This is a genomic window from Nocardia harenae NBRC 108248 (genome assembly GCF_001612885.1).
In the GTDB taxonomy this organism is placed as follows: Bacteria; Actinomycetota; Actinomycetes; order Mycobacteriales; family Mycobacteriaceae; genus Nocardia; species Nocardia harenae.
The window spans coordinates 281,081-393,678 of record NZ_BDBH01000004.1; the positions used below are offsets into that span (position 1 = coordinate 281,081).

Annotated in this window: 111 protein-coding genes (1 of these 111 cut by a window edge); 64 read left to right on the forward strand and 47 right to left on the reverse strand. The window is 71.7% G+C overall.

Annotation, left to right across the window (positions count from 1 at the left end; genetic code table 11):
* Positions 1-43 precede the first annotated feature (43 nt).
* The 3 genes from NH2_RS07425 (at position 44) to NH2_RS07435 (ending at position 2,044) form a co-directional block, all read left to right on the forward strand.
* On the forward strand, positions 44-682 hold the full coding sequence (locus NH2_RS07425; protein ID WP_067650305.1) for a HEAT repeat domain-containing protein: 639 nt from the start codon (positions 44-46) through the stop codon (positions 680-682).
* Positions 676-1,689, forward strand: a complete 1,014-nt coding sequence (locus tag NH2_RS07430; RefSeq protein WP_067650308.1) for a MerR family transcriptional regulator — start codon at positions 676-678, stop codon at positions 1,687-1,689. Before NH2_RS07425 ends, NH2_RS07430 begins: the two co-directional genes overlap by 7 nt.
* Before the next feature lie 64 nt (positions 1,690-1,753).
* Positions 1,754-2,044, forward strand: coding sequence for a hypothetical protein (locus NH2_RS07435; RefSeq protein ID WP_157103649.1), 291 nt, complete (start codon positions 1,754-1,756; stop codon positions 2,042-2,044).
* A 5-nt stretch (positions 2,045-2,049) separates the two neighbouring features.
* Here the strand turns inward: NH2_RS07435 and NH2_RS29470 are convergent, their stop codons facing one another.
* Entirely contained in the window at positions 2,050-2,532 is a 483-nt protein-coding gene (locus tag NH2_RS29470) for a GNAT family N-acetyltransferase (protein WP_245650466.1), read from the reverse strand.
* Between the two features lie 106 nt (positions 2,533-2,638).
* Here NH2_RS29470 and NH2_RS29475 point away from each other — a divergent pair, with 106 nt between their 5' ends.
* Positions 2,639-2,827 carry a hypothetical protein gene (locus NH2_RS29475; RefSeq protein ID WP_067650314.1) on the forward strand — a complete coding sequence of 63 codons (189 nt, stop codon included), beginning with the start codon at positions 2,639-2,641 and terminating at the stop codon, positions 2,825-2,827.
* Positions 2,828-2,882: 55 nt separating this feature from the next.
* Here NH2_RS29475 and NH2_RS07450 read toward each other — a convergent pair whose 3' ends face one another.
* Positions 2,883-5,132 (reverse strand): MMPL family transporter, encoded by a 2,250-nt coding sequence (locus tag NH2_RS07450; RefSeq protein WP_067650317.1) that lies wholly within the window; start codon positions 5,130-5,132, stop codon positions 2,883-2,885.
* 152 nt (positions 5,133-5,284) lie between these two features.
* Between NH2_RS07450 and NH2_RS07455 the strand changes: the two genes are divergently transcribed.
* Positions 5,285-5,848: a TetR/AcrR family transcriptional regulator gene (locus NH2_RS07455; RefSeq protein ID WP_067650321.1), complete on the forward strand. Its 564-nt coding sequence runs from the start codon at positions 5,285-5,287 to the stop codon at positions 5,846-5,848.
* A 1-nt stretch (position 5,849) separates the two neighbouring features.
* Here NH2_RS07455 and NH2_RS07460 read toward each other — a convergent pair whose 3' ends face one another.
* Positions 5,850-6,470, reverse strand: coding sequence for a class I SAM-dependent methyltransferase (locus NH2_RS07460; RefSeq protein WP_067650324.1), 621 nt, complete (start codon positions 6,468-6,470; stop codon positions 5,850-5,852).
* Between NH2_RS07460 and NH2_RS07465 the strand changes: the two genes are divergently transcribed.
* Positions 6,469-7,575 carry an alpha/beta fold hydrolase gene (locus tag NH2_RS07465; RefSeq protein WP_369690033.1) on the forward strand — a complete coding sequence of 369 codons (1,107 nt, stop codon included), beginning with the start codon at positions 6,469-6,471 and terminating at the stop codon, positions 7,573-7,575. The two genes, NH2_RS07460 and NH2_RS07465, sit on opposite strands and share 2 nt — an antisense overlap.
* 54 nt (positions 7,576-7,629) lie before the next feature.
* Here the strand turns inward: NH2_RS07465 and NH2_RS07470 are convergent, their stop codons facing one another.
* Positions 7,630-8,409 carry a hypothetical protein gene (locus NH2_RS07470; protein WP_067650330.1) on the reverse strand — a complete coding sequence of 260 codons (780 nt, stop codon included), beginning with the start codon at positions 8,407-8,409 and terminating at the stop codon, positions 7,630-7,632.
* A 156-nt stretch (positions 8,410-8,565) separates the two neighbouring features.
* Between NH2_RS07470 and NH2_RS07475 the strand changes: the two genes are divergently transcribed.
* Entirely contained in the window at positions 8,566-8,781 is a 216-nt protein-coding gene (locus NH2_RS07475) for a hypothetical protein (RefSeq protein ID WP_067650334.1), read from the forward strand.
* A 150-nt stretch (positions 8,782-8,931) separates the two neighbouring features.
* On the opposite strand, the gene ilvD is transcribed toward NH2_RS07475, so the two are convergent.
* Both ilvD and NH2_RS07485 read right to left on the reverse strand, forming a co-directional pair.
* Complete coding sequence (gene ilvD / locus NH2_RS07480) at positions 8,932-10,626, reverse strand: dihydroxy-acid dehydratase (protein ID WP_067650337.1); 1,695 nt, start codon at positions 10,624-10,626, stop codon at positions 8,932-8,934.
* Positions 10,627-10,789: 163 nt separating this feature from the next.
* Complete coding sequence (locus NH2_RS07485) at positions 10,790-11,272, reverse strand: VOC family protein (protein ID WP_067650340.1); 483 nt, start codon at positions 11,270-11,272, stop codon at positions 10,790-10,792.
* Positions 11,273-11,358: 86 nt separating this feature from the next.
* On the opposite strand from NH2_RS07485, the gene NH2_RS07490 reads away from it, so the two are divergent.
* The 3 genes from NH2_RS07490 to NH2_RS07500 are packed head-to-tail and all read left to right on the forward strand — an operon-like array spanning position 11,359 to position 14,452.
* Positions 11,359-12,120, forward strand: a complete 762-nt coding sequence (locus NH2_RS07490) for an SDR family NAD(P)-dependent oxidoreductase (RefSeq protein ID WP_067650343.1) — start codon at positions 11,359-11,361, stop codon at positions 12,118-12,120.
* Between the two features lie 32 nt (positions 12,121-12,152).
* Positions 12,153-13,445: an acyl-CoA dehydrogenase family protein gene (locus NH2_RS07495; protein ID WP_067650346.1), complete on the forward strand. Its 1,293-nt coding sequence runs from the start codon at positions 12,153-12,155 to the stop codon at positions 13,443-13,445.
* Positions 13,442-14,452 carry a phosphotransferase family protein gene (locus NH2_RS07500; protein WP_067650348.1) on the forward strand — a complete coding sequence of 337 codons (1,011 nt, stop codon included), beginning with the start codon at positions 13,442-13,444 and terminating at the stop codon, positions 14,450-14,452. Before NH2_RS07495 ends, NH2_RS07500 begins: the two co-directional genes overlap by 4 nt.
* 26 nt (positions 14,453-14,478) lie before the next feature.
* On the opposite strand, the gene NH2_RS07505 is transcribed toward NH2_RS07500, so the two are convergent.
* From NH2_RS07505 to NH2_RS07535, 7 genes are all read right to left on the reverse strand, one after another.
* On the reverse strand, positions 14,479-15,153 hold the full coding sequence (locus tag NH2_RS07505; RefSeq protein ID WP_067650350.1) for a TetR/AcrR family transcriptional regulator C-terminal domain-containing protein: 675 nt from the start codon (positions 15,151-15,153) through the stop codon (positions 14,479-14,481).
* A gap of 87 nt (positions 15,154-15,240) precedes the next feature.
* Complete coding sequence (locus NH2_RS07510; RefSeq protein WP_067650352.1) at positions 15,241-16,302, reverse strand: NAD(P)H-dependent amine dehydrogenase family protein; 1,062 nt, start codon at positions 16,300-16,302, stop codon at positions 15,241-15,243.
* A gap of 205 nt (positions 16,303-16,507) precedes the next feature.
* The gene (locus tag NH2_RS07515; protein ID WP_067650354.1) at positions 16,508-17,101 is read right to left on the reverse strand and encodes a hypothetical protein; all 594 of its coding nucleotides are present in this window, start codon (positions 17,099-17,101) and stop codon (positions 16,508-16,510) included.
* Positions 17,102-17,113: 12 nt separating this feature from the next.
* Positions 17,114-18,190 (reverse strand): alcohol dehydrogenase catalytic domain-containing protein, encoded by a 1,077-nt coding sequence (locus tag NH2_RS07520; RefSeq protein ID WP_067650356.1) that lies wholly within the window; start codon positions 18,188-18,190, stop codon positions 17,114-17,116.
* A gap of 21 nt (positions 18,191-18,211) precedes the next feature.
* Positions 18,212-19,645, reverse strand: a complete 1,434-nt coding sequence (locus NH2_RS07525) for an aldehyde dehydrogenase family protein (protein WP_067650358.1) — start codon at positions 19,643-19,645, stop codon at positions 18,212-18,214.
* Positions 19,646-19,664: 19 nt separating this feature from the next.
* Positions 19,665-19,883 carry a hypothetical protein gene (locus NH2_RS07530; protein WP_067650360.1) on the reverse strand — a complete coding sequence of 73 codons (219 nt, stop codon included), beginning with the start codon at positions 19,881-19,883 and terminating at the stop codon, positions 19,665-19,667.
* 13 nt (positions 19,884-19,896) lie between these two features.
* The gene (locus tag NH2_RS07535) at positions 19,897-21,495 is read right to left on the reverse strand and encodes a pyruvate, phosphate dikinase (RefSeq protein WP_067650362.1); all 1,599 of its coding nucleotides are present in this window, start codon (positions 21,493-21,495) and stop codon (positions 19,897-19,899) included.
* A 316-nt stretch (positions 21,496-21,811) separates the two neighbouring features.
* Between NH2_RS07535 and NH2_RS07540 the strand changes: the two genes are divergently transcribed.
* The 6 genes from NH2_RS07540 to NH2_RS07565 all read left to right on the forward strand — a co-directional run bounded on the left by NH2_RS07540 (position 21,812) and on the right by NH2_RS07565 (position 26,485).
* A complete protein-coding gene (locus NH2_RS07540) occupies positions 21,812-23,011 on the forward strand; it encodes a cytochrome P450 (RefSeq protein WP_245650467.1) in 1,200 nt (399 codons plus the stop codon).
* Positions 23,008-23,199: a ferredoxin gene (locus tag NH2_RS07545; protein WP_067650366.1), complete on the forward strand. Its 192-nt coding sequence runs from the start codon at positions 23,008-23,010 to the stop codon at positions 23,197-23,199. Before NH2_RS07540 ends, NH2_RS07545 begins: the two co-directional genes overlap by 4 nt.
* Positions 23,200-23,226: 27 nt before the next feature.
* Positions 23,227-24,042 carry a tyrosine-protein phosphatase gene (locus tag NH2_RS07550; RefSeq protein ID WP_067650368.1) on the forward strand — a complete coding sequence of 272 codons (816 nt, stop codon included), beginning with the start codon at positions 23,227-23,229 and terminating at the stop codon, positions 24,040-24,042.
* 82 nt (positions 24,043-24,124) lie between these two features.
* Entirely contained in the window at positions 24,125-25,078 is a 954-nt protein-coding gene (locus NH2_RS07555) for an alpha/beta hydrolase (protein ID WP_067650370.1), read from the forward strand.
* 82 nt (positions 25,079-25,160) lie between these two features.
* Positions 25,161-25,613: a MaoC family dehydratase gene (locus NH2_RS07560; protein ID WP_067650372.1), complete on the forward strand. Its 453-nt coding sequence runs from the start codon at positions 25,161-25,163 to the stop codon at positions 25,611-25,613.
* Positions 25,610-26,485 (forward strand): HpcH/HpaI aldolase/citrate lyase family protein, encoded by an 876-nt coding sequence (locus tag NH2_RS07565; RefSeq protein WP_067650374.1) that lies wholly within the window; start codon positions 25,610-25,612, stop codon positions 26,483-26,485. Before NH2_RS07560 ends, NH2_RS07565 begins: the two co-directional genes overlap by 4 nt.
* 69 nt (positions 26,486-26,554) lie before the next feature.
* On the opposite strand, the gene NH2_RS07570 is transcribed toward NH2_RS07565, so the two are convergent.
* Genes NH2_RS07570 through NH2_RS07580 form a run of 3 tightly spaced genes read right to left on the reverse strand, consistent with a single transcriptional unit; the run spans position 26,555 to position 30,262 of the window.
* Complete coding sequence (locus NH2_RS07570; RefSeq protein ID WP_067650376.1) at positions 26,555-27,667, reverse strand: NAD(P)-dependent alcohol dehydrogenase; 1,113 nt, start codon at positions 27,665-27,667, stop codon at positions 26,555-26,557.
* Between the two features lie 28 nt (positions 27,668-27,695).
* Positions 27,696-28,934 (reverse strand): NAD(P)/FAD-dependent oxidoreductase, encoded by a 1,239-nt coding sequence (locus NH2_RS07575; protein ID WP_067650378.1) that lies wholly within the window; start codon positions 28,932-28,934, stop codon positions 27,696-27,698.
* The gene (locus NH2_RS07580; RefSeq protein WP_067650380.1) at positions 28,931-30,262 is read right to left on the reverse strand and encodes a cytochrome P450; all 1,332 of its coding nucleotides are present in this window, start codon (positions 30,260-30,262) and stop codon (positions 28,931-28,933) included. Before NH2_RS07580 ends, NH2_RS07575 begins: the two co-directional genes overlap by 4 nt.
* 225 nt (positions 30,263-30,487) lie before the next feature.
* On the opposite strand from NH2_RS07580, the gene NH2_RS07585 reads away from it, so the two are divergent.
* A complete protein-coding gene (locus NH2_RS07585) occupies positions 30,488-30,805 on the forward strand; it encodes a 2Fe-2S iron-sulfur cluster-binding protein (RefSeq protein WP_067650382.1) in 318 nt (105 codons plus the stop codon).
* 9 nt (positions 30,806-30,814) lie between these two features.
* Here NH2_RS07585 and NH2_RS07590 read toward each other — a convergent pair whose 3' ends face one another.
* The 3 genes from NH2_RS07590 to NH2_RS07600 form a co-directional block, all read right to left on the reverse strand.
* On the reverse strand, positions 30,815-31,555 hold the full coding sequence (locus NH2_RS07590) for a response regulator transcription factor (protein WP_067650384.1): 741 nt from the start codon (positions 31,553-31,555) through the stop codon (positions 30,815-30,817).
* Complete coding sequence (locus tag NH2_RS30115; protein ID WP_067650386.1) at positions 31,552-32,412, reverse strand: helix-turn-helix transcriptional regulator; 861 nt, start codon at positions 32,410-32,412, stop codon at positions 31,552-31,554. Before NH2_RS30115 ends, NH2_RS07590 begins: the two co-directional genes overlap by 4 nt.
* Positions 32,413-32,476: 64 nt before the next feature.
* Positions 32,477-33,931, reverse strand: a complete 1,455-nt coding sequence (locus NH2_RS07600; RefSeq protein ID WP_067650388.1) for an aldehyde dehydrogenase — start codon at positions 33,929-33,931, stop codon at positions 32,477-32,479.
* A 253-nt stretch (positions 33,932-34,184) separates the two neighbouring features.
* Between NH2_RS07600 and NH2_RS07605 the strand changes: the two genes are divergently transcribed.
* The 3 genes from NH2_RS07605 to NH2_RS07615 are packed head-to-tail and all read left to right on the forward strand — an operon-like array spanning position 34,185 to position 37,653.
* On the forward strand, positions 34,185-35,879 hold the full coding sequence (locus NH2_RS07605; protein ID WP_067650390.1) for an AMP-binding protein: 1,695 nt from the start codon (positions 34,185-34,187) through the stop codon (positions 35,877-35,879).
* A gap of 5 nt (positions 35,880-35,884) precedes the next feature.
* Entirely contained in the window at positions 35,885-36,679 is a 795-nt protein-coding gene (locus NH2_RS07610) for a PaaI family thioesterase (RefSeq protein WP_067650392.1), read from the forward strand.
* On the forward strand, positions 36,676-37,653 hold the full coding sequence (locus tag NH2_RS07615; RefSeq protein WP_067650394.1) for a quinone oxidoreductase family protein: 978 nt from the start codon (positions 36,676-36,678) through the stop codon (positions 37,651-37,653). The genes NH2_RS07610 and NH2_RS07615 overlap by 4 nt, the downstream gene beginning before the upstream one ends.
* A 41-nt stretch (positions 37,654-37,694) precedes the next feature.
* Here NH2_RS07615 and NH2_RS07620 read toward each other — a convergent pair whose 3' ends face one another.
* Complete coding sequence (locus NH2_RS07620; RefSeq protein ID WP_067650396.1) at positions 37,695-38,105, reverse strand: MaoC/PaaZ C-terminal domain-containing protein; 411 nt, start codon at positions 38,103-38,105, stop codon at positions 37,695-37,697.
* Positions 38,105-38,542 carry an FAS1-like dehydratase domain-containing protein gene (locus NH2_RS07625; RefSeq protein WP_067650398.1) on the reverse strand — a complete coding sequence of 146 codons (438 nt, stop codon included), beginning with the start codon at positions 38,540-38,542 and terminating at the stop codon, positions 38,105-38,107. The genes NH2_RS07620 and NH2_RS07625 overlap by 1 nt, the downstream gene beginning before the upstream one ends.
* A 64-nt stretch (positions 38,543-38,606) precedes the next feature.
* Between NH2_RS07625 and NH2_RS07630 the strand changes: the two genes are divergently transcribed.
* The 9 genes from NH2_RS07630 to NH2_RS07670 all read left to right on the forward strand — a co-directional run bounded on the left by NH2_RS07630 (position 38,607) and on the right by NH2_RS07670 (position 49,264).
* Positions 38,607-39,794, forward strand: a complete 1,188-nt coding sequence (locus tag NH2_RS07630) for an acyl-CoA dehydrogenase family protein (RefSeq protein WP_067650400.1) — start codon at positions 38,607-38,609, stop codon at positions 39,792-39,794.
* An 11-nt stretch (positions 39,795-39,805) separates the two neighbouring features.
* Positions 39,806-41,758, forward strand: a complete 1,953-nt coding sequence (locus NH2_RS07635) for an AMP-binding protein (RefSeq protein WP_067650401.1) — start codon at positions 39,806-39,808, stop codon at positions 41,756-41,758.
* A gap of 10 nt (positions 41,759-41,768) precedes the next feature.
* Entirely contained in the window at positions 41,769-42,830 is a 1,062-nt protein-coding gene (locus tag NH2_RS07640) for an acyl-CoA dehydrogenase family protein (RefSeq protein WP_067650403.1), read from the forward strand.
* Positions 42,831-42,892: 62 nt separating this feature from the next.
* The gene (locus NH2_RS07645) at positions 42,893-44,059 is read left to right on the forward strand and encodes an acyl-CoA dehydrogenase family protein (protein ID WP_067650405.1); all 1,167 of its coding nucleotides are present in this window, start codon (positions 42,893-42,895) and stop codon (positions 44,057-44,059) included.
* Positions 44,059-44,841 (forward strand): SDR family NAD(P)-dependent oxidoreductase, encoded by a 783-nt coding sequence (locus NH2_RS07650; protein WP_067650406.1) that lies wholly within the window; start codon positions 44,059-44,061, stop codon positions 44,839-44,841. Before NH2_RS07645 ends, NH2_RS07650 begins: the two co-directional genes overlap by 1 nt.
* Position 44,842: 1 nt before the next feature.
* Complete coding sequence (locus NH2_RS07655; protein WP_067650408.1) at positions 44,843-46,045, forward strand: thiolase family protein; 1,203 nt, start codon at positions 44,843-44,845, stop codon at positions 46,043-46,045.
* Positions 46,042-47,271 (forward strand): acetyl-CoA hydrolase/transferase family protein, encoded by a 1,230-nt coding sequence (locus tag NH2_RS07660; protein ID WP_067650410.1) that lies wholly within the window; start codon positions 46,042-46,044, stop codon positions 47,269-47,271. The genes NH2_RS07655 and NH2_RS07660 overlap by 4 nt, the downstream gene beginning before the upstream one ends.
* 23 nt (positions 47,272-47,294) lie before the next feature.
* Positions 47,295-48,053 carry an SDR family NAD(P)-dependent oxidoreductase gene (locus NH2_RS07665; RefSeq protein WP_067650412.1) on the forward strand — a complete coding sequence of 253 codons (759 nt, stop codon included), beginning with the start codon at positions 47,295-47,297 and terminating at the stop codon, positions 48,051-48,053.
* A gap of 167 nt (positions 48,054-48,220) precedes the next feature.
* Positions 48,221-49,264: an LLM class flavin-dependent oxidoreductase gene (locus NH2_RS07670; RefSeq protein WP_067650414.1), complete on the forward strand. Its 1,044-nt coding sequence runs from the start codon at positions 48,221-48,223 to the stop codon at positions 49,262-49,264.
* A gap of 9 nt (positions 49,265-49,273) precedes the next feature.
* Here the strand turns inward: NH2_RS07670 and NH2_RS07675 are convergent, their stop codons facing one another.
* Positions 49,274-49,990, reverse strand: a complete 717-nt coding sequence (locus NH2_RS07675) for a FadR/GntR family transcriptional regulator (RefSeq protein WP_245650468.1) — start codon at positions 49,988-49,990, stop codon at positions 49,274-49,276.
* A gap of 234 nt (positions 49,991-50,224) precedes the next feature.
* Between NH2_RS07675 and NH2_RS07680 the strand changes: the two genes are divergently transcribed.
* The 5 genes from NH2_RS07680 to NH2_RS07700 are packed head-to-tail and all read left to right on the forward strand — an operon-like array spanning position 50,225 to position 54,779.
* Positions 50,225-51,007, forward strand: a complete 783-nt coding sequence (locus tag NH2_RS07680; RefSeq protein WP_067650415.1) for an enoyl-CoA hydratase-related protein — start codon at positions 50,225-50,227, stop codon at positions 51,005-51,007.
* Positions 51,008-51,024: 17 nt separating this feature from the next.
* Positions 51,025-51,837 (forward strand): enoyl-CoA hydratase/isomerase family protein, encoded by an 813-nt coding sequence (locus tag NH2_RS07685; RefSeq protein WP_067650417.1) that lies wholly within the window; start codon positions 51,025-51,027, stop codon positions 51,835-51,837.
* Positions 51,838-51,870: 33 nt separating this feature from the next.
* Positions 51,871-52,683, forward strand: coding sequence for an enoyl-CoA hydratase/isomerase family protein (locus NH2_RS07690; protein ID WP_067650419.1), 813 nt, complete (start codon positions 51,871-51,873; stop codon positions 52,681-52,683).
* 5 nt (positions 52,684-52,688) lie between these two features.
* A complete protein-coding gene (locus NH2_RS07695) occupies positions 52,689-53,729 on the forward strand; it encodes a phosphotransferase family protein (RefSeq protein ID WP_067652443.1) in 1,041 nt (346 codons plus the stop codon).
* A 24-nt stretch (positions 53,730-53,753) separates the two neighbouring features.
* The gene (locus NH2_RS07700; protein ID WP_067650421.1) at positions 53,754-54,779 is read left to right on the forward strand and encodes an Rv3169 family protein; all 1,026 of its coding nucleotides are present in this window, start codon (positions 53,754-53,756) and stop codon (positions 54,777-54,779) included.
* Positions 54,780-54,834: 55 nt separating this feature from the next.
* Here the strand turns inward: NH2_RS07700 and NH2_RS07705 are convergent, their stop codons facing one another.
* From NH2_RS07705 to NH2_RS07730, 7 genes are all read right to left on the reverse strand, one after another.
* Positions 54,835-55,731, reverse strand: a complete 897-nt coding sequence (locus NH2_RS07705) for an SDR family oxidoreductase (protein WP_067650422.1) — start codon at positions 55,729-55,731, stop codon at positions 54,835-54,837.
* 8 nt (positions 55,732-55,739) lie between these two features.
* The gene (locus NH2_RS28625; RefSeq protein WP_157103650.1) at positions 55,740-55,883 is read right to left on the reverse strand and encodes a hypothetical protein; all 144 of its coding nucleotides are present in this window, start codon (positions 55,881-55,883) and stop codon (positions 55,740-55,742) included.
* Positions 55,880-56,674 (reverse strand): enoyl-CoA hydratase-related protein, encoded by a 795-nt coding sequence (locus NH2_RS07710; protein ID WP_067650424.1) that lies wholly within the window; start codon positions 56,672-56,674, stop codon positions 55,880-55,882. Before NH2_RS07710 ends, NH2_RS28625 begins: the two co-directional genes overlap by 4 nt.
* A 200-nt stretch (positions 56,675-56,874) precedes the next feature.
* Positions 56,875-57,144 (reverse strand): cytochrome C oxidase subunit IV family protein, encoded by a 270-nt coding sequence (locus NH2_RS07715; RefSeq protein ID WP_067650426.1) that lies wholly within the window; start codon positions 57,142-57,144, stop codon positions 56,875-56,877.
* A gap of 21 nt (positions 57,145-57,165) precedes the next feature.
* Positions 57,166-57,819: a cytochrome c oxidase subunit 3 gene (locus tag NH2_RS07720; protein WP_067650428.1), complete on the reverse strand. Its 654-nt coding sequence runs from the start codon at positions 57,817-57,819 to the stop codon at positions 57,166-57,168.
* Positions 57,816-58,550, reverse strand: a complete 735-nt coding sequence (locus NH2_RS07725) for a hypothetical protein (protein ID WP_157103651.1) — start codon at positions 58,548-58,550, stop codon at positions 57,816-57,818. Before NH2_RS07725 ends, NH2_RS07720 begins: the two co-directional genes overlap by 4 nt.
* Before the next feature lie 12 nt (positions 58,551-58,562).
* A complete protein-coding gene (locus NH2_RS07730) occupies positions 58,563-59,531 on the reverse strand; it encodes a DUF7064 domain-containing protein (RefSeq protein WP_067650432.1) in 969 nt (322 codons plus the stop codon).
* Between the two features lie 212 nt (positions 59,532-59,743).
* On the opposite strand from NH2_RS07730, the gene NH2_RS07735 reads away from it, so the two are divergent.
* Positions 59,744-61,468, forward strand: a complete 1,725-nt coding sequence (locus NH2_RS07735) for a PEP-utilizing enzyme (protein WP_067650434.1) — start codon at positions 59,744-59,746, stop codon at positions 61,466-61,468.
* 57 nt (positions 61,469-61,525) lie between these two features.
* Here the strand turns inward: NH2_RS07735 and NH2_RS07740 are convergent, their stop codons facing one another.
* On the reverse strand, positions 61,526-62,641 hold the full coding sequence (locus NH2_RS07740; RefSeq protein ID WP_067650436.1) for a helix-turn-helix transcriptional regulator: 1,116 nt from the start codon (positions 62,639-62,641) through the stop codon (positions 61,526-61,528).
* A 112-nt stretch (positions 62,642-62,753) separates the two neighbouring features.
* Positions 62,754-63,515 carry a FadR/GntR family transcriptional regulator gene (locus tag NH2_RS07745; protein WP_067650438.1) on the reverse strand — a complete coding sequence of 254 codons (762 nt, stop codon included), beginning with the start codon at positions 63,513-63,515 and terminating at the stop codon, positions 62,754-62,756.
* A gap of 192 nt (positions 63,516-63,707) precedes the next feature.
* On the opposite strand from NH2_RS07745, the gene NH2_RS07750 reads away from it, so the two are divergent.
* Positions 63,708-65,072, forward strand: a complete 1,365-nt coding sequence (locus NH2_RS07750) for an aminotransferase-like domain-containing protein (protein ID WP_084505302.1) — start codon at positions 63,708-63,710, stop codon at positions 65,070-65,072.
* A gap of 7 nt (positions 65,073-65,079) precedes the next feature.
* On the opposite strand, the gene NH2_RS07755 is transcribed toward NH2_RS07750, so the two are convergent.
* The 5 genes from NH2_RS07755 to NH2_RS07775 form a co-directional block, all read right to left on the reverse strand.
* Positions 65,080-65,613, reverse strand: a complete 534-nt coding sequence (locus NH2_RS07755) for a hypothetical protein (protein WP_067650440.1) — start codon at positions 65,611-65,613, stop codon at positions 65,080-65,082.
* A gap of 2 nt (positions 65,614-65,615) precedes the next feature.
* Positions 65,616-66,815 (reverse strand): phosphotransferase family protein, encoded by a 1,200-nt coding sequence (locus tag NH2_RS07760; protein ID WP_067650441.1) that lies wholly within the window; start codon positions 66,813-66,815, stop codon positions 65,616-65,618.
* Between the two features lie 21 nt (positions 66,816-66,836).
* A complete protein-coding gene (locus NH2_RS07765; RefSeq protein ID WP_067650443.1) occupies positions 66,837-67,841 on the reverse strand; it encodes a DUF7064 domain-containing protein in 1,005 nt (334 codons plus the stop codon).
* 37 nt (positions 67,842-67,878) lie between these two features.
* Positions 67,879-68,985: an NAD(P)-dependent alcohol dehydrogenase gene (locus NH2_RS07770; RefSeq protein ID WP_067650445.1), complete on the reverse strand. Its 1,107-nt coding sequence runs from the start codon at positions 68,983-68,985 to the stop codon at positions 67,879-67,881.
* 236 nt (positions 68,986-69,221) lie between these two features.
* On the reverse strand, positions 69,222-69,833 hold the full coding sequence (locus NH2_RS07775; protein WP_067650447.1) for a TetR/AcrR family transcriptional regulator: 612 nt from the start codon (positions 69,831-69,833) through the stop codon (positions 69,222-69,224).
* A 117-nt stretch (positions 69,834-69,950) separates the two neighbouring features.
* Between NH2_RS07775 and NH2_RS07780 the strand changes: the two genes are divergently transcribed.
* Positions 69,951-70,829 (forward strand): SDR family NAD(P)-dependent oxidoreductase, encoded by an 879-nt coding sequence (locus NH2_RS07780; protein ID WP_067650449.1) that lies wholly within the window; start codon positions 69,951-69,953, stop codon positions 70,827-70,829.
* A gap of 18 nt (positions 70,830-70,847) precedes the next feature.
* Here the strand turns inward: NH2_RS07780 and NH2_RS07785 are convergent, their stop codons facing one another.
* The gene (locus NH2_RS07785) at positions 70,848-71,480 is read right to left on the reverse strand and encodes a TetR/AcrR family transcriptional regulator (RefSeq protein ID WP_218021672.1); all 633 of its coding nucleotides are present in this window, start codon (positions 71,478-71,480) and stop codon (positions 70,848-70,850) included.
* Positions 71,481-71,575: 95 nt separating this feature from the next.
* Between NH2_RS07785 and NH2_RS07790 the strand changes: the two genes are divergently transcribed.
* The 3 genes from NH2_RS07790 to NH2_RS07800 all read left to right on the forward strand — a co-directional run bounded on the left by NH2_RS07790 (position 71,576) and on the right by NH2_RS07800 (position 75,167).
* On the forward strand, positions 71,576-72,424 hold the full coding sequence (locus NH2_RS07790; RefSeq protein WP_067650453.1) for an SDR family oxidoreductase: 849 nt from the start codon (positions 71,576-71,578) through the stop codon (positions 72,422-72,424).
* 337 nt (positions 72,425-72,761) lie between these two features.
* On the forward strand, positions 72,762-73,880 hold the full coding sequence (locus NH2_RS07795) for a lactonase family protein (RefSeq protein WP_067650455.1): 1,119 nt from the start codon (positions 72,762-72,764) through the stop codon (positions 73,878-73,880).
* Positions 73,881-74,045: 165 nt separating this feature from the next.
* On the forward strand, positions 74,046-75,167 hold the full coding sequence (locus NH2_RS07800; RefSeq protein WP_067650457.1) for a lactonase family protein: 1,122 nt from the start codon (positions 74,046-74,048) through the stop codon (positions 75,165-75,167).
* 109 nt (positions 75,168-75,276) lie between these two features.
* On the opposite strand, the gene NH2_RS07805 is transcribed toward NH2_RS07800, so the two are convergent.
* Both NH2_RS07805 and NH2_RS07810 read right to left on the reverse strand, forming a co-directional pair.
* Positions 75,277-76,389, reverse strand: a complete 1,113-nt coding sequence (locus NH2_RS07805; RefSeq protein ID WP_157103653.1) for a lactonase family protein — start codon at positions 76,387-76,389, stop codon at positions 75,277-75,279.
* A 175-nt stretch (positions 76,390-76,564) separates the two neighbouring features.
* A complete protein-coding gene (locus NH2_RS07810; RefSeq protein ID WP_067650461.1) occupies positions 76,565-77,485 on the reverse strand; it encodes an SDR family NAD(P)-dependent oxidoreductase in 921 nt (306 codons plus the stop codon).
* 314 nt (positions 77,486-77,799) lie between these two features.
* Between NH2_RS07810 and NH2_RS07815 the strand changes: the two genes are divergently transcribed.
* A complete protein-coding gene (locus NH2_RS07815; RefSeq protein ID WP_084505305.1) occupies positions 77,800-78,918 on the forward strand; it encodes a lactonase family protein in 1,119 nt (372 codons plus the stop codon).
* A 175-nt stretch (positions 78,919-79,093) separates the two neighbouring features.
* On the opposite strand, the gene NH2_RS07820 is transcribed toward NH2_RS07815, so the two are convergent.
* From NH2_RS07820 to NH2_RS07835, 4 genes are all read right to left on the reverse strand, one after another.
* Entirely contained in the window at positions 79,094-79,540 is a 447-nt protein-coding gene (locus tag NH2_RS07820; protein ID WP_084505306.1) for a VOC family protein, read from the reverse strand.
* Positions 79,541-79,628: 88 nt separating this feature from the next.
* On the reverse strand, positions 79,629-80,129 hold the full coding sequence (locus NH2_RS07825; RefSeq protein ID WP_067650467.1) for a nuclear transport factor 2 family protein: 501 nt from the start codon (positions 80,127-80,129) through the stop codon (positions 79,629-79,631).
* Between the two features lie 36 nt (positions 80,130-80,165).
* A complete protein-coding gene (locus NH2_RS07830; protein WP_067650469.1) occupies positions 80,166-80,924 on the reverse strand; it encodes an SDR family NAD(P)-dependent oxidoreductase in 759 nt (252 codons plus the stop codon).
* 202 nt (positions 80,925-81,126) lie between these two features.
* A complete protein-coding gene (locus NH2_RS07835; protein WP_067650471.1) occupies positions 81,127-82,011 on the reverse strand; it encodes a TIGR03619 family F420-dependent LLM class oxidoreductase in 885 nt (294 codons plus the stop codon).
* A 198-nt stretch (positions 82,012-82,209) separates the two neighbouring features.
* Here NH2_RS07835 and NH2_RS07840 point away from each other — a divergent pair, with 198 nt between their 5' ends.
* Positions 82,210-83,082, forward strand: a complete 873-nt coding sequence (locus NH2_RS07840) for an LLM class flavin-dependent oxidoreductase (RefSeq protein ID WP_245650469.1) — start codon at positions 82,210-82,212, stop codon at positions 83,080-83,082.
* Between the two features lie 116 nt (positions 83,083-83,198).
* Here NH2_RS07840 and NH2_RS07845 read toward each other — a convergent pair whose 3' ends face one another.
* Together NH2_RS07845 and NH2_RS07850 are read right to left on the reverse strand one after the other, a co-directional pair.
* The gene (locus NH2_RS07845; protein WP_067650475.1) at positions 83,199-84,188 is read right to left on the reverse strand and encodes an alpha/beta hydrolase; all 990 of its coding nucleotides are present in this window, start codon (positions 84,186-84,188) and stop codon (positions 83,199-83,201) included.
* 79 nt (positions 84,189-84,267) lie between these two features.
* Positions 84,268-85,332 (reverse strand): hypothetical protein, encoded by a 1,065-nt coding sequence (locus NH2_RS07850; RefSeq protein ID WP_067650477.1) that lies wholly within the window; start codon positions 85,330-85,332, stop codon positions 84,268-84,270.
* A 383-nt stretch (positions 85,333-85,715) separates the two neighbouring features.
* Here NH2_RS07850 and NH2_RS07855 point away from each other — a divergent pair, with 383 nt between their 5' ends.
* Positions 85,716-86,477, forward strand: a complete 762-nt coding sequence (locus NH2_RS07855) for an SDR family NAD(P)-dependent oxidoreductase (RefSeq protein WP_067650479.1) — start codon at positions 85,716-85,718, stop codon at positions 86,475-86,477.
* Here the strand turns inward: NH2_RS07855 and NH2_RS07860 are convergent.
* On the reverse strand, positions 86,435-87,133 hold the full coding sequence (locus NH2_RS07860) for a TetR/AcrR family transcriptional regulator (protein WP_067650482.1): 699 nt from the start codon (positions 87,131-87,133) through the stop codon (positions 86,435-86,437). The genes NH2_RS07855 and NH2_RS07860 overlap by 43 nt on opposite strands.
* Positions 87,134-87,313: 180 nt before the next feature.
* Between NH2_RS07860 and NH2_RS07865 the strand changes: the two genes are divergently transcribed.
* The 20 genes from NH2_RS07865 to NH2_RS07960 all read left to right on the forward strand — a co-directional run bounded on the left by NH2_RS07865 (position 87,314) and on the right by NH2_RS07960 (position 111,293).
* Positions 87,314-88,240: a CoA transferase subunit A gene (locus tag NH2_RS07865; protein ID WP_067650485.1), complete on the forward strand. Its 927-nt coding sequence runs from the start codon at positions 87,314-87,316 to the stop codon at positions 88,238-88,240.
* Positions 88,237-89,106, forward strand: coding sequence for a CoA-transferase (locus tag NH2_RS07870; RefSeq protein ID WP_067650488.1), 870 nt, complete (start codon positions 88,237-88,239; stop codon positions 89,104-89,106). Before NH2_RS07865 ends, NH2_RS07870 begins: the two co-directional genes overlap by 4 nt.
* Before the next feature lie 105 nt (positions 89,107-89,211).
* Complete coding sequence (locus tag NH2_RS07875) at positions 89,212-90,384, forward strand: CaiB/BaiF CoA transferase family protein (RefSeq protein ID WP_067650491.1); 1,173 nt, start codon at positions 89,212-89,214, stop codon at positions 90,382-90,384.
* Between the two features lie 231 nt (positions 90,385-90,615).
* The gene (locus tag NH2_RS07880) at positions 90,616-92,760 is read left to right on the forward strand and encodes a hydantoinase/oxoprolinase family protein (protein ID WP_067650494.1); all 2,145 of its coding nucleotides are present in this window, start codon (positions 90,616-90,618) and stop codon (positions 92,758-92,760) included.
* Between the two features lie 10 nt (positions 92,761-92,770).
* Positions 92,771-95,083, forward strand: coding sequence for a hydantoinase B/oxoprolinase family protein (locus tag NH2_RS07885; protein WP_067650496.1), 2,313 nt, complete (start codon positions 92,771-92,773; stop codon positions 95,081-95,083).
* 106 nt (positions 95,084-95,189) lie between these two features.
* Entirely contained in the window at positions 95,190-95,966 is a 777-nt protein-coding gene (locus tag NH2_RS07890) for an SDR family NAD(P)-dependent oxidoreductase (protein WP_067650499.1), read from the forward strand.
* Positions 95,967-96,387: 421 nt separating this feature from the next.
* A complete protein-coding gene (locus tag NH2_RS07895; protein WP_245650470.1) occupies positions 96,388-97,482 on the forward strand; it encodes an alpha/beta hydrolase fold domain-containing protein in 1,095 nt (364 codons plus the stop codon).
* A gap of 120 nt (positions 97,483-97,602) precedes the next feature.
* A complete protein-coding gene (locus NH2_RS07900) occupies positions 97,603-99,561 on the forward strand; it encodes a flavin-containing monooxygenase (RefSeq protein WP_245650471.1) in 1,959 nt (652 codons plus the stop codon).
* A 109-nt stretch (positions 99,562-99,670) separates the two neighbouring features.
* The gene (locus tag NH2_RS07905; protein ID WP_084505309.1) at positions 99,671-100,735 is read left to right on the forward strand and encodes a phosphotransferase family protein; all 1,065 of its coding nucleotides are present in this window, start codon (positions 99,671-99,673) and stop codon (positions 100,733-100,735) included.
* Positions 100,732-101,562 (forward strand): mycofactocin-coupled SDR family oxidoreductase, encoded by an 831-nt coding sequence (locus NH2_RS07910; RefSeq protein WP_067650502.1) that lies wholly within the window; start codon positions 100,732-100,734, stop codon positions 101,560-101,562. Before NH2_RS07905 ends, NH2_RS07910 begins: the two co-directional genes overlap by 4 nt.
* Before the next feature lie 26 nt (positions 101,563-101,588).
* Complete coding sequence (locus NH2_RS07915) at positions 101,589-101,777, forward strand: ferredoxin (protein ID WP_067650505.1); 189 nt, start codon at positions 101,589-101,591, stop codon at positions 101,775-101,777.
* A complete protein-coding gene (locus NH2_RS07920; protein WP_067650507.1) occupies positions 101,774-103,015 on the forward strand; it encodes a cytochrome P450 in 1,242 nt (413 codons plus the stop codon). Before NH2_RS07915 ends, NH2_RS07920 begins: the two co-directional genes overlap by 4 nt.
* On the forward strand, positions 103,015-104,580 hold the full coding sequence (locus NH2_RS07925) for a class I adenylate-forming enzyme family protein (RefSeq protein ID WP_067650510.1): 1,566 nt from the start codon (positions 103,015-103,017) through the stop codon (positions 104,578-104,580). The genes NH2_RS07920 and NH2_RS07925 overlap by 1 nt, the downstream gene beginning before the upstream one ends.
* The gene (locus NH2_RS07930; RefSeq protein ID WP_245650472.1) at positions 104,567-105,814 is read left to right on the forward strand and encodes an acyl-CoA dehydrogenase family protein; all 1,248 of its coding nucleotides are present in this window, start codon (positions 104,567-104,569) and stop codon (positions 105,812-105,814) included. The genes NH2_RS07925 and NH2_RS07930 overlap by 14 nt, the downstream gene beginning before the upstream one ends.
* Positions 105,811-106,608: an SDR family NAD(P)-dependent oxidoreductase gene (locus tag NH2_RS07935; protein WP_067650513.1), complete on the forward strand. Its 798-nt coding sequence runs from the start codon at positions 105,811-105,813 to the stop codon at positions 106,606-106,608. The genes NH2_RS07930 and NH2_RS07935 overlap by 4 nt, the downstream gene beginning before the upstream one ends.
* Positions 106,605-107,027 carry a Zn-ribbon domain-containing OB-fold protein gene (locus NH2_RS07940; protein WP_067650516.1) on the forward strand — a complete coding sequence of 141 codons (423 nt, stop codon included), beginning with the start codon at positions 106,605-106,607 and terminating at the stop codon, positions 107,025-107,027. The genes NH2_RS07935 and NH2_RS07940 overlap by 4 nt, the downstream gene beginning before the upstream one ends.
* Positions 107,020-108,165 carry a thiolase family protein gene (locus NH2_RS07945; protein WP_067650519.1) on the forward strand — a complete coding sequence of 382 codons (1,146 nt, stop codon included), beginning with the start codon at positions 107,020-107,022 and terminating at the stop codon, positions 108,163-108,165. Before NH2_RS07940 ends, NH2_RS07945 begins: the two co-directional genes overlap by 8 nt.
* A 10-nt stretch (positions 108,166-108,175) precedes the next feature.
* Positions 108,176-109,483, forward strand: coding sequence for an acyl-CoA dehydrogenase family protein (locus NH2_RS07950; protein WP_067650522.1), 1,308 nt, complete (start codon positions 108,176-108,178; stop codon positions 109,481-109,483).
* Positions 109,480-110,607, forward strand: coding sequence for an acyl-CoA dehydrogenase family protein (locus tag NH2_RS07955; protein ID WP_067650525.1), 1,128 nt, complete (start codon positions 109,480-109,482; stop codon positions 110,605-110,607). The genes NH2_RS07950 and NH2_RS07955 overlap by 4 nt, the downstream gene beginning before the upstream one ends.
* A gap of 53 nt (positions 110,608-110,660) precedes the next feature.
* Entirely contained in the window at positions 110,661-111,293 is a 633-nt protein-coding gene (locus NH2_RS07960) for a TetR/AcrR family transcriptional regulator (protein WP_169811462.1), read from the forward strand.
* 127 nt (positions 111,294-111,420) lie between these two features.
* Here NH2_RS07960 and NH2_RS07965 read toward each other — a convergent pair whose 3' ends face one another.
* Complete coding sequence (locus NH2_RS07965) at positions 111,421-112,248, reverse strand: SDR family NAD(P)-dependent oxidoreductase (protein ID WP_067650531.1); 828 nt, start codon at positions 112,246-112,248, stop codon at positions 111,421-111,423.
* A gap of 131 nt (positions 112,249-112,379) precedes the next feature.
* On the opposite strand from NH2_RS07965, the gene NH2_RS07970 reads away from it, so the two are divergent.
* Positions 112,380-112,598, forward strand: partial view of a TetR/AcrR family transcriptional regulator gene (locus NH2_RS07970; RefSeq protein ID WP_067650534.1) — the start only. The gene runs 384 nt beyond the window's last position; the window shows 219 of its 603 coding nt (coding positions 1-219); its start codon is at positions 112,380-112,382; its stop codon lies beyond the right edge, outside the window.

Below are 112,598 nucleotides of genomic sequence, written 5' to 3' on the forward strand. Positions count from 1 at the left end.
ACACAGTGACAACGTCTTCACTGAACGGGAGGAGGTGGTTCCCATGAACCCGACACCGAGACTGCGCACCGCCCTCAACGCGGAGAGCGCCTCGACCCGGCTGCAGGCCGCGCTCGCCGCGGGCACGCACCCGGACCCGGCGCTGCTCCCCGAACTGCTCGCCCGCTGCGCCGTCGAGCCGGACTTCTATGTCCGCGACATGCTCACCTGGGCGCTCACCCGGCTCCCGCGGGAAGACACCGTGCCCGCGCTGCTCGCCGAGCTGGCGTCCGGCACCACGCAGGCCCGCAGCCAGGCGCTGCACACGCTCTCCAAGATCGGTGACCCGGCCACCTGGTCTGCGATCACCCCGGCGCTGCTGCGCGATCCCGACGACGAGGTGGCGCGCAGCGCGTGGCGGGCCGCCGCGGTCCTGGTCCCGGAGGACGAGCGTCCGGCCCTCGCCGCCGAACTCGCCGGGCAGCTCGCTCGCGGCGACCGCGATGTGCGGCGCAGCTTGAGCCGGGCACTGGCCGCGCTCGGCGAGATCGTCGAGCCGGTGCTCACGAGAGCGAAGGCGAGCCCCGACCCGGACGTGCGGGCGCACGCCCTGGTCACCGAGCAGCTGCTGCGCGACCCGGACGCCGCCTTCGATATCGACGCGGCCAAGCGGATCGCCGCGCTGGACGGCGCCCCGTGCTGATCGGCGAGGTGGCGCGACGTTCGGGGGTCAGTACCCGGATGCTGCGCCACTACGACGCGCTCGGGCTGGTCCGGCCGACCGGGCGCACCGTCGGCGGGTACCGGGAGTACGCCGACGCCGATATCCGGCGGATCTTCCACGTGGAGAGCCTGCGCACGCTCGGCCTCTCGCTGCGCGAGGTGGCCCGCGCGCTGGAAGACCCGGATTTCGCGCCGCAATCCCTGGTCGGCGATCTCATCCGACGCACCGAGGAGCGGCTGTCCGGGGAGCGGGAGCTGCTGGAGCGGTTGCGCGCGGTCGAGGGGGCGGAGCCCGGGGACTGGCGCGATGTGCTGCGCATCGTGGAGCTGGTCCGCAACCTCGGCTCGGCCGACCCGCCGCGGCGGTTGCAGACCGTGCTCAACCCCGCCGCGAACGAGCCGGTCCCGACCGAGCTGCTCACCGCGGCGGTGCTCGCCGAGAGCGAGCCGAATATGGCGGGGGCGCTGCGCTGGGCGCTCGCCAGGGCCGGGACCGACGGGCTGGCGGGGCTCGCGCCCGGACTGCGATCCGCCGATGCGGAGGTCCGGCGGCGGGCGGTGCTCGCGGTCGCGGAGATTCCCGGCGATGCCGCCACTGCGCTGCTCACCGCCGCGCTGGACGATCCTTCACCGGCGGTGCGCGGTCCGGCGGCGCTGGCCGCCGGTGGCCGCGGGGTGACCGCCGCGGAGCCGGTGCTGGTCAGCATGGTGGTGGCGGGCACGAACGATGTCGACGCGGGCGAGGCGCTGGGTGCGCTGTCCCAGGAGGCGGCGGCCGCGGAGCGCATCCTGACCGCGCTGACCGATGCGCTGGCCGCGCACGCAGCCGACTCCGACGTTCGTATCCGGCTCATTCAGGCGGTGGTCGAGTTGCCCGGTACTCGCGCACTGGAGATCCTCCAATTGCTGCGCGCGAATGCCGATCCTCCCGTCTCCCTGGTGGCCGCCGCGTTCTTCGATCTGGTGGCTTCCCGCCCATCGATGTGACGGACCTGGACTTGACCTGCCCTGGTCGATGCTCTTCCGGGACGACCCTCCGCGCGGTGAACGCGTGCCGTCCACCGGTTGGCATCCGATCGATGTCGTGCACCGGCGCCTCCTGGCCGATTCCTCGGTGTACGACGACAGTCCCGGACGAGTCGTTTTCGATAGGAATTTCTTCCTGCCACAGCACCGAGTGGCGGCCGTGCCCGATTACGTTCAGGCCGCACTCGAAGCTCGCGATGGCGAGCGTGAATACTTCGTTCGGCGCTTCGCCCACCTGATCCCGGCTCGCCACCTCGTCGTGACCGATCTGAGCAGACTCGGCTCGATCGACTCCGCCGAGCAGCGGTGCTGGTGAAGCGGCTAGCGAAACTCGAGCACCTTCTCGAAGGTGAGATACGGCAATGTCGCCGGGTCGGTGGTCATGTCGTACTTCGGCTCGTACCCGGTACTGAGGTACAGGCCGACCGCCTCGGGCTGCCGCGGCCCGGTGGTGAGCCGGATCATCCGGTACCCGGCATCCGCCGCTGCCCGTTCCAGCTCGACCAGCACCGTCCTAGCGTGCCCGCGCCGCCGATGCGCGGAGTGCGTCCACACCCGCTTAACTTCCGCGGTGCTCTCGTCGATGCGCCGGAACCCACCGCCCGCGACCGCCCCCTCATCCTCGAGCAGCAGCACGAGCCCACCGTCCGGCGGCTCGAAGTCAGCGGGGTCGGTATTGCCCATCTCATCGTTCGGCCCGTAGCGGGTCTCGTACTCGCGGGCCAGCTCGTCGAGCAGCGGCCGCACCAGTGGGTCGGCGGCGCCGACCCAGCGCAGCTCGCGGGTTCTGTCGCAGCGTGTCACGAATCGGCACAACAGCGGAGCCGCGCCCGGACATTCCCGCGGCGGAACGCTGTAATGCCGATCGGCGCCCTGGCGATCGACCTCGTAGCGAGGGACGGAGCAGGGGATGAACAGATGGCCTTCCCGCTGGGAGTCGCTGCGGGTCGGGCTCGGCGTGCTGTCCGGCCTGGCGATGGTGATCTTCGGTGCCGATATGCTTCTGAGCGAGCTGTCGTACCCGCCGCCGGAGCCGGGCTGGAGCGTCGAGATGCCGGTCGTCATCGAGCCGTGGCCCCCGCCCGGGACGCCGCGCTGAGAACGCCGAACGGCCGCCCCCGGATCCCGGGAGCGGGCCGTTCGTACCGGAAACCTCAGCGCAGCGCCGGAATCTGCTCCGCCGCCGCCGCGGGGGCATCGAGCCGCCTGGTCAACCCCTCACCCTCGATATCGAAGGCAGGCACCAGCGGCGCCAGCCACTTCGGCATCCACCAGATCCGCTCGCCCACGATCAGCATGAACGCGGGCACGATGAGCATGCGGACCAGGAAGGCGTCGGCCAGCACGCCGACGGCGAGCGCGAAGCCGATGGTCTTGAGGATGACGTCGTCGGTGAGCGCGAAGCCCGCGAAGACGCCGACCATGATGATCGCGGCGGCGACCACCACCCGCGCGCTGTGCGCGAAGCCGTCGATCACGGCCCGCCGGGCCGGGGTGCCGTGCGCGTACGCCTCGCGCATCCGGCTGACCAGGAACACCTCGTAGTCCATGGCGAGCCCGAAGAGGATGCCGGTCAGCAGGATCGGCAGGATGAACAGCACCGGTGATGTGGTGTCCAGGCCGATGAGCTGGTTGAGCCAGCCCCACTGGAAGACCGCGACGGTGGCGCCGAGCGCGACGCCGACCGAGAGCAGGAAGCCCACCGCGGCCTTGAGCGGCACCCACAGCGAGCGGAACACCGCGATCAGCAGGAAGACCGCCAGCCCGACGACGACCGCCAGGTAGATCGGGAACACCGCGGTGAGCTCGTTGGCGATATCGACCCCGACCGCGGTCTGGCCGGTCACCAGGGCACGGGCGCCGGTCTGCGCGGGCAGGTCGGCGACGGTGGCGCGGATCTCCGCGACCAGGTCCTTGGTGGCCTGATCGGAGGGCCCGGAGCCCGGAATCACGGTGATGGTCGCGAATCTCACCGCCGCGAGCTGCTGCGCGAAGGCCTGCTGCGCCTGCGGGGTGTCGCTGGTGAGCGCCGGGATCACGGTGGCGACGTCGGTGCCCGCGTGGCCGGCCATGGTCTGCAGGTCGTCGGTCACCCTGGCCACCGCACCCGCGGGGTCGGCGGCGTTCGCGGTGTCGACCACCACGACCAGCGGGCCGTTGGCGCCGGGGCCGAAGTTCTCCGCGATCAGGTCGTAGGCGGTGCGGGCCTCGCTGCCCGCCGGCTTGCTCGCGTCGTCCGGCAGCGCGAGCTGCATGGAGGCCACCGGGATCGAGGCGAGCACCGCGACCGCGATACCGCCGGCGAGCGCGGCCCACTTCCTGCGGGCGATGCCCTCGACCCAGCGGCGGCCGTGCGTGCGCGGCTCCGCGCCCGCGGCGGCCTTCGCCAGGTAGCGCGGCTTGCCCTTCATGACCCGCGCACCGGCGAAGCCGAGGATGGCGGGGAGCAGGGTGAGCGAGATGAGCACCGCCACGGCCACGGTGAAGGCGCCGCCCAGCCCCATCTGGGTCAGGAAGCCGATATCGCAGACCGCGAGCCCGACCAGCGCGATGATGACGGTGAGCCCGGCGAACACCACCGCCGAGCCCGCGGTGCCGACCGCGCGCCCGGCCGCCTCCTCGAGCGAGCGCCCGGCGCGCACCTCGCTCTGGTAGCGGCTCATGATGAAGAGCGCGTAGTCGATGCCGACCGCCAGCCCGAGCATGGTGCCGAGCGCGGGGGTGGTGGAGGAGAGCTCGACGAAGCCGGTGAGCGTGGTGATCGCCAGCATGCCGATACCGACCCCGACCAGCGCGGTGAGCAGCGGCATCCCGGCCGCGACCAGCGAGCCGAAGGTCACCGCGAGCACCAGCAGCGCCACCGCGATGCCGACGACCTCGGCCAGCGGCATCGCGACCTCGTTCATGGCGTCGCCGCCGATGGCGACGTTCAGCCCGGCCGCCTCGGCGTTGTCGGCGGCGTTCTCCAGCGCCGAGCGGTCGGCGTCGGTGAGCTCGTTCGCGGTCTTGTTGTAGCTCACGGCGGCGTAGCCGACCCGGCCGTCGCCGGTGAGCGTGCCGCCGGCGAAGGGATCGGTCACCGCGGCCACGTTCTCGGTGCCCAGCTCGCGCAGCGCGGTGCCGACCGCGGCGCTGTAGCCGGGCTCGGTCAGCGCGCGGCCCTCGGGCGCCTCGAACACCACGCGCGCGGTGGCGCCGTCCGGGGCGGCCTGCGGGGCCCGCTCCTCGATGAGGTCGAAGGCCTGGGTCGACTCGATCCCGGCCAGCTCGAACCGGTCACTGGTCGTGCCGGAGAGCGTTGCCGCGCCGACGGCGAGCACGGCCAGCAGCACCACCCAGATCGCCGCGACCGCCCTGCGGTGCGCGAACGACCACCGGCCCAGCCGGAACAACTGCCACGCCATGCGCGTCCTCCAAGACTTTGTGGACCACACGGTCCGGATAGGGTCTAGAGTAGGAGGATGCGGACTGAAGGGTCCACTTCAGCGCCCCGATCGTGCGGCAACTCACGTGAGCGGCGGAGACCCTGAACACAGCTCGGCGAAGGAGTGGAGCGATGACGGCACCCCGGCGGCAACGGCGGCGCCGGGTGGATGCGCAGCACAACTCCGAACGGGTGCTGGAAGCCGCGATCGAGGTCTTCACCGAGCACGGGCTGGAGGCCACCATCCCGGAGGTGGCGGCGCGCGCGGGCGTCGGCAAGGCCACCGTCTACCGCAGCTACCCGACCAAGGCCGACCTGGTGCGCGAGCTGGCGCTGCTGCACCTGGCCTGGTTCACCGAGCTCGGCGCCGCCGCGCTGGCCGCCGCCCGCACCGACGCCTACCGCGCGCTGGAGGAGCTGCTGGAGCGGATCGTCGCCCGGCTCGCCGAGGACCGGCTCATGGTGGAGGTGCTCAGCGGCGTCGACGGCATGCAGGACGAGCGGCTGGACCACCAGCTGGAGCAGATCCTGGCGCTGGCCCGCGCGCAGGGGAGGCTGCGGCCGGACGCCACCGCCATGGATGTGCAGGTGCTGGTGTCCGGGGTGGCGCGGGCGCTGATCGGGCTGGAGATCCGCGATCCGGCGGTCTGGCGGCGGTACGCGCGGCTCGCGCTGGCTGCGCTGCGGCCGGAGTGAGCTATCGGCGCTCGGCGGTGCCGATCACCAGCGGCGCGATGGTCGGCAGCGCGGTCGGCATGCGGGTGTGGAACACCTCGGTCACGGTCAGCGGCGAGGCCGCGAGCAGGGCTTCGAAGTCCCGATTGGCGTGGCAGCCGTCGGCCAGCCTGCGCTGCACCGGGGTGAGGAGGTCCTGCAGCGCGCCGAGCGCGCCGGTGCCGCGCACGTGTTCGTGGAAGAGGAACCGCCCGCCGGGGCGCAGCACCCGGTGCACCTCGGCCAGCGCGAGCGCCGGGTCGCGGACCGAGCAGAAGACCAGCGACGCGGTGACGGTGTCGAAGCTCGCGTCCGGGAAGGCGAGGGCGTGCGCGTCGCCGTCGAGCACGGTGAGCGGCAGGTCGTCGCGGGTCGAGAGCTGTTCGCGCAGGGCGGCATTGGGTTCGAGCAGCACCAGCTCGGTCAGCTCGGCCGGGTAGTGCGGGACGGAGAGGCCGTTGCCCGCGCCGATCTCCAGGGTGCGGCCGCGGGCCGCGGCGAGCTGGGCGCGGCGCAGCCCGGCCTGCCCGGCCCGGTCGACGCGGTCCATGAAGCGGGGGTACCAGGCGGCGAAGCAGCGCTGCCCGAGGGTCGAAGCGGTCATGGGATCAGTGTGGTCCGGGCGGGGGCTGCCGCGCATGGCCGGAACGGGCCATTATCGGAGGGTGCTGCGCGCCGAGGATCAGACCGTTCGCCACCTGCCGATCGAGGGCGGCGGCGCGCTCGCGTACGCGGTCACGGGGTCGGGGCCCGCGCTGCTGATGGGCGGCTGGTGGTGCAGTCACCTCGCCCTGAACTGGGACGATCCGCTCTTCCGCGGCTATATCTCGCGCCTGGCCGAGCGATTCACGGTCATCCGCTACGACCGGCCGGGCCGCGGGCTCTCCGCATCGGCCACCACCGATCTGGACGGCGAGATCGCGGTGGTCACCGAGCTGCTCGACACGCTCGGGGTGGAGCGGGTCGCCCTGCTCGGCGGCTCGTCGGGCGCCGCGGTCGCCGCCGGGCTGGCCGCCCGGCTGCCGCGGCGGGTGCGGCGGCTGGTGCTCTACGGCGCCTTCGCCCGCGGCGCCGATATCGCCCCCGAGCCCGCCCGGCGCGCCATGGTGGCGGCCGTCGCCGCGCACTGGGGCCTCGGATCCCGCCTGCTGGCCGATGTCTTCGTGCCGGGCGCGAGCAGCGCGGAGCGCGAGCGCTTCGCGCGCTTCCAGCGGCTCTCCGCCACCGCGGGCCAGGCCGCAGCCGCCCTCGCCGAGAGTTACGACCTGGATGCCACCGGCTACCTGGCCGCCGTCTCGGTCCCCACCACGGTGCTGCACCGCCGCGACGACCGCGCGGTCCCCTTCACCCTCGGCCGCGACGTGGCCCGCCGCGTCCGCGGCTCGACCTTCGTCGAGCTCACCGGCGACGACCACTTCCCCTGGCGCGGCGATGCCGCGGCGGTCGCCGCCGCCACCCTGCGGGGTCTCGGCCACCCGGTGCGCACGCGCCCCGCGCCACCCGGCCCGGCCGCCGTCACCGAGCGCGAACGCGAGATTCTGCACCTGGTCACCGCCGGACTCACCGACGCGCAGATCGGCGAGCGCCTCACGCTGAGCCCGCACACCGTGCACCGCCACATCGCCAATGCCCGCGCCAAGCTCGGCGTCCGCTCCCGCGCCGCGGCGGCCGCCGCCCTGCGCTACGAACCGGGGCGGCCCGGGATCTGATTCCGATAGCCCGCCCGCGCACCGTATTCGCTCCACCGGAATTCCTGGAACCGCTCAGGAACCGGGCGCCCGGTCGGTGTCCGGTTCGTCGCGGGCGGCGAGGTGCGCGTCGGCGATCACCGCCCAGAACCGGCTGCGCAGTTCGCGGGCGTGCTCGACCTCCGCGGGGTCGGGCGGCGCGGCGGGGCCGAACATCCAGGAGGGGCGGGCGTCGGCGGTGGCGTCGCCGGCGCCGAAGCGGCGCACGGCGGCGATCACCTGGTCCAGGGTCGCCGCGCTCTGCACCGTGGCCCAGAAGGCGGCGGGGAGGTCGGTGAGCGCGGCGAACGAGGCGGAGCTCAGCCCCAGGTCGATGGTGGTGCCGACCTCGCCGTCGTCGTCGAAGATGGTCTCGATGAAGGTGATCTCCCAGGACGGCGCGGTCCCGTCGCGGCGCAGGGTGAGCGAGGGGTGCTCGATATCGGCGGTGGTGGCCCAGGGCGAGGCGTGCGCGAGGCGGTACTGCAGCCGGCCGACGGCCGGATCCCAGCCGCGGGTGTGCACCCGCACCTCGGCGGCGCGGCCGATGGTGCGCTGCTCGACCCCGGCGCCCGCCGAGCCGAGCCAGACCCGGAGCACCGATTCGTCGGGATAGGTGCCGAGCATGGCGGCGAGGTGCGCGAGCGCCTGCTCCCTGCTGCCCTCGAAGCCGTGCACCTCCTGCTCGGCGGCGAGGCCGTAGAGCACCCCGGCCGCGCCTGGCGCGAGCCCGGCCAGGTACTCGGTGGCCAGCGCCGTGCCGCGGGCGAGGGCGCGGGGCCAGTCGTGCTCGGGTAGCGGGTCGCGTTCGTCCATCGGTATACCCCCTGTCCCCGGCCATTCTCCCGCCGATCGGCGCTCCTGTCCCGGTACCGGGGTGGCGCGGCGATTCGCGTGTAAACGAATCGCGCGGCCGCGCTGATTACCCGGTGCCGCCCGCGGTGGGCGGCCCCCCGGACGCAGGAGCACCTCGTGAACAACCCCGTCAACCGGTTCATCCTGGCAGGCATCTTCGCCGCCATCGGCTACGTCGCCGTGAAGCTGCTGCTCGACGGCGCGCCCGCCGCGGTGGACACCTGGATCGGCACCTTCTCCTCCGGCATCGTGATCGGCGGCGCCGTCGTACTGGCGCTGAGCTGGTCGCGGCGGCGCAAGCAGGCGAAGGAGGGCGATCAGCCGCAGGGGTAGATCCGGGCGCACAGCACGGCCGGCCGGGCGTCGGTGCCGGCGCGGCGCCTGCCCGACCTCCATGAACCGGCAGCCGGCGGCGGGGTCGCGCGGCCGACTTCGGCGACGAGCCGCGCACGCCGCGGCTCGCCGCCGAGATCGACACCGTGGTCAGCGCGGGTTGGTGATCGCCCCGGTCTCGGCGCCCTGCACCAGCCGGGCGTACTTGCCGAGCACGCCGCGGGTGTAGCGCGGCTCGTTCGGCACCCAGCCCTGCCTGCGCGCGGCCAGCTCGGCCTCGTCGACCAGCAGGTCCAGCGCCTTCTCGTGCACGTCCACCCGGATCCGGTCACCGTCCCGGACGAAGGCGATCGGGCCGCCGTCCCGCGCCTCCGGCGCCACGTGGCCGATGCAGAAGCCCCAGGTGCCGCCGCTGAACCGGCCGTCGGTCACCAGCGCGCAGTCGGCGCCGCGCCCGGCGCCCTTGAGCGCGCCGGTGATGGCGAGCATCTCGCGCATGCCCGGCCCGCCCTTGGGGCCCTCGTAGCGGATGACCAGCACCGTGCCCGGCTCGATCTCCCCGGCCAGGATGGCGGCCATCGCGCCGTCCTCGCCGTCGAAGACCCGGGCCGGGCCCTCGAAGCGCATCTGGTCGGCGGTGAGCCCGGCGACCTTGACCACGCTGCCCTTCGGGGCGAGCGAGCCGCTCAGGATATTGATGCCGCCGTCGCGGTGGATCGGGCGGTCGATGGGGTAGACCACGACGCCGTCCGGGGCGGGCGGGTCGATCGCGGCCAGGTTCTCCGCCATGGTCTTTCCGGTGACGGTGAGGCAGTCGCCGTGCAGCAGCCCGGCGTCGAGCAGCTGCTTGAGCACCACCGGGACGCCGCCGACCCGGTCCAGCTCCAGCATGTGGAACCGCCCGCCCGGCTTCATGTCCGCGACGTGCGGGACCCGGGCGGCGATCCGGTTGAAGTCGTCCAGGTGCAGCTCGACCCCGGCCTCGTTGGCGATGGCGAGCAGGTGCAGCACCGCATTGGTGCTGCCACCGAGCGCGGAGGTGACCGCGATGGCGTTCTCGAAGGCCTGCTTGGTCAGGATCTGGCTGGGCCGGATGCCAAGGCGCAGCATGCCGACGATGGCCGCACCGGCCGCGGTGGCGTCGTCCTCGCGGCGCCGGTCCACGGCGGGCGGGGAGGCCGATCCGGGCAGGCTGAGGCCGAGCGCCTCGGCGATGGAGGACATGGTGTTGGCGGTGAACATGCCGCCGCAGGCGCCCTCGCCGGGGCAGGCCTTGCGCTCGATCTGGCCCAGCTCGTGCTCATCGATCCTGCCCGCCGCGCAGGCGCCGACCGCCTCGAAGACGCTGGTGATGTCGAGCGAGGTGCCGTTGTGGTTGCCGGGCAGGATGGAGCCGTTGTAGACGAAGACGCTGGGCAGGTCCAGCCGGGCGGCGGCCATGAGCATGCCGGGGATGGACTTGTCGCAGCCGGCCAGCCCGATGAAGCCGTCCAGCCGCTCGGCGTGCACCACCGTCTCCACGCTGTCGGTGATCACCTCGCGGCTCACCAGCGAGGCCCGCATCCCCTCGTGGCCCATGGAGATTCCGTCGCTCACGGTGATGGTGCCGAACTCCAGCGCCACCCCGCCCGCCGCGCGCACCCCGGCCTTGGCCCGCTGCGCCAGCGTGCGCAGGGTGAGGTTGCACGGGGTCACCTCGTTCCAGGCCGAGGCGATGCCGATCTGCGGTTTGTCCCAGTCGTCGTCGGTCAGCCCGACGGCGCGCAGCATGGCCCGGGAGGGGGCCCGCTGCATCCCGTCGGTGACATCGCGGCTGCGCGGCTTCATATCGACCGGATCTGTCATTTCCGGGAGGCTACCCCATCGCCTCGAGGCCGCCGTGACCAGCGTTGTTACCGCGAACGCAACTCTCCGGCCGGGTCATTACCGCATTCGGCAACATTGCCTGCGCTCGATGCCGCACGGTGCCGCCGAGCCCGCGCGGCGGATGCCGCCTTCCCGCCCGACGTCACAGCGACCGCACCGGGTCGGCGCCGTTCCACCGCTCGGCGGCGCCGCGGACCAGCCCCGCCAGCCCGGCGGTGCGCTCGGTGTATTCGCTGAGCTCCAGGTACGGCGCGGGGCCGCCCGCCCCGTCGAAGAAGGCGTACCGGGTGCCTGCGTCCCCCGACCACAGCACCGGCCGCCCCGCCGCGCGCACCGCGGCCTCGTAATCCTCGGCCCACCAGGCGAGCTGGTGGAAGCCGGTGTGGCCGGCGTAGATGCTCGGCGCGTCGTTCTCCTGCTGGATCAGCTCCACCTGCAGCTCCCCGGACTGCGCGAAGGCGATGCTCAGCGTGACCGCGCACGGCGCACCCCGGTACACCCCGCGCTGTTCGACCCCGCGCAGCACGAACCACGGGCCGACTCCGAGCTCGACCCAGCTCCGCATCCGCTCATCGATATCGGCGACCACGTACCCGATCTGCCGGATCGGCCCTGGCATCGGCATGACGACCTCCTTGTGCGCGCTGCCCGAGTATGTCACTCTCGAAATCAAGAATAGCATTCTGGAAGATGAGAGCGAGAGTCTGACGCATGGGCTACGCCGACCAACTGTTCGATCTGACCGGCCGCGTGGTGCTGGTGACCGGCGGCAGCCGGGGCCTGGGCCGGGAGATGGCCTTCGGCGCGGCGCGCTGCGGCGCGGACCTGGTGATCGCGAGCCGCGACTTCGAGAGCTGCGCGGCGACCTGCGCGGAGATCGAGCGCGAGACCGGAAGGGCCGCGCTGCCGCACGCGGTGCACGTGGGCCGCTGGGACCAGCTGGACGGCCTGGTCGATGCCGCCTACGACCGCTTCGGCAAGGTCGACGTGCTGATCAACAACGCGGGCATGCAGCCGGTCTACGACACCCTCGGGTCGGTGAGCGAGAAGCTCTTCGACGCCGTGCTGAACCTGAACCTCAAGGGCCCGTTCCGGCTCTCGGTGCTCGTCGGCGAGCGCATGGTGGCGGCCGGGCGCGGCTCGATCATCAACGTCAGCTCGTCCGGCTCGATCCGCCCGCGGCCCTCGATCGTGCCGTACGCCGCCGCCAAGGCCGGGCTCAATGCCATGACCGAGGGCCTCGCGCTCGCCTTCGGCCCGGCGGTGCGGGTCAACACGCTGATGGCAGGCCCGCACCTGACCGGCGCCACCGCGGGCTGGGACATCGCTGCCGTGCCCAACCCCTTCGGCGCGCACGCCCTGCAGCGCGCGGGCCGCCCGCCGGAGATCGTCGGCGCCGCGCTCTTCCTCGCCTCCGATGCCGCCAGCTTCACCACCGGGGCCACCCTGCGCTCCGACGGCGGCATGCCCTGAACCTCCCGACCCCGACCGAACAGGAGTACGACATGGCGTGGGATTTCGCGACCGATCCCGAGTATCAGGCCAAGCTGGACTGGGCCGACGACTTCGTCCGCACCGAGGTGGAGCCGCTGGACCTGGTCTGGCCGCACGAGCAGTTCGTACCGCTCAGCGGCAAGCGCCGCGATGCCATCGACCCGCTCAAGAAGAAGGTGCGCGAGCAGGGGCTGTGGGCCACCCACCTCGGCCCCGAGCTCGGCGGCCAGGGCCACGGGCAGGTCAAGCTCGCGCTGCTGAACGAGATCCTCGGCCGCTGCTCGTGGGCCCCGATCGTCTTCGGCTGCCAGGCCCCCGACACCGGCAATGCCGAGATCCTCGCGCACTACGGCAGCCCGGAGCAGAAGGAGCGGTACCTGCGCCCGCTGCTCGACGGCGAGCTCTTCTCCTGCTACTCCATGACCGAGCCGCAGGCGGGCGCCGACCCGCGCCAGTTCACCACCACCGCGGTGCGGGACGGCGGCGACTGGGTGATCGAGGGCCGCAAGTACTTCTCCTCCAATGCCAGGACCGCCGCCTTCTACATCGTCATGGCGATCACCGACCCCGAGGCAGGCGCTTACCGGGGCATGTCGATGTTCCTGGTTCCCGCCGACACCCCGGGTATCGAGATCGAGCGCGATGTCCGGCTCTACGGCGAGCCCGAGGCCGCGGGGCAGCACGCGCTCATCCACTACAACCGGGTGCGGGTGCCGGATTCGGCGCTGCTCGGCGGGGCGGGGCAGGCCTTCGTGATCGCGCAGACGCGGCTCGGCGGCGGCCGCATCCACCACGCCATGCGCACCATCGGGCTGGCGCAGCGGGCGCTGGACATGCTCTGCGAGCGAGCGCTCAGCCGGGAGACCGCGGGCAGCCCGCTCGCCGAGAAGCAGTTCGTGCAGGGCTACATCGCCGACTCCTGGGCGCAGCTGGCCCAGTTCCGGCTGCTGGTGCTGCACACCGCCTGGAAGATCGACAGGTACAACGACTACCGGAAGGTGCGCAAGGATATCGCCGCGGTCAAGGTCGTCATGCCGACGGTGCTGCACGATATCGCCTGGCGCTCCATGCAGGTGCACGGCGCGCTCGGCGTCACCGACGAGGTGCCGCTCATGAAGATGATCTCCGGCGCCGCCGTCATGGGGCTGGCCGACGGCCCCACCGAGGTGCACAAGACCACGGTCGCCCGCCAGGTGCTGCGCGACCACACCGGCACCGACGACCTCTGGCCCACCGAGTGGCTGCCCCGCAAACGCGAGGCCGCGCTCGCGCAGTACGCCGACTTCCTCGGCGGCGAGCAGTGACCGGGCTCGACACCGCGCGCCTCACCGCCTGGCTGGACGAGCAGGGCCTCGGCGCGGGCGCACCGCTGGCGATCACCCAGCTCTACGGCGGCGCGCAGAACGAGATCTACGAACTCCGCCGCGGCGAGCACCACAGCGTGCTGCGCATCCCGCCCGCGACGGCCCCCGCCGAGCGCGACAGGGGGATTCTGCGGGAGTGGCGGATCACCGCGGCACTGGACGGCACCGACGTCCCGCACGCCCGCGGCATCGCCGTCTGCCCCGGCCCCGGGGTGCTCGGCCGCGCCTTCTACCTCATGGGCCACATCGACGGCTGGGCGCCGATGGACCACCGCGACGGGTGGCCGGAGCCCTTCGAGGCCGACCCCGCCGACCTCGCCTACCGGCTGGTCGAGGGCGTCGCGCAGCTGACCACCGTGGACTGGCGGGCCCGCGGCCTGGCCGACCTGGGCAAGCCGGACGGCTTCCACGACCGCCAGGTGCAGCGCTGGACCGGCATGTTCGCGCGGATCAAGGGCCGCGAGCTGGACGGGATGGACACCGCCACCGCCTGGCTGAACGCGCACCGCCCGCTCGACTTCGTTCCCGGGCTCATGCACGGCGACTACCAGTGGGCCAATGTCATGTTCGGGCACGGCGGCCCGGCCCGGCTCGCCGCCATCGTGGACTGGGAGATGGGCACCATCGGCGACCCCAAGCTGGATCTGGCCTGGGCCCTGAAGGATTGGCCCGAGTCCACCGACGACCCAGGGGCCACCGCGGGCCACGTCGGCGTGCACGGCATGCCGGGCCGGGATCGGCTGGTGGCCCGGTTCGCCGAGGTGTCGGGGCGGCAGGTCGACGACTTCGACTACTACCTGATACTGGCGCGCTGGAAACTCGCCATCGTGCTGGAGCAGGGCTATCAGCGGGCCGGGGACAACCCCAAGCTGCGGGCATTCGGCGAACTCGTGCCGAAGCTCATGCGGGACGCCGCCGAGCTGGCCGAGAGCACCGGCTATCGCTGAGCGGGGCTGCCGAAACCCGATCCGCGCTAGGACTCCCGGCGCAGCCGGGTGGCGAGCCCGGCGAGCAGGACATCGAGGTCGAACTCGAACTGGACGCCCCGATCCCGGATCGCATCGCGCTCGGCGGCGATCCGGCGCAGCGCCGGGAACTGGCCGCTCGGCTCCCCGGCCAGCACGTGCACGACATTGCGCGCCTGCGGCTCCGGCGGCCCGCCCCTGGTCGCCAGCGCCTCCCCGGCCGCGGCGCGGGCGATCTCGGCCAGCAGGGTCAGCGAGCGCCCCGCCTCCTGCGCGGTGAAACCGGCCGCGAGCAGCAGCGTCAGGATGCGCTCGACGGTGTCCAGCGCCTCCGACCCGCGCACCCCGCCGAAGTCGATCGCCGAGACCAGCCCGCCGACCCGGATGAGCGCCGTGCGGATCGCCGCCGCGGTGAGCCGCAGCAGCTCCGGCCAGCCGATGTCCGGGCCGAAGCGCAGCCCGGCGAGTTCGGTCTCGAAGGCGTCGAGCGCGAGCAGCTGCAGCAGCCCGGCGCGGTCACTGACGTAGTAGTTCAGCGCCTTGCGGTCGACGCCGAGCACATCGGCGACCGCCTGCATGGTCAGCGATTCCAGCGGGAGTTCCCTGGCGGCGGCGACGATCCGCTCCCGGCTCAGCTTGGCCGGTCGTCCCGGCCGCCGCGGTGCCCCCGCCCCCTCGCTCATCCGCCCAGCCTACGGGGGCATACCGCGCAGTCGGGGTTGCGGTCACCGCAGGTCGGCGGTGGCCGCCCGGTACCGCGCGGCGGCCGGTCACGGCGCGCTCAGGATGCCGCGCGGCAGGGTGAGCGGCAGGTCGGTGTAGGTGACGATGCCGGGTCCCGCCTGCACCACCGCGGGAATGGCGTGGATCGGGGGCATGGCGGTCATGATGTGGCCGAGCACCATGAAGTCGGCGATGGTCTCGCCGGCGAAGTCCGGGGGCGGCAGGAAGCCGACGTTCATGGTGACGGTGGGGCGGCCGGCCACGGTGATCTTCCAGCCGTCGCCGTCCAGCTTCCAATCCGGGTCCAGGCTCCGGCCCTTGCGCCACCGCACATTCAGGTCCACCACGGTCCTACCGCCGACGATGCCCTGCCAGCTCACGAAGACGCCGGCGACGCAGCCCCTCTCGATGGTCCAGGAGCCGAGATCGAGGTCCTCGGTGGTCCGCGCGTACTCGGCGACGCACCGGATCTCGTCCAGCTCGGCGCCGAGCGCGGCGGCGAGCAGCCGCACCGCCTCGGCGAAGACCGCGGTGCCCTGCTCCGCCATGCCGTCGAGCGCCGGATCGTCGATGGCGGTGCCGAAGCCCACCGGGCGCTCGGTGGCGGGGGAGTCGTAGAAGGTGGTGTCGGCCTGCTCTGCGATGGTCACCGTGTCCACCCGGTCGCAGGCGTTCGCTGCCACGATGGCGAGCAGCTGGGCGAAGCCGGGGCTCACCCCGGAGCCGAAGATGGTGGAGCCGCCGCGGCGACAGGCCGCTTCCAGCCGGGCCCGGTCGGCGTCGAGGTTGTGGCCGGTGATGAAGGACGCGGTCGTCACCACATTGGCGCCGGAGGCCAGGATCTCCTCCAGCTCGGCGACATCGAGCCACATCGGGTTGTAGACGACGCAGTCCGGCTTCAGCGCCAGCAGCGCCGCGCTGTCCGCGGTGGCCTCGATGCCGATCGGGTCCAGCCCGGCCAGCTCGCCGACATCCTTCCCCGCCTTCTCCGGTGACCACGCGTAGCACCCGACCAGCTCCAGCGCGGGGTGCGCGATCAGCGCCCTGGCCGAGCTCTTCCCCACATTCCCGGTGGTCCACTGCACGACCCGATAGCTCTGCGCCGACATCGGTACCTCACGTTCTCGAAATTGCTGAACGGGATTCTCGCGTCCTGCTTACTCCTTCCCGCCCGCGTTTTTCCCGGCCGGAAAATAACTGGCGGTTACGGTCAATAGGTGCGACTGGCAAGCGAGCGTGAGCCGGCGGTCGGGTTCCCCCGGATGCGGTGCGACGGCCGCCGACGGCGCGGTGGTCGGCAGTGGACCTGCGGGCTCACTCGTCGGAGCCGGATCGCTCACGACCCAGGGTGAGTAGCAGATCCTCGTGCAGCTCCATCCACACGTCGTGGTAGGAGCCGGACATCGGCCGGGCCAGCGCGGCGGCCTCACCGGACGCGAAGGATTCCAGCGCGGCGTCGAAACGCTGTTCGTAGGTCGTCATCCGGGGCACCGCCTGCGCGGCCGTGGTCAGCACCGCGAGCACGCTGCGGTGCACTTCGCGGAGGTCGGGCAGGACGACCTCGATGTGCCCATTCGCCTCGGTCTGCCAGCGGGTGGTAAGGGTCTTGAACGCGCGGTTGGGCTCCAGGAACGCCCGATAGGCGGTGTCGAGCCGCTCGCTGTCGGCGGGGCCGCGGGTCGCGGCGAGCTCGCCGTACCTGGCCCGGCCCGCCGTGGTCAGCAGGTAGCCCTGCAGCCGCCCGCCGGTGCGGAGCCGGGCGTGCTCGCGCGCCACCGCGTCGTCGAGCACCTCCTGCGCGAGCGCGGCCTCGATACCCATCGCCGCGGCGATCTCGGCCGGGGCGGTCATTCCCTTGATCCGCAGACCGTGCAGGACCGCGTATTCGTCATCGGGGGTGTAGCTCATGGTCGACCTCTTTCAGGAGCGGGGGGAGAGCAGGATGCGCAGCGCGGCGCCGCTCTGCTGCGCGGTGACCACCTCGTTGATCCGGCTCAGATCGGCCGTCGAGTCGATGAGGTGCTCGATGGGCAAGCGGCCGGTGCGCCACAGCCCGACCAGGATCGGCAGGTCCCGGTGCATGCTGATGCCGCCGTGGAAGCTGCCGGTGAGGCGCTTGTCGTCGTGGAACAGCTCGTAGGCGTTGAGCTCCACCACCTGGTCCGGCCTGCCCGCGCCGACCACGGTGACGGTGCCGCCGCGGCGGACGGCCTTCCAGGCACCTGCCACCGTCGCGGGCGCGCCGACGGCATCGATCACGATGTCGAGTTCGCGCAGGTGGGCGAGGTGCTCGGGCGGCGCCGACTCGGTCGCGCCGACGGTCTCGGCCAGTGCGCGCCGCTCGGGCAGCGGGTCGACGGCGGCGACCCGTGCCGCCCCGGCCACCACCGCGCCCATCACGGCGTTCAATCCGACGGCGCCGCAACCGATCACCGCCACGTCGTCACCGGGGCGGACCCGCGCGCTGCGCAGTGCGGCGCCGACGCCGGTGGGGACGGCGCAGCCCATCATGGCCGCGACCGGGAACGGGACGTCGTCGTCGATGCGGACCACGGCGTTGGCGGGGACGACGGTGCGCTCGGCGAAGGTCGAGGTCGCCATGCCCTGGTGGATGGCGGTGCCGCCGACGCTCAGCGGCGAGGGGCGGGCCGCCTTGCCCGCGCGGGCATCCGCCGAGGAGCGGCGATTGGCGCACAGGTAATCGTCGCCGCGGCGGCACGGCGCGCAGCGGCCACAGGGTGGAACCCAGACCAGCACGACGTGCTCGCCCACCCCGATCGAGGTCACGCCCGCGCCGACCGCGGCGACGACGCCTGCCCCCTCGTGCCCGAGCACCACCGGTGTCGGCTGCCCGAACGCGGTGGTGAGCGAGAGATCCGAGGCGCAGACACCGCAGCTGTGCAGGTCCACCGCCACCTCGCCGGGGCCGGGGTCGGCGATCTCGATCTCCCGGACCTCGAAGGGCTTTCCCGCCCCCCACATCACGGCTGCTCTCATCAGAATCGTCTTCTCCGGTCGTCAGGACTGATAGTGGATGGAGGTGAACTGCAGGTAGGCGTGCAGCCCCTCGGCGGCGAACTCGGCGCCGAGACCGCTGTCCCGGTGGCCGCCGAAAGGTGCCGCCGCGTTGGAGCCGTAGTGGTTGATGCCGACATTGCCGGTGGCCAGCCGTTCGGCCACCGCGGTGGCGCGCTGCTCGTCGGCGCCGAAGACCGTCGCCGCCAGGCCGTAGGGCGAGTCGTTGGCGATGGCCACCGCCTCGTCGAGCCCCCGGTAGGGGAGCACCGCGAGCACCGGCCCGAAGATCTCCTCCCTGGCGATCCGCATCTCCGGGGTGACGTGTGCGAAGACGGTGGGCTCCACGTAGTAGCCCCGCCGGAACCGGGTGGCGACGCCGCCGCCGGTCAGCGCCTTCGCGCCGGCGGCGTGGCCGGCCGCCAGGTAGCCGGCCACCCGGTCCCGCTGCCGGGCCGAGACCAGCGGTCCGAAGAAGGTGGCGGGGTCGAGGGGATCGCCGAGCGGCGCCGCGGCCACCACCGCGGCCGCGAGGTCGGCCAGCTCGTCGTGGCGCTCCGCGGGCACCAGCAGCCGGGTGCAGGCCTTGCAGGTCTGGCCGGTGTTGCGCATGGTCACCTCGAGCAGATTCGCGGCCAGCACGGCGGGGTCGGCGTCGTCGAGCACGATCGCGGGCGACTTGCCGCCGAGCTCCAGGGTCACCGGGCGGAGGCGTTCGCCGCAGCTGCGCGCGATGGCCCGCCCGACCTCGGTGGAGCCGGTGAAGGAGACCTTGTCCACGCCGGGGTGCTCGACCAGCGCCCGCCCGGCGACGGTGCCGCCGGTGACCAGATTGACGACCCCCGCGGGGATTCCGGCCGCCGCCACCGCCGCCATCAGCAGCCGGGCGGCCATCGGCGTCTCCGGCGCCGGTTTGATCACCACGGTGCACCCGGCCAGCAGCGCCGGGCCGAGTTTGACGACGATCAGCCCGAGCGGGAAATTCCAGGGGGTGATCAGCGCCGCCACCCCGGCCGGGACGCGGCGCACGACGGTGTGCCCCGGGGCCATCGGGTTCGGCCGGTCGTCGGGATCGGTGAGCACCGGCGCGAGCTCGGCGGTCAGCCGCAGGTGGCCCGCGCTGTGCCGGGGCGCGGCGCCGCTCTCGGCCACCGGGGTGCCGTTCTCCGCGGTGATGATCGCGGTGAAATCCGCTGCCCGGGAGTCGATCTCGTCGGCGAGCCGGTGCAGCAGCGCGGCCCGGCGCCCGGCGCTCGTCCGAGCCCAGCCGGGCAGGGCGGAGCGCGCCGCGCGGACCGCGTCGTCGATGTCGCGCTCGTCGGAGCAGGGAACCCGGGCCCAGGGCTCCTCGGTCGCCGGGTTCACCACCTCGGTGCGGCGGGTGCTGTGCGCGGTGACCCAGCGGCCGCCGATGAATACGTCGTCGTGATCGTGCACGGTGCGCCTCCGGAGGCGGTCAGGCCCGCGCGGGCGCCGTGGCGGCGGTGCGCTGGGCGGCGAATTTTACGGCGGCGGAACAGGTTCCGAGGCGCGCGATGCGCGCCCGGTACTTCATGATGTCGCCGCGGCGGTTGACGGTGAGCGCCCCCGCGAGCCGCTCGCCGTCGCGGTAGAGCGCGACGAGATCGTCGCTGTTCCAGCCGCCCGCGACCACGGTCGGCTCCCCGACCGGCACATCGGCGAGCCGGTCATGCCGGTGACACCGCGCGCAGGCCCGCCCACTGCTCGATGCGCAGCAGGTGCGGCAGCCGTTCTGCCGCGGTGCTCGCGCCGCCGGTCGCGCCGGGCGCCACCGCGCCGACCCAGACCCGGCCGCTGCCGCCGTCGATCGTGATCGTGTCGCCGGCCCGGACGGCGCGGCCGCCCTCGGCGCGCACCTGCTCGCCCTCGACGGTCAGCCGCTCGGCGCCGACCACCGCTGGCACGCCCCAGCCGCGCGCGACGACCGCGGCATGACTGACCAGCCCGCCGCGGGTGGTGAGGATGCCGACCGCGGCCGCCATGCCCGCGACATCCTCGGGGCTGGTGCTGGTGCGCACCAGCACGACGTCGTCGTCGGCCGCGAGGGCGTCCTCCGCGGTGAGCACCACCCGCCCGCTGACCCGGCCCGGTGCGGCGCCGAGCCCGGTGGCCAGCAGCGCGGCATCGTCGTCGGCGGCCCCGGCCGCGGCCTCGATCTCGGCGCGGGCGCGGGCCAAGGTCGCCGCGGGCACCCGGTCCAGCACCTCGGCGGGGGAGAGCGCGATCTCCGGGTCGTCGGCCAGCTCGACCGCGATCCGCACGGCGGCCACGGCGCCGCGCTTGCCGATCCGGGTCTGCAGCAGCCAGAGCCTGCCGTCCTCGACGGTGAACTCGACATCGCAGAGATCGCGGTAGTGCAGCTCGAGCCGGCGCAGCGTCGCCGTCAGCTCGGCGTAGGCGCCGGGCAGGTGCTCGGCCAGGTGCGCGATGGGCAGGGTCCGGCTGGTGCCTGCCACCACGTCCTCGCCCTGGGCGCACGGCAGGTAGTCGCCGTAGGGCGCGGCCTCGCCGGTGGCCGGGTCGCGGGTGAAGACGACCCCGGTGCCGGAGTTCGGGCCCCGGTTGCCGAAGACCATCGCCTGGACGCTGCACCCGGTGCCGAGGGTTTCGTCGATCCCCTCGCGGGAGCGGTAGGCGCGGGCGCGCCGCGATCCCCACGACCGGAAGACCGCCTCGATCGCCGCGCGGAGCTGGTCGAAGGGGTCGGCCGGGACCGGGCGCCCGGCCCGCTCCGCGATCGTCGCCCGCAGAGCGGCGACGTGGGCCCGCAACCCGGCCACCGACGCGTCGGCGGGCAGCGCGTCGATGGCGTGCCCCTCGACGTCGAGCACCGTGGTCGCGAACATGACCAGGAACCGGCGGTAGCTGTCCCAGGCGAATCGCTCGTCGCCGGAGCTGCGGGCGAGGCCGAGCACGGTGTCGTCGTTGAGCCCGAGGTTGAGCACGGTGTCGAGCATTCCCGGCATGGAGACCGGGGCGCCGCTGCGCACCGCGATCAGCAGCGGATCGTCCGGATCGCCGAGCCGGCGGCCCAGCGCCCGCTCCAGGCGGCCCACGTGCTCGCGGAGTTCGTCGTCGAGCGACGCGGGCCAGCCGGCGCGGAGGTAGTCACGGCAGACCGGAACGGCGATGGTGAACCCGGGCGGCACGGCGAGGCCGAGCGCGCCCGTCATCTCGGCCAGCCCCGCCCCCTTCCCGCCGAGGAGATATCCCAGCTCCCGGGCGGGCACGCCGTGATCGTGGTCGAAGGAATAGACGCCAGTCACTTGTCTTCCCGTCCTTTGGTCAGACCCTTTACTAGATTGCCGGAATGTACCGGGACGTCCGGGCCGCCGGGAAGCGGCACAACCGGCGCGGGGCGCACTTTCCCCCTTTCGGGGTACCGGCGGTGACCGGCTCCGACCGGCGGATTCGGCGGGCACTATCCCGAACGGGGGAAGTTCCGCGGGAGTCCCCCCGGCTGTCTTGACGCCGCCGCGGGCGCGCTCACATGCTTCCGCCCATGGTCCGATCGTTCGCGCGAACGAGATCCCCGTGGCCACCGCAGGGCACGATGTCCGAGAAGCTGAGGATGGAATGATCATGGATCAGCGGTCCGTCGACCTGATGGACCTCACCCCGTTCATCGACGGTGTGGAGAATGCCGTGCTGGCACAGCTGCGCGAGCACGAGCCGCTGCACTGGAACGACGAAGCGACCGGCCCCGGGTTCTGGTCGGTCACCCGGTACGCGGACGTGCTCCGGGTGGTGAACGACCCGGTGACCTTCGTCAACGGCGAGGGCACCCAGATCCTGAGCCGCAAGGTCGAGGGCGGGACCAGCACGGTGCACAACACCGATCCGCCCCGGCACGGCAAGCTCCGCAGGCTCGCGGCCCCGCACCTGCGCGCGGTGCGGATCAGGGAGTGGCAGGAGGTCATCGATCGGTCGGTGACGGCAATCCTCGACGACATCGAGGCCAGGGGCGAGGTCGAGTTCGTGCACTCGGCGTCGGCGCTGCTGCCCATCCAGGCGCTGGGACAGGTGCTCGGCGTGCCGCTGGCGGACTGCGGGCTGTTGCTCGACTGGACCAACCGCGTCGTCTCCGACGACCCGGAGTACATGCGCGGGCCGGACGAGAAGGAACGCGCCCGCACCGAGATGTTCGCCTACTTCCGGGAACTCAGCGAGCAGCGCCGCCGGGAGCCGCGCAACGACATCGTCTCCAAGCTGGTGCACGCGGAGCTCGACGGCGAGCCGCTGCCATGGGACGACCTGGCCGCCTACTACTTCGTGCTGGTCGGCGCGGGCAACGAGACCACAAGGAACCTGCTCACCGGCACGGTGCTCGCCTTCGACGAGTTCCCCGAGCAGTGGCGCAGGCTGACCGAGGACCGCATGCTGCTGAAACCGGCCATCGAGGAGATGCTGCGCTACATCACGCCGATCCGGGCCATGCGACGCACGGCCACCGCCGACGTCGACTGGTACGGCCGCACGATCAAGGCCGGCGACAAGGTGGTCTGCTGGTTCCAGGCGGCCAACCGCGATCCGGCGGTCTTCGCCGAGCCGGACGCGGTGCGCATCGACCGCGAGGACAACGAGCACGTCGGCTTCGGCTGGGGCATCCACGCCTGCATGGGCTCGCACCTCGCGCGCGCGGAGGCAACGGCCTTCCTCACCCAGCTGCTCGACCGCGGCTTGCGCATCCGCCCGCTCGGCGAGCCGGATCGATTGCACACCAACCAGTTCCACGCCTTCAAACGTTTGCGGGTGCGGGTGGAGAAGGAGGCGGAACGATGAAGATCCAGGTGGACTGGGATCTCTGCGAGGGGCACGGGCAGTGCGAGTACGCCGCGCCTGAGCTCTTCACCATCGACGACGACGGTCGGCTCGAGGTGCTCGACGAGACCCCGGGGGAGCACCAGCGCACAGCGGTCGAGCTCGCCGTCCGGCGCTGCCCGGTCCGCGCGCTGGCCGTCGAGAACTGACCAGCCGGGCTCGAGCCGAAGGGACCCATGAACCACGACGCGCAGTCCACGATCCGCCGCATCCCGATCCCGGGGACCTCGAATCTCCGTGACGCAGGCGGGTATCCGGCGCACGACGGCCGGACGGTGGCGACCGGACGGCTGTACCGCGCCGAGGCGCTGGTGGTACGCGGCGATGAGGCGCTGCACTCGATCTACGACGAATCCGCCGGTGCGCGGTACCGCGACCTCGGCGTGCGCACCGTCATCGACCTGCGGGCCGACCTGGAGACCGAGCGGGCGCCGTCGGCCTGGGCGCGGGCCTGCGGCGCGGAGCTGGTGCGGCTCCCCGTCGCCGAGGGTGGCGAGGGCGCGGACACCAACTACCTCCGCATGCTGCTCGACGGTGAGCTGGCCGGCTTCGGCATCGCGGACATGACGACGTTCTACACCGACATGCTGCTCCGGCGGGCCGGGCAGCTCGGGGCCGCCTACCGGATACTGGCCGAACCGCAGCGCCTCCCGGTCCTGGTGCACTGCGCCGCGGGCAAGGACCGCACGGGCGTCTTCGTGGCGCTGGTGCTCTCCTCGCTCGGTGTACCCGGCGAGCACGTGGTGCGCGACTACGCCCTGACCGAGGTGCTGCGGCCGAACCGGATCGACGCCTACGCCGAGCGGTTCGCCGCCGCGAGCCGCGACGTCGAGGCCGCGCGGGCGCTGTTCGGGTCGCCCGCCGCGGCGATGGAGGCGACCCTGCGCTACCTGGACGAGCGCTTCGGCGGCGCCGCGGGCTACCTCGCCGAGGTCGCCGGAGTGTCCGGCCGGGTCGTCGACGCTGTGCGCGCGAACCTGCTGGTCCGGTGAGTGCGAGCCGCCCCGGAGGCCGGTGCCGCACTCTTCTTCGCTCGATCCGCCGAACGTGGATCGCATTCCTGAAAGGATCGTCATGACCATCGATTACGACCCCGAGATCGCCGAAGTGCTCGCCGCCGCCGCGGCGCAGAGCGCCGCCCAGCCGATCCCGCCGACCCCGCGCGGGGATGCCGCTGCGCTGCGCGCGGTCACCGATGTCACCATGACGAGCCTCTACGGGGCCATCCCGCACGACGATTCCGTCCTGGGCCGTGATGTCGAGCTCGTCGCCGACGACGGCGCCGCGGTCGCGGCGCGCTGGTACACCCCGGCCGAATCGGGCTCCGGGGCCGCGGTGGTGTACGCCCACGGCGGCGGGATGATCTGCGGATCGGCCGAGATCTACGATCCGATGGTTCGCTACTACGTGGAGAGCACCGGGGTCCCGTTCCTCTCCGTCGACTATCGCCTGGCCCCCGAACACACCGGCGAGCGGCTCGCCCTGGACGTCTTCGCGGGGCTGGTGTGGCTGCACGAACACGCCGGTGAGCTCGGTGTCGATCCGCACCGGATCGCCCTGATGGGCGACAGCGGCGGCGGTGGGGTGGCCGCGGGCGCCGCGATTCTGGCCAGGGACCACGCGGTGGCGGTGAGCCGTCAGATCCTGATCTACCCGATGCTCGACGACCGCAACGTCGAGCCCGATCCACAGCTCGCCGCCACCGCGACGTGGACCTACGACAACAACTTCACCGGATGGCACGCGCTCCTGGGTGACGGCAGGGGCGGGGAGGCGGTGTCGCCGGTAGCCGCTCCGGCGCGGCTGGCCGATCCGGCGGGGCTGGCTCCGGCCTACCTCGAGGTGGGTGATCTCGATATCTTCCGGGACGAGACGATCGCCTACGCGTCCGCGCTGCTCGGTGCGGGCGTCTCCTGCGAGCTGCACGTCGTCCCCGGCGCGCCGCACGCCTTCGAATGGCTGGCCCCGGAGGCGACGGTCGGCAAGCGGGCCCTGCGCGCCCGGCTCGACGCGATCGCGGCCGGGTAGCCGGCCGCTTCCGGCCGCGTTGTTGCTGCTAGGACTCAATGGTCGTACCATTCAATTAGTCGACTAATTGGGAGGTCTTGACGTGGCTGGAGTGTGGTTCGACGATCTGACGGTCGGGCAGCGATTCGAGCACCCGATCCGGCGGACGGTCACCGAGACCGACAACGTGCTGTTCACCGCCATGACGCACAACCCCGCGCTGCTGCACCTCGACGAGGAGTACATGAAGGACACCGAGTTCGGGCAGCGGGTGGTCAACAGCGCCTTCACCCTCGGGCTCATGGTCGGCATCTCGGTGGGCGACACCACCCTCGGCACGGCGGTGGCGAATCTGGGCTGGGACGAGGTGCGGTTCCCCAAGCCGCTCTTCCACGGCGACACCGTCCATGTCGAATCCGAGGTGCTGGAGCTGCGCGAGTCGAAGTCGCGCCCCGAGCAGGGGGTGGTGGTGTTCGCGCACCGCGCCTACAACCAGCACGGCGACCTGGTCGCCTCCTGCAAGCGCGCCGGGCTGCAGCGGAAGCGGCCGCGGTGACCGCGGTGCTGCGCTCGCTGCTGTTCGTGCCGGGGGACAGCGAGAAGAAGCTGGGCAAAATCGCCGCCTCCGCCGCGGACGCCGTCATCCTCGACCTCGAGGACGCCGTGGGGGAGGCCCGCAAGCCGGTGGCGCGCGAGCTGGTGGCGGAGTTCGTCGCCGCGCACCGCGGTGCGGACGGGCCGCGGTTGTGGGTGCGGATCAATCCGCTGGGTACCGAGCACGCCCTGCCGGATCTGGCCGCCGTGGTGGCCGCCGGACCGGCCGGGATCGTGCTCCCGAAGATCGACGGCCCCGTCGATGTGCTGCGCGTGCACCACTACCTGGAGGTGCTGGAGGCCGCGCACGGGCTGGAGCCGGGCGGCGTGCGGCTGCTTCCGGTGGCCACCGAGACCCCGCTCGCCCCCTTCCGGCTCGGTGACTTCGCGGCCGCGAGCATCGCCCGCCTCTACGGGCTGACCTGGGGCGCCGAGGATCTCAGCGCCGCGCTGGGCGCCTCGGGCAATACCGGCCCCGACGGCGGCTGGGCGCCCACGTACCAGCTGGCCCGCTCGCTGACGCTGCTCGGCGCGCGCGCCGCGGGGGTCGAGGCGGTGGAGACGCTGTATGTCGACATCCGCGACGACGCGGGGCTGGCCGAGTCGTCGCGGCGTGCCCGTGCCGAGGGCTTCAGCGGCCGGATCGCGATCCATCCGGGGCAGGTGGAGACGATCAACGCCGCGTTCACCCCCTCGGCAGGCGAGATCGAGTTCGCCGAACGGGTCGTCGCGGCGTTCGCCCACGACGTCGGCACCGTCGCGCTCGACGGCCGGATGCTCGACCTGCCGCACCTGCGGCAGGCGCAGCGGGTGCTCGCGCTCGCCGGTCGCTGAGCCGAGGACGCGACCCGGCCCCGTCCGCCCGGTGGGCGCGGACGGGGCCGAATCGTGTTGCGGGAGTGTTCAGTCCGCCGAGTCGAACACCAGCACCGGCTTGACCACCGCGCCGGCGTGCTGCGCGGCGACCGCGTCGTTGATGCGCTCGAAGGGGAACGTCGTCACCAGCTTGTCCAGCGGCAGGCGGCCGTCGCGGTAGAGCCCGACGAGTTCCGGGATGAACTCGTCGGGCACGCTGTCGCCCTCGATGATGCCGGTGACGGTCAGCCCGAGGGTGAGCGTGGCGATGATGTTCAGCTGCACCGCGGCGGCCGGGTCACCGGGGACGCCGATCAGCCCGACGGTGGCGCGCACCCGGGCCGCGCCGATCAGGGCGTCGATCACGGCCGGGATGCCGGTGGTGTCGAGAATGTAGTCCACACCCTCGGGCACGATCGCGCGCACCTGTCCGGTGACGTCGCCGGCCGCGGGGTCGACGACGTGGGTGGCGCCCAGTTCGAGGGCGAGATCGCGGCGTGCGGGGGTGGGCTCCACCACGACGATGGTGGCGCAGCCCGCGATCACCGCGCCGATCGCCGCCGACAGCCCCACCGAGCCGCCGCCCGCGATGACGATGGCCGAGCCCTTCTCGGCGCGCAGCGAGCGGGTCACCGCGCCGACGCCGGTCTGCACCCCGCAACCCAGCGGCGCGAGCAGTGCGAAGGGGATGTCGGCGTCGATCTTGACCACATTGCGCTCGCCGGCCAGCGCGACCCGCGCGAAGGAGGACTGCCCGAAGAACATGCCGCCGATCGGGCTGCCGTCCCGGCGCAGCGGCTTGCTGCCGTCGCGGCGGGTGCCGCCGTAGTTGAACTCGGTGAAGTTCTCGCAGTAGGACTGGCGCCCGGTGGTGCAGGTGGCGCACTCGCCGCAGCTGTTGAAGGTGATGCCGACCTTGTCGCCCGCCGCCACCTTCGTCACGCCGGTGCCGACGGCGAGCACGGTGCCCGCGCCTTCGTGCCCGGCCACGCCGGGGAATTCCAGCGGCAGCACGCCGTCGCGGGCCGCGAGATCGGTGTGGCAGATGCCGACCGCCTCGATCCGGACGAGCACCTCGCCGGGGTGCGGATCGTCGACCTCGATCTCGGCGAGGGTGAAGTCGCTGCCCGCTTCGGTGAGCAGCGCGGCCTGTGCTTGCATGGTTTCTCCTGGGGGTCTTCGGGTGGATCTAGACGCCTGCGCCGGTGGCGGCGATATCGCGCAGCGACACCGCCGGGTCGGCGAGCCGGACCGGGTCCACCGGGGTGCGGTCGCCGACGAGCTTCTTGCCCGCGACGAAATCGCCGGGGGCATTGGCGGTTTCGACCGCGGCGACGGTGTTGCCCGGGGTGAGGTGGAACAGCGCGAAGGCGCCGGGCTTGCGGCCCTCGCGGGCGACGACCCGGTGGCCGGGGCCGACCAGCCCGGCGATCTTGAGCTTCAGATCGAACTGGTCGGACCAGAACCAGGGCACCTCGGGGGCCGGGTGCGCGGCGCCGAGCAGCGCCGCGGTGACCTGTCTGGCCTGCTCGGTGACGTTCGGGATCGATTCCAGCCGCACCGGGCCGTCGGTGCCGGGCAGCGGGCGCCGGGCCACATCGCCGATCGCGAACACCGCGGGGTCGCTGGTTCGGCCCTGCTCGTCCACCAGAACCCCGCCGTCACAGGCCAATCCGGAGCGGTGCGCCAGCCCGTCGTCGGGCGCGGCGCCGATGCCGACGAGCACGGTGTCGGCGGCGACGAGCGTGCCGTCGGCGAGTTCGATGCCGCGGGCCCGGCCGTCGGCGGTGCGGATCGCGCGCACCTGCGCGCCGGTGCGGATCTCGGTGCCCCGCAACCGGTGCGCGTCGGTGAGCCGCCGGGACAGTTCGGCGCCTGCCACCCGGGCCAGCACCCGTTCCTCGCGTTCGACGACGGTGACCGCGATACCGGAGGACCGGGCGACCGCCGCCACCTCCATGCCGACGTAGCCGCCGCCGACGATGGCGAGCCGGTCGCCGCGCTCGAGCGCGGCGCCCAGCGCGCGGGCGTCGTCGAGGGTGCGCAGGGTGAGCACCCCGGCGGCGTCGGCGCCAGGCACCGGCAGCGGGCGCGGGGTGGAGCCGGTGGCCAGGACCAGTGCGCGGTAGCCGAGTTCGGTGCCGTCGGCGAGCCGCACCCGCATCGCGGACCGGTCGATCGCGGTCACCGCCGTTCCGAGCCGGAGCCGGATGTCGTTGCCGGAGTAGAACTCCGCCGGGCGCAGCAGCTGGTGTGCCTCGGGCCCGGCGAACTTCTTCGACAGCGGCGGGCGGTGGTAGGGGTGGTGCACTTCGCTGCCGACCAGGACGACGCCGCCGGTGTACCCGGACTGGCGCAGCAGCGCCGCCAGCGTCGCCCCGCCGTGCCCGGCGCCGACGATGACGACCGGATCGCCGGTGCCGGTCATCGTGGGTCGAACTCGAGTTCGACCGGCATGTTCTTCAGCCCGCCGACGAAGTTGGTCTGGATGAACTTGGTGTCCCCGGCCAGGTGCACGGCCCGCAGCCGCGGCAGCAGGGTCTCGAACATGATCTTCAGCTCCAGCTTGGCCAGGTGCTGGCCGATGCACATGTGCGGGCCGTAGCCGAAGGCGATGTGCCGGTTCGGGCGCCGGTCGATGTCGAAGACGTCCGGACGGTCGAAGACCTCGGCGTCGCGGTTGCCGGACTGATAGAGCAGCATGAACCGGTCGCCGGGCACGATCTCGCGCCCGCGCAGCTCGTAGGGGCGCAGCGCCGTCCGCATGAAGTGCTTGACCGGGGAGGCCCAGCGCAGCGCCTCGTTGACCAGGTTCGGCACCAGCGACAGGTCACCCTGCAGCCGCTCCAGCAGCCCCGGGTTCCCGGCCAGGGCGTGCACGGCGCCCGCCATGGTCGAGGAGGTGGTGTCGTGCCCCGCGGTGGCGATGGCGATGAAGTAGCCGTAGGCCACCTCCTTGGCGAAGTACTCGCCGTTCTCGTCCTTGGCGGTCGAGATGATGGAGGCCAGGTCGCCGGTCGGGTTCGCGCGGCGGTCCATGAGCAGGCCGTCGAAGTAGGCGTAGAAGTCCTGGATGGTCGCCACCCACTGCTTGGCGGCGGCATCGGGGGTCAGCGGCTCGACATCGGCGCGCGCGGCGTCCGGGTCGGCGGTGCCGAAGAACTCCTGGGTGAGCGCCATCATCCGGGGTTCGTCGGATTCCGGCACGCCGAACAGGCTCATGATGACGTGCAGCGGGTACTGCAGCGCGAAATCCTTGACGAAGTCGATCGTGCCGTCGGTGGCGAGCAGCCGGTCCACCGATTCGCGCGCCAGGGTGCGGATCGTGTCCTCCCAGCGCTTGAGGTTGTTCGGCCGGAACCAGTCGGCGGCGATGTCCTTGATCACCGTGTGCTCGGGCGGATCGAGGTAGGTCAGCGTCTCCAGGATGCGCAGGCTGCCGTTGTTGATCGACTTGGTGAAGGCGTCGCCTGCCTGGTTGGCCAGGATCGGGTTGAAGCGGCCCTTGTCCTCGCCGCCCGCGCTGGTGAAGATGTCGGGCTGGCGCTCGATCTCCATGATGTCGGCGTGCTTGCTCACCAGGTAGATCGGGTCGTACCCGTCCACCTCCGCCACGCCGAGCGGGTTGTGCTCACGCAGCCACCGGTATGCCTCGAACAGACGCGCATCGTCGCGATGTCCTTCGGGCAGGACGATCTGCTTGGCCACATCGTCGGGGATTCGCAGATCGCTGGGGGAATGCGTCGTCGAGGTCATGGAGTGTCCTATCGCTCGGGGCTGGAACTCTTTCAGTCTGTGCCGTGGGTCACGTGACTCTCATCACCCCGAGGAGGTAATCGCGGAGTCCGGAGAGGGAATTGTGATCCAGCTCCCTCCTGAGGCTCGCGGAATAGGTCCCCGTGGTGATGATCCGGACGTCGTCGCGGATTGACGATGAATACCGAGGCGACATCGCCTCGACGAATCGGACGAGGAGAAGCAATGGCGCGAGTCGTTTACCACCTGCCCGACGGATCCGTGCAGACCGTCGACGTACCCGCGGGCCAGAGCGTGATGGACGGTTCGGTCCGGAACAATCTCCCCGGCATCGTCGCCGAGTGCGGCGGCAGCTGCTCCTGCGCGACCTGCCACGTCTACCTGCCCGGCGCCTCGGCGGCGCTGTTCGATCCGCCGAGCGACGAGGAATCCGAGCTCGTGGAGTTCCTCGCCGGAGCTCAGCCGAATTCGCGGCTCTCGTGCCAGCTGATCATCGGGGGGCAGGCCGAGGTACACGTCGAGGTGGTCGATTCCTCGGTGTAGCGGATCGGGTCAGCCGGACCGGGCGATGAGTTCCGCCCGGTTGGCGGCGCCCATTTTGCGGAGAATGTGTTTGACGTGTGTTTTCACCGTCTCGATCGAGAGGGTGTGAATATCGGCGATCGCCGCGTTCGACGCGCCCTGCAGAATGTTCTCCAGAATGTCGCGTTCGCGCTCGGTGAGCCCCGCGGCCGCGGCGGCGAATTCGGCGGCGCGCTCGGATTCCGGGAAGGCCGGGTCCGCCGCGGCGGAATCCAGCGTGCGGATCTGGTTGCTCAGCGCGCGCAGCCTCGCCTGCTGCAGCCGCAGCCGTTCCTCGCTGTCGAGGCGCTCGGCCGCGGCCACGGCGAGGTCGACGAGCAGGAGCACGGCTTCGGTATCCCGCTCCGCGACGCGGCGGTCGAGCAGTAGCACGATGCCGGGACCGCCGATCTCCAGGGCGGTGACGGTGCGGCCGGCGGCCGCGGTGTCGACGGTGCGGCCGTCGGCCGCGGTGTCGACGGTACGGCCGCCGGCCGCGGTGTCCCGCTCCGCCTGCGGTGCGTGGGTGGCGCGCAGCCAGGCCGACATCTCGTCCCGGTCGTAGCGGGCGAATTCCCGCACCGCCGCGCCGTCGACAGTCGCGAGCAGCGCCGAGCAGGCTCCGGTGATCCCGGCGGCGGCCGCGCACAGGGCGGTGGCCAGCGTGGCGCGGTCGGGCGCCGCGGTGACGGCCTCCAGCGCCTCGTCCAGGTCGGTGTTCGCGGCGCTCACGGCAGGGCGGCCGCGCCCGTGCCGCGCTGCCGGAAACGGGCGGCCGCCTGGGCGCGTGATTCCACGCCGAGTTTGCGAAAGATCTGGCGCACATGCGCTTTGACGGTGCCGTCGGAGATGAACAGCTGCCCGGCGATCTGCCGGTTGCTCGCGCCGGCGGCCAGCAGCCGCAGCACCTCGTCCTCGCGGTCGGTCAGCATCGATGGTCCGGCCGGGACGGCCGGTGGCGGCGGCGCCTGCCTGGCCGGGCCGAGCACCGGCCCGGCCCGGCCCGCGTCGGCGCCGACGACGCGGGCGACCATGTCCTGCAGCGCGGTGCGCTGCCGCGTGAGCTGATCGCTGTTCTCCCTGGTGGCCACGACCAGGCCGGTGATGCGGGCGGCCATCAGCAGCAGCCGCATGTCCTGCTCGGTGACGGCGTCGCGGTTGCGGTCCACGTGCAGGATGCCGACCGTGCGGCCGTTGGCGACGATCGGGGCAGCCGCGTAGGCGACCGGGTCGGACAGATCGATGAGCGGCCGGTAGGCCTCCCGATGGTAGGCGCGCCTGCCCAGCAGATACGGGCGCCGCAGCCGGACCAGGTCGGCTTCGCGCGGCGCCCGCAGCAGCGGCACCGCGGTGCCGTCGACAGCGCGCCGGAGCTCCCCGAAGTTGTCCTCGAGTTCCGAGGACACGTGGACGTGCTCGGGTACCCACGACGCGCCGCCGACGCGGGAGAACATCGCCTTGGAGAAGCCCAGTGATTCGCAGGCCTCCCGCGCGACGGCCGCGCCGATCGCATCGTCGCCGGCGGATTGCAGCCGGTCGAGGAATCGGCGCAGCCCGCGCGCCGGGAAATCTCGTTCGATCACCGCCATGGATCAGACTCTCCGCTTACGTGATGTATGACACAAAGCTACCAGCTGGTCCGGTGTCGGTGTCTCAGCTCGCGGGCGGCAGGTAGACGGTGCGGAGGTGCTGGAAGGTGTGCAGCCCCTCCGGGCCGAGCTCGCGTCCCATCCCGCTGTTCTTGATCCCGCCGAAGGGCGCGACCGGGTCGTTGCTGTAGTGGTTGACCCCGATGGTGCCGGACTGCACGCGGGTCGCCAGGCCGGCGGCGCGCTCGACATCGGCCGACCACACCGAGCCGCCGAGGCCGTACTCGCTGTCGTTGGCGATGGCCAGCGCTTCGTCCTCGTCGGCGAACGGGATCACGCTGAGCACCGGGCCGAAGATCTCCTCGCGGGCGATGGTGGCGGAGTTGTCCAGGTCGGCGAAGACCGTGGGCTCGACGAAGAAGCCGGTGTCCAGCCCATCGGGGCGGCGGCCGCCGGTGGTCAGCCGCGCGCCCTCCGCGCGGCCGGTGGCGATGTAACCCTCGACCCGCTCGCGCTGCCGCGCCGAGACCAGCGGCCCGATCCTGGTCGCGGGGTCGAGCGGGTCGCCGATGGTCAGCGAGCGCGCCAGCTCGGTGAGCGCGTCCACCACCTCGCCGTAGCGCGAGCGCGGCGCCAGCACCCGGGTGTTGAGCCAGCAGATCTGGCCGTTGTTGAGGAAGGTGACCCCGAACAGCGACTCCAGCGAGGCATCCAGATCGACGTCGTCGAGCAGGATGGCCGCGGACTTGCCGCCCAGCTCCAGCGTCACCGGGCGCAGCAGCCGCCCGCACGCCTCGGCGATCTTGCGTCCGGCCGCGGTCGAGCCGGTGAACGACACCTTGTCGATGCCGGGATGCTCCACCAGGTAGGCGCCGATGTCGCGGCCGCCGGGCACCACGTTCAGGACGCCGGGCGGGAGCTCGGCGGCCGCGGCGGCCTCGGCCATGAGGAAGGCGTCGAGCACGGTCTCCTCGGCCGGTTTCAGCACCACGGTGCACCCGGCCGCCAGCGCGGGGGCCAGCTTCAGGAACGAGATGGCCTGCGGCACGTTCCAGGGCACCACCGCGCCCACGACGCCCACCGGGTGCCGCGTGACGCGGGCGGTGCCGCCCAGCATCCCCGCACGCTCGTCGACCTCGGGGGCATCCACCATGAGCTGGGCGAAGTAGCGCAGCACCACGGCGGGGAACCCGCCCTCGAACTGTTCGGCCAGCCAGATCGGCATGCCGTTCTGCTGGGAGACCCGGCGCGCGGTCTCGCCCGCGCGTGACTCGAGCTCGAGCGCGAAGCGCTCCAGCGCTGCCTCGCGCTGCTTGGGGTGCCAGGTGGACCAGCCCTGTGGGTCGTCGAAGGCGCGCCGGGCGGCGGCGACGGCGCGGTCGATATCCGCGGTCGCGGCGGCGGGCACGCTGCCGATGGCCTGTTCGGTGGTCGGCGAGTGCACGGTGATGGTGCTGCCGGTGGCCGGGCTCTGCCAGCCCCCATCGATGTAGAACTCGCGGTAGTCGATGGACGTCATCTCGCTCCTCGCTGTGTGAACGGCGTCACTCTCAGTGTGTCAAATGTCGGAAAATTATCAATGGTTTGTTTGGTATGACCAATAATCTCACTCCGATGGACCTCCCGCTACCCCGAACGGGTGATTGTGCGGCGAATGCCCTCGTCGAGCCGGGGTGACCAGCGTTGACTGGGGTCGGAGGGTGTTGCGCTATTCGGTCCAACCATTCTAATCTTCAGACAGAGTGTGCGACGGAGCAACGGAGGACGGCACCATGACCAGCGAGCGAAACCTCGGCCGCTACACCCGGGCCCAGATCGACGAGTTCTACGCGAGCGGGCAGTGGACCGACGAGAACCTCACCGATCTGCTGCGCTCGCGCGCCGCGGCGAACCCGGACAAGGTCTTCGTCACCGACGGCAGCTACGCGCTGACCTTCGCCGAGCTCTACGAGTCCGCGCAGCGCCTCGCGCTCGGGCTGCACCGGCGCGGGTTGCGCCAGGGGGATCGAGTTGCCGTCCAGTTGCCGAACTGGGCGGCCTTCGTGCTGGTCGCGGCCGCAGTCGCGCGCCTCGGCGCGGTCACCGTGCCGATCATGCCGATCTACCGCAGGGACGAGGTGGCGCACGTGGTGGCCGACGCGGCGGTGCGGATGGCCATCGCGCCGGTCGAGTTCAAGGGGTTCGACTACGCGGGCATGTTCGAGGAGATCCGCCGTGAGGCCCCCGGCCTGGACACGATCGTGGCGGTGCGCGCGCCCGCGGCGGCGCGAGAATCGCTGGCGCGGCGCGGGATCGACGTGCTGGAGGAGCTGATCGTCGCCGACGTCACCCCGGAGCAGGTCGATGCCGAACTCGGCTTCCGGGTGCATCCGGACGACCCGTTCGTCATCGTCTACACCTCGGGCACCACCTCGCGGCCCAAGGGCTGCGTGCACACCTTCAACACCTACGCCTCCGGCGCGCGCGCCCTGACGGTGGCATTCGGCCACTCCGAGAGCGACGTGCAGTTCGGCCCCTCACCGATCACCCACACCACCGGCCTGGTCACCAGCGTGCTCATCCCGCTGCTGGCCGGGGCGGCCAGCCACATCATGGCGGAGTGGGACCCGGTGCGGGCGCTGGGCGAGATCCAGCGCTACGGCTGCACCGCCGCGGTGACCGCGACGACATTCCTGCAGACGCTGCTGGCCGCCGCCGAGGAGCACCCGGACGCGGACCTCTCCTCGCTGCGGGTCTGGACCTGCGCGGGCTCGCCGATTCCGGCGTCGGTGGTCGAGCACGCCAAGGCCGCGCTGCCCACCACCAGCGTGCTCTCGCTGTACGGGCGCAGCGAGAACCTCTCCACCACCACCTGCACCCTGGCCGACGATCCGCGCCGCGCCATCACCTCCGACGGCGCGGCGCTGCCCGGCGCCGAGGTGCGGGTGGTCGGTGCGGACGGCGCCGAGCTGCCGCGCGGGGCGGAGGGCGACATCGCCTACCGCGGCCCCTCGCACATGATCGAGTACCTGAACCGCCCCGCCGACACCGGCGAGCTGTTCACCCCCGAGGGGTTCTCCCGCTCCGGGGACCTCGGGGTGATGGACGCCGACGGGTTCGTGCGGGTCACCGGCCGCACCAAGGACATCGTGATCCGCGGCGGCATGAACATCAGCGTGCGCGAGGTCGAGGACAAACTCGCCGACCACCCGGACCTGGTGGCGCTGGCCGTGGTCGGCATGCCCGACGAGCGGCTCGGCGAGAAGGTCTGCTGCTTCGTCGTCGCCAAGCCCGGCCACACCGCGCCCACGGTCGAGGAGTTGCGCGGCTACCTCGTCGATCGCGGAGTCGCGATCCAGAAGACCCCCGAACGGGTGGTCGCCGTGCCCGAGCTGCCGATGACCGCGACCGGCAAGATCCAGAAGCACATCCTGCGCAAGCGCATCGCCGAGGAGCTGAACGCCCCCGCCGCGGCGGGCGCGCGCTGAGCGGCATGGCTGCCTCGGCCCCGCAACTCGTCCTCGGCGGCGCGGAGGCGCTGGTGCGGGTCGGCCCCGTCACTGTGACGCCGACGGGCGGGCAGCTCACCGTCGAATCCGGTCCGTGGCTGCGCGACCCGGTCACCGGTTGCAGCCGCGGCGCGCTCGGGGTACCGCTCGACGACGTCACCGGCTTCCTGGTGGCCGCCGCGGCGCCGCCGGGCCGGTGGCCGGTGAGCCTCGGCATCCGCCTCGATCTGCTCGCCGACCCGCCGCTGGACGGCTCACCGCTGACGGCGCGCGGGGAGCTGGCCGGGCTCGACGAGCGCGGCGGCACCACCCGCGGCACCGTCACCGACGCGCGCGGCGGCCTGCTCGCGCTGGTGGTGCAGCGCTCGCACCTGGTGGCGGTGGACGAGGCACCGTCCGGCGCCACCCCGGCGCCACCGCCGCCCGGCGCGGGGGTCTCCCTGCGGGCGGCGCTCGGCGTGCGCGCCGCCGATCCCGGCGTGCTGGAGCTGCCGCCCTCGGTGTACACCGCCAACGGCATGGGCAACCTGCACGGTGGAATCCTGATCTGTAGCGCGGAGTTCGCCGCCGCGGGGGCGCTCGGCGCCACGGGTGAGTTCCGCACCACCAGCGTCGACATCACCTATGTGCGGCCCGCGGACGCGCGCGGCGCCACCACGTTCCGCCCCCGGGTGCTGCACCGGGGGCGGTCGCTCGCGGTGGTCCGGGTCACGGCGCTGAACTCCGCGAACAAGCCGTGCGCCATCGCGACGGTGGTGCTGCAGGAGCGGGTGCGATGAGGGCGATCACGCTGGCGGGCTTCGGGGCCGCCGAGCAGCTGGTGCCGCGCACCGTCGCCGATCCGGCGCCGCGCCCCGGCTGGGTCACCGTCGAGCTGCGCGCGAGCGCGCTCAACTGGCACGACGTGCTGGTGCGGCGGGGGCGGTACGGATCGCCGCTGCCGCACGTCCCGGGCGCGGACGGAGCCGGGGTCCGCACCGACACCGGCGCCGAGGTGGTGATCCTGCCGTCGCTGTTCTGGGGTGATCGGATCGAGGCGCCTGGCCCCGGCTTCGAGATCCTCGGCGATCGGATCCCCGGCACCTACGCGCAGTACGTGTCGGTTCCCGAGGAGTGCCTGGCACCCAAACCGGCGCGGTACTCCTGGGAGCAGGCCGCGGCGCTGTCGCTCGTCGGCGTCACCACCTATCGCGCGCTGGTGACCAGGGCCGGGCTGCGCGCGGGGGAGTCGCTGCTGGTCGTCGGGGCGGGCGGCGGTGTCGCGACCACCGCGGTCGCGCTCGGGAACGCCGTGGGCGCGACCGTTTTCGTCACCGGCTCGAACCCGGAGAAGCTGGAGCGGGCCCGCGCGGCCGGTGCGGCGGGCGGGGTGGTGCACACCGGCGACGACTGGCCCGACCGGATCGCCCGGCGCGCCCCCGGCGGTGCCGGCTTCGATGTGGTGCTCGACCCGGTGGGGGTGTGGGACCGGTCGGTGCGGGCGGTGCGCCCCGGCGGCAGGCTGGTGGTGCTCGGCGCCAATGTCGCCGAGCGGGCGCACCTGGATGTGCGCGCCTTCTTCTTCGGCCAGTACAGCCTGCTCGGCACCACCATGGGCGGCCCGGCGGATTTCCGCGGATTGCTCGAGCTGGTCGCGTCCGGTGCTGTCGCGCCGCCCTCGATCGCCGAGGTCTTCCCGCTCGACGAGGCCGCCGCGGCGCATCGGCTGCTGGAGGCCGGTACCGCTTTCGGAAAGATCGTGCTGCGGCCGTGAGCGCGCCGCGGTGCCGACCCGCTCGGACCGGCACCGCGCCGTCACCGCGCGGCGGCGACCCGCACCCTGGCGGTGGCGGTGATGACGACCCGCTCCCCGACCCGGGCGGTGAGCGCTGTCTCGGCGATATCGCCGTGCACCGCCTCGACCTGTCCGGACAGCTCCAGCGTTTCGCCGAGCGCGAGCGGCGAGGCGAACCGCACCGTGTAGCCGAGCAGATGCTCGACGTGCACCAGGTCGGTGAGCCAGGCGGCGAGCAGCCCCGCCTGCAGCTGACCCATCGCGATCACATCGGGCAGCCCGGCCCGCCTCGCGTAGCCGGTGTCGTGGTGCAGCGGGTTGAAATCGCCGCCTGCGCCGGCGAAGCGGACGATGTCGGTCTGCGTGATCGGTCCGATCGCCCTGCTGCCGAGCTGTTGTCCCGCGGTGAGCGCGAGCGGCGGGCGCGCCATCACCGGCCCCGCTCGATCAGCACCTCGCGCTGCACCACCGCGGTCTCGCCGGTGGCGTCGGCCCAGCTCGTCTCCAGGGTCACCAGCCGCATGCTGCCGCCGCGCCTGCCCTCCTTGACGGTGTCGGAGACGACGCGGCGGGTGCCGGTGAGCGAGTCCCCGGCGAGCAGGGGGCGGTGGTACTCCCACTCCACCGAGCCCACTACCACCCGCTCGATGGCCAGCCCGAGGTCGCGGACGAAGCGCTGCTGGTCGCGGTGGTGCCCGGCGACGACCACGTGGGTCGCGGTGGCCGGAACGGCGGGCAGCCCGGCCGCGGTGGCCGCCGCCGGATCGGTGTGCACCGGATCGGCGGTGTGGGTGGCGCGGGCGAACTCCCGGATCTTGCCCGCCTCCACCTCGAAGGACACCACATCCAGGACCGTCGAGGTATCCATACATCCTCCTAGTCATTTGGTCTGACCTATTGTAACGTTGGTCCGTAACAAGTGGGAGGTGCCGATGGAGCTGAGCGATTCACCGCAGGAGGCGGAGTTCCGGGCGCGGGTGCGCGCCTGGCTGGCGGAGACCCTGCCGACGCTGCCCGGGCCGGAGCCGGCCCGGCTCGAGGACCGGCGCGCCTGGTGGTCGCAGTGGCAGCGCAGGCTCTTCGAGGCCGGCTTCGCCGGGCTCTCCTGGCCCACCGAGTACGGCGGCGCCGGTGCCGACGCCAAGATCAAGGCGGTCTTCACCGAGGAGCTCGATCGCGCCGGTGCGCCGGAGCGGCTGAACATCATCGGCGAGGACTTCGCCGGCCCGACCATCGTGGCCTTCGGCAGCGACGAGCAGAAGCAGCGCTACCTGCAGCCCATCCTGGACGGCAGCGAGATCTGGTGCCAGCTGTTCTCCGAACCGGAGTCCGGCTCCGACCTCGCTTCCCTGCGCACCAGGGCGACCAGGGCCGAGGGCGGGTGGCGGATCCAGGGCCAGAAGATCTGGACCTCGCGCGCCCAGATCGCCGACAACGCCATCCTGCTGGCCCGCACCGGCGGTGGCGAGCGGCACCGCGGCATCACCTACTTCCTGCTGCCGATGTCGGCGCCGGGCGTCTCGGTGCGGCCGCTGCCCCACATGCTCGGCGAGGCGGAGTTCAACGAGGTCTTCCTCGACGACGTCTTCGTGCCGGACTCGGCGGTGGTCGGGGAGGTGGACGGCGGCTGGAAGGTCGCGATGGGCACGCTCGCCTTCGAGCGGGTCGGCATCGCCACCGGCCGGGTCAACACCACCGGGGCCGTGCGCGACCTCGTCGCGCAGATCGAGCGCGGCGCCGACGACGAGGGGCGCCCGCTGGCGGCGAAACCCGAGGTGCGGCAGCAGCTCGCCGACCTGTACGGCCGTGCGCTCACCCACTACCTGATCGGGCAGCGGGTGATCACCGGCGCCGCCTCGGGCGAGCCGCCGGGCCCGGTCACCTCCATCGGCAAGCTGTACTTCTGCCCGCTGGTCGAGGACATCGCCGACTTCGGGCTGGCGCTGAGCGATTTCGGCGGTCAGTTCGGCCTCGCGGCCGAGGACGAGCCCGCCGACGCCGACCAGCAGCGCTGGCTGCGCCTCGCCTACCAGGCCCGCGGCACCGCCATCGCGGGCGGCTCGACCTTCATCCAACGCAATATCGCAGCCGAGCGGGTGCTCGGCATGCCACGGAGCTGAGAGGCGACGCGATGAGCAGCTATGTGTGGACCCCGACCCCCGAGCGGATCGCGGCGGCCAATGTTACGCGGCTGGCCAGGGCGCACGGCATCGAGACGATCGCGGAGCTGCGACGCCGCTCGACCGCCGACGTCGCCTGGTACTGGAACGCCGCCGTCGAGGATCTCGGCATCCCGTTCGCCACCCCGTACGAGCAGGTGCTCGACGTGTCCGCGGGCATCCAGTTCCCGGAGTGGTTCACCGGGAGCGCCTTCAACGCCGTCGACGCCTGCCTGACCCGCTGGCTGGCCACCGACGCCGACCGCCCCGCGATCGTGCACGAGGCGGAGGACGGCTCGGTCCGCACGCTGAGCTACGGCGAGCTGGCCGCGCAGGTGGGCCGGGTCGCGGCCGGACTGACCGAGCTCGGGATCGGCGCGGGCGATGCCGTGGCGATCTACCTGCCGATGATCCCCGAGGCGGTGGTGGCCTGCTACGCCGCGGCAGGCATCGGTGCCATCCTGGTGCCGCTCTTCTCCGGCTTCGCCGCCCCCGCCATCGCCGCCCGGCTCGCCGACGCGGAGGTGAAGGCGGTGGTGGTCGCCGACGGCACGATCCGGCGCGGCCGCGCGGTGCCGATGGCCGCCGAGCTGGCCGCGGCGCTGCCGCACTGCCCCTCGGTGCGCACCGTGATCACCGTCGCCAACATCGGCGGCGACCCGGATCTCGGCGCTCCCGATGCCACCGTGACCACCTGGGACGCGCTCGCCGCCCCCGGCCGGAAGCCGTACGCCTTCCGGCCCTTCCCGGCCATGCAGACGCTCATGCTCGGCTACACCTCGGGCACCACCGGCAAGCCGAAGGGCGCGGTGCACACGCACGCGGGATTCACCGTCAAGGTCGCCACCGAGGTGGCGTACTCGTTCGACATCTCCCGCGGCGACGTCTTCTGCTGGATCACCGACATGGGCTGGGTGATGGGGCCGCTCTCGGCCTTCGGCGCGCACGCCAACGGCGCCACCCTGCTGCTCTACGAGGGCTCGCCGGACACCCCCGACGGCGCCCGGCTGTGGGATCTGGTGCAGCGGCACCGGATCACCATGCTCGGCGTCTCGCCGACGCTGATCCGCGCGCTCGCCGCCACCCCGCTCGCCGAGATCACCGCCCGCGACCTCTCCTCGGTCCGGGTGCTCGGCTCCACCGGCGAGCCGTGGGATCCGCACCACTACGACTGGCTGGCCCGCGACGTCTTCGGCGCCGGGGTGCCGGTGATCAACTTCTCCGGCGGCACCGAGGTCGGCGGCTCCTTCCTGGCGCCCTACCCGGTGGAGCCGATCCCGAGCTGCTCGCTCGGCGGCCCCTCGCTCGGCATGGACGTCGACGTCGTCGACGACACCGGGGCGCCGCTGCGCGGCGCGATCGGCGAGCTGGTCTGCCGCCAGCCCTGGCCCGCGATGACCCGCGGGGTGTGGCGCGACCGCGAGCGCTACCTGGAGTCCTACTGGTCCACCTTCGAGGGCATGTGGTGCCACGGCGATTTCGCGCTCGTCGACGAGGACGGGCAGTGGTACATCCTCGGCCGCTCCGACGACGTGATGAACATCGCGGGCAAGCGGCTCGCCCCCGCCGAGGTGGAGTCGGTGCTCACCACCCACCCGGCGGTCGCCGAGGCGGCGGCGGTGGGGGTGCCCGACCCGAAGAAGGGCGAGTCGGTGTGGGTCTTCTGGGTGCCGCGCCCCGGCGCCGACACCGAGGGTGTCTCCGACGAACTGCGCCTGCTGGTGGCCACCGGGGTGGGCAAGCCGTTCGCGCCCGCCGCGGTGTGGCCGGTGCGCGCGCTGCCCAAGACCCGGTCGGCCAAGATCCTGCGGCGCGCGGTGCGGGCCGCGGCGCTCGGTGCCGACCCGGGTGACCTGTCGAGTGCGGAGAACCCCGACGCCGTCGAGGCCATTCGCGATGTCGTGCACGGCACGGCGGTGAGCTGAGGAGCCGGAGATGCACTGGGAGCTGTCCGAGGAACAGGAGCTGTTCGCCGTTTCGCTGCGGGAGTGGATCGCGGCGAAATTCCCGGTCGAGGCCGTCCGGGAGCTGCACGCCGCGGGGGAGGACCGCGCCTTCACCGCCGCGCTCGTGAGCGAGGGCTGGTGGGGCGTCGGCTATCCGGAGGAGGCGGGCGGCCAGGGTGGCGGCGTGCTCGAACTGGCGCTGGCCGCGCGGGAATTCGGCCGGGCCGCGGTGCCCGACTCCGGCTGGCTGGCCGCCGCGCTCGCCGCGCCGCTGCTGACCCCGGCCGAGCTCGCCGCGCAGCTGTCCGGCCAGCGGCGCTTCGCCGTCGCGGTGCGCTCCGACCGGATCCCCGGCGCCGCGCCGCTGCCTGCCGGCGGCGCCGAGCTGAGCGGCACCGTCGCCCACGTGCTCGGCGCGGCCGGAGCCGACGTGCTGCTCGTCCCGGTCACCGGCCCCGACGGTCCCGGCGTGGCCAGGGTGCCCGCGGCGGCCGCGGTGCGCACCCCGGAGCAGGTGCTCGACCGCTCGCGGGCGGTGGCCACCGTCGAGTTCGCCGCGGCGCCGATCGCCGAGCTCGGGGCCGCCGACGCGCTGCCGAGGGTGGCCGACCTGGCCGCGGTCCTGGTCGCCGCCGACGCGCTCGGCGCCGCCGAGCGCATGCTCGAGCTGGCCGTCGGCTACAGCAGGCAGCGCAAGCAGTTCGGCCGGCCCATCGGCGCCTTCCAGGCGGTCAAACACGCGGCGGCGCAGATGCTGGTGACCGTGGAGGCCGCGTACTCCACCGCGCTCTACGCGGCCGCGGCGCTCGACGCCGGGCAGGACGACGCGGCCACCGTCGCGGCGGTGGCCAAGGCGCAGGTGACCGGGCCGGTGGCCGGGCTCGCCGATTCGGCGCTCACCGTGCACGGCGCCATCGGCTACACGTGGGAGCACGAGCTGCAGCTGTTCTACAAGCGCGCCAAGCTCGACCGGGTGCTCTTCGGCGCACCGGCCGGGTGGAACGAGCGCATCGCGGCCGCGCTGCTCACCATCCCGGCCGCGGCGGGCTGACCCCTTCCCTATTTGGTCAGTCCATTGATATAGTTACCGCATCGAAGGGATGGAGACCCACAGTGGATTTCGAACTGACAGAGGATCAGATCACGATCCGGGACGCGGTCGCCGAGCTGGCGGCGAAGTTCGACGATCGGTACTGGGCGCAGAAGGACGCCGCCCACGAGTTCCCGACCGAGTTCTACGACGCCTTCGCCGCAGGCGGCTGGCTCGGCATCACGACCCCCGAGGAGTACGGCGGCCACGGCTACGGCATCACCGAGGCCTCGATCCTGCTCGAGCAGGTGGCCGCCTCCGGCGCCGGGATGAACGGCGCCAGCTCTATGCACCTGTCGATCTTCGGCATGCACCCGGTGATCGTGCACGGCAGCGAGGAACTCAAGCAGCGCACGCTGCCCCGCATCGTCAACGGTGACCTGCACGTCTGCTTCGGGGTGACCGAGCCGGGCGCCGGGCTGGACACCACCCGCATCACCACCTTCGCCCGCCGCGAGGGCGACCGCTACATCGTCAACGGGCGCAAGGTGTGGATCTCCAAGGCGGTGGAGTCGGAGAAGATCCTGCTGCTGACCCGGACCCAGAAGTTCGACGAGTCGCCGCGCAAGACCGACGGCATGACGCTGTTCCTCACCGACCTGGACCGCAGCCGGGTGGAGATCCGTCCCATCGACAAGATGGGCCGCAACGCGGTGACCTCCAACGAGCTGTTCATCGACAACCTCGAGATCCCGGTCGAGGACCGGGTCGGCGAGGAGGGCAAGGGCTTCACCTACATCCTGGACGGGCTCAACCCCGAGCGGATGCTGGTGGCCGCGGAGGCGCTCGGCATCGGCCGCGCGGCCTTGCGCGCCGGGGTGAAGTACGGCAACGACCGCGAGGTGTTCGGCCGTCCGATCGGCAAGAACCAGGGCATCCAGTTCCCGCTCGCGGACTCCCTGGCCCGCCTGGACGCCGCCGAACTCGTGCTGCGCAAGGCCACCTGGCTCTACGACAACGGCCTGCCCTGCGGGCGCGAGGCCAACACCGCCAAGTACCTGTGCGCCGACGCCGGCTTCGACGCCGCCGACCGCGCCCTGCAGACCCACGGCGGCATGGGCTACTCCGAGGAGTACAACGTCGCCCGCTACTTCCGCGAGGCCCGGCTCACCCGGATCGCGCCGATCAGCCAGGAGATGGTGCTGAACTTCCTCGGCTCCCACGTCCTCGGCCTGCCCAGGAGCTACTGATGACCGACCACACCCCGGCACCGGGAATCCGGGCCTTCACCCTCGACGGCCGCACCGCGCTGGTGACCGGGGCGGGCGGCGGAGTCGGCGCCGCGGTCGCCGAGGCGTTCGCCGCCGCGGGCGCCGCGGTGCTGGTGACCGACATCGACAAGGACGCCGCCGCCGAGGTGGCCGCGCGCATCACCGCGGCGGGCGGCACCGCCGAGCCCTTCGCGCTCGACGTCTGCGACGCGGGCAACGCGCGCGACGCCGCGGCCGCCGCCGCCCGGCTCGGCGGCGGCACGCTGCACATCCTGGTGAACAACGCCGGGGTGATCGCGCCCGCGATGTTCCCGCAGCTGGACGAGGTGCAGTTCCGCCGGGTGCTCGACACCCACCTGATGGGCAGCTACCACTGCAGCCAGGCCGCGCTGGAGTACCTGCCCGACGACGGCACCGGCCGCATCATCAACGTCACCTCGGCGGCCGGGCTGACCGGCACCATCGGGCAGGCCAACTACGGCGCCGCCAAGGCCGCCATCGTCGGGCTGACCAAGTCGCTGGCCAGGGAGCTGGCCCGCCGCGCGATCACGGTCAACGCCATCGCCCCGCTCGCCGCGACCGCGATGACCGCGAACATCCGCGGCAACGAGAAGCTGGCCGCCAAGACCCTGGCCCGGATTCCCCTCGCACGCTGGGCGAGCCCGGCGGAGATCGCGCCCTCGTTCGTCTTCCTCGCCTCCGGTGCCGCGGCCTACATCACCGGTCAGGTGCTCCCCGTCGATGGCGGGACGGTGATCTGAGATGAGCCCGAAGGTCTCCGGCCCGTTCGTCTCCGCCGGCCGCGAAGTCGTGATCGCCGAGGCGGTCCGTACCCCGATCGGCAAGTCCCACCCCGAGAAGGGGTGGTTCCGCGACACCCACCCGAATGCCCTGCTGGCCGCGTGCTACGAGGATCTGATCGCGCGCACCGGGCTGGACCCGGCCGCGGTCGAGGACCTGGTCATCGGCTGCACCGCGCCCTTCGGCGAGCAGTCCCGCAATATCGGCCGCAATGCCTGGCTGCAGGCCGGGTACCCGGCCGAGGTGCCCGCCACCACGCTGGACCGGCGCTGTGGTTCGGCGCAGACCGCGGTGAACTTCGCGGCCGCGCTGATCGCCGCCGGCGTGCACGACATCGTGATCGCGGGCGGCGTCGAGCACATGGGGCACGTTCCGATGAACTCGCCCGCGAAGATCAGCGAGCTCTACGGCGAGCCGTGGCCGGCCGAGCTGCGCGCCCGCTACGACTTCGTCACCCAGGGCGAGAGCGCCGAGCTCATCGCCGACCGCTGGGACATCTCCCGCACCGAGATGGACGAGTTCGCGGTGCGCTCGCATCGGCTGGCCGCCGCGGCGGTCGCCGCGGGCCGCTTCGACGCCGAGATGGTGCGCATGGAGCTCGACGGCGAGGTCCGGCTCGGCGATCAGACCGTCCGGCCCGGCACCACCCTGGAGACCCTCGGCAACCTGAAGCCGGTCTTCCGCCCGGAGAACGGGCGGATCACCGCGGGCACCTCGAGCCCGATCTGCGACAGCGCCGCCGCGGTCGTGCTCTGCACCAGGGCGGCCGCCGAGCGGCACGGGCTGCGGGTGCGCGCCCGCATCGCCGACCAGACCACGGTCGGCGTCGACCCGATCATCATGCTCACCGGCCCGATCCCGGCCACGAGGAAACTGCTCGAACGCAACCGCCTCACCGTCGACGACATCGACCTGTTCGAGGTCAACGAGGCGTTCTCCTCGGTGGTGCTGGCCTGGCAGCGCGAGCTGAAGGCCGACGAGGAGCGGGTCAACGTCAACGGCGGCGCCATCGCGCTCGGCCACGCCGTCGGCGCCACCGGCGCCCGGCTGATCGCCACCGCCCTGAACGAGATGGAGCGCCGCGACAGCGCGCTCGGCCTGGTCACCATGTGCTGCGGCGGCGGGCTCGGCACCGGCACCCTGCTGGAACGGGTCGACCGGTGATCGATTTCGGTGCGCTGCTGCGGCCGGGCTCGGGGGTCTGGTGGAGCCAGGCCGCCGCCGAGCCCCGGCCGCTGGTGGACGCGTTGCTCGCCCAGGCGGGCGCGCTCGGTCCGCTGCGGCTGTTCACCGGGTTGAGCTGGAACGACCAACTGGCACAGTCGATCTCGCCCGCCGACATCATGGTCTCCTACGGCGGGCTCGGCGCGCTGCGCGAGCTGGGCGCCACCGACCAGCTCGACGTGGTGCCCTGCCACTACTCGGCGCTGCCCCGGATGTTCGCCGAGCACCGGCTGCCGTGCGATGCCGGGCTGCTGCAGGTCGCGCCGCCGGACCGGGACGGCATGTGCTCGCTCGGCATCGGCGTCGACTACATGGCCGATGCGCTCGAGCACACCGGGGTGCTGGTCGCGGAGATCAACGCGCAGATGCCCACGGTCCCCGGCTCGCCGCGGATTCCGCTGCGCCGCTTCACCGCCACCGTGCGCACCGACCGGCCGCTGCAGGAGGAGGAGCGCAGGCCCGCCTCCGACGCCGACCGGCGGATCGCCGCCCACATCGCCGGGCTGATCGACGACGGCGACACCATCCAGGTCGGGATCGGCTCGCTGGGCGCCGCGGTCTTCGACGCGCTCGCCGGGCACCGCGACCTGGGGGTGCACACCGGCATGATCACCGACGGCGTGCGCACGCTGATCGACAAGGGCGTCGTCACCGGCGCCCGCAAGCAGATCGACACCGGGCTCGCGGTGGCGGGCACCGCGCTGGGCTCCGCGGAGCTCTACGCCCGGGTCGCGGAGCTGCCGCTGCTGTTCCGGCCCACCAGCTACACCCATGCCCCGCAGACACTCTCCCGGCTCTCCTCGCTGGTCGCGGTGAACTTCGCGATCGAGGTCGACCTCACCGGCCAGGTCGGCGCGGAGATGAGCCAGGGCACCTACCTGGGCGCGGTCGGCGGCCAGGTCGACTTCGCCCGCGCCGCGGCGCTCACCGGACGGCGCTCGATCGTCGCGCTGCGCTCGACGGTGCGCGGCCGCTCCTCGATCAAGTTCGCCCTCGACGAGGGCGTGGTCACCACCGCCCGCGCCGACGTGGACTGCGTGGTCACCGAACACGGCGTCGCGCACCTGCGCGGCGAGCCGCTGGCCGAGCGCAGGCGCAGGCTGATCGCGATCGCCGCCCCGGAATTCCGCGACGACCTGGCCCGCGCGATCCACACCGCATCCTGACCCCACCGAAAGGGAACGACACCATGAGCAACCGAATCGCACTCGTCACCGGCGGCGCCCAGGGCATCGGCGAGGGCATCTCGCGCAGGCTGGCGGCGGCCGGCTTCCGGGTCGCCGTCGCCGACCTGAACCTCGAGGCTGCCCAGCAGACCGCCAAGGAGATCGTGGCCGCCGGGGGCGAGGCCGTCGCCGTCCCGATCGACGTCACCGACACCGCCGCGGTGCGCACCGCGGTCGAGCGCACCACCGCCGAGCTCGGCCCGATCGAGGTCGTGGTGAACAACGCGGGCTGGGACGACTTCATGACCTTCCTGGAGACCGACGAGGCGTTCTGGGACAAGATTCTGGATATCAATTTCAAGGGCGCGCTGCGGGTGAACCACGCGGTGGTGCCCGGCATGATCGAGCGCGGCTTCGGCCGGGTGATCAATATCGGCTCCGACGCGGGCCGGGTCGGCTCCTCGCTGGAGGCGGTCTACTCCGGGGCCAAGGGCGGCATCATCGCCTTCACCAAGACGCTCGCCCGCGAGGTCGCCACCAAGGGCGTCACCGTCAACACCGTGTGCCCGGGTCCCACCGACACCCCGGCGCTGCGCAAGTTCGCGAACAACTCCGGCCAGGACGCCGACAAGGTGCTCGGCGGCATGACCCGCGCGGTTCCGATGAAGCGGCTCGCCTCGCCCGCGGATGTCGCCGCCGCGGTCGCCTTCTTCGCCTCCGACGAGGCCGGCTACGTCACCGGGCAGACGCTGTCGGTCAGCGGCGGCCTGACGATGGCGTGAGCGCCCCCGCGGTGGAGTGGACGACGGTACGCCGCTACGACGACGTCGACTACGCCCGCACCGAGGTCGGTATCGCCCGGATCATGTGCAGATCGTCTGCGACCTGACCATCGCCGCCGACAGCGACCGTTTCCCGCGCCTGGCCTGAGCACGACAGGGAGAGTTCGATGACGACATTCGGGATCAACGCCTTCGGCACCGGCCGCGGCCGGGCGCGGTTCGAGTCCATGGCCGCTCTGGCCCGCGAGGCCGAGGCGATCGGCTGCGCGGCGGTGTGGACCAGCGAGCTCTACAACCGCTCGGCCACCGTTCCGCTGGCCGCGCTCGCGGCGGGCACCAGCACCGTCGCGATCGGCAGCAATATCGCCTACGGGGTGGGGCGCAGCCCGCTTATCTGGGCGGCCGAGGCCCGCGATCTGGACGAATTGTCCGGCGGCAGGCTGATTCTCGGGCTCGGTAACGGCACCCCGACCATGATGGAGGCCTGGCACGGGGTCAGCGGCGAGGCTCCGGCTGCTCGCATGGCCGAGCTGGTGACGGTGCTGAACGCGCTGTGGCGGCTGCACGAGGGGCCGGTGCGGCACGAGGGGCGCTTCTATCGGGTGCACCTCACCCCGACCTCCGAGGTGCCCGAACCGGTGCGGCCGCGGATCCCGATCTGGATCGCCGGGGTGAACCCGCTGATGCTGCGCACCGCAGGCGAGCACGCCGACGGGCTGGTCGGGCACCCCCTGTTCACCGCCGAGTACGTGCGCGGCCCTGTGGTCGCGGCGCTCGCGGAGGGCGCGGCGCGCGCCGGCCGCGATCCGGGTGCGGTGACCGTGATGGGCATCCGCATGTGCGCGATCGACGACGACATCGAGATCGCCCGCGCGCAGGCGGCTTTCGCGATCGGGCAGTACGCGGCCTCGCGGGTCTACGACCGGCTGTTCGCCCTGCACGGCTGGAGCGGTGCGCAGCAGCGCATCCGGCAGGCGGCCCGCGCGCGCGACCGCGCGGCGCTGATCCGCGCGGTGAGCGACGAGATGATCGATGCCATCACCATCGCGTGCACGCCCGGCGAGTTCGCCGCGGCGCTGGACCGGCTGCCCGCCTGCTTCGATCACCTCGACCTGATCGCCCCGCCGTGGGGGCTCTCCGCGGAACAGACCGCGGCGACGAACGCCGCGATCCTGGCCGGGCTGCGCACCCACCTGGCCGCGGCGGTGTGAGGCCGCGGCTCAGGAGTCGCCGAGCTCGATCTCGGTGCGCTGCTCGATCTGGACCACGGCCTCGGCGTAGCCGTGCACGTGCTTGCCCATGCGCCGGGTGGCGGCGGCGGCATCCCCGGCCCGGATGGCGTCGGTGATCGTCTTGTGCGCCCGGTAGGTGGTCCTGCGGACCTCGTCGTCGACGAAGGCCTGGTTCTCGGTCGAGCTGTAGATCGCCTTGGACAGCGCGGACATGAAGCCGGTGAGCAGCTCGTTGTGGCTGGCGGTGGCCACTGCCAGGTGCCAGTCCACATTGGCCTGCAGAAAAGACTCGAGCGGCAGCTCCGGATCGCCGACGGCGACATTGGCGGCGTCGAGGGCGGCCAGATCCTGCTCGGTGCGGTACTTCGCGGCCAGCCCGGCGCACGCGGGCTCGATCGCCTCGCGGGTCTCCAGCAGCGCCGTCAGCCGCAGCTGCTGGCCGCGGATGAGCAGGCTCACCGAGGTCGCCACCGCCTCGCCGCCCGGCTGCTGGACGAAGGCGCCGCCGGAGCGGCCGGTCTTGATGACGACGAAGCCCTGCACCTCGAGGATGCGCAGCGCCTCGCGCACGGTGGTGCGGCTCATCTGGGTCTGGGCGACCAGCTCGCGCTCCGGCGGCAGCGCGGTGCCGGGGGGGAAATCGCCGCGCAGGATGCGCTCGCGCAGATCGTTGGCGAGCACATCGGAGGCCTTCGGGACCTGCATCGGCTGCAACCGGACCGGTCGGCGCGCAACCGTGCCCGTGGCGGGCGATTCGGTCATTGCCACCTGCTTTCTGTGCATTTGGTCGTACCTAAATCTACCAGGGAGGGTACCGAACGGCGACTTCGACGAGTACATTTGTATTTGGTACGACCAAAATAATGGTTGACTTGAAGTTGGTTCGAGTCTAGTTTCCGAAGGAGAGCTGTGCCGGTGCCGAGGCGAAACGAGGGTGCGATGACGGACCGTGCTGCCGACGTGGTCACGTGGGAATCCGTGCTGCCGGGAATCACCGTGGTCCGGATGGCGCGCCCACCGGCCAACGCTCTCGGCGTACCGCTGCTCGAGGGGCTGCACGCGGCCATGGACGCCGCCGAGAAGACCGGTGATGTCAAGGTCATGGTGATCGCCTCGGCGCTGCGGAAGTTCTTCGCCGCAGGCGCCGACATCAAGCACCTGTCGGCGATCGATGCCCCGTCTTTCACCGCCTACGGCGATCTCATGCGCGCGGTCAACGACCGGCTGGCGGCCGCACCGTGGATCTCGATCGCCGCGGTCGACGGGATCGCGCTCGGCGGCGGGCTCGAGCTCGCCTTGGCCTGCACCCTGCGGGTCACCGGGCCGGACGGCCGGTTCGGGCTGCCCGAGGTCAAGCTCGGCCTCATCCCCGGCGCGGGCGGCACGCAGCGGCTGCCCCGGCTGGTCGGGCGGGGCCGGGCGCTCGACATCATGCTCACCGCGCGCCAGGCCGACGCCGAGGAGGCGTACCGGATCGGGCTGGCGGACCGGCGCACCGACGGCGACGCGCTCGACGCCGCCCTGCGGTTCGCCGCCGAGCTGCTCGGCCCCTCGCTGCCCGCGCAGCTCGCCGTGGTGCGCACCGTGGACGCCGCGCACGATCTGCCGCTGGCCGACGGCGCCCGCGTCGAGGTCGAGCAGATCCAGTCGCTGTTCGAGGCGGGGGAGGCGGCCGAGGGCATCGCCGCCTTCGTCGGCAAGCGCGCCCCGAATTTCCGCTGACCCCGAGGAGTCCCGCGATGAAGACCCTGGACGAACGATTCGAGACCCTGCGCGCCGAGGAGGTGGCGCCGGGCATCGTGGTCGCCACCCTGAACCGGCCCGACCGCTACAACGCCATGACCAACACCATGTTCGTCGAGCTGGAGCGGCTGGCCTGGGGGCTGGAGACCGAGGAGAGCGCCCGCGTGCTCGTGCTCACCGGCGCGGGCCGGGCATTCTGCTCCGGCTACGACCTGGCCGACGCCGACGACCTGCCCGGACTCGGCGCGCTCGGCATGCTCGACCAGCAGGAGCGCGCCGCCCGCGCGCTCACCGCGATCCGCTCGCTGCGGGTGCCGGTGATCGCCGCGGTGAACGGCCCGGCCGCGGGCGGCGGGCTGGCGCTGGCGCTGGCCGCCGACATCCGGCTGGCGAGCCCGGCCGCCAAGTTCAACGCCGCGTTCGTCCGGATCGGGCTCTCGGCGGGCGATCTGGGCACCTCCTGGCTGCTCACCCGGCTCATCGGCCCAGCCAAGACCAGCGAGATCTGCTTCACCGGCCGGATCGTCGACGCCACCGAGGCCGCCGAGCTCGGCATCGTCAACTCCGTCTGCGCGGACGGCGAGGTGGTCGCCGCGGCGATCGCGCTGGCCGAGCAGATCGTCACCAACTCCCCGGGCGGGGTGCAGCTGTCCAAGCGCGCGCTGCAGGCCAACCTCGAGGTCGGCTCCTACGCCGCCGCGCTGGAGCTGGAGAACCGGGGTCAGGCGCTGCTCACCCGCAGCCCGGACATGGCCGAGGCGCTGAGCGCCTTCAAGGAGAAGCGCGCGCCGCACTTCCAGGGCACCTAGACCGATCCCGCACACCAGCAGACAGGCCGCGACATGACCATCGACTTTCCCGCGCTCGAGACGCTGACCTTCGAGGAGCCGGAGCCCGGCATCGGCATCCTGCGGATGAACCGCCCGGACCGGATGAACTCCCAGACGGTGCGGATGTTCCACGACTACCTGGCCGCGGGCCGGGCGCTGCGCGACAGCGGGCTGCGCGCGCTGATCGTCACCGGAACCGGCGAGCGCGCGTTCTGCCCCGGCTTCGACCTCGACGAGATCGGCGTGCTCACCGAGATGGGGGTGCGGGAGTTCCTGCGCTTCCAGGAGACCGCCACCGGCGGCATCCAATCCCTGCGCCACCTGCCGTTCCCGGTGCTCGCAGCGATCCACGGCCCGGCCACCGGCGGCGGGCTGGCGCTCGCGCTGGCCTGCGACATCCGGCTGGCGGCGCCCACCCTGAAGATGAGCGCCGCCTTCGTCAAGGTCGGGCTCTCCATCGGCGAGCTGGGCACCTCGTTCACCCTCACCCGGCTGGTCGGGCCGGCCCGCGCGGCCGAGATCGCCTACACCGCACGGATCGTCGAGGCCGATGAGGCGCTGCGCATCGGCCTGGTGAACCAGGTCGTCCCCACCGCGGAGCTGCTCGGCGCGGCGCTGGCGATGGCGCGGCAGATCGCGCAGAACTCGCCGGGCGGGGTGCGGATGTCCAAGCGGGCAATCCAGCGCAATGCCGAGATCGGCTCCTACGAGGCCGCGCTCGAGCTGGAGAACCGCGGCCAGGCGCTGCTCACCCGCACCGACGACATGCCGGAGGCGCTGGCGGCCTTCAAGGCCAAGCGCACCCCCGAGTTCACCGGCCGGTGACCGCGATGGCCTGGGACTGGACCCCCGAGACCACGGAAGCGCTGCGGCGGTTCCTCACCGGGCACGGCATCGTGTCCGGACCGATCACCACCCGCCCGGTGGGCGACGGGCACTCGAACCTGACCTTCCTGGTCAGCGACGGCGCCCGCCGGGTGATCGTGCGCCGCCCGCCGCCGCCCCCGATCCCGCCGGGCGCCAACGACATGCTCCGGGAGGCCAGGCTGCTGACCGCGCTGCACCCGACCGCGGTCCCGGTGCCGCGGGTGCTCGCCGTCGCCGAGCGGGACGAGGTCCTCGACGTCCCGTTCTACGTGATGAGCTATGCCCCCGGACCGGTCGTCACCGCGCGCACCCCCGCCCCGCTGGACACCCCGCGGCAGCGCCGCGAGATCGGCGAAAGCCTGGTCGACACCCTCGCCGAGCTGCACGAGGTCGATTGGCGCGCAGCCGGTCTGGAGCGCATCGGCAGGCCGGAGGGATTCAACCGGCGGCACCTGCGGCGGATGCGCCGGTTGATCGCCGACGACAGCGGCGCGGCACCGGCGGAGTTCGCCGAAATCGACGCCTGGCTCGACCAGCACACTCCCCCGGAATCCGGAGCCGCGCTGATCCACTGCGATTTCCGCATCGGCAACCTGGTGCTCGCCCCGGAGGCGCCGGGCCGGGTGGCCGCGGTGCTGGACTGGGAACTGGCCACCCTGGGCGACCCGCTGCTCGACATCGGCTACCTGCTCGCGACCGTCCCGGAGCCGGGCCGCGCGCCCAACCCCACCGCCGAGCTCGGCGCAGCCATGCTCGAGGACGGCTACCCGAGCAGAACCGAACTCGCCGAACGCTATGCGGCGCGCACCGGTCGCGATGTCGGCGCGCTGTCCTGGTACACCACGCTGGCGCTGTGGAAGCTGGCGGTGCTCTACGAATACAGCCGCCGCCGCGTGCTCGACGGCATCGGCGACCCCTACTACGCCGACCCGGCGCTGGTCGGGCGGTTTCTCGACGACGCCCGCCGCAGCGCCGGGCTCACCCCGGCCACGGCCCGCCCCTGAGCCCCGACCCGACAGAGGAGCACGATGACCAGCACCGAGCACGCCGAGTTCCACGACCCGCTGGTGCAGCCCGGCGTGCCCGAGCTGCCCGACGGGTTCTTCGACCGGCTCATGTTCAACCTGCACCCCGCCGACGCCGCCTCCCCCTCGGTGATCGTGGGGTACGGGATCTACCCGGCCCGCGACACCGCCGACGGCTTCGTGCTGCTGACCACCGGAGCCGAACAGCGCAACCTGCGGTTCTCCACCCTGCTCGGCGCCACCGAGCGGGACGGCGCCGGGCCGCTGCGCGTGCGGGTGGTCGAGCCGAACGCGCAGTGGCGGCTGACCCTGGCGCCCAACGAGATCGGCGCCGAGTTCGACCTCACCTGGCGGGCCCGCACCCCCGCCTGGTGGGGCACGATCGAGGTCGGCAACAGCTCCGCCGCGCGCACCTGCTTCGACCACCTCTTCCAGTCCGGCCGCTACGCGGGCACGCTCACCGTGGACGGCGAGACCGTCCCGGTGGACGGCTGGTACGGCCAGCGCGATCGCTCGCGCGGGCTGCGCACCATGTCCGGCGGGCAGGGGCTGCACATCTGGTACCAGGCCCAGTTCCCGGAGTTCGCCATCGGCTTCCTGCTGGTCGAGACCCGCACGGGGGAGCGGCTGCTGCTCGAGGGCGCGGTCATGGGCGAGGACGGCTCGCTGGACCCGATCATCGACGTGCGGCACGCCCTGGAGTTCACCGACGGTCTCGACCTGATCGGCGGGGTGGTGCGGGTGCACACCGCGTCCGGGCGGAGCTACCGCGCGCACGCCGACGCCGGCGCGGGCGGCGGCTACATGGCAGGCGCGGGATACGGCGGCCACCACGGGGTTTCGCACGGCGCGGAGCACATCGAGTCCGACCGCTACCCGCTCGACGGCTCGGTCTCCCCGCGCACCCTCGACTCCGCCCTGACCGACCGGCTGTGCCGCTTCGACCTGGACGGGGTCGCCGGCTCCGGCATCTTCGAATTCGCGCTCACCCGCAGCAGCTCCTACCGGTACCGGCCCACGCTGGACTGAGCGCACGCGGAGAGGGGCGGCATCCGATCCGGATGCCGCCCCCTTCGGGTCGTTCTCAGACGTTGCGCTGCGCCTTGCTCGACGCCGAGGCCGCCATGCTGGTCTCCTTGATCTGCTGCCAGTCGGCATCGGTGAGCCCGGTGAGCCCGGCGAAGGTCCCGGGGCCCGCCAGCATCTGGCCGCCGTCCATGGCGATGGTCTGCCCGGTCAGGTAGTCGCAGGCGTCGGAGAGCAGGAACATGGTCAGGTTGGCCAGCTCCTCGACGGTGCCGGTACGCCCGGCCGGGATCTGGTCGGCCTGGGTGGCGCCGACCGCGCTCTTGTCGGTGGGGTTCAGCATCTCCCAGGCGTAGTCGGTGGGGATCGGGCCGGGCGCCACCGCGTTGAGCCGGATGCCGTACTTGGCCCACTCCACCGCCAGCGACATGGTCATCGAGTGCACCGCGGCCTTGGCCATGGCCGAGGGCACCACGTACGCCGAGCCGGTCCACACCCAGGTGGTGAGGGTGGAGAGCACGCTGCCGCGCAGCCCCTCGGCGATCCAGCGGGTACCCGCGGCGTGCGTGGTGTGGAACGAGCCGTTCATCACCGTGCTGGTGATCGCGGCGTAGGCGCGCGGGCTCAGATCCTGGGTGCGGGCGATGAAATTCGCCGCGGCGTTGTTCAGCACGCCGGTGAGCGGGCCGTGCTCGGCCCAGATGCGGCCCATCGTCCGGTCGACATTGTCGTAGTCGCGCACGTCGACGGTGTGGAAGTGCACCGCGCCCGGCCGGGCCGCCGATGCCTCCGCGGCGGCCTCGGCCAGCACCGCCTCGCGGCGGCCCCACAGGTGCACCTCGGCGCCGTGGTCGACCAGGTGCCTGGCCACGCCGCGGCCGAGCCCGGTGCCGCCACCGGTGATCAGAATCCGCTTGCCTGCGAGCAGCTGCGGGGAGAAGGTCGAGTCGGTCATCGTATACCTCACAGGCCGATGTGCTTGGCGATGATCTCGCGCTGGATTTCGTTGGTACCGCCGTCGCGCTTGGCCACGGTCGCCGGTGCGCGGCGGCGGTGGTCACCCGCCGCCGCGAACTCCTGCTGCTCGGCGGAGAACCGCACCGTCACTTGCCCCGGTAGGGGGAGAAGTCCGGCTTGCGCTTCTCGTTGAAGGCGGTGATGCCCTCGCGGGCCTCGGGGGTCTCGCCGAAGATCTCCAGCGTCGAGTAGGCCATGGTGCCGATGCTGACGAAGTGCTCGGTGTCGGTGTTCATCGACTGCTTGAGCACCTTGAGCGCGGTGGGGGAGAAGTCCAGCATCTGGTCGGCCCAGGCGCGGACCTCCGCCTTCAACTCGGCGGCCGGGACGACCTTGTTCACCAGACCCCAGTCGAGGGCCTCCTCGGCCGAGAGCCTGCGCAGCATGAACCAGATCTCGCGGGCGCGCTTCTCGCCGACCACGCGCGCCAGGTAGCCCGAGCCGAGCCCGGCGTCGAAGGAGCCGACGCGCGGCCCGTTCTGCCCGAACTGCGCGGTGTCGGCCGCGATGGTGAGATCGCAGAGCACGTGCAGCACGTGACCGCCGCCGATGGCGAGGCCGTTCACGGCCGCGATCACCGGCTTGGGGGTGTCGCGGATGACCCGGTGCAGCGCCTCGACCTCGAACAGCCCGGAGGCCGAGGGCCCGTAGTCGCCGGTCTCCATGCGCTGCTTCTGGTCGCCGCCCGCGCAGAAGGCCTTGTCGCCCGCGCCGGTCAGCGCGACCACGCCGACCTCGCTGCTGGCCCACGCGCGCTTGAAGGCGAACACGAGTTCGTCGACGGTCTGGGCGCGGAAGGCGTTGTAGCGCTCGGGCCGGTTGATGGTGATCCAGGCCAGCCCGTTGTCGACCTCGTAGGTGATGTCGGTGAATTCGGCCATCAGACTTCGGTGTCCTCTCCTGTGCTGAACCGCACGTCCGTCGTTGTGGTCATTCGGACTGACCATTTGCATAACAGTAGCGTTTCTGGACTTCCCGCACAACGGGCGCGGTGCCGCCGCTCGGGTCGACGGCCCGGTGGCGAGGCGCGACCGGGTTCCGCGCTTCGCGGACGCCGCCGTGGTCAGCGCGTGTTCCGCGCTCAGGCCCAGGCGAGCGCGACGAGTACGGCGGCGAACACCGCGCACCACCCGAAGAACAGGTAGCGCAGCCGCGGCGGCGCGGTCCGCAGCTCCATGAACCAGTAGCCGATGGCGCCGACCTTCCCGAAGGCGGCGAGCAGCACCACCGCGATCCAGAGTTCGCGGCCGAGCAGCGCGGTGGCCGAGTGCGAGTCGATCACCACCACACCGAAGACCGTCAGCGCGGTCAGGACGAGGAGCACCAGCGCGCTGGTGCGAAACGCGGACACGACGGGGGACTCCTGTGATCGTCACACGGCCGGAACCAGGTAGAGCAGCGGAAAGAGCACCATCCAGAGCGCGTCGACCATGTGCCAGTACACGCCGGCGCCCTCCGGGAAGCGGGATGCGGCGAACCCCGGCCGCCCGCAGCCGCGCAGGCACGCCAGGATCAGCGCGAGCCCGATCAGCACGTGCGTCAGATGGATTCCGGTGAGCACGAAGTAGTAGGTGAAGTACAGGTCGGTGACCGGCGCGAAGCCGAGCCCGGCCAGGTGCCGGTACTCCGCCAGCTTGACGACGGCGAAGGCGAGACCGAGCACGGCGGTGAGCCCGAAGAAGCGGCGCGCGGTGCCGGTGCGCCCCGCCCGCCCCGCGGCCAGCGCGCCTGCCACGCAGAACGAGCTCGCCAGCAGGATCGTCGTGTTCAGCAGCCCGGACCACCGGTCGAGCGCGGCCGCGCCCGCCGCGAAGAGCGCGGGCTGCCGGTCCAGCGCGGCGACGTAGGCGACGAAGAACACCCCGAACAGAGTCATGTCGCCGAGCACGAAGACCCAGAGCCCCGGCTCTCCGGGGATCCGGCCGGCCGCGGCCCGCGGCGGCGCGGACGGTCGCGGAACCCGCGCCGGGGTGGGCTCGCCGCGCAGGAACAGCGGGCGTTCCGCCCTCTCCGGCGCGTGGTTCACCCCGCGCCCCCGGCGGCCGCGTGCTCCTCGAGCAGGGCATTGCGCAGGGCGAAGCCCATGATGAACGCCCACGCGGCGTACGAGCTCAACGCGAGCCAGAACGAGAACAGCCCCTGCCAGGCGAAGGGGCCGCTCTTGAAGAAGTAGGACAGCACGCCGGGCAGGAAGAGGAACGCCACCCACAGATTGGCGTACGCCACCCACCGGGGCAGGACCGGCCGCTCGGCGCGGTCCCGCAGCACGACCAGGGCGATGGCCACGTTCTGGACGACGAAGGGCGCCACCGGGGGCACGAACAGCAGCCACGCCAGGTCGTTCAGCAGCACGGTCAGCTCGGGTGAGCGCTCCGGCCGGAAGGCCGCGACGTTCATGATCACCAGCGGGACCACGAGCAGGACCCAGGTGACCGTGCCCGCGATGAGCTGGGTGAAGCACAGGACCGGCGAACGCCCCTCGGCGTCGAGCAGCCGGACGGTGATCGCCCCGGCGAGCACCCCCATCCCGGAGATGCCGAAGATGGAGATGGTCACGCCTGCCTGGAACGCGGCCGGGTCGGAGGCGTAGAAGCGCACCAGCTCGGCGGTGGACAGATCCGCTGCGGGCGGCTTGGGCAGAATGCCGGCGATCAGCCATCCGGCCAGCGCGACGACGATCGCGACCGGCCCGGCCAGCGCGCACCACAGCTGCGGGCGCAGCGCGCGCATCCGGTCCGCCACGGGGGGTGTGGTCACTGCGTGCTCCGCTCAGTTGTACAGCTTGGTGAAGTGGTGCAGGTCGAGGAAGTCGGTGCTGGTCCCGAAGGCGGTCCGGTCGCCCATCCGCCACTTCGGCAGCACCATGAAGGCCATCGAGCCGGGCCAGTACTGACACGGGAACTGGGTCTGCGCCTCCCCGGTGAGTTCCCACACCCGGCCCTGCGCATCCGTCAGATGCAGATCGATCGTCTTCGCGTACATCCCGCGGCGGCGGATGGTCGCCGTTCCCTCCGCGAGGCCGATTCCCTTGCCGTGGTCCATGACGTAGCCGTGCGTGATGTCGGCGACGACCTCCCGATCCGGGCCGATCGCCGGGTCGAACGCGAACATCGAGTGGATCGCCAGATCATGGCCGAAATGCGCCTGCAGCCAGGTCATCGTGCCGAGCTGGCGTTCCTCCCGCACCCCCCAGCTGTGGTCCATCGTCGACATCGAGTCGACCCGGTGCCGCACCCCGTTCAGCACGACCTCGCCGGTGACCTTGCCGGTCATGTCGAAGTGGCCGGCGTAGGCGGCGCTGGCGGAGAGATCGCCCTTGGTGTTCTGCGCGCGCGGATCCATCGCCGGATCGTGGATGTCGAAGCCCTCCATCAGCGCCTCGTAGCGGACATCGATCCGCAGCGACTCCCCGTTGTCGAAGCGGAGGTCCCACACCCGATTGGGGTCGACGCAGGTGATCGCGAGGCCGTTGGCGAGCCGGTAGTCGAGCAGGCTGCCCGACTCGGGCATCGGGAGATACGCGCGGCTGTCCCAGAAATCGATCTCCCACGCCGAGGTCACCCGGCGGGAGTTGACGAAGATCGCGGAATTGACCACGCCGATGTTCGGGCGGAACAGCGCGTACAGCCCCACGTGCAGCGGCACCTCGGGAATCTCGAACCCGAAGTAGTTGGTCTCCGTCCACATTCGAGCGTCGGTGGTCGGCGGGTGGAATTCGGCGTCCTCGGGCTTGATCATGCGCCATTGTCGGCAAAGTGCCGGGCCGCGGGACAACGGAAACGCGGTGCTATCCCTCGTTGGAGGGAGCGCGCCGCCCGCCCGGCCTCCCTCGAAGGGGATAAGAGCGAACTGTGGGCTTCACCACACCGGGCGCGGCGGCCTAGACCTGTGGAGGTGGCGCCCGAGTCGGGCCGGCCACTTCACCAGCTCTGATCCCGAGGAGAACTGCCATGAGCGTGGCGTGGCCCTGCGACGACGCACCCAGCGATCGCTTCCCGATCTTCACGCGGGCGAACACCGGCGAGGTGTTCACCGACGCGGCGACGCCGCTGACCTGGAGCGCCTTCGGCCGCGGCGTCTACGACGCGGCCTACCGCGACGCGCTCTACCAGATCGGCGTCTTCACCCCCGCCGACTTCCGGCCGGAGGGGGAGTGCGAGGTCGTCGGGTGCTTCGGCGGCTACGTCTACATCAATGTCTCGATCTCCCGGGTGCTCGCCGTGCGGACGCCGGGGATGACCGCCGAGGCGATCGACCGCTCGCTCTTCGGCGAGCACCCCGACGTGCGCCCGTACGCCCCGCACCCCGACGACGAGAACGCCGAATGCACCGAGCGGATGGTGGCGTGGATGGGGTCGCTGTTCAGCGCCACCGACGTGCCCGAAGTCGAGGCACACCGGCGCCGGATCGACGAGGTCGTGGCCGCGCGGCCGCGGCTGAGCGAACTCACCGACGCCGAGCTGGCCGCCCGCTACCGCTCGATGGTTCCGGAGATGCGCCCGGTCTTCGCCACCCACATCGTGCACCTCTACGCGACCAACATCCTCACCGGGCTGATCGCCCAGGTGGGCGCGGCGGTCGGCGACGGTGACCTGGTCGCGAAGGTGACCGCGGGGCTCGGTGAGGTCGACTCCGCGCAGCAGTCCTTCGATCTGTGGCGGCTGTCGCGGCTTGTCCGCAACTCGGCGGCGCTGACCGGCGCCTTCGCGGAGGGCATCGGGGGAGTCCTGGAGCGGATCGGCGCACTGGACTCCGCCGAGGTGAGCGAATTCCTGGCGGGCTGGGACGCCTTCCTCGACGCGTGGGGATTCCTCGGCCCGAGTGTGTGGGAGGGCCGCTCGCCCACCTACCGCTCCGCGCCGGAGATTCCGCTGCGCATGCTCGATCACGCGCGCCGGGTGCCGGACGAGCAGTCGCCGCAGCAGCGCACCGCCCACCTGGCGGCGCAGCGAGCCGAGGCGGTGGCGACCATCGCGGGCAAGCTCGACGAGGAGACCCGCGCACAGTTCCTGGCGGCGGCCAACGGGGCGACCCTCTTCCTGCCCGCGCGCGAGGCGACCAAGGTGCAGTGCACCCGGCTGTGCGAGGAGGCGCGGATGACGATGCGCGAGCTGGGCGGCCGCCTGGTCGCGCGCGGGGTGCTGGAGCGCTGGGCGGACGTCCTGCTGCTCATGGACGACGAGCTCGACGCCTTCCTGGCCGAACCGGAGGCGTACGCCGCCGTCGTCGCGGAGCGGAAGCAGACGCTGGAGCTGCTGGAGCGCAAGTGGCCGCCGTTCATCCTCGAGGGCGCCCCGCCCGCCATCGAGTCGTTCGCCGACCGCGACACCTCGATCGTCGATCCGGTGGCCGCCGGCGACGTGCTGGCCGGGCTCGGCGTGGCGCCTGGGGTGCACACCGGCCCGGCGCGGGTGGTCCGCTCGCTGATCGACGACGTCGACCTGGAGCCCGGTGACGTCCTGGTCGCGATGACCACGGACTCCTCGTGGGGGCCGCTGTTCCTGTCGGCGGGCGCCGTGGTGTGCCAGACCGGTGCGGCGATCTCGCACGCCGCCATCGTCGCCAGGGAACTCGGCATTCCGGCGGCGGTGTCGGTGCAGGACTGCACGACCCGGATCGTCGACGGCACGATCCTCACCGTCGACGGCAGCAGCGGCAAGGTGACCGTCGGCTGATCGGCGGGTGCACGGCTCCGCCCCGGTCCGGAATTGCGGACCGGGGGCGGAGGTGTTTCAGACCGCGGTCAGCCTGCGGTCGTGGATCCAGACGGCGACGGCCTCGGCCCTGTTGGCCGCCCCCGTCTTCCGCAGGATGCGTTTGACATGCGATTTCACCGTGCCCTCGGTGATCGTCAGGCGCCGCCCGATCTGGGCGTTCGTCAGCCCCTCGGCCATGAGCCGCACGACGTCGATCTCGCGCAGGGACAGCTGCCCCTCCGCCTCCCCCGCCTCGACGGCGGGGCGGGGGAGCCGCTCCGCCCGGTTCGGCGGCGCGGCATCGAACTCGGGGTGCCCCGCGGAGTGCGCGGCCGCACCGGTCGCGCGGCGGTCGAGGGCGAGCGGGAGCTGCCTGCAGAAGTACTCGAGGGCGTCGACCTCCGTCCTGGTCGCCGGCCGCTCGCGGAACCGGCAGTCGGCGTGGATCATGCCGACCAACCGGAAATCGTGGACGATCGGCACCATCCAGAAGGTCTTCGACTTGGAGCGGCGCCAGAGCTCGAATCCCGTGTCGCGCTCGCTCCGGCCGAGCATGGTGGTCTCGTCGACGTGGGCGGTCCGCTTGCCCACCGCCGCGGCGGGCAGCGCCAGCGCGATCTCCCGGTGGCCGTGCAGGTAACCGTCGGCCCAGCCGGAGTCCTGGCGGGAATGGATCGCGCGCGGCCGCCAGGTGCCGCCGGTGACCAGGGAGAAGAGCGCGCGGTCGTAGCCGAGCCGCACGACCTCGCGGGGGATCGCCGAGATCAGCTCGTCGGCGCCCGCGCACCGGCTCAACCGCATCAGTGCCTCGCCGACGCGCTCGTGCAGCGCGATCACGGCGTTCCTGCGGTGCGCGGAGACCAGGGCCTCGAGCCGGCGCAGCAGCAGCAGCGCGTCCAGCAGATCGCGGGTGTCGCCGGTCTCGTGGCACAGGCTCGCCGAGATCGCCTCCCAGGCCCGGCCGATGGCGAGCGCGATGCCGTCCTCGTCGCGCAGGTTGTGCAGCTCGGCCATCGCGACCCGTCTGCGCACCGCGCGAAAGGTATCGAGCGCCTGCACGACCAGGTCGGGCGGCAGGGGCTCCGGGCCGTACCGGTCCGTCCCGGGGACAGCCACCGGCGGCTGCCCGAGAGCGTGGAGCGAGCGAACCATGGCAATCCGTTCTGCCAGGTGCCGGAGGAACGGCACAGCGTTGCGCGTGAGCTGAATCACACTAAATATCGACCATAATATGGTGTGACCATTTACGCAAGAAGCGGGTCGCTCAGGCGTGTCTGCGCTCCGGCCGCGGCGAGAACTCCGCCTCGCCCTCCGCGAGCTCGATCATCGGCGGCGTCCGGGTGTGCTGCGTCATCAGGCGGAACGCCTCGGCGGCATCGCGGGCGACGATGGCGTCGGTGACGGCGCGGTGGGCCGCCAGCGACCGCGACATCGCGGCGGGATCCCGGTGCGCGTCGTTGCCGGTCTGGCGCAGGATCGCCCGGGAGACCGCTTCCATGAAAGTGGAGAGCAGGTCGTTGTGGCTCGCGGTCGCCACCGCGATGTGCCACCGGACCTTGCACTCGATGAAGGTCTCCAGCTCCGCCGTCGCGGCGGCGGCACGCTGCTCGATCGCGCGCAGTGTGCGCAGATCGGCCTCGGTGCGCCGCTCCGCGGCGAAGTACGCGCACCACGGCTCGATGACCTGCCGGGACTCGAAGAGCATCTGGGTTCCGGGTGCCCAGCCCTGTAGCTGCAGATCGACCGAGCTCATGAACATCGACGCGTCCGGCCGCGACACGACGGAGCCGCCGCCGCGCCCCGGCTTGGTGGTGACCAGGCCCTGTTGCTGCAGCCGCTGCAGCGCCTCGCGCACCGCCGCGCGGGTGAGCCCGCTCTCCTCCACCAGGATCCGCTCGGGCGGCAGCTGGGTGCCGATCGCCAGCTCACCGCTGAGAATCTTCTCGCGGATCAGGTCGGCGTAGACCTCGGCGGGCCGCGGCACGTGCACGGCGCCGATGTCGAGCCGGGCTCGCCTCGGGCACACGGCGACCTCCTTCGCGGGTACGTCTGTCGCGCTGGCATCACCCTAGAAGCCCGGCACCGCGTTCCCGGCGTCCCCGACTACCGATTGCCCCTTTCGGGGGAGCGCTCCGGGCCGCGCTCAGCCGTGCCGCTCCACCCGCGCGCCGGGCTCGCCACCCGAGCGAGCCGGCGGCACTGTGCGAGGATCGGGACCGTGCCGGAGCCGAATGCGTCACTCGCCGTGCGCGATCTGGTGTCGATGCTGGGAGCGTGGCGCTCCGGCGAAGCCACGCTGGGAATCGGGCTCGCGTCGGCGATCGCGCACCTGGTGGAGGCGGAGAAGCTGGCCGACGGGGTGCGGCTGCCCGCGCAGCGAGCGCTCGCCGCCGAGCTCGGGATCTCGCGGGGGACCGTCACCACCGCCTACGAGATCCTCGCCGGCGGCGGGTACGTCACCGCGGAGGTCGGGCGCGGCTCGACTGTGAGCCCGCCCAATCGGCATCGGCTGCGGCTGCCGGGCAGCGCCGCTCCCGGCGTGCGGCCGATCGCGGTCGACCTGTCGACGCAGTCGCTCCCGGCCGGTGACGCCTTCGCGGCCGTGCTCAGCCGGGTCGGCCCGACCGCGCTGCGGCCCTATCTGCAGACCGACGGCCACCACGCGCTCGGGCTGCCCGCGCTGCGCGCCGCGCTCGCCCGCCACCTCACCCGCGCCGGCATTCCCACGGCGCCCGAGCAGATCCTGGTCACCGCTGGGGCGCAGCAGGCGCTCTGGCTGGCGGTGCACGCGCTCACCGAGCGCGGCGACACGGTGCTGGTCGAGGATCCCACCTATCGCGGGGTGCTCGCCGTGCTGGCCGGGATGGAGCTGCGGGTGGAGGCGCGACCGGCGGACGACTACACCCTGGCGGAGCTGCGCCGCCCGCCCGCGGTGGCCTACCTGCAGTCGTCGGTGCACAGCCCCACCGGGCAGGTGCGCTCCGGCGAGCTGCTCCGCGCGCTCGCGGCGACGGTGAACCGGACCGGGCTGCTGATGATCGAGGACCGCAGCGCCGCCGAGCTCGTGCACGACGCCGAGCTGCAGAACACCGGCCTGGCCGGGCAGGTCGCCCCCGAGCGGCTGGTCACCATCGGCACGCTGTCCAAGCTGTTCTGGGGCGGGCTGCGGGTCGGCTGGATCCGGAGCGAACCGTCGCTGGTGGCCCGGATCGCCGACCTGAAACAGACGATCGACATCACGACCTCGGTGGTCGACCAGTTCCTGGCCGCGGAGGCGCTGCTCGACGCGGACTCCGCGATCGCCGAGCGGCGCCTGCTGCTGCTCGAGCACACCGCGGCCACCCTGCGCACCGTCACCGAGCTCCGGCCGGAGTGGCGCCCGCTGCCCCCCGAGGGCGGCAGCGGGCTCTGGGTCGACACCGGCGCCGATGCCATCGCCTACGCGATGGCCGCGCAGTCGCACGGCATCCGGATCGCGGCGGGCCCGGCGTTCTCGGTGCGCCACGGCTTCGGCACCCACATCCGGCTGCCGATCTGGCATCCCCCCGGTGAGCTGGCGAACGCGCTCGCCTGGGTGCGCTAGCGGGCGGTCAGCGCCGACCGGTGCCGAGCAGCTCGGACAGCTCCCGCACGCTGCCCGGCTCCGGGTCGAAGCCGAGCGGCAGCAGCCAGGCGCGGTCCAGCTCGAGCCCGCGGAGCGCGTGCCGCAGGACCGTGCGTTCGACGGCGGCCCGCGGGCCGGGGTCGAGGTCGTCGGCCGCGCGCAGCACGGCGGTGACCGCCTGCCCCATCCGGGCGCCGAGCCCGGCCCACCGTCCGGCGTCGGCCGCGGGGTCGGCGAGCGATCGCAGCGCGGCGGCGCGCAGCTCGGTGAGCCGGGGTGCGAGCGGGGAACCGGGTGCGTCCAGCGTGAGCAGCTCGCCGAGCAGCTCGAGGAGCCCGAGCGCCTCGGCCCGGCGGCGCTCGCCGATGAGCTCGGCGCGGTCGCGCGCGAACTCGATCGCGTCGCGCACCAGGTGCGCCTGTTCGAGCGCCTGCCGGTCGCCTGCCGCGAGCAGGGCGGGCAGCACCGCGTCGGTCATGGCCTTGGCGGCGGCGCCGAGCGTGATGGTGATGAACTCCATGGTCAGACGACCTCCTCGAGCCGCCGGCCGAGCTGGCCGAGCAGGATGGGCACGGTTCCCTCCAACCGGGCCAGCAGCACGTCCTGGTGCGAGCGGCCCAGCTGTGCGATGCGCAGACAGGTGGCCAGGGTCTTCACGGTGGCGGAGAAGCCACAGAAGATCGTGTACCAGCGCAGCCGCTCGGGATCGACCGGCAGCCCGGAGGCCTCCTCGTAGCGGGCGAAGAACTCCGAGCGCGGCACCAGCCCGGAGACCAGGAAGGTCTTCCCGCTCTCGTCGTAGTGGCCGAACAGGTCCTGGGCGCAGTAGGCGAGGTCGTAGTGCCGGTCGCCCAGGTGCGCCGACTCCCAGTCCAGCCAGGCCGTGATGGTGGCGGTGCCCTCGTCGAAGAGGAAGTTGCCGCTGCGGAAGTCGCCGTGCACCACGCTCGCCCGGTCCAGCACCGGCAGGTTCCGGGCGAGCCAGTGGGCGGCGAGTTCCATGATCGCCGATTCGCCGAGCCGGTCCAGCGTCCACAGCTGGCGTTCGAACCCCAGCTGCCAGGCGGCGCACTCGGTACTGCCCGCGGCGGGCAGGCTCAGCGCCGCCGATTCGAGGGAGCTCGGATCGAGGGTGTGCAGGGCGGCGAGATGGCCGATCAGCTGCGCGCCGAGCGGTGCGCGCAGCGCGCGGCCGAAGTCGGTGCCGAGGCCGCTGACCTGGCCGGAGGTGGTGCGCGTCGGCTTGGTGACGCCGTCGACGAACCCGCAGATCAGGCCGGGCTCGGGCAAATGCCGCGCCGCGTCGTCGACCCACAGCACCTCCGGGGTCGGCAGCGCGCCCGCGACCCCGCGCAGCACCTCGAACTCGCTCGTCTTGAGGGTGGCGTTCAGCGACTCGGGCGGGTCCATGCGCAGCAGCAGCCGCCGCGGGGCGTCCGCGCCGGTCACCAGGTCGAAGGCCATCTGGATCTTCGAGGCGCCGCCGGTGAGCCAGCGCGGGTCGCGCACCTCGAAGGCGGCGCCGCCGAGCTGCTCGGCGAGCAGGCCGCGCACGGCGTGCGCCAGCTCGCCGAGGCCGATCGGGGTCCAGCCCGGCCCCGCGCGCCGGGCGTACTTGCGGTCGACGGCGCGCTGGCGGGCCGGGTCGGTGGGGTAGCGGTCGCGGACCGCGGCGGTCGTGTCGGTGCCCGGCGTCGCTGCCGGAGCCACGGTGTGGGTCATGTCCTGTCCTGACTCTCGGGCTCAGATCCCGGGCCCGAACGCCGCGGCGGTGCGGGCGCCGTGCCGGGAGGTGCGGTCGGCGAGGAATTCGATGCCGTAGGTGTCGGCCTGCAGGCCGTAGCCGTGCCTGCCGTCCAGTTCGTAGTGCATGAGCGATTGGAACGTCACGTAGGAGGGGCTGAAGGTGTACCAGGGGGCGGCGGCGATCGCGGTGCCGCGCACCGTGAGCGTGCGCCCGGTGGTGTCGGTCACCGCGATCTCGTTGTGCATCGGTGTCAGCCCCTGCTGGCTTCCGGTGACCGTCGCGTCGACGATGCCGAGTACCTTGTCGCCCTCGTGCACATAGCCGAATCGCAGCGGCCCGTACACCGCCGCACCGCCCACCAGTTCGACCCCGGTCACCAGGTGGATGCCGAGATCCTCGTCGAACGGGATGTGGATGTAGGCGATCGCGGCCCGGCCCAGTTCGGTGCGGGTGCCCCAGCTGCGATCCATCCCGCCCATGGCGTCGATCCGGTAGGAGCGTCCCCGCAGGGTCAGCTCGCCGCGCACCCGGCCGAGGAAGTCGAGGTGCCCGCCTGCCCAGGCGTCGCCGAGGCCGTGATCGGCGTCGGCGGCCAGCAGCGGGTTCTCGGCCGGGTCGTTGACGTCCCAGGCAGGCATGGCGCCGTCCAGGGTCATGTCGAACGAGCAGGAGCCCGCGATGTTGTCGTAGCGGAACCGATAGTGGTTCGGCGGCCGCGGCACCTCCACCCGCAGCCCGCTCTGCAGCTGGAAATCGAGCATGGAGTCCGGGCACGGGCAGTGCATCTGCGGGTCGGTGAGATCGACGGTGAACGGGTACCTGTTCATCCCCTGCACCACGTTGATCGAGGAGATGGCGGCCCCGACATTGGGGCGGGCCAGGACGTAGACGTTGCCGTAGATGCGTTCTTCCGGAATCGCGAACCAGAAGCCGATGGTTTCGGTCCACGTGGTGAGCGCGGGGTCGACCGGGTGCAGGTCGGCGTCCTCGGGGCGGATCATCGTCGATGGGCCTTTCGGGTGGTTGATCGATAGGGGGTCAGGCGTCCGGGATCAGGACGAGCTTGGTCACCTCGCCGCGCTCCTGGGCGGCGAGCGCGTCGTTGATCTTCGAGAACGGGTAGGTGGTGATCAGCGAGTCGAAGGGGAACCGGCCCGCGGCGTGGTGGCGCAGCAGCTCGGGGATGAACTCGTGCGGCCTGCTGTCGCCCTCGACGATGCCGCGCACCGTGAGCCCCTTCTGCATGGCCGCGACGATGTTGAGCGGCAGGTTCGTCGCGAAGTCGGCGGGGACGCCGACCAGGCCGACCGTGGCGTTCTGCCCGGCGGCCGCGATCGCGGCCTCGATCACCGGCACCCGCCCCGTGGTGTCGAAGACGTAATCGCCGCCCTCCGGCAGGATGTCGAGAATTCGCGCGGTGACGTCGGCGCCGACTGGGTCCAGGACATGCGTGGCGCCGAGCCGCAGCGCCAGCTCGCGGCGCGCGGCGACCGGCTCGACGACCACGATCGCCGAGCAGCCCCGCAGCACGGCGCCCATGACCGCGGCCAGCCCGACCGGGCCGCCGCCGAGCACCACGAGCGCGCTGCCCGGGGTGCAGGACATGGAGTTCAGCACCGCGCCTGCGCCGGTCTGGATGCCGCAGCCGAGCGGGCCGACCAGCGCCACGTCGAGGTCGGTCTCGACCTTCACGGTGTTGCGCTCGGTGGTCAGCACGTGCGAGGCGAACGAGGACTGACCGAAGAAGTGCCCGTGCACGGTGGCGCCCGCCGCGCTCAGCGTCGCCGATCCGTCGGGTCTGCTGCCGATGTAGTTCTCTTGGGCGAAGTCCACGCAGTAGGCCTCGCGCCCCTGTGTGCACGGACGGCAGCGCCCGCAGCTGCTGAACGAGAGCGCGACCGGGTCGCCCGGGGCGACCGTGGTCACCGCGGCGCCGACGGCGGTGACCACGCCGCTGCCCTCGTGCCCGAGGACCAGCGGGTAGGGGAGGCCGTAGCCGCCGTCCCTGGCGGCGATATCGGTGTGGCACACCCCCACCCCGCGGATCTCCACCACGATCTCGCCGGCGCGTGGTTCCGCCAGGTCGAGCGTGCGGAGGTCGAAGTCCCGGTGGGGACCGTCGCTGACGGCCGCGGTGATCTGCACGGGTGGCACCCTTCGATTGGCTGGGCCAATTTGCGGCCCGATGTGTCTGTGTTTGAAATGGTTAGGCCAAATATACGACGGGGTGATCCACGGCACAAGGGCCGAGCGGCGCGGCCGGGCCGTCGGGCCGGGCGACGCCGACGACGTGGGAGGTGCCGGGGCTACACGGCCACAGCGCCGCAGCGGCCATTTCCTCGGCGGTTACGCGGTTCGTGCAACACTCCGGCGGGCGATGGTCACCGTCCGGAGTCCGCAGTCTTATGGCTCGAATCTCGTTCCGAGACAACACGAAGGTAGTGCAGTAGGTCGTCCACGAGACCGTCGGCGTCGGTGTCGCCCTTGCCGCCGATCGCGAGGTGCCCGCCCAGAGTCAGGTCGACGGCGCCGTGGATTACGGCCTGGAGCAGCGCGGTTACCCGCTCGGTGCCGCCCGCGGGGAGCTGCCCGGCCCGCTGCGCGGCCTCGACCATGGCCAGTAGCGCGCCGCGGCCGGACTCCGCGGCCGCGGCCAGGTCCTCGAAATGCGCCGACCAGACTCCGTACACCAATTGATAGCGGGCCGGATAGCCCAGCGCCCAGGCGACGTACTTCCGCAGGGCCGAGCGCAGCGCTTCCCCCTCCGGCGGAGCGGCCTCCCGCAGGGTGGTCAACGCTTCGCCCAGCTTCGTCAGTTCCGCCGCGGCGACGCTCGCGAGCAGGGCCTCCTTGTTGGCGAAGTGCTTGTACGGGGCATTGTGCGACACCCCGGCTCGGTGGCCGACCTCCCGGAGGGTGACCGACTCCGGCCCGCCCGTGTCGAGCAGCTCCACCGCTGCGGCGATCAGCAGTTCGCGAGTGTGAGGAGGCACCGATCGACCTTACCGCGCGGTACCGATAGCACCCCACCACCTGCGGTTGACGACGTCAACCAGGCGCGGTAGGTTGACGTCGTCAACCGCACGTGTGACCGCAAGGGAGAGAGCGTTATGTCCAGGACCAGCGCCGTTGTCACCGGGGCCACCTCCGGTATCGGAGCGGCCATCGCCCGCAACCTCGCCGCAGGGGGCATGCGCGTCACCCTGGTCGGCCGCGACGGCGATCGGCTCGATCAGGCGCGGCGGCGCATCCTCGCCGGCATCCCGGATGCCGAGCTGACCTCGGAACGCGCCGACCTGTCACTGCTCGGCGAGGTCCGAAGCCTCGCCGAGCGGCTGGCCGACCCGCCCCCGGACGTCGTGGTGAGCAATGCCGCGATCATCGCCGATGTCGCGGATCACACCGTGGAGGGGCACCAACGCACCCTGGCGACGAACCACCTCGCGCCCTACCTCCTGTTGCGCTCGCTGATCGAGCCCATCGGTACCCGCCCGGCACGGTTCGTGATCGTCGGCGCGTCACCGCGGGGGCTGGCACGGATGCCGATCGACGTCGATGACCTGGCACGCAACACCAGTCACGACCTCGGCAGCGTGCCGAGCCTGCGCCCGCTGGTCGCCTATGGCCGCACCAAGAACATGAACGCCATGCTCGTCTACGCCCTCGCCCGCCGACTCCGGGAAACTCGGATCACCGTGAACGGCGCGCACCCCGGCATCATCCGGGGGACCCGTCTCGGCCACGGCAATCGTCGTGGGCTGCTGCGGGCCTTCGCGGCCGCCTCGACACTGTTCTCCTCCGGCAGTCCCGACACCGGCGCCGATACGCCGACGTGGCTGGCGACGGCACCGGAGGTCGAGACCGTCACGGGACAGTTCTTCGTCGAGCGCAACGCTGTCACAACCGCACCCCACACCACCGATCCCACGCGCTGCGACCAACTCTGGGACGAGAGCGCGCGTCTCGTCGGCTTGGGGCACGGGGCGTGATCTGTCACGAACCATGAGTCATGGTCCAGGGAGTCCGGCCGTGGGGCAGGTGCCCTGGGCGGCCACCGCGTCCATCGCGGCGTCCAGCGTCGCGCCGAACGCGCCCCCGTTGTTCCGAGTGTTCGCGTGCGCGACGGAGAGGGCCGCGAAGGCCGCCGCCACCACGGCCGCGGCCCGCACGCCACCGAGGGCGCCGCCGCTCCGCTTCTCGATCTGTTCGACCACGAGGCTCTGTCCGCGCTGCAGCCGTTCGAGCCGCCCGGCGCGCAGTGCCTCGGACCCGTCGATCACCCGATCCATCTCGGCCGCGCGTTTCGCGAGCGCCGGGTCGGCGACGGAGGCGACGACCACGTCGAACATCCGGCGCAGCGACACCCAGACGGGCTCGTCGCCGGGGCGGGCGGCGATCGCCGCCGCGAGCTGCTCGCCCAGCCGCTCGTACTTGCCGAGGACGAGGGCGTCCTTGCTGCTGAAGTAGCGGAAGAAGCTGCGCTTGGACATGCCGGCGGCCGCGGCGATCTGGTCGATGGTCACCGCGTCGTAGCCGTCCGCGGCGAACAGATCCTGCGCGCGGTCGAGGAGCTCGGACGTCACCGCGCGCCGGGTGCGCTGACGGAGTGACTCCATCTGCCGCGGAGGGTCGGTGCTCATGATGTCAACTATAACTTAGTAGCCAACTTGACACTAAGTGACAGATCGGGCGTACAGTGTCACTCGTATCCGTCGATCTCTCGAGGAGTTCTCCCATGAGCAAGACCTGGTTCATCACCGGTGCCGGACGCGGCTTCGGCAAGGAATTCGCCGCGAGCGCCCTCGGGCGGGGCGATCGCGTCGCCGCGACCGCGCGCAATGCGGACGACCTGCGGGAACTGACCGCGAAGTACGGCGAGGCGGTACTTCCGCTGACCCTCGACGTCACCGACCGCGCGGCCGTCTTCGAGGCGGTCACCGCGGCCGCGACGGTCTTCGGCACCATCGACGTGGTGGTCAACAACGCCGGCTACGGCCTCTTCGGCGCCGTCGAGGAGATCACCGAGCAGCAGCTGCGCGATCAGCTCGAGGTCAACCTGTTCGGCGTCCTGCACGTGACCCAGGCGGTGCTGCCGATCCTGCGCGAGCAGGGCTCCGGGCACATCGTGCAGATCTCGACGATCGGCGGGGTGGCCGCCTTCCCGACGCTGGGCGGCTACCACGCGTCGAAGTGGGCGCTCGAAGGCCTCTCGGAATCGCTGGCCCAGGAGGTGAAGCCGTTCGGCATCAAGGTCACCCTCGTCGAGCCGGGCCCGTACAGCACCGACTGGGCGGGCAGCAGCGCGGTGCACGCCGAGCCGCAGCCCCAGTACGAGCCGGTGCGCGAGATGCTGCGCTCCGCCTCCGCCTCGTCGACGCCGGGCGATCCCACCGCCGCGGGCCCCGCGATCCTGAAGATCGTCGATGCCGAGCGGCCTCCGCTCCGGGTGTTCTTCGGCGAGCAGCCGACCCTGATCGCTCCGCACGTCTACCAGCAGCGCCTGGCGGAGTGGCAGCAATGGAATGAGCTCTCGCTCGAGGCGCACGGCGCACGGAGTTCGACCGAAGCGCCCGCGGCACGCTGACCGAACCTCGCTCCCCGGCCCAGCGTCCCCTGGCTCGACGCCGCGCCGCGCGAGAGTCCGCGGTAGCGGCGGCGACCGGGCGAACCTTTATGAATTGTTACTGTAGTCACAGTCGCTCCAAGTAGGATACTTATTTCTGCATGAGAACGACGACAACGCTGTCTACGCTACGCCCTCGGATCTTCCTGGTAGGTGTCGGATCCGACCCGATTTCGATGAGAGCTACCGCGGACCGCGCAGGGGCCGGTGCGGTATTGGGAGCACTCTATGCCCTGCCGTTGGACACGGAGCACGCGCGGCGAGGGCCGCGCCCGAGCGCCGGGAGGCGGGCGGCGTGATGAAGCGCAGGTCGATGGTCGCGGTGGTGGCGATGCTGGCGCTCTCGGTCGCCGCGGGCGCGCCCGGGCAGGCAGCTCCGGGCGCGGGGACCGGCGGCCCCGAGCACGTCTACGCCGTCGGCGCTTTGTCGGATGTGGTGGTCGGCCTCAACGTGAGCTCCACCGGCGCTCCGCAGCTGCTCGCCAACCCGGTGCGGACCGGCTACGGCACGCTGGGGCTGGCCTCCTCGCCGGACGGGAAGTACCTCTATGTCGGACTGACCCTCGGCTTGGGCATCGCCGCCTTCGAGATCAACACCGACGGCACGCTCCGCGAGCTGCCCGGCTCACCGGTCAAGGCATCCGGGCCGGTCGCGACGCTGTCGGTGGCGCCGGACGGCAGGCACCTGTACGGCACGGTCACCGACGACCTGCACGGTTCGGTCGTGACATATCCGATCGGCCCGAACGGGTTGCCCGGGCCTGCCGTCGGCTCGGCCGAACTCGACATGACGAGTCATTTCGGCATGCTGACGATCGCCCCGAACGGGCGCAACCTGTACATGGCCGACGGCCCCGCCAATCAGATCGTGCAGATGCCGATCGGTGCCGACGGCATCGCACGGCCGGGCGGGCAGCGTATTCCGGCCGGCGGCATCCCGGTCAGCCCCGGAGTCACCCCCGACGGCAAATTCCTGTTCTCGCCCAACGAGACCGGATCGGTCTCGGTGTACAGCATCGGCGCCAGCGGTGCGCTGACCGAGGTGCCCGGCTCGCCCTACGCGTCGGGGACCATCGCGCACGGCGTCACCTTCAGCCCCGACTCCACCCGCGCCTACATCCCGCACGCGGTCTCCAACACCATCGCTGGTTTCAGCATCGCGCCCGACGGCAGGCTCACCCCGCTGCCCGGTTCGCCCTACGACGGGGAGTTCCTCAGCGCGCCGGGACGTGCGCTGACCAGCCGTGATGGCAAGCGCGTCTACGTCGTCGAGGTCGCCTCGGTCTCCGGTGGCGGCTCCTCCCGCCTGCGTACCTACGACGTCTTGCCCGACGGGGCGCTGCGCGAGTCCGAGCGCGCCGTCGACCTGGACATCGCGTTCGCCGACGGACCCTGCGCTGTCATCACCGGCGGCTGACCGGACGCCGTCCGCGCGGCGACCCGAACTCTGCTCTCATCCTAAGGAATACACATGCTCTCGTATCGACGCCGAGCCGGGAAAGACCGCTCGCAGCGCCATACCGCGATCCCGGCCTCGACTCCGCAGGAAACCGATCCCGTCGTCCGTAACCCGAGGCGAAGGGTGAAGCGCGCGCTGCTGATGCCCGCGGTGGCGGCGCTGATGGTCGCGGCCGTGAGCGGTCCGAGCGCCACCCAGGTGGCGGCCCAGCCGGAGCGACCCCAGCACATCTACATCACCAGTGTGCTGACCGACGAGGTGGTCGGCGTCCAGGTGAGCCCGACGGACGCACCCCGCGTGGTCAGCCGGACACCGGTCCCCGATGGCGGCACGCTCAAGGGGATCGTGTCCTCACCCGACGGGCGATTCCTGTACATCGGCCCCTTCTTCGACCAGGGGATCGCGGCGTACTCGATCAACGCCGACGGCACGCTCGACCCGCTGGCGGGCTCGCCGGTGGCCTCGTCGGGACCGGTCGGGACGCTCGCGGTGGCACCGGACGGCAGGTATCTCTACGCGTCCTCGACGGAGAACGCGCGGGGCGTGCTGACGACCTTCGCCATCGGCGCGTCGGGGCTGCCGGTGAAGATCGCCACGACGCAGCTGGATCTGTCGAGTCACTTCGGCACCCTGGCTGTCGCCCCCGACGGCCGCAACCTGTATGTCGCCGACGGTTTCGGCAATCAGATGATGCAGTTGCCGATCGGTGCGGACGGGGTCGCGGGCGCCCCCGTGCAGCGCATCGACGCGGGCGGTCCGCCGCTGACCCCGATCGTGACGCCGGACGGGAAACACCTGTACGTCGCGCACGAGCTGAACGCCACCATCGGGGGCTTCAACATCAACCCGGACGGTTCTCTGGTCAAGACGCCGGATACGCCGGTGGAGTCGGGGCTGGCGCCGCACGGGGTGACGCTGAGCCCGGACGGGTCGCGGGTCTACGTGCCCAACGGGTTGTCCAACCACATCACCGGCTACCAGATCAACGCCGACGGCACGCTCACCCCGCTGCCCGGATCCCCGTACAGCACCGGCGCCGACCCGATCAGCGCGCCCGGCCAGCTGTTCTCCAGCCGGGACGGGAAGCGTATGTACGCGATCGGCGTGCTGACGCTGTCCACGTCGTTCGGCGCGCGGGTGCTGACCTTCGACGTGTCGGCGGACGGAGCGCTGCATCCGTCGGAGCCCGCCGTCGAAACGGGCCAGATCTTCCCGGACGGTCCCGCCTCGGCCATCACTCCGTAGCCGGACGATCGGCGTCGCGGGCGGACTCCCGCGACGCCGACCAGCCCGAAGGAACCGGAGCCCCCCGCGCATACGCGCGGGGGGCTCCTTTTTCACGAGGTCGGCCGGGTCAGGGGGTGATGGCGGCGCACGGACCGTCCACGAAGAGCTGACCGGTGTCGACCGGGGCGGCGCCGGGGCGCAGCGATCCGTCGGGGAGCACATCCATGGTCAGCAGGCGCCCGGTGACCTGGAGGTCGATGGTGGCGATCCCGACGGCGAACACGCGGTTGCCGTCCCGGCTGGTGAAGATCAGGCCGGGCATGCTCATCGTGTCCCCGAGGCTGTACGGCGAGCCGGGCAGCGGCGTGAGGGCGCCGTTCGCCTCGATGCGGTAGCCGGAGATATTGTTGCCACCCACGTTCGGCGCGTAGAGGCGGGTCGCGTCGGGGCTGAAGGTGACCCCGTGGGCTCCGGTCTCCGCGCGGAAGGGTGAGCCGGGGATCGAGGCCAGCGCACCGTCCGCCCCGATGCGGAACCCGGTGACCGTCCCGGTGGTCTCGTTGGTCAGGTAGAGGAACTTGCCGTCCGGGCTGACGCCCGGCAGCACGGGGCTCAGGCCGGCGTCGAGGCGCGCGCGGGGCTCGCCGGCGATCCCGTCCGCGCCGATCGGCAGGTGGATGACGCGGCCGGCGAAGAAGTCGGCCACGTACAGGTTGCGGCCGTCCGGGGTGACGGCCATCATCCCGGCGTGCGTGGTGAAGTCGAGCTGCACCGAGCCGGCTCGCACCGGGAGGCCGTCGGGGTTGATCGAGTAGGTGGTCACCAGGCCCCTGCCGTCCACGCTCGAGGTGGCGTACAGGTGTTTGCCGTCGCGCGCGACCGCCAGGCTGCCGAAGGCGTTCGAGGGGGCGGGCGACCCGGGGAGCTCGGTCAGGGTGCCGTCGGCGCCGACGGAGAAGGCGGCGATACCGTTGTCCCCGATCGGCCCGACGTAGACGTACCGCCCGTCCGGGGACGCGGCCACGCCCTTGCCGAGCAACCCCGGCGGAATCGGAGTCGGCGACCCGACCAGCCGGGGAGCCGTGCCCGCGCTGACGTCGATCCGTGCCACCGAGTCGGTTGCCAGACCCGTCACGTAGACGTACTGGGACCCCTGGGGCTCGGCCTGGACGTGGGCCACGCTGGGGCCGAGCGCGACGGCGAGCGCCGCCACGACCGGAAACAGAACTGCGCGTTTCATCTCGATATCTCTCTTGGTAGGGGACTCATGAGCGAGAAGCCGGTGACGAGTCACCGCTATGTCGCCGGTCCACCCGGAGGCGCTCACCGCACCTCCGCTGCTGGGGACAGCGGGCGTCACAACTAAATGAGTAGCCTATTACGAGAGAGTTGCACCATAGTGAAAGATGACAGCTCTATCGCCGGACGCTGTCGAGGGAGAAGGTCACCCCGGTCAGCTCCTCGGAGACCTCCCACAGCCGCCGCGCCGTCTCCGTGTCGTGCGACCGCTTGCTCGAGGAGCAGGGGATCGGGTAGCCCCGAATTCCCCCGATGCCGTCCGGGCCGTAGTACTGCCCGCCCAGTGCCGTCGGGTCGGTCGCGGCGCGAAGAATGGGCAGGACGCCCATGTCCACGGGCTGGGCGACCAGGTGCATCGCCGGTGTGCGCAGCACGGAAGGCATGTAGCGGCCCAGGTCGGTGGTCGTGTTGCCCGGATGGGCGGCCAGCGAGGCCGTCTGCTCGCCGGAAGCGGCGAGCCGACGCTGGAGTTCGTAGGCGAAGATCAGGTTCGCGAGCTTGGACTGCCCGTACCCGGCGACCCTGCTGTAATTGCGGTCGAGATTCAGATCGTCGAAGTGGATCTTCGCGCGGATCTGATGGGCGAGGCTGCTGATCGTCACCACCCGCGACCCCCGCACCGGCAACAGGTGCTCGAGCAGCAGGCCGGTGAGCGCGAAATGGCCGAGATAGTTGGTGCCTAACTGGAGTTCGAAGCCATCCCGGGTCGACTGTTTGGGCGGGAACATCACGCCGGCGTTGTTGACGAGCAGATCGACATGGGGATAATCGGCCGCCAGTTCCCGCGCGGCTTCCCGTACCTGGGCCAGTTCGGCCAGGTCGAGACGCTGCAGTTCGATACGGGCGCCGGGAGCGACGGCGATGATGCGGTCACGAGCGGCGCCGCCCTCGTCGAGGTCGCGCACGGCAAGGACGACACGGGCGCCCTTGGCGGCGAGCGCCTTCGCCGTCTCGAAACCGAGGCCGGAGTTGGCGCCGGTGACGATCGCGGTGCGCCCGGTCTGGTCCGGGATGTCGGTGGTGGTCCACTTCGGCACGGGATTCTCCTCACTCTCCGGTGTGGCGGTGCGTCTGCTCCGCTCGTCGAGGGGCTACCCGAGCCGGACGGGACCAATCGAGAACTATGACCGAGTAAGACTTGTCACGGTCGGCAGCGCCGCTTCGAGGGCGTGATTCCTGTGAGTTTTTACTATCGCTATCGATCCGGTTAATAGGCTACTCATATACCGGAACCATCGAAGACCGGATCGCCTGCGGACGCGAATCCTGCTGGCACCAAACAATTTCAGCGGACCGGCTCCGGTCCAGTTCCTTGTTCCGCGCGCGAGTTGGTTCGAGAGAGAGAATTCTGATGAGACGGATCTTGCTTGTTTCAGTGACGGCCCTCGCCGTCGCGTTCGCCGGAGGCACGAGCGTGCCCCAGGCCGTCGGCCAGCCGCCCGACGCAGTGCAGCACCTCTACGTGACGGGTGTGGCCGCCGACGGATTGGCCGGGGTGAACCTGAGCCCCGGGACCGCGCCCCGCCTTGCGGGTAAGCCGACGCCCATTCCGGACGGCATCTCGATCAAGGGTGTCGCGGCGTCGCCGGACGGGAAATTCGTTTATGTCGGGCCGCTCGGCGACGAGGGGATCGCGGCCTTCGCGGTCCACCCCGATGGAACGCTGACCGAGGTGGCGGGGTCTCCCGCTCCGTCGCATGCCTTCGGCAGTCTCGCGGTGGCCGCGGACGGCAAGCACCTGTACGCGACCACGACCGAGAACGCGCGGGGCGTGGTGACCAGCTTCGCCATCAACGCCGACGGGCTGCCGGTGCGCTCGGGTTCGGTGGAGCTCGATCTGACCACCCACGCGGGCATGATGGCCGTGGCCCCGGATGGACGCAATCTGTACGTGGCCGACTACTTCGGCAACCACATCATCCAGTTGCCGCTCGGGGCCGACGGGATCCCGGGGCAGCCCCGGCAGCGCATCGATGCCGGCGGCACGCCGGTCATGCCCGGCGTGAGCCCCGACGGGAGGTTCCTCTACGTGTCCAACGAATTGTTCGGGCAGGTAACCGCTTTCCGCCTCGGTGCGGATGGATCGCTGGCCGAGGTTCCGGGTTCACCGTTCCCGGCGGGAATCGCTCCGCACGGGGTCACCTTCAGCCCGGATGCCTCGCGGGTGTATGTGCCGAACGCGGGCGGTAACAGCATCTCCGGGTACCGCGTCGGGGCCGACGGGGCGCTCACCGCGCTGCCCGCGTCGCCGTACAGCGTCGGGGAGACCATCGGTCTGCCCGGCCAGATCTTCGGCAGCCGCAATGGCGACCGCGTCTACGCCGTCGGGGTCGCCACGATCGATGTGGCGGTCACCGCGCGCGTGCTGACGATGGATGTGCTTGCCGACGGGTCGCTGCGCCCCGGTGCGGAGCCGCTCGATACCGGCCAGCTCTTCGTCGACGGGCCGCTCGCCGATATCACTCCCTGATCGCCGGACTGTCGCACCGGGCCTGGCGGGTATCCGCCAGGCCCGGTGCGGTTCAGTACCCGGCCGCACCTGCCACGGAATCCGGAGTCGAGGGCCCGGCTCGCGCGGCCCGGAACGTACCCGGCGCCGCGACCCCGGCCGGCCGCCGAGAGTGGCTCGCCGCGAACGATGTTCCCTACGAGGACACCCCGGAGATCCAGCTCTCGATCGCCGCCCGGTTCGCCTCGTCCACCAGTTCGACGCGGACGCCGTGCAGGCTCGCCGGTGTGGTCAGGAGCTGCCTGCCGCCGCTGATCACGGCCTCGGTGTGCAGCGCCTCGAACTGCGCGGTGTTGGACGGCGTCGTGCCCGGCGGCACCCACAGGCCGAGGTGGTGGACGCCCTCCCCGTTCTCCAGGGAGAGATAGCCGGAATCCTGCCCCTGCATCAGTTCGAGGTACGGCGGCCCCTGCTGGGAGTAGGTCGCGATGACCTCGCGCTGGGGCGGGCCGTCGTCTCCCTCGACGTCGATGACGAGCCGGCTCGGTTCGTTGAACGTCACCTGAAAAGCCTTGCTGAACGATTCGATCGCCGCGTGAATATCCTTCACCACTATGCCCACGTGCCAGAACAATGCACTCATCGACGTTCCTTTCCGAGTGTGAGTAAAAAGCTGAGCGGGATGCCGGCGTGCCGCCTTCCCCGCGGGTGTTGTCACCGAACGGCCACGATCAGAAGAGCGGGCCGGTCGCCATATCGCCTTCGAACCGCCAATGCATGTCCTGGATGCCGTCGGGGTTCTCGATGCCGTGCATGGAGCTGATGCGCCAGCCGTCGGCGGTGCGCTGGTAGCGGTTGTCGTAGCCCGCCGACACGATTCGCACCCGCTCCACACCCTCGGGCGAGCGGAAATGGTGAATCGACAAGCCGTAGACCGTGCCGCGGGCGGTGTCACCGGTGACCGCGAAGTCCGCGATGACCGGCGGAGACGAGTAGCGGTGCAGCAACGACGCGAGAAAGGAACCCGGGCCCATCCGGGAGGCCGCCCAGCCGCGGATCTCCTCCCTGCCGCGCACGGAACCCAGTGTCGCATCGGTCGTGAAGACGCCGGCCAGCCGATCGGGATCCTGTCTCGTCTCGGCCAGCCAGTACTCCTGCTGGAGCTTGACGCACTCCCATTCATCCAGCATCGCCCGCAGTCGCGCGTTATCCGGCTCGTCGGTCTCGGCCATATCGTTCCTTTCCTCGGGTGCTGAGCCGGGGCGGATTCATTCGCCGCGAAGGGCGTTCCCCGCGAGCATGCCGCCGTCGGCCTGATAGTCCGCACCGGAGCAGTAACCGGATTCGTCCGAGGCCAGGAACACCATCAGCGCGGCGACCTCCTCGGGCCTGCCGATCCGCGGCGTCGGCGAGTCGGCGAGGACATCGGAGGGATCGAGGCCGTGCAGCGAACCACGCCCCATCGGCGTGTCGATGAGGCCGGGGAGCACGGCGTTCACCCGGATGCCGCGGTGGCCCAGCTCCAGCGCGGCGGAACGGGTCAGGCCGCGTACCGCCCATTTGGAACTGACATAGGCACTGAGCCGGGGATAGCCCTTCATCCCGGCATCCGAGGAGACGTTCACGATGGATCCGCCGCCCGCCGCGGTCATCGACGGCACCACCGCCTGAATCCCGAGCCAGGCGCCGATCACGTTGACGTCGAGCGTGCGGCGCATGCTGTCGACGCTCGCGTCGAGGAAGGAGCCGAATTCGACGATCCCCGCGTTGTTCACCAGGACCGTCGGCGGGCCGAACATCGCCCTGGTCTCCTCGACGGTGGTCCGCCACTGGGCCGGATCGGTGATGTCGAGGCGGATGAAATGGGCGTTCTTCCCGAGGTCGTGCGCGACCGCCGCGCCCTCGGCCTCCGCGATGTCGGCGAGGACGACCTGCGCGCCCTCCGCGACGAATTGCCGGGCGAACTCCGCACCGAGCCCCGCCGCGGCGCCGGTGACGATGGCGACCTTGCCCGCGAGCCTGCTCACCGCCGCACCTCCGAATCGCCCAGCGGCGGCACCCACCGGTGCGCCGTGTCGATGCGTCCTGCCTTCGTCATGGTCGATCATCCCCTTCGATGTGGGCGTCAGAGCAGCGGTCGCCGAACCGGCGACCTATATGACACAGATCACTTAGATAGATAAGTGTGATGGTAGCGGTGCCGCGCACTCGGGACAAGGCACCGGCGGGTCAGAGGACCGCTTCGGCCAAGCGATCCAGCGCCTCCGTCGCCTCCTGCTCCGAGTGCACCGTCGGCATCGAGAGCAGCACCCGATCGGCGCCCGCCGCGCGCAGTTCGTCCAGGCGAGCGCGCAGTTCCGGCGCGCCCGCCCGCGAGAGCCCACGGGTGATTGCGGTGATCTGCAGCGCGGCCGGATCGCGGCCGGCTTCGGCGGCGAGCTGGTCGAGGCGCCGCCTGCCCGCCGTGATCACCGCCGGTGCGTCGGCGGCGGCCTGCCTGGTGACGAAGGCGGGGAGCCAGCCGTCCGCGAAGCCGACGACGCGCGCGAAGGTGCGTTCGGAGGCTCCGGCTCCGATGAGGATCGGCGGATGGGGCTGCGACGCGGGTTTGGGGAACAGCTGCACCGGCGGCACCCGGTAGAACTCGCCGTCGTAGGTCACGGTGTCCTCGGTCCACAGCTGCCGCATGATCCGCACGGATTCCTCCAGCTGCGCCCACCGGCGGTCCCAGTGGCCGCCGAGCAGTTCGCACTCGACCCGGCTCCAGCCCGCGCCGCAGCCGACGATCAGGCGCCCGTGCGAGTAATGGTCGAGGCTGGCGAGCTCCTTGGCGAACTGCACCGGATTGTGCTCCGGGACGAGGAATACGCCGCCGCCGAAGCGCAGGGTCGTCGTGACCGCCGAAGCGCGGGCAAGCGCGACGAGGGTGTCCTGGAAGAACGGGACGCCGTCGTGGTGGACGGCGTATCCGGCCTGCTGCACCGGGCGAATGGGGTGCTCGCCGTAGAACACCGACTCGAACCCGAGCCGCTCGGCGTGGGCCGCGACGATCGCGGCGTCGATATCGGGCACCGGGTAGGGCGGGGACTGTGGGCGGTTGATCCCGATGTGCACGGAGTTGCTCCCTTCGATAGGACACCCGTTCCATCCAGATAAGAGGTTACTTAATTGGGCACCAGCTCTCCGGTGTCACGCTATCCTGGCCGGGCGTGGAGCGGAGCCGTTCCGCGACTTCCGCGGCGAAGGGATGAACCGTTGATCGAGTACCTCGCAACCGAAATCCGCTGGCAGGATCGTCTGTTCGAGGTTCCGATGGAGCGCATCAGGCTGTCCGAGCAGTGGGGCTACGACGCGGTGTTCAGCGCCGAGGGGCTGGGCTCCGACGCGCTGACACCGCTCGGCTTCGTCGCGGGGCAGACGACGCGACTGAAATTGGGTACGCGGATTCTGCAGATCTACGGCCGCGCACCGGAGGTTGCGGCACGCGCGCTCACCACGCTCGATCACCTGTCCGGGGGCGGCCGGGTGCTCGCGGGGCTGGGCGGGACGCGCTCCGATCGCCCGATCCGCGAGATGCGCGAGTACGTCACCGCGCTTCGTGCGGAATTCGATCGGATCGGCCTCGATCGGATCAGTGATATTCCGCTGCAGATCGCCGCATCCGGACCGCAGATGGTCGAGCTCGCCGCCGAGATCGGGGACGGCTGGATGCCGTCCTTCTTCACGCCCGGCGCCCTGGCGCCGATGAACGGACTGCTGCACGCGGGCTTCGAGCGCGCGGGCAAGCCGGCGGACGGCGCCGGCTTCGAGATCTGGGCGCACGTCGATGTGCTCGTCGACCCGGATGTGCGCGCCGCGATGCACCCGTTCAAGGTGTACACGGCGACCTACGCCGCACTGCAGCGGCCGTTCATGGTCGCCAGGGGCTATGCGGAGCTGGCCGACCGGCTCGCCGAGCTCACCGCCGCCGACCGGTTCGCGGAGGCGGTCGATGCCGTTCCGGACGAGTACATCGACGAAGGGTGGCTGGTCGGGCCGGTCGAGCGGATCCGGACGCGAGCGAAGCCGTGGGTGGAGTCCGAGCTCACCGGGCTGGTAGTGCGCTACGGTGCCCAGCTGGGTGCGCGAAATGCCGAGAATCTCGACGCCTTCCACGCCGTCGCGCGGGCGGCGGGCCGTGGGTGACCATCCCGGGGCCGCCCGCCCGCGGCCGGGCTCGCGACGCGGGTGTTCGCACCCCTCGGTCCGCGGCCGCGGCTCCCGTCGGGCGGACGGAGAGCGGCGGCCGCCGACCGGCGGGCTCATCGCTCCAGCGCGCGCCGGAAGAACTCGACCCGGGTCGTGATGGAGGCCTGGGAGACCGCCGCCTGCGGGAATGCCTCGAAGCCGTGGAACGCGCCGCCCCAGACATGCAGGTCGACGCCGATACCCGCCTCGGAGAGCCGCCGGGCGTAGTCGATCGCCGGGTCACGGAAGGTCTCGACCGCACCGACATCGATGTAGGTGCGCGGCAACCCGCTCAGGTCTTTGGCGCGCGCGGGCGCGGCGTAGTACGAGACATCGTCGGTGCCGCGGCGCTCGCCGAGCAGCGCGGTCCAGCCGTAGAGGTTGTCGTTGCGGTCCCACACCCCTTCGTCGCCGAGCATGCGGGCGCTCGCGCTGTCGGTGCGATCGTCGATCATCGGGGCGCTGAGCACCTGGTGGGTCAGCTGCGGGTAGCCCTGGTCGCGGGCCATCAGCGCGATGCCCGCGGCCAGACCGGCGCCGGCACTGGCGCCGGTCACGATGATGTGGGCGGGATCGATGTTCAGCTGCTCGTGGTGGTCGGCGCACCAGCGCAGCCCGGTGTAGCAGTCGGTGACCGGGATCGGGTCGGGGTGCTCGGGAGCCAGCCGGTACTCGATCGACGCCACCACCGCCCTCGCCTCCACCGCGTAGGCGAGCAGATCCTCCAGCGAGCTGTAGCGGGTTCCGGTGATCATGCCGCCGCCGTGGGTGTGGTAGATGAGCGGCCACGGTCCCTGCCCCTGCGCGGGGCGCAGTACCGTGAGCTCGAGCTCGGCGTCACCGGCCGGGATGGTCAGTTCCTCGACGACGACTGCGCCGCCTGCCGTGAAATCGGTCTTCTCCCGGCCGGGCATGCCGTCCCGCATGACGGCGCGGAGCTGGGGCAGGGTCTCGTCGCTGAACCGCGGGAAGTGCGCCGCGTAGGCCTCGAGCGCGGGCAGCAGCTCGGGGTCGAAGGGCGGCCGTGCCGGAGTGGGTTCCGGAATCGGTGTGGTCTGGGTCATCGAAACCTCCTTCGGGCACCAGTCAACGCTTCGGGTGAGCGGGGCCACACCCGACACGGGACGCGTGTCTCCGGCCCGGCTACCGACGAATGGCGGTCGCGATCGGATCGGCGGCGGCCGATCGGCTGAGCTCGGCCGCGCGGGCGATGCGCCACAGCAGCACGGCGGTGGCGCCGCGGAGGTAGCCCTCGGTACTCAGCAGGGTGTAGCCGAGCTGGTGCTGGAGCCAGGTGACGCGCTGGTGCAGGGTGGAGTGGTGCAGGTTCGCCCGCCGCGCGGCTTCGCGGATGCTGGCATGCCCCAGCACCGCGTTCATGACCTCGACGACCCACGGCCGGTGCGCGCGCAGCTCTTCGAGCAGCCGGACGTCGTCGGCACGGGCGGCCGCCGCCGCGTCGACGCTCTCGGCCACGACCGCGATGCCGCCCAAGTCCTCGTAGGCCACATGCGCCGGACCGGCGGTCGCGGGGTCCGCGGCCACGCGCAGCGCGGTGCGGGCGTGCGGCCACCGCTGCCCGATGTCGCCCGCGGGGCAGGTGAGGGTACCGGCGGCGATGCTCGCGGGGATCGCCGCCGCGGGTGCGGGCGACGCGAACAGGTGTAGCTGATGCTCCTCGATCATCAGCCCCGCGGGCAGGGCGTCGGCATCGGCGCGGTGGGTGACCACGATCGTGACCATCGAGCCCGGCCGCAGCCCCAGTTCGCGCAGTGCCCGCTCGCGGTCGGGCCGTTCGGTGCCGGGGTCGCACAGCGTCCGCAGCACGCCGGAGACGGACCGGGTGCGGCGCGCGGTCTTGACCGCGTGCAGGCTGCGCGCGAATCGCTCCAGGATCAGCTCGTCCAGCGGCCACGGTGGTTCGCTCCGATCGAGCCAGACGCTGATTCCCTCGAACCGCTCCACCCGGCGGGACCGGCCCACCGGGTAGTCGGCGGTCAGGGCGCGACCGTCGGCATCGGCACCGATGCGGAGGCCGCGATCGGGGTCGTCGATGCCCACCGGGCAATCCGCGAGCGCCGCGGCGGCCCGCAGCATGGCCAGCGCCGTGGCGCCCTGATCGGCGAGAGTGTCGAAATGCTCGATCACCCGCAGCGCCGCCGCCGCGTCCCCATCGATCGCGCTGAGCTTGATTATCCACTCGCGCACGGGTTTTCCTCGCATTCGGAGTGCCGCCGGGGCCGGGGGGCCGCTGCGGTGGCGCTCGACGAAGAAGGCATTCCCGGAGCTTAACCGACCTGGCCGGCCCGGCTGCGGAACTCGGGGTCCGAAGACCCGATATCGACGGGGCCGCGGGCAGTGCCTGCTCGGCGCCACGCGCGGTCGCCATTGTCCGCCTGTGGTGCCTGCCGCGTCGACGGCCCCTTGCGCCGCCCGGCGATCTGGTCGCCGGACCGGATCTTGCCCGAAAGCGCAGATCACGCTATAGTCCGACCGGTCGGACCAGATGTGCGAACAGGCGCGGCGCCCCGCGGGATCGTACTCCCGGCGACGCGGTGAAAGGGCGCACGCAACCGGAGAAGGGACATGCAATGGGGCAGCTCGAGGGGCGTGTAGCGATCGTGACCGGCGCGGCAGGCGGCATCGGCCGTAGCTGCGCGCGGAGGTTCGCCGCCGAGGGTGCGGCGGTCGTGCTCGCGGATATTCACGAGGGTGGAGTTCGCGACATCGCGGACGAGATAACGCAGGCTGGGGGCGGGGCTCTGGCGGTAGCCTGCGATGTCGCGAAGGAAGAGGAGATCGAGGCGGTCGTCGCCGCCGCGATCGGCGGCTACGGCCGCATCGACATCCTGGCGAATATCGCTCAGGGCGGCATGGGGGACATGGCATTCCTGGATGCCACCACGCCGCGCAACGTCCTGGACAGCGTCGTGACGGGGCCGATCCAGAGCATGCTGTTCATGCAGAAGTGTCTTCCCCACATGAAGGAGCGGGGGTACGGCCGGGTGATCAACACCGCCTCCCACTCGGCGGTCTTCGGCCTCCCCGGTTTCGCGGCCTACGAGATGGCCAAGGCGGCCATCATGGCGCTGACCCGCAACGCTTCGCAGGAGTGGGGCAAGTTCGGGATCGTCACCAATACCTTCCTGCCGGTCGTGCGGACGCCGGCGTACGACCTGAGCGAGCAGGGGCGTGCCGCGGCGCAGCTGCTCACCGAGTCGATTCCGCTCGGCCGCTTCGGCACCCCGTACGAGGACTGCGCTCCGCTACTGGTGTTCCTCGCCAGCGCCGGAGCGGGATACGTCAACGGTCAAGCCATCGGCGTCGACGGCGGCAAGTACGTTTTCGCCTGAGCCTCGGCGGGGCCCGCCCCGGTGCGCTCGGCCGCCGAGCCGGACAATCCGATCGCTCCGGCCCAGAGCCGGGTGAGCGTCTCCACCGATTGCTCGAGGTCGCGCTCGGCCCCCTCCACGAACCAGGTGTGGGCGTACTCCGCGACCATCCCGGTCAGGGCGTGCGCCGCCGAGTCGGCATCGAGCCGGGTGTCGGCCAGTCCGCGCAGCTGCAACTCCCGGATGTAATGGGCGGACCGCAGCACGAAGGGCAGGCGCGACTCGATGAGCAGATCCTGGAACTCGGGGCTCTGCAAGGCCGCCTCGGCCCAGACCTTCATCAGGACGATGTTGCGCCGGTAGGCCTCCAGGTAGGCGCGATTGGCGGCCTCGATGCGCTCGAAGGGGGACAACTCCCGGCCCCCGGCGGCGTCCCGGGAATCGCGCCGGGACATATCCGGCAGCTGCGCGGTGATCAGCTCGCGGAGGACGGCATGCTTGGACTCGAAGTACAGATAGAACGTGGTGCGCGAGATCTTGGCCGCCTCGGCGATCTCGATGACCTCGGTGCCGGCGTAGCCCCGCTCGGCGAAGACGCCCTGCGCCGCCTCGAGAATCCTGGCGATCGTCCGGTGTGCACTGCTCCGGCGGGTTCTGGGGAGCTTCGGCTCGGTCACCGATGGCTCCTTCCCTGTGCATCGTTCCGCAAGCCGAGCGCCGTCGGCGAGGACAGGCTAACAGCCGGATCTCGAATCCGGTCATGATGTCAGATAAGACTGTTCACTCAGATCAGTATAGGTGAACGCGGTGTTCACTTTATCTGCACAGAGTGTAAGAAAGGTTGTATCGTGCCGAGGATGAGAACAGCGGATCGCACGTGTGAACTATCGGAGGCCATCGCATCGATCGGCGATGGTGACGCGGTCGCCCTCGGGGGCTTCCTGCACTACCGGCATCCGATGGCGGCGGTCCGCGAGATCGTCCGGCAGGGGCGCAGGCACCTGCGGGTCATCGCGCCGATCGGCGGCATCGACGCGGACATGCTGATCGCCGGCGACGCCGCTGCCTCCGTGACCTTCGGGTTCGTGAGCCTGGAGGCGGTGGGGCTGGCGCCTGCCTTCACCCGGCCGCCCAATCCCGACCTCGTCTACTACGACTACGGTGACCAGACGATCGTCCGATCGCTGCAGGCGACGACCCTGCGGGTGCCGTGGATCCCGATTCGCACCTGGATCGGGTCGCAGATCGACGAGTTCCACCCGGGCTGGCAGATCGAGATCGACGGTCAGTCGTACTGGGCGGCCCCCGCGATCGATGTCGACGTGGCCATCCTGCACGTGCCCTACGCGACCCCCGAGGGCCAGTACCTGCTGTGGGGCGAGGGATTCGACGGTCTGCTGGCCAAGGCAGCCGATCGGCTGATCATCACCGCGGAGCGCTTGGTCGGGACGGCGGAGTTGCTCGAGGTGGCCAGGACGCACGCGAACGGGGTCAGTACCGGTCACTACGCGGCGTCGCATGTCGTGCACGCGCCGTGGGGCGCGCACCCGACCTCGTGCTTCCCGCTGTACTCCGACGATCTGCTCCATCAGCTCGAGTACCACGACCAGGTGCGGGAGGGCGGATGGGAGCGGTACAGCGACGCCTGGATCGGCCGGGACGAGGAGTTCTATCGGCAGCACGTCATCGGCGCGGACGGAGCCGGACTGGAGCGGCGGATGAGCTTGTCGGTCGCACTCGGAGAGGCGCTGCTGGCGTCCGGATTCGACGGAGAGCTGTCATGAGCGCAACCGGCACGCCCGCGTACTCGCCCGCCGATCTGATCGCCATCGAACTGGGCAGGCGCGTGGTCGACGGCTCCGTGGTCGGCTGCGGAGCCTTCACGCCGCTGGCCATGGCCGCCACGATGTGGGCCAAGGCCGGGCATGCGGGCAACGCGATCCTGTACCCGATCTCCTTCAACGCCACGCGCGTCGACCGCTGGTTCCCCCTCTCCTACAGCCACACCGAGGGGATGGCGCTGGTGGCGGGGCAATCGCTGCCCGCCATCGATCTGTTCGACCTCGCCCAGCATCGCGGCATGGACTTCGAACTCGTCCTGCCGCTGCAGGTGGACGCGCACGGCAACATCAACTCGGCGCTGATCGGCGATCCGCGCAAACCCAAGCTCCGCGGCCCGGGTTCCAACGGCATCGATGCCCTGTGCGTCATGGACCAGAAGGTCACGGTCTACGTCACCGACCACTCGACCCGGACCTTCGTGCCCGAGGTCGACTTCGTCTCCGGCGCCGGAGACGCCACCCGCCGGGGTGGCAAGACCCCCGGCGGGATCGGCTTCGTCGTCACCAACCTGTGCACGATGGAGCTGGCGGAGGGCAGGTGGCTGCTTCGCTCGGTGCATCCGGGCGTCGAGGTCGAGGATGTCCGGGCCGCAACGGGCTTCGAGATCGAGACCGCGGACGATCTCGCCACGACCACGCCGCCGACCAAGCAGGAGCTCGATCTCCTCGACGCGGTCGATCCGCTGGGAATCCGGGAGCTCGACCTGCTGTCGGGTGTCCAGCGGCGGCGGGAACTGGCGAGACTCCTGCGCCGGGAGGACGAGTACTTCACCGAGCTCTTGGCCCGGGTCACCGGCCGCGCGCGCTGACGGCGGGTATCGAGGCGCCGGGCCTCGGGCGCACGAGGGGATCCGGGCTCCGGCTCCACCGGCGGACAGTTTCCACCTTCCCCTCATGACAAGGAGACATGGCACGTGTCCGGACCACTGACGGGCTATCGGATCATCGAGCTGGCCGGCCTCGGGCCGGCGCCCTTCGCCGCGATGATGCTCTCGGACATGGGGGCGGAGGTGATTCGGGTCGAGCGGCCCGGCGAAGTATCCGCGGAACTCCCGGCCGCGGCCCACTACGACATCATGCAGCGCAACCGCCGCAGTGTCGCGATCGACCTCAAGCACCCGGACGGGGTAGCCGCGCTGCTGTCGCTGGTGGAGGGCGCCGATGTGCTGCTCGAGGGTTTCCGCCCGGGAGTCATGGAGCGGCTCGGACTCGGCCCGGAGGAGTGCGCGAGCCGCAACGAACGGCTGATCTACGGTCGGATGACCGGCTGGGGGCAGTCGGGCCCCTACGCCAACGCGCCGGGGCACGACATCAACTACATCGCCATGGCCGGTGCGCTGGCCCACTTCGGCAGGCGGGGGGAGGGCCCGGTTCCGCCGCTGAACCTGGTGGGCGACTTCGGTGGCGGCGGTATGTTCCTCGCCTACGGCGTGGTGTGCGCGCTGCTGGAGCGGCACAGCAGCGGCCGGGGGCAGGTGGTCGACGCGGCGATGGTGGATGGCGCCGCGGCGCTCATGGCCATGTTCTGGGCGCATCGTTCGATCGGCGAGTTCGACGAGAGCGCGAGGGGTACCAACATCCTGGACTCCGGTGCGCACTTCTACGACGTGTACCGGACGAGTGACGGCAAGTACCTCTCGATCGGAGCCGTCGAGCCGCAGTTCTACGCCGAGCTGCTGCGAGCGACGGGGCTGGACGGCGACCCGGAGTTCGAGGACCAGAACGACAGGACGCGGTGGCCGCGCTTGAGCGAACGGCTGAGCGAGGTCATCGCGTCGCGGCCGCTGCACGAGTGGGACGAGGTGCTGGCGGCGGGCAACGCCTGCTACGCCCCGGTGCTCACGATGAGCGAGGCGGCGGAGCACCCGCACCACGTGGCACGCGGGATGATCGTCGAGGTCGGCGGGGTGCAGCAGCCGGCCCCGGCGCCGCGGTTCTCCCGGACGGCGCCCGCGATCTCCGGCCCGCCGCCGCATCCCGGCGAACACACCCGCGCGGTGCTGCTCGACTGGGGTCTGGACCCCGGCCGTGTCGACGCGCTGTTCGACGCCGGGGCGATCGCGCAACCCGGCCCTCGCGCGCGGTGACGGCCGATCGGGCCTGCCACCCCGATCGGCTCCGCGCACCGATGTCGCGGCACTGACTTTCGCTGTCCGGGCCGTAGCGCACGCTATTGACCATCGCGCGACGTCACGCCTATAGTCCGACCGGTCGGACCAACTGCCGGTCGGGCGGCAGGAGTCGCTCGACCGCGAGCCCCAACGCGCTGAGAAACCGGCACCGGCACCGCAGTCTCAACGATGAGATCGGACGAACTCATGACGTACCTCATTGGCATCGATATCGGCGGAACCTTCACCGACTGCGTCGCACTCGACGACGCAGGCCGCAGGCACCACGCCAAGACCCCGTCCACGCACGCCACCTCACCGGTGGAGGGAGTGCTCGCCGGGCTGGCGCTGCTGGCCGAGTCGACCGGCAGGCCCGATGTGGAGGCGCTGCTCGGCGCCACCGACCGGCTCTGCCACGGCACCACGATCGGCACCAACCTGGTGGTCGAGCGGAAGGGCGCCCGGGTCGGGCTGATCGCGACCATCGGGCACGGCGACGCGCTGACCATGATGCGGGGCAACGGCCGCACCGCAGGGATCGCGATCGACCAGCTGTTCAACGTGCACGCCACCGACAAGCCGCGCGAGCTGGTGCCGCGCCGCCGGACGGTCGAGGTGATCGAGCGGGTCGCGGTGGACGGGACCGTGCTCACCCCGCTGGACGAGGAGCACGCCCGCACGGCGATCGCGGCGCTGCTGGCCGAGGACGTCGACGCGGTGGCGATCGCGCTGCTCTGGGGCTTCCTGAACCCGGTGCACGAACAGCGGCTGCGCGAGCTCGTGCACGAGCAGCGGCCGGACATGCTGGTCAGCCTCGGGTCGGAGGCCTCGCCCCGGCAGGGGGAGTACGAGCGCACCGTCGCCACCGTGGTGAACAGCTACGTCGGACCGGCCTCGGCGGCCTACCTCGACGAGTTCGCCGCCGCCATGGCCGCGCGCGGGCTCGCGTTGCCGCCGTTCATCATGCAGGCCAACGGGGGTGTCGTTCCGGTGTCGGCGGCGATCCGCCGGCCGCTGCACACCATCGGCTCCGGGCCGGCGGGCGGCCTGGCCGGAACCACCGCGGTGGCCGCGGCGCAGGGGCACCGCGGGGTGATCGCCACCGATATGGGCGGAACATCGTTCGAGGTCGGGCTGCTCATCGACGGCGCACCGGTGCAGGCGCGCGAGGAGATCATCGACCAGTACACCTTCCACACCGCTCGGCTGGATCTGCGCTCGATCGCCTGCGGCGGCGGCTCCATCGCCTCGGTCGACGAGCACAGCGGCGCGCTGCGGGTGGGCCCGGAGTCGGCGGGCGCCACCCCGGGGCCCGCCTGCTACGGGCGGGGGACCGCTCCGACGGTCACCGACGCCGATCTCGTGCTCGGCCTGATCGGATCGCAGTCGTTCCTCGGCGGCGCGATGACACTGGACCTGGCGGCGGCCCGGCGCGCGATCGGCTCGGTCGCCGACCGGCTGGGGTTGTCCGTGGAGGACGCCGCCGCGGGGATCGTGCACATCAACGGCGTGCAGGCGGCGACCCTGATCCGGCAGCGCACCATCGAGCAGGGGCTCGACCCGCGCGACTTCGTGCTCTACGCGTTCGGCGGCGCCGGTCCGGTGCACGCCTTCGCGTTCGCCGAGGAACTCGGCATCGACCGGGTGGTGGTTCCGCTCGGTAACGGGGCATCGACCCTCTCGGCCTTCGGCATCGCGTCGAGCGATGTCGTGCAGGTGTACGAAACCCAGGTCGCGATCCGGGCCCCGTTCGACGCGGCGGCGCTGCGGGCGGCGATCGCCGAGCTGCGCGAGCGCGCCCTGGCGGGCATCGCCGAGCTCGGCTTCGATGCCGGGCAGGTCGGCCTCACGGCGGTGGCGCACGCCCGCTACGCCGAACAGCTCATGCAGGTGATCGAGATCCCGGTGCCCGAGACCGTCGACGACGCCGCGGTGGCCCGGCTCGGCGCGCTGTTCGACGCGGAGTACTCGCGGCTCTACGGCGAAGGGGCGCTCGCGGCGTTCGCGGCCGTGGAGATCTTCTCGCTGCGGGTGACGGCGACCGTGGCGCTGGCCGGAGCACCGGTCGGGCGGGACGGCGCGGAGCACGCCGGCGCGCCCGCGCCCCTCGGCGACCGGGACGTCTACTGGCCGAGCGGGGCGTCGTGGGTCACCACCCCGGTCTACGACGGCGGGACGATCGGCGTCGGGCGGGAGATCGTCGGACCCGCGCTGGTGGAGCTGCCGCACACCACGGTCACGGTCCCCGCGGGCCGGCGGCTGACCGCCGACGGCCTCGGCAATCTCGTGCTCGAGCTCGTCGCGGCCGACCCGCCGCAGCGGCTCGCCTCCGCCACCTCCACCCCCCGCTGATCGGAGCCCCATGTCGACCACCGAACTTCCCGCGCACCCCTCGAACAGCACATCCGCCGCGCAGCCGCGGTACTGGGACGGCGTCATGCGGTCCTACATCCCGCCCGCGGAGCTGCAGATCTCGCCCGCGCTGACCCTGCACCGCGAGCGGACCGACGATATCGACCCGATCACCTACGAGGTGGTCCGCTACGCCCTGATGAATGCCAACCTCGAGCACTCGGCGCTGCTGACCAGGCTCTCGGTCTCGCCCGTTGTGATGCTGGCGCGGGACTGCCAGTCCTCGGTGCTCACCGAGGACGGCGACCTGGTCTTCCTCGGCCCGAACGTGCAGTGCTTCTCGAACGCGCACTCCCTGATGACCAAGTGGCTGCTGGAGAACCGGGTCGAGAACCCCGGCGTCGGGCCGGACGACATGTTCATCGGCAACGATGCCTTCGTGGGCGGGACCCACCAGAACGACATCTGCGTCGCCGCCCCGGTATTCGTCGGCGACGCGCTGTTCTGCTGGGTGGCGAACTCGATGCACCACGCCGACGTCGGCGGGCCGATCGCGGGCGGCTTCTGCATCGATGCCACCGACACCTGGCAGGAGGCGCTGAACTGGCCCCCGGTCAAGCTGATCACCTCGGGCAGGCTGCAGGCCGACGTCGTCGACCTGTTCGCGCGCCAGAGCCGCGTCCCGGTGCAGAGCAAGATGGACCTGCACGCGGCGATCGCGGCGAACACCGCCACCAAGGCGAAGATCCTCGCCCTCGTCGAGCGATACGGGGCCGACGTCGTCAAGGGCGTCATGCACCGCACCCTCGACGCCGGGGAGCGGTTGCTCAGCCGGCGCCTGGCCACCATTCCGGACGGGACGTGGTCGCACCGCGGCTTCACCGAGGCCGCGGTGAGCGGGGACCGCGGCGTCTACGCCTACCAGGTCAACATCACCAAGTCCGGCGACAGGCTGATCGTCGACAACGAGGGCACCGACCGGCAGATCGGGGCGATCAACGTCAGCTTCGCCGCCTTCGCCGGCGCGGTGCTGGCCGCGCTCACCCAGCAGGCCACCTCCGATCTCGGCGGCGCGTACGGCGGGGTGTACCGGCGGGTGGAGTTCCGGCCCACCAGCGGCCTGGCCAACTGCGCGGAGTTCCCCGCCGCGGTCAGCGCGTCCGGCGCGACCACCACCGAGATGCAGCTCAGCGTGGCCAGCCTCGCCATCGCGAAGATGCTCGCCAGCAGCGAGCAGACCGAGGATCTCATCCTCGGTTCGTGCGTGCCTCAGGGCTACACCCAGATCACCAACGGGGTCTCCGCCGACGGCACGTTCTTCGTCTTCCCGAACACCGACACGCTGCTCGGCTCGCTGGCGGGCCGGCCGTCGCGGGACGGGGTCGACGTCGGCGGGCAGTGGTGGATCCCGGACGCCATCGCCATGAACGTCGAGGACTTCGAGGCCCAGGTCCCGCTGCTCTGCCTGTATCGGCGGATGCTGACCGCGGGCCTGGACGGTGCCGGTCGGCACCGGGCCGGGGTCGGCTTCACCGAGGCGTTCACGCCGCGCGGCTCCCGGCAGGTGCGCATCGAGGTGCACATGGGTGAGTCCTTCCCGAAGGCCGAGGGGCTCTTCGGCGGCAGCCCGGGCAGCCGCGCCGGGTTCCGCCTCGCCCGCTCGACCGAGGCCCTGACCCGGCTGGCCACCGCGGGCCCCGCCCAGTCCTTCGAGGCCACGGGTGGCTCGGAGGAGCTGCTGACCTTCAAGGGGGCGCCGATCGAGCTGGTCGACGGCGACGTCTGGGAGGCCATCTGCCCGAGTACCCCCGGGTACGGGGATCCGGTCCGCCGGGATCCGGCGGCGGTCGCCGCCGACGTGGCGGGCCGCATGCTGGACGCGCCGACGGCCGAACGGCTGTACGCCGTTGTGCTCGACGCCGACGGGCAGGTCGACGCGGAGGCCACCGCGCGGGGGCGGCTCGCGGTCCGCCGGGCCCGGCTGGGCGGGCGCGATCCGCGGGAGCTGCTGCCGCCGCCGCCGGGAGCCCGGCGGATCGGCGAGCTGCTGCACATCGTCGCCGGGCGCTGGTGGTGCAACGGGGCCGATCTGGGAGCGGTCGAGGAGAACTACAAGATCAGCACCGTGCGCCGGGAGGCGCCGATCCGCACCCTCGGGGTGGAGTTCGACTACTGGGACCACGAGGCGGCCGACCGAGTCGTGCTGCGCGAGTACATCTGCCCGGTGACCGGCTACCTGATCGATGCCGAGATCGCCCTGGCGGACGAGGCGCTGCTGCACGACTTCCGCCTGACCGCGGCCGCGGTGGAGGCCGTGGGATGAGCACCGCGCCGCAGGCTCGGCCCGGGCGCGAACACCGGACCATGACGCGGATCGTCCGCGAACGCGCCGGCATCGGTGCGCATCTGACCCAGGAGGTGGTCTCCCCATGATCGATCTGACCGGCCGGACGGCACTGGTGACCGGAAGCGGGACCGGCATCGGCCGCGGCATCGCGCTCAAACTCGCCGAGGTCGGCGCGACCGTGATCGTGAACGGCCTCTACGAGGCGCCGTGCAAGGAGACCGTCGAGCTGCTCGCCGCGGAGGGCCACGAGAGCACCGTGCTGCTGGGCGACGTCTCCGACGAGGCGACGGTGGACCGGCTCTTCGAGCAGATCGGCGAGCGATTCGGCGGGCTGGACATCCTGGTCAACAATGCGGGCATCCAGCGGGTCTCCTGGTTCGACACGATGACCGAGCAGGACTGGTCGGACGTGCTGCGGGTCAACCTCACCGCGCCGTTCCTGATGTCGCGGGCCTTCGCCCGGCAGATGCGCGAGCGCCGCTACGGGCGCATCGTCAATATCTGTTCGGAGGGCGCGCTGGTCGGCAGCGTGGGCAACACCAACTACGTGGCCGCCAAGGCGGGGCTGATGGGGCTGACCATGAACGTGGCCCAGGAGATGGCGATCTGGGCGCGCAAGGACTCCGGTGATTACACCTGCAACGCCGTGCACCCCGGTTTCAACCGGAGCGAGATGGCCGCCAAGCACAGCGATGCCGAACTGGAGCGGGTACTGAAGCTGGTGCCGCTCGGCCGGGTGGCGAATTCACGCGAGGACGTCGGCTCGGTGGTCGCGTTCCTCGCCTCGCCGCAGGCGGCATTCGTCACCGGGGTGAAGTTCAGCGCAGGCGGCGGATTCGGCATGTGCATCGCCAGCTGAGGCGATCCGTGACCCGGCCGCGGGCGAACTCCGCCCGCGGCCGGGTTCCGCCCGCGCCCGCGGGTCGGACACCGCGGGTGCGCGCCGCCCGCCCCGGCCCGCGCCGGTTCCGGACAGCAGGTCACGCCGCGTTTTCGCCTGCCCTCGGGGGCGGGGTCATCGATGCGGGACTCGCTGCCGGGGTCTTGACCGGCCTCCTTTCTCCCGCGTATAGTCCGACCGGTCGGACTAGATGATGGGTACGCCACTCGAGCGCCTGGAAGCCGCTCCGGGGCAAGGATCGAATCCCCGCGAACCCGCTGATGGGACAGTCCCGTGCGGTTCGCCGGACCGGCCCGCTTCCCGGGCGCCGGATGATCGAGAAACCGATCGGATGCCGTCGCTCATCCATCCCGAGGTTCCCCAATGGAGAGGAAACTTGATGACCGAACACTCCGAGACGACCGAGCGGCCGGCGGCGGCTCCGTCCGCCGCGGCGAACGGCGGATCGCGATCCCTGCGCACCGACCCGCGGGCCGATCCGCGCATGATCGCGGCGCTGGCGGCGTTCCAGCTCGACGGCCCGGCGGCCGCGCCCCCGCTCGACTGGACCGCGGAGCGCGCGGAGCTACTGGAATTCCTGTCCGCCACCGAGGGCGGCTTCGAAGGATTGCTCGGCGCTTTCGTCGATGGCCTGCCGCCGGTCGCCGGGGTGGAGTCGTCGACGACCACGATCGCAGGCCCCGGCGGGGACCTGCGCCTGCACATCTCGCGTCCGCGTGGCATTCCCGGGCCGCTGCCCTGCGTCTACCACATTCACGGCGGTGGCATGGTGATCATGCGCGCCGGGCACGGGTTCTACGTCCGGTGGCGGGAGGAACTGGCCGCGGCCGGCGTCGTCGTGGTCGGTGTGGAGTTCCGCAACGGCGCAGGCGCGCTCGGCGCGCACCCGTACCCCGCCGGCTCGGACGACTGCGCGGCCGGGCTGCGCTGGGTCGCCGCGCACCGCGACGAGCTCGGCGTCGCGCAGATCATCGTCAACGGGGACTCCGGCGGCGGCGGGCTCGCCCTCGCGGTGGCGCTGCGCGCGGCGGCCGAGGGATGGGCCTCGGCGATCGCCGGCGTGTACGCCCAGTGCCCCGTGGTGCTCGGAATCCGCGACGGCGAGAGCCCCCGCTATCCGTCGCTCACCGAGAACGAGGGCTACTTCCTGCACGAGGGGCTGTTCGCCATCATGAACGAGGCGTACGACCCGGGGAGGCGGCACCAGGCCGATCCGCTGTGCTGGCCGGGCCGGGCGACCGACGACGAGCTCGCCGGTCTGCCTCCGCACCTCATCTCGGTGAACGAACTCGATCCGCTGCGCGACGCGGCACTGGAGTACTACCGCAGGCTCGTCCGCGCGGGTGTGCCCGCCGTCGCGGTCACCAATCACGGTGTGTGCCACGACGCCGACCTCATGTTCCGGTCGGCGATGCCGGACTTCTACGCCGCGAGCGTCGCCGCGGTGGCCGGCTTCGCGAAGTCGGCCGGCTGAACCGGTCGCCGTCCCCGTAGCAGTCCTCGACGCCCCGGGAGCCGGGCGTCACCCCGATGGGGCCCGCCGCGCGGGCCGCACAGAGTACTTGGAGCAACAGTGGAATTTTCCGATACCGACTTGGTCGATTCGACGGACGAGCAGATCGAGGCCGCGGTCCGGACCGCGGATCCCATGGTCCTGCGTTCACTGGTCTACCAGCTCACCGGCGACGAGTCGCTCGCCAGGACCGAAACCCAGGAGGTCGTCTTCGGCTTCCTCCCGATCCAGAGCGTGACCGATCCGCAGGATCTGGAGCTCATCCAGACCAAGGCGATCGAGTTCCTGAAGGCGCACCGCGACCGGGGCGCGCCGTCGATCGACATCGGTCCGGCCGAGCGGCTGCCGCGCAGTATCAGCCTGGCCGCCGGCTCGGAGATCTCCGGCCTCCAGCTCGAGCTGTGGCAGGAGACGATGGCGCTGGATCCGTGGGCGCGCGCCGTGCCGTGGCGGCAGCGGCCGTCGGAGGCGGCGCTGGCCGAGTTCTCGGTGGCCGTCATCGGCGCGGGCATGGGCGGGTTGAACGCGGCGGTGCACCTGGAGCGCAGCGGAATCTCCTACACGGTGCTGGAGAAGGACCTGGGCGTCGGCGGTACCTGGAATCAGAACCGCTACCCCGGCGCCCGGGTCGACACCCCCAGCCGCGGCTACGTCAACACCTACGGCGCCACCTTTCCCTTCCCGGGGCCGTTCTCGGAACGGCACGTGAACGAGGCCTACTTCAACTGGGTGGCCGACGAATTCGATCTGCGCAAGAACATCCGGTTCGGCACCGAGGTGCGGTCGGTGGTCTGGGACGAAGCCGACCGGCTCTGGACCGTCACCGCCGTCGGCCCGGATGGGCCCCTGGAACTGCGCGCGAACGCGATCATCAGCGCGGTCGGCTTCCTGTCGCGCCCGGCCGTCCCCGAATTCCCGGGTGCGGATTCCTTCCAGGGCAGGTCGTTCCACACCTCCCAGTGGCCCGAGGATCTCGACGTCACCGGTAAGCGGGTCGCGGTGATCGGCAGCGGGGCCTCCGGCTACCAGCTGGTCCCGGCGCTGGCAGGCACCGCCGGGCACACCACGCTCGTGCAGCGGACGCCGAACTGGGTCTACGACGTCCCCGGGTACCTGTCGCCCTTCCCGCCCGAACTGCTCTGGCTGGAGAAGAACTTCCCGTACTTCCTCAACTTCGCCCGCTTCCGCGGCGCCTGGATGTTCGGGCCCGAGGGGCTCGGGCAGGCCTTCGAGGTCGATCCCGAGTTCGAGGACCCGCATACCCGCAGCCCGCTGAACAAGCTCATTCGCGATCAGCGGGTGGAATTCCTGCGCCAGAAGTTCGACGGCCGCCCCGAGCTCTTCGAGGCGATGCTCCCCACCGCGCCGCCGATGTCGACCAGGCCGATCCTGGTCGACTCCGACTACAGCATCTGCGACGCGCTGGTGCGCGAGGACGTCTCGCTGGTGCAGGGGTCGATCGAGCGAGTGGTCCCGGACGGCTTCGTCACCGCCGACGGCACGCACCACCAGGTCGATGTGCTCGTGTACGCGACGGGGTTCCGGGCCAACGACTACCTCTATCCGATGGAGGTGCGTGGCGCGGGCGGCACCACGCCCGCCGAGCTCTGGGCGCAGGACGGCGCCCGCGCCTACCTGGGCACCATGCTGCCCGGCTTCCCGAACTTCTTCGTCATCTTCGGCCCGAACAGCGCACCGACCGGCGGGTTGAACGTCGTGGACATCCAGGAGATCCAGTTGCGGTTCGCGCTGGAGTGCCTGCACGGGCTCATCGAATCGGGGCAGCGCGCCGTCGAGGTGGACGAGGCCGGCTACCGGACCTACAACGCCGAGATCGACCGCAGGGAGGCGACCAGAACCTACCTGGACAAGCGGGCGAACACCTACTACACGAACGAGTTCGACCGCTCGGCGGTCAACTTCCCGATGGACGGCCGCCTGCTGTGGAACTGGACGCGCAGCCCCGCCCAGCGGCGCGCCGACATTCCCGAACTCGCCGGGGTCAAGCCGTACTTCGGCGGTGACCTGACGACGAGCTGAGCACGGTGCCTGCGGCCGGCCTCCGGTGTGCCCGATTACCAGACCGGCCGGTCGGCAGATACCTATCCTTCGCTCTTGTGACCATCGAATCGAACTCGGAGTACCCACCGTGAATGAATCCGTTCCGGCCGATGTGGCCGACCCGGCGCTGGCCGCCCGTGTCCGCGCTGCGCTCGGCTGCGGCGACTCCGCGCGGCTCGACGTCCTCGAGGGTGGCCACTCCGGCCGCACCTTCGTCGTCCGGGACGGCGAGCGGGCGCGCGTCGTCCGGGCCGGGCCCGCGGGCAGGCCCGCGCGCGGCCGCGACGACGTACTCCGGCAGGCGGCGCTGATCGAGGCACTGCGGGACACCGGGGTTCCGCTACCGCGGGTGACCCACCGCGAGGCCGGGGAGCCCGCGTGGTTCGCGATGACCTTCGAACCGGGCGAGGCGATCGAGCCCGTGCTCGACCCGGCGGGTTCGGTCCCGGTACCGCTGGCCCGCGCCCGCATGCTCGCCGCCGCGGAGGTCCTCGGCCGGCTGCACGCCGTGCCGATCCCCGAGCTCGAGTCCGCGCTGTCGGGCATCGGGCAGTCCGCGCCGCCGGCGCTCGGCCCGGCCGACGAGCTCGAGCGCTGGGCGCGGACGATGGCGGCCGTTCCGGGCGATCTCGCCGAGGGCGGCGCCGAGTTGGTGGCGGCGCTCAGGGCCGCGGTGCCCGCGCCCGTCGCGCCGGTTCTCGTGCACGGTGATTTCCGGCTGGGAAACCTGCTCTTCGACGGTGCCGAGCCGCGAGCCCTGATCGACTGGGAGATCTGGTCGATCGGCGATCCCCGTGTCGATTTCGGGTGGTTCGAGGTCTTCACCGACGGGCGGCTGTTCCCCGGCATCGGCGCCCGGGTGGACGGGCTGCCGGCCGGGCCCGAACTCCTCGACGTCTACCGGGCCCGCCGCGGCGTGGCGGCCGCTGGCATCGACGCCGACTCGACCTGGTTCGCCGCGCTGAGCCGGATGAAGATGGCCGCGATCATGGGGCACAACCTCCGCAGGCATCGCGAGGGCCGCCACCACGATCCCGCGCAGGAACAGCTTCCCCCCGTCGTCGACGCGTTGATCGCCGCGGGGCTGGCGCTGCTCGGCGCCGCATCCGCGCCCCGCGACCTCTCCTCGAACACGATCGGACAACCCTCATGACATCTTCTTCCGACGCCGGCGTGGGGCCGCGCTTCGCCGGCAAGGTCGCGCTGGTCACCGGTGCGGCTCGTGGTCAGGGCCGGGCCGAGGCGGTTCGATTCGCCGCCGAGGGGGCCGACGTCGTCGCGGTCGATCTGTGCGGACCGGTGACCAGTACGAGTTACCCGCCCGCCACCCGGGCCGAGCTGGACGCGGTCGCCGCCGAGATCGAGGCCCGCGGCCGCCGGGTGGTCGCCGCCGCGGTCGACGTCCGCGACGAGGAGGCGCTGCGCGCGGCCGTCGCCGCCGGTGTGGAGCGGCTGGGGCGGCTGGACATCGTGGTGGCCAACGCGGGCATCGTCAGCGCCGGCCGCACCTGGGAGACGACCGCGGACCAGTGGCGCGAAACCATCGACGTCAACCTGACCGGCGCCTTCCACACCGCCAAGGCGACCGTGCCCATCCTGCTCGAGCAGGGGACCGGAGGGGTGCTGATCTTCATCGGCTCGGTCGCCGGTACCCACGGACTGCCGGGGCTGGCCGCCTACTCGGCGTCCAAGCACGGCGTCGTCGGCCTGGCGAAGGTCCTGGCCAACGAGCTCGCCGCGCACCGCATCCGGGTCAACGCCGTGCTCCCCTCCGGCGTCGACACCGAGATGCGGGTCGCCGAGCTCGGCGCGCTGCTCGACGCCGAGCCGCACTACCGGGACTACTTCACCACCCCGTGGCCGGAGACGATCAGCGAAGCGGATGACATCGCGGCCGCAGTGCTCTGGCTGGCGGGCGACGAAGCCAGGCACATCACCGGAATCCAGCTCCCCGTGGACCGGGGCAGGACCGCGAAATGACACTCGCATCCCCAAGGAGAACGCCGATGCACGTCAGTGTTGATCAAACCCGCTGCCAGGGACACGCGATGTGCCTGGCGATCGCCCCCGAGCTCTTCGACTTCGACGACCGGGAGGGACGCGCCTTCGTCGCCGACGGCGGACACGCCGACACCGAGACGATGCGGCGGGCCGCGGCCAACTGCCCCGAAGGCGCGATCGGAACCGAGCGATGAGCGCGGGAACCGCCACCGGCGGCCCGGTCACGCGGCCCGAGCACGTGCCCGCCGAACTCGTCGTCGACTACGACGCCCTCGGCCGGATGCAGATCGACCAAGCCCACGAGCGGTTCCGCGCCTGGCGCGCGGAGAAGGGCCCGGTGCTCTGGACCGACCGCAACGGCGGGTACTGGCTCGTGCTCGACCCCGAGCGGATCCGGCGCGATCTCGCCGACCCGGAGACCTTCGACAGCGCCAGCCGGGGGATCAAACTCGTCGACACCGGCAAACGGGAACCGCTGGTCCCCCTGGAACTCGACGGCGCCGAGCACGCCGCCTACCGGCGGCTGCTCAACCCGTTCTTCGCGCCACGCCGGGTACGGACCCTGTCCGACCGGGCACGCGAGGTCGCCAGGACAGCACTGGCCGAGATCGTGCCGCGCGGCCACTGCGACGTCGTCACCGACTTCGCCCGCCCGGTCGCGAGCACCATGTTCCTCGGACTGATGGACTGGCCACTCGAAGACCGCGAGAAGCTGGAAGACCTGGTCGAGCGCGAGGTCAACGGAGTCCCCGGCGAAACCCCCGAAGCCAACCAGCGCATCCAGGCCGAAGCGATGGCCGAGATGATGGCCTACCTGAGCAAGCAGCTCGAGGAACAGCGCGCGGGCGACAACCTGACCAACTCGCTGGTCGAATCCACGATCGACGGCGCGCCGATCCCGCCACACCGGCTGCTGTCGCTGGTCGTCATCCTGCTCACCGGCGGCCTCGACACCACCCAGAGCATCACCTCCCAGGCGATCAACCTGCTGGCCGGCCGCCCGGACCTGCAACTCCAGCTGCGCACCGAGACCGACCACATCCCGGAATTCGTCGAGGAGATCCTGCGCTGGGCGGCGCCGGTCGGGCCGCTGCGGACGGCGCTGCGCGACGTCGACATCGCCGGCGTGCGGATCAAGGCGGGCGACAGGGTGAACTTCCTGGCCCAGGCCGCGGCGCGGGACGAGGGCGAGTACCCGAACCCGGACACCGTCGATTTCGACCGGGGCCCGTTCCGTCAGCTTGCCTTCGGCCTCGGACCGCACCGGTGCATCGGAGCCGCACTGGCACGGACCATCCTGGCGGTCGCGCTCGAGGAGTTCCACGCGGCCATCCCGGCCTACCGGCCGGTCCGCGCCGAATCCCGGCTCGGCGCGGTGTGGGGTATGCGCACCGTCGTCGTGGAATGGGATGTCCCGGCGGGCGCGAGCTGATGGGAACCGCGACAGGCGCCGGCCTGCCGGTCGGCAATATCGCCGACTGGCCCGCCTTCCACGCCCGCTACTCCGGCGACCGGGTCGCCCTGCGCTTCGAGGGCCGGACCGTCACCTGGGCCGCGCTCGACGATCGGATCCGGCGGGTCGCGGCGGGCCTTCGTTCGCTCGGGGTCGAGCGCGGCGCACGGGTCGGGCTGCTGCTGCGCAACCACCCGGCCTTCTACGAGACGGTGTTCGCCGCGGCCCGCATCGGCGCCGTCGCCGCTCCGCTCAATATCCGGTTGACCGGTCCCGAGGTCGCCGACTGTGTGACCAGGGGCCGGATCACCACCCTGGTCACCGAGCCGCACTTCGACGGCGTGCTCGGCGCGCTCGGCGACGTCATCGCGGAAGATCGGGTGCTCGTCGTCGACCACGCGCCCGGCCGGACCGGCCGGGCGTACGAAACGCTCGCCGGATACTCCGCGGACGCGGGTGCGCCGGAGCTCGTCTACGCGACCGATCCGGCGCTCATGCTGTTCACCAGCGGGACCTCGGGCAGGCCGAAGGGCGTGCTGCTCAGCCACCGGAACGTGTACGCCACCGCGGCGGGTGCGCGCGCCTTCGACGGCACCAGGCCCGAGGACCGGCTGGTGCTGCCCGTCCCGCTGGCCTACACCGGTCCGCTGGTCTCGGCGTCGCTGCCGGTCCTGGCCGCAGGCGGGACCGTCGGGCTGGAGCGCGAGCTCGACCTGGACTCGCTCGCGAAGGACCTCACCTCGGGGTGGGCGACGATGTTCCAGGTCGTGCCGGTGGTCTACGAGCAACTGGCGGCGCGGCCGGACTTCGGTTCGCTCGTGCTCGACGAGGTCCGGGTCGCGAAGACCGGTGGCGCCGCCATCCGGGAGGAGACGCTGCGGGCCTTCGTCGAACGCGGCCTGCCGGTGGTGAACTCGTACGGGCTGACGGAGGCGTCGGGGCTGTCGATCCAGGTCCCCCGGCACGCGGCCATGACGCGTCTCGGCGCGGCCGGGGTGCCGATGCCCGGCCTGGAGGCGAAGGTCGTCGACGACGCGGGCGAGACCCTCGCCGACGGGGTCGAGGGCGAGCTGGTGCTGCGCGGGCCGAGCGTGATGCTCGGGTACGACGACGAGCCGGAGGCCACCGCCCGCACGGTGTGCGACGGCTGGCTGCACACCGGCGACGTCGTGCGCATGGACGAGGGCTACGTGACGGTGCTGGAGCGACGCTCCGACCTGATCATCTCCGGCGGGCTCAACGTCTACCCCGCCGAGATCGAACGGGTGCTGGTCACCCATCCGGAGATCAGGGAGGTGGCCGTGGTGGCGCGCCGCGACGAACGGTGGGGACAGGTCCCGGTGGCGTGCGTGGTGCCGGTGCGGGGCGAGCTCACCCTCGATGACCTGACCACGTTCCTCCGGCCGCTGCTCGCGGATTACAAACGCCCGCGGCACCTGCTCCGGCTGGACGAGCTGCCCCGCGGCATGAGCGGAAAGGTGCTCACCGGCGAACTCCGCAGACGCGCGGAGGCCATGGACGGAGGCTGCCGTGACCGCGCATGACATCGCCGTCGGGGCGACCCCGACCGCGGACGAACTCGACGAGTTCGCCGCCGAGGCGCGCGCCTGGCTCTCGGGTCACCTGGCTCGGCGGGACGGTCCGAACCCGTCGGTCGCGGTGTTCAGCGACCTGTCCTTCGAGCGGGAGCGCGCGCTGCTCACGCGCATCCAGCAGTGGCTCCGGACCAAGTTCGACGCCGGTTACGGCGCGCTGACCTGGCCGGCCGACCAGGGCGGGGCCGGGCTCTCGCCGCTGTACGAGGAGGCGTTCGCGGACGTCGAGCGCGAGTTCGCCCATCCGGGGCAGCACGAGCTGACCTCGGTGGGCACCGCGCTGATCGCGCCGACCGTGCAGCACTTCGGCACGCCAGAGCAGCGCAGGTTGGTCCGCCCGCTGCTGCGCGGCGACGAGCTGGCCTGCCAGCTGTTCTCCGAGCCCGGGGCGGGGTCGGATCTCGCGGGGCTGGCCACCAAGGCGGTCCGCGACGGCGCCGGGTGGGTGGTGAACGGCCGGAAGGTGTGGAGCTCGGGTGCCCAGTTCGCGGACTGGGGCGAGCTCATCGCCCGGACCGATCCCGAGCTGCCGAAGCACCGGGGGCTCACCGCCTTCCTGCTGCCCATGGATACGCCGGGGGTCGAGGTACGGCCGCTGCGCCAGATGTCGGGCGGCTCCTCGTTCTGCGAGGTCTTCCTCGACGACGTCCGAATCCCGGACTCGCTTCGCCTCGGTGCGGTGGGCGAGGGCTGGAGCGTCGCGCTCACCACGCTGGGCTTCGAGCGTGGATTCTCCGGCGCCAACGCCGAACTCGGCGGCGGCTACGCCCAGCTGCTCGAGGACGCGCGCAAGCTCGGCCGAACCGGCGATCACGACGTGCGCCGGATGCTGGCCGCGGTGTGGGTGGCCGAGAAGGTCGCCGCGCTCTCGGTTCAGCGCGGCCGGGAAGCCCGGCTGGCGGGCGATGAACCCGGCGCGATGGGCTCGCTGCGCAAACTCGCCTGGACCCAGCGCATGAAGCTGGTCTCGGAGTCCGCGGCGGTGCTGCTCGGACCACGGCTGGTCGCGGACGCGGGCGACGGCACCTTTCGCTGGATCGAGCACTACCTCGGAGCTCCGGGCTACCGCATCGCGGGCGGCTCCGACGAAATCCAGCGCACGATCATCGCGGAGCGCCTGCTCGGGCTCCCACCGGAACCGCGCGCCGATCGCGGTGTCGCCTGGAAGGACATCCCGAGATGACACGAACGCTTCAGCAGGCCGTCGAGGCCTCGCTGCGCACCGATCAGCCGCTCGCGGGCCGGACGGCGCTGGTCACCGGCGGTTCCCGGGGACTGGGCAGGGAGATCGCGATCGCCTTCGCCGCCGCGGGCGCCGATGTCGCCGTGGTGTCGCGCAAAGGCGACGCCTGCGCGGCGCTGGCGAAGGAGCTCGCCGACGCGACCGGCAGACGGGTGAGCGCGCACGGCGCCCACGTGGGGGATTGGGGCCGGCTCGGCGTCCTGCTCGACGAGGTGGAGGACACCCTCGGCCCGGTCGACATCCTGGTCAACAACGCCGGCATGGCGCCGCTGTACCCGCGCCTGGACGCGGTGAGCGAGGAGCTGTTCGAGAAGGTCTTCGCGGTCAACGTCAAGGGACCGTTCCGGCTGATGGCCGCCGCGGGCAGGCGCATGGTCGAGCGCGGCGGTGGCGTGATGCTGAACATCTCCTCCATGGGATCGCTGCGGCCGACCGCGTCCGATCTGCCCTATGCCGCGGCGAAATCCGCGCTGAATACGCTCACCGCCGGATTCGCCCAGGAGTACGGCCCCACCGTGCGGGTGAACACCATCTTGGCGGGGCCGTTCGCCACCGATGTCAGCAAATCCTGGGACATGGCGGCGGTCGATCTCATGGCGCGGGATTGGCCCGCCCGCCGCGTCGGCGAGCCGGAGGAGATCGTCGGCGCCGCGCTGTACCTGTGCGGGCCGCACGCCACCTACACCACCGGCGCGCTGCTCGCCGTGGACGGCGGCAGGCTGGCGGCGCCGTGATCGACGGAAAGCGGACGGTCGACGACACCCTGTTCCGGGAGACGCCGGACGGGCCGGTGCTGCTCGGCACCCGGTGCGACGACTGCGGCGGCCACACCTTCCCGGCGCAGAGCGGGTGTCCGCGCTGCACCGGGTCATCGATGACCGAGGTGCCGCTGTCCCCGGCCGGGACACTGTGGTCCTGGACGGTCCAGGGATTCACCCCGAAACCGCCCTACCGCGGCGGATCGGCCTACGAGCCGTACGGCGTCGGCTACGTCCACCTGCCGGAGCAGCTGATCGTCGAGACGCGGCTGGTGGAATCGGACCCGGCGCGGCTGGCGATCGGCATGCCGGTCCGGATGGTCCTCGTCCCGTTCCGCGACGACGAGCACGGCCCCGTGCACACCTTCGCCTTCGAAAGGGCCACCGATGACTGAGGTCGCGATCGTCGGCATCGGCATGCACCCGTTCGGCCGCACCGAGGGCGTCTCCGGGCGGGCGCAGGCCGTGCACGCCGCGCGCCGGGCGCTGCGCGATGCCGGAGTGCGCTTCGACGACATGCAATTCGCCTTCGGCGGCTCCTACTCCGCGGGTGACGCCGATACCCTGGTGTCCGAGCTGGGGCTCACCGGCCTGCCGTTCATCAACGTCTACAACGGGTGCGCCACCGGTGGGTCGGCGCTGATCGGCGCCGATTCGGCGATCCGGTCGGGGCAGCACGACCTCGGGCTGGTGATCGGCTTCGACAAGCACCCGCGCGGGGCGTTCAACGCCGACCCGTCCGAACACGGCATCGGCGCCTGGTACGGCGAGACCGGGATGATGGTCACCACCCAGTTCTTCGGCATGAAGATCCAGCGCTACCTGCACGACCACGGCATCGCGCCGGGTGTGCTGACCGCGATCGCGGAGAAGGCCTTCCGCAACGGCGCGCGCAACCCGATGGCGTGGCGGCGCACCGAGATCGGGGCGGCGGCCATCGAGGCGGCGCCGATGATCTCGCATCCGCTGACCCAGTACATGTACTGCTCCCCGGCGGAGGGCGCCGTCGCGCTCGTCCTCTGCCGCGCGGACCGGGCCCGCGATTACACCGATCGCCCGGTTTACCTGCGGAGCGCCGCGTTCCGCAGCCGGCGGTACGGCTCGTTCGAGGTGTTCTCGCCATGGCTGGCGCTCGACCGGTCGGACTCGCCGACCGTGGAGGCCGCCGCGGCGGCGTTCGCCGCGGCGGGCATCGCCCCGTCGGAGGTGGATGTGGCGCAGATCCAGGACACCGAGTCCGGCGCCGAGCTGATGCACATGGCCGAGACCGGTCTGTGCGCGCACGGCGCGCAGGAGGAGCTGATCTTCTCGGGTGCGACGGCGATCGAGGGCAGGTTGCCGATCAATACCGACGGCGGATGCATCGCCAACGGCGAGCCGATCGGGGCCTCCGGGTTGCGGCAGGTGTACGAGAACGTGCTCCAGCTGCGCGGCGACGCGGGCGAGCACCAGGTCCCGGGCGACCCGCGCGTCGGGTTCACCCACGTCTACGGTGCGCCGGGTATCTCCGCCTGCACCGTTCTCACACGCTAGGAGCACTCCCATGAGCTGGGGATTCGAGAACGACCCCGAGGTCCAGGACGAGCTGGACTGGGTCGAGGAATTCGTCGCGACCGAGGTCGAGCCGGTCGACCAGGTCATCGAGCACGCCTGGAATCCGCGCGACCCGATTCGCAACGCGCTGATCAAACCGCTCCAGCGACAGGTCAGGGAGCGCAAGCTGTGGGCGTGCCACCTCGGCCCGGAACTGGGCGGCAAGGGCTACGGCCAGCTGCGGCTCGCGCTGCTGAACGAGAAGCTGGGGCGCACGCACTCCGGTCCCGTGGTTTTCGGCTGCCAGGCCCCGGACTCCGGCAATGCCGAGATCCTGGCGCACTACGGCACCGACCACCTCAAGAAGACCTACCTCGAGCCGCTGGTCGAGGGCGATATCGTGTCGTGCTTCTCGATGACCGAGCCGCTCGGTGGCTCGGATCCGACCGGCTTCCGCACCACCGCGGTCCGCGACGGCGACGAGTGGGTCATCAACGGGGAGAAGTGGTTCTCCAGTCACGCGCTGTTCGCCGAGTTCCTGATCGTCATGGCGGTCACCGACCCGGACGCGCCGCCGCACAAATCGATGTCGATGTTCGTCGTCCCGGCAGCCACCCCGGGGATCGCGCGCATTCGCGATGTCGCGGTGTGGGGCCACGAGCACGCCGTCGGTGACCACCAGTACCTGCGCTACACCGATGTCCGGGTGCCCGCGGAGAATTTGCTCGGCGGCCGCGGCGAAGCCTTCGCGGTGGCCCAGACCCGGCTCGGCGGCGGACGGATCCACCACGCCATGCGCACCGTCGGGCTGGTGCAGTCCGCGTTCGAGATGATGAAGCGGCGCGCGGTCTCGCGGAGCAGCAGGGGCGAGCGGCTGGCCGACAAGCAGCTGGTCCAGGAGATGATCGCCGACTCCTGGATCCAGATCGAGCAGTTCCGGCTGCTGGTGCTGCGCACCGCATGGCTGATCGACCGGCACAACGACTACCGCAAGGTCAGGGCGGACATCTCCGCGGTCAAGGCGGCCATGCCGAAGGTCCTCGCCGACGTCGCGGGGCGGGCGATCCAGATCCACGGCTCGCTGGGCGTGTCGAAGGAGCTGCCGTTCGGCAAGTGGGTGCTGGAGTCGTACAACATGGGGCTGGCGGACGGAGCCACCGAGGTGCACAAGATCAACCTCGCGCAGGCGCTCCTGCGCGGCACCGAGCCCGACGACGGGCTCTTCCCGCCCTATATCACCCCCGTTCGCCGGGCCGCGGCGCACGAGCGGTTCGCCGGCGTCCTCGCCGGGGTCGCTGCCGCCGAGGGTTCCTCGTGACCCCCCGGCTGACCCCGGAGGCCGAGACCGAGGAGCTGCGCCGGGTGGTTCGCGGATTCCTCGCGAAACATACCGGCACCGCGGGTGTGCTCCGGGAACCCGCGCGGTCGCAGGGCTGGGACGCGGAGGTGTGGCGCCGCCTGGCGGTCGAGCTCGGCGTGGCCGCCCTCGACGTCCCGGAGGACCTGGGTGGCGCAGGCGCGAGCTTCCGCGAGGTCGGCATCGTCGCGGAGGAGCTCGGGCGCTGCCTCGTCCGGCTGCCGTGGTTCTCGACAGCGGTCCTCGGCGTCGGTGTCCTCCTGCACACCGCCGGCGCGGGCGAAACCCACCGCACCCTGCTGGACCGGCTGGCAACCGCCGAGGCCACCGCGACCCTGGCCTATCGCGAGGAATTCGACGGCGGGCCTGCGGGCGCGGTCGCCACCGAGGCGATCGAGGCGGCAGACGGCTGGCGGCTCACCGGGACCAAGACCCTCGTCGTCGAGGGAACGACCGCGGACGTCCTGTTCGTCGTGGCCAGGGACCCGGCGGGCACGTCGATCTACGTCGTCGACGGTGCTGCCGACGGACTGCGGCGGACGGCGATGCCGACCCTCGATCCCACCCGGCCGCTGGCCCGGCTGGTCCTGGATCGGGTTCCGGCCGTCCGGCTGGGCCGGGCGGGCGCCGCACCGATCGCGGTGCAGCGCGTCCTCGACCGCGCCCGCGCCGCGCTGGCCTGCGAGCAGGTGGGCGGGGCGGCCGCGGCGATGGAGCTCTCGGTCGCCCACGCCTCGTCTCGGGTCCAGTTCGGGCGGCCCATCGGGACTTTCCAGGCGATCAAGCATCGCTGCGCGGACATGGCCCTGCTCCTGGACTCGGCCCGTTCGGCGGCGCTCTGGGCCGTCGCGGCCGCCGCCGATGACGGCGGGGAACTCCCGCTCGCCGCCACCACCGCCGCGCTGGCCTGCGCCGATGCCTACACGTGGATCAGTGCCGAGACGGTTCAGGTGCACGGCGGAATGGGGTTCACCTGGGAGCATCCGGCCCATCTGCACGTCCGGCGAGCGGCGACCGGCGCGGTCCTCTTCGGCACCGGGAACGACCATCGCGAACGACTACTCGACCTGCTCGAGGTCCGATGAAATCCGATCCCGCCCGCGCGGCCCGCCGTGGCCTCTCCGTTACCCTGCCCCCCATGGACGAGTTGCCCGTATCGAGTCCCCCGGTAACGCGCCACGAGGGCGAGTCGACCAAATCCGCGATCCTGCGCGTGGCCGCTCAGCTCTTCGCGGAGAAGGGCTACCACGCGACGGGGGTGCAGGAGGTCGGCGAGGCCGTCGGGGTCGCGCGCGGCGTTCTGTACTACCACATCCAGACCAAGGAGAACCTGCTCTTCGAGATCATCCGGCGGCCGCTCACCGCGGTGTACGAGGATGCGAAGAAGTTGCTGCGCGAGGAGCGGGACCCGCCGGAGCAACTGCGCGCGCTGGCCCGCGGTCTGGTCGTGGAACTGCTGCGCGAGCGATTCGAATGGACGGTCGCGACCCGGGAGACCTTCGCCCTCGAGCCGGCCAGGCAGGCCGAGATCAACGCGCTGCGCAACAATTACGAACAGCTGTGGGCGGACACCCTGCGGGCCGGTCACGAATCCTGCGGCTGGGTGGAGCCGGACGCCGTGCTCGTCCGCGGCGTTCTCGGTCTGTTCAATTTCGTGCATTTCTGGTTGCGGCCGGACGGCCCGCTCACCGCGGACGACGTCGTCGATCGCTACATGCGCCTGATCCTGAGCGGACTGCGCCACCCTCGGGAGTACGGCAGGCTCGGCTGACCGGCGACGGTCGCCGCCGGTGCGCCGAGCGCTACCGGCGGCGATCCTCGCTCGCGACCACACGCCCGGACGGGAACAGCGGTCCGGGACCCGGGCCCGGCTCCGTCGATCGTCCGAGCGGCGGGACTCAGGGGACCAGGGCGGTCAGTGCCGCGCTGCGCTCCCACAGCTGGGCCGCGAGCTGCGCGTCGTCGGCCTGCGGCGAGGTCTTCGCCGGCTTGCGCTTCACGTAGTACTTCCCCGGCTCCCACACCGCGCCCGGCTGCTCCGCGATCAGCCAGTTCAGGGTGTCGGCGCCCTTCTCCGGGGAGATGAGCGCCCACTTCAGCGACTTGTAGATGACCTTGATGAAGGTCTGGTTGGTGTAGTTGCCGAAGCTGGTCGAGACGTTGCCCGGGTGGAAGGCGGCGGCGGAGATCCCCTGGTCGCGGTAGCGGCGATCGAGTTCGCGGGTGAACAGGATATTGGCGAGCTTGGAGTCGCCGTACGCCTTCATCGGCGAGTACTTGCGCTCGTTCTGCAGGTCGTCGATGTCGATCTTGCCGAAGGCCTTGGCCCCGACGCTGGAGGTCTGCAGCACCTTCGCCGAGCTCTCGATCAGGGTGGGCAGCAGGATGTTGGTCAGCAGGAAGCCGCCGAGGTGGTTGACCTGGAAGGTCTTCTCGTAGCCGTCGACGGTCACCTCGCGGTCGCCCATCAGCCCGCCCGCGTTGTTGGCCAGCACGTCGATGCGCGGGTAGCTCTCGAGCAGCGTCCGGCCGAGGGCGCGGACCTGCTCGAGGTCGGCGTAGTCGGCGATGTGGTGGTCGATGCCGAGTTCGGCGCCGACCGCGCGGGTCTTGTCGGGGTTGCGGCCGACGATCACCACCCGATGGCCCTGGCGCACGGCGTGGCGGGCGGCGGCCTCGCCGATGCCGTCACTGCCACCGGTGATCACAACGGTCTTGTCGGTCATGGTTTCGACTCCTCGGTATGCGGACTGGACTCGGACGGGCCGGCGGGATGGCATCGGCCCGACCTGTACGACCCACACTGCCGCGCATGGCACAGTGTGTCAAGCTTGGCGGGTTCGTTAGGATGTATGTCATGAGCGAAGCGAAAGACCTCGGGCTGCGGGAACGCGCGCGCCGCGCGGTGCAGCGCGAGATCGTCGGTGTTGCGATCGAGCTGTTCCTGTCCCAGGGGTACGACGGCACCACCATCGAGCAGATCGCCACCGCCGCCGGGCTGTCGTATCGCAGCTTCTTCCGGTACTTCGCCGGCAAGGACGACCTGCTCGTGCAGGCGACCGCCGCGACCGGGGAG

Excerpts from the sequence above, each read along its gene's own strand:
- NH2_RS07610 (WP_067650392.1), top strand. The coding sequence starts at position 35,885 with ATGGCTGCCTCGGCCCCGCAACTCGTCCTCGGCGGCGCGGAGGCGCTG.
- NH2_RS07785 (WP_218021672.1), bottom strand. The coding sequence starts at position 71,480 with ATGAGCACCGACCCTCCGCGGCAGATGGAGTCACTCCGTCAGCGCACC.
- NH2_RS07630 (WP_067650400.1), top strand. The coding sequence starts at position 38,607 with ATGGAGCTGAGCGATTCACCGCAGGAGGCGGAGTTCCGGGCGCGGGTG.
- NH2_RS07665 (WP_067650412.1), top strand. The coding sequence starts at position 47,295 with ATGAGCAACCGAATCGCACTCGTCACCGGCGGCGCCCAGGGCATCGGC.
- NH2_RS07540 (WP_245650467.1), top strand. The coding sequence starts at position 21,812 with ATGGATCAGCGGTCCGTCGACCTGATGGACCTCACCCCGTTCATCGAC.
- NH2_RS07755 (WP_067650440.1), bottom strand. The coding sequence starts at position 65,613 with ATGGAGTTCATCACCATCACGCTCGGCGCCGCCGCCAAGGCCATGACC.
- NH2_RS07700 (WP_067650421.1), top strand. The coding sequence starts at position 53,754 with ATGACCAGCACCGAGCACGCCGAGTTCCACGACCCGCTGGTGCAGCCC.
- NH2_RS07965 (WP_067650531.1), bottom strand. The coding sequence starts at position 112,248 with ATGACCGACAAGACCGTTGTGATCACCGGTGGCAGTGACGGCATCGGC.
- NH2_RS07505 (WP_067650350.1), bottom strand. The coding sequence starts at position 15,153 with ATGAGCGAGGGGGCGGGGGCACCGCGGCGGCCGGGACGACCGGCCAAG.
- NH2_RS07470 (WP_067650330.1), bottom strand. The coding sequence starts at position 8,409 with ATGGACGAACGCGACCCGCTACCCGAGCACGACTGGCCCCGCGCCCTC.
- NH2_RS07895 (WP_245650470.1), top strand. The coding sequence starts at position 96,388 with ATGACCGAACACTCCGAGACGACCGAGCGGCCGGCGGCGGCTCCGTCC.
- NH2_RS07845 (WP_067650475.1), bottom strand. The coding sequence starts at position 84,188 with ATGACCCAGACCACACCGATTCCGGAACCCACTCCGGCACGGCCGCCC.
- NH2_RS07600 (WP_067650388.1), bottom strand. The coding sequence starts at position 33,931 with ATGACGTCCATCGACTACCGCGAGTTCTACATCGATGGGGGCTGGCAG.
- NH2_RS07495 (WP_067650346.1), top strand. The coding sequence starts at position 12,153 with ATGGCGTGGGATTTCGCGACCGATCCCGAGTATCAGGCCAAGCTGGAC.
- NH2_RS07450 (WP_067650317.1), bottom strand. The coding sequence starts at position 5,132 with ATGGCGTGGCAGTTGTTCCGGCTGGGCCGGTGGTCGTTCGCGCACCGC.
- NH2_RS07735 (WP_067650434.1), top strand. The coding sequence starts at position 59,744 with ATGAGCGTGGCGTGGCCCTGCGACGACGCACCCAGCGATCGCTTCCCG.
- NH2_RS07710 (WP_067650424.1), bottom strand. The coding sequence starts at position 56,674 with ATGGCCGAATTCACCGACATCACCTACGAGGTCGACAACGGGCTGGCC.
- NH2_RS07825 (WP_067650467.1), bottom strand. The coding sequence starts at position 80,129 with ATGGCCGAGACCGACGAGCCGGATAACGCGCGACTGCGGGCGATGCTG.
- NH2_RS07945 (WP_067650519.1), top strand. The coding sequence starts at position 107,020 with ATGACTGAGGTCGCGATCGTCGGCATCGGCATGCACCCGTTCGGCCGC.
- NH2_RS07585 (WP_067650382.1), top strand. The coding sequence starts at position 30,488 with ATGGCGCGAGTCGTTTACCACCTGCCCGACGGATCCGTGCAGACCGTC.
- NH2_RS07690 (WP_067650419.1), top strand. The coding sequence starts at position 51,871 with ATGACCATCGACTTTCCCGCGCTCGAGACGCTGACCTTCGAGGAGCCG.
- NH2_RS07550 (WP_067650368.1), top strand. The coding sequence starts at position 23,227 with ATGAACCACGACGCGCAGTCCACGATCCGCCGCATCCCGATCCCGGGG.
- NH2_RS07910 (WP_067650502.1), top strand. The coding sequence starts at position 100,732 with ATGACATCTTCTTCCGACGCCGGCGTGGGGCCGCGCTTCGCCGGCAAG.
- NH2_RS07950 (WP_067650522.1), top strand. The coding sequence starts at position 108,176 with ATGAGCTGGGGATTCGAGAACGACCCCGAGGTCCAGGACGAGCTGGAC.
- NH2_RS07640 (WP_067650403.1), top strand. The coding sequence starts at position 41,769 with ATGCACTGGGAGCTGTCCGAGGAACAGGAGCTGTTCGCCGTTTCGCTG.
- NH2_RS07615 (WP_067650394.1), top strand. The coding sequence starts at position 36,676 with ATGAGGGCGATCACGCTGGCGGGCTTCGGGGCCGCCGAGCAGCTGGTG.
- NH2_RS07730 (WP_067650432.1), bottom strand. The coding sequence starts at position 59,531 with ATGATCAAGCCCGAGGACGCCGAATTCCACCCGCCGACCACCGACGCT.
- NH2_RS07685 (WP_067650417.1), top strand. The coding sequence starts at position 51,025 with ATGAAGACCCTGGACGAACGATTCGAGACCCTGCGCGCCGAGGAGGTG.
- NH2_RS07820 (WP_084505306.1), bottom strand. The coding sequence starts at position 79,540 with ATGAGTGCATTGTTCTGGCACGTGGGCATAGTGGTGAAGGATATTCAC.
- NH2_RS07885 (WP_067650496.1), top strand. The coding sequence starts at position 92,771 with ATGTCGACCACCGAACTTCCCGCGCACCCCTCGAACAGCACATCCGCC.
- NH2_RS07570 (WP_067650376.1), bottom strand. The coding sequence starts at position 27,667 with ATGCAAGCACAGGCCGCGCTGCTCACCGAAGCGGGCAGCGACTTCACC.
- NH2_RS07795 (WP_067650455.1), top strand. The coding sequence starts at position 72,762 with ATGAAGCGCAGGTCGATGGTCGCGGTGGTGGCGATGCTGGCGCTCTCG.
- NH2_RS07425 (WP_067650305.1), top strand. The coding sequence starts at position 44 with ATGAACCCGACACCGAGACTGCGCACCGCCCTCAACGCGGAGAGCGCC.
- NH2_RS07695 (WP_067652443.1), top strand. The coding sequence starts at position 52,689 with ATGGCCTGGGACTGGACCCCCGAGACCACGGAAGCGCTGCGGCGGTTC.
- NH2_RS07635 (WP_067650401.1), top strand. The coding sequence starts at position 39,806 with ATGAGCAGCTATGTGTGGACCCCGACCCCCGAGCGGATCGCGGCGGCC.
- ilvD (WP_067650337.1), bottom strand. The coding sequence starts at position 10,626 with ATGACAGATCCGGTCGATATGAAGCCGCGCAGCCGCGATGTCACCGAC.
- NH2_RS07605 (WP_067650390.1), top strand. The coding sequence starts at position 34,185 with ATGACCAGCGAGCGAAACCTCGGCCGCTACACCCGGGCCCAGATCGAC.
- NH2_RS07520 (WP_067650356.1), bottom strand. The coding sequence starts at position 18,190 with ATGAGAGCAGCCGTGATGTGGGGGGCGGGAAAGCCCTTCGAGGTCCGG.
- NH2_RS07815 (WP_084505305.1), top strand. The coding sequence starts at position 77,800 with ATGAGACGGATCTTGCTTGTTTCAGTGACGGCCCTCGCCGTCGCGTTC.
- NH2_RS07705 (WP_067650422.1), bottom strand. The coding sequence starts at position 55,731 with ATGACCGACTCGACCTTCTCCCCGCAGCTGCTCGCAGGCAAGCGGATT.
- NH2_RS07555 (WP_067650370.1), top strand. The coding sequence starts at position 24,125 with ATGACCATCGATTACGACCCCGAGATCGCCGAAGTGCTCGCCGCCGCC.
- NH2_RS07960 (WP_169811462.1), top strand. The coding sequence starts at position 110,661 with ATGGACGAGTTGCCCGTATCGAGTCCCCCGGTAACGCGCCACGAGGGC.
- NH2_RS07805 (WP_157103653.1), bottom strand. The coding sequence starts at position 76,389 with ATGAAACGCGCAGTTCTGTTTCCGGTCGTGGCGGCGCTCGCCGTCGCG.
- NH2_RS07515 (WP_067650354.1), bottom strand. The coding sequence starts at position 17,101 with ATGAGCTACACCCCCGATGACGAATACGCGGTCCTGCACGGTCTGCGG.
- NH2_RS07465 (WP_369690033.1), top strand. The coding sequence starts at position 6,469 with ATGGGATCAGTGTGGTCCGGGCGGGGGCTGCCGCGCATGGCCGGAACG.
- NH2_RS07790 (WP_067650453.1), top strand. The coding sequence starts at position 71,576 with ATGAGCAAGACCTGGTTCATCACCGGTGCCGGACGCGGCTTCGGCAAG.
- NH2_RS29475 (WP_067650314.1), top strand. The coding sequence starts at position 2,639 with ATGAACAGATGGCCTTCCCGCTGGGAGTCGCTGCGGGTCGGGCTCGGC.
- NH2_RS07455 (WP_067650321.1), top strand. The coding sequence starts at position 5,285 with ATGACGGCACCCCGGCGGCAACGGCGGCGCCGGGTGGATGCGCAGCAC.
- NH2_RS07655 (WP_067650408.1), top strand. The coding sequence starts at position 44,843 with ATGAGCCCGAAGGTCTCCGGCCCGTTCGTCTCCGCCGGCCGCGAAGTC.
- NH2_RS07840 (WP_245650469.1), top strand. The coding sequence starts at position 82,210 with ATGGAGCGCATCAGGCTGTCCGAGCAGTGGGGCTACGACGCGGTGTTC.
- NH2_RS07920 (WP_067650507.1), top strand. The coding sequence starts at position 101,774 with ATGAGCGCGGGAACCGCCACCGGCGGCCCGGTCACGCGGCCCGAGCAC.
- NH2_RS07765 (WP_067650443.1), bottom strand. The coding sequence starts at position 67,841 with ATGATCCGCCCCGAGGACGCCGACCTGCACCCGGTCGACCCCGCGCTC.
- NH2_RS07675 (WP_245650468.1), bottom strand. The coding sequence starts at position 49,990 with ATGCAGGTCCCGAAGGCCTCCGATGTGCTCGCCAACGATCTGCGCGAG.
- NH2_RS07935 (WP_067650513.1), top strand. The coding sequence starts at position 105,811 with ATGACACGAACGCTTCAGCAGGCCGTCGAGGCCTCGCTGCGCACCGAT.
- NH2_RS07460 (WP_067650324.1), bottom strand. The coding sequence starts at position 6,470 with ATGACCGCTTCGACCCTCGGGCAGCGCTGCTTCGCCGCCTGGTACCCC.
- NH2_RS07680 (WP_067650415.1), top strand. The coding sequence starts at position 50,225 with ATGACGGACCGTGCTGCCGACGTGGTCACGTGGGAATCCGTGCTGCCG.
- NH2_RS30115 (WP_067650386.1), bottom strand. The coding sequence starts at position 32,412 with ATGGCGGTGATCGAACGAGATTTCCCGGCGCGCGGGCTGCGCCGATTC.
- NH2_RS07880 (WP_067650494.1), top strand. The coding sequence starts at position 90,616 with ATGACGTACCTCATTGGCATCGATATCGGCGGAACCTTCACCGACTGC.
- NH2_RS07510 (WP_067650352.1), bottom strand. The coding sequence starts at position 16,302 with ATGTCGGCGCAGAGCTATCGGGTCGTGCAGTGGACCACCGGGAATGTG.
- NH2_RS07740 (WP_067650436.1), bottom strand. The coding sequence starts at position 62,641 with ATGGTTCGCTCGCTCCACGCTCTCGGGCAGCCGCCGGTGGCTGTCCCC.
- NH2_RS07625 (WP_067650398.1), bottom strand. The coding sequence starts at position 38,542 with ATGGATACCTCGACGGTCCTGGATGTGGTGTCCTTCGAGGTGGAGGCG.
- NH2_RS07925 (WP_067650510.1), top strand. The coding sequence starts at position 103,015 with ATGGGAACCGCGACAGGCGCCGGCCTGCCGGTCGGCAATATCGCCGAC.
- NH2_RS07580 (WP_067650380.1), bottom strand. The coding sequence starts at position 30,262 with ATGACCTCGACGACGCATTCCCCCAGCGATCTGCGAATCCCCGACGAT.
- NH2_RS07890 (WP_067650499.1), top strand. The coding sequence starts at position 95,190 with ATGATCGATCTGACCGGCCGGACGGCACTGGTGACCGGAAGCGGGACC.
- NH2_RS07485 (WP_067650340.1), bottom strand. The coding sequence starts at position 11,272 with ATGCCGATGCCAGGGCCGATCCGGCAGATCGGGTACGTGGTCGCCGAT.
- NH2_RS07915 (WP_067650505.1), top strand. The coding sequence starts at position 101,589 with ATGCACGTCAGTGTTGATCAAACCCGCTGCCAGGGACACGCGATGTGC.
- NH2_RS07650 (WP_067650406.1), top strand. The coding sequence starts at position 44,059 with ATGACCGACCACACCCCGGCACCGGGAATCCGGGCCTTCACCCTCGAC.
- NH2_RS07545 (WP_067650366.1), top strand. The coding sequence starts at position 23,008 with ATGAAGATCCAGGTGGACTGGGATCTCTGCGAGGGGCACGGGCAGTGC.
- NH2_RS07865 (WP_067650485.1), top strand. The coding sequence starts at position 87,314 with ATGAGAACAGCGGATCGCACGTGTGAACTATCGGAGGCCATCGCATCG.
- NH2_RS07575 (WP_067650378.1), bottom strand. The coding sequence starts at position 28,934 with ATGACCGGCACCGGCGATCCGGTCGTCATCGTCGGCGCCGGGCACGGC.
- NH2_RS07780 (WP_067650449.1), top strand. The coding sequence starts at position 69,951 with ATGTCCAGGACCAGCGCCGTTGTCACCGGGGCCACCTCCGGTATCGGA.
- NH2_RS07670 (WP_067650414.1), top strand. The coding sequence starts at position 48,221 with ATGACGACATTCGGGATCAACGCCTTCGGCACCGGCCGCGGCCGGGCG.
- NH2_RS07855 (WP_067650479.1), top strand. The coding sequence starts at position 85,716 with ATGGGGCAGCTCGAGGGGCGTGTAGCGATCGTGACCGGCGCGGCAGGC.
- NH2_RS07760 (WP_067650441.1), bottom strand. The coding sequence starts at position 66,815 with ATGACCCACACCGTGGCTCCGGCAGCGACGCCGGGCACCGACACGACC.
- NH2_RS07490 (WP_067650343.1), top strand. The coding sequence starts at position 11,359 with ATGGGCTACGCCGACCAACTGTTCGATCTGACCGGCCGCGTGGTGCTG.
- NH2_RS07870 (WP_067650488.1), top strand. The coding sequence starts at position 88,237 with ATGAGCGCAACCGGCACGCCCGCGTACTCGCCCGCCGATCTGATCGCC.
- NH2_RS07620 (WP_067650396.1), bottom strand. The coding sequence starts at position 38,105 with ATGGCGCGCCCGCCGCTCGCGCTCACCGCGGGACAACAGCTCGGCAGC.